This is a genomic window from Buchnera aphidicola (Cinara piceae), assembly GCF_900699035.1.
In the GTDB taxonomy this organism is placed as follows: domain Bacteria; phylum Pseudomonadota; class Gammaproteobacteria; order Enterobacterales; family Enterobacteriaceae; genus Buchnera_F; species Buchnera_F aphidicola_AV.
Genome location: NZ_LR217739.1, coordinates 115,343 through 230,685 on the forward strand (window position 1 = coordinate 115,343; position 115,343 = coordinate 230,685).

Genomic DNA, 115,343 nt, shown 5'->3' on the forward strand with positions numbered 1-115,343 from the left:
TGGCCGTATAATTTTGGTTTATCGTGCTGTTATGTTGAAATGGTAACTGCATTTACATCAGTTCATGATGTTTCTCGTTTTGGTTCAGAAGTATTACGTGCTTCCCCTAGACAAGCAGATTTTATGGTAATTGCTGGTACACCATTTATTAAGATGGCACCTGTAATACAAAGATTATATGATCAAATGTTAGAACCTAAATGGGTTATTTCCATGGGTGCTTGTGCAAATTCTGGCGGAATGTATGATGTTTATTCTGTAGTACAGGGAGTAGATAAATTTCTCCCGGTAGATATCTATATCCCTGGTTGTCCACCCCGCCCGGAGGCATATATACATGCATTAACATTATTACAAAAATCTATTTCTAAAGAACGTCGTCCATTATCATGGATAATAGGTGAACAGGGTGTATATAAAGCAAAAATGTTGTCTGAAAAAGAAAAAAAAAATAATCAAAGAATATCTGTTGTGAATCTTGACTGTGAAGATAATTTTTAGTTTTTTATTAAAATTTATCGTTTTTTCTTTCCTATTAATATGTTATTTTTATAAATAATTATATTATTATACTTAACATTAACTTATTGAGATTAAATTATGTCAGGTGTTTATTTACAAAAAAATTTTTTTTTTAGATGATGAAAATAAAAATTTTTATGAAAAATATCCTATTGTATATTCTTTATTTAGTTTTTTTGGAAAAAAAAATTTTTTTATACAAAATACTTATTTCAAATGTCCTGTTTTATGGATTGATCATTCAATCTTAATAGAAGTAGTTTGTTTTTTAAAAAAAAATAATATCTGTTCATATGAAATGTTATTTGATTTACATGGCGTTGATGAACGTTTACGAAAACATATTGAAGATATTCCGAATTCTGATTTTACAGTATTTTATCATTTTTTATCAATTACTCAAAATAGTGATCTTATTTTAAAAGTTGCTTTATCAAAAAAAAATTTACAATTACCTACTATTACTTCAATTTTTTTAAATTCAAATTGGTATGAACGTGAAACTTGGGAAATGTTTGGTATTCGGTTTACTGGTCACCCTTGTTTAACTCGACTTTTAATGCCTAAAAATTGGGTAGGATATCCCTTACGAAAAGATTATGCATCTCATGCAACAGAGTTAGATAAATTTTTTTTTACAAAACAAAGAGAAGATTTAGCAATGGAGTCTTTACGTTTTTGTCCTGAATTATGGGGATTAAAGCATAATAATAATAGTTTAGAGTATATGTTTTTAAATTTCGGTCCAAACCATCCTTCTTCACATGGTGCTTTTCGTATAATATTACAATTATACGGAGAAAAGATAATAAATTGTGTTCCTGATATTGGTTTTCATCATCGTGGTGCTGAAAAAATAGCTGAAAGACAATCTTGGCATAGCTTTATTCCGTATACAGATAGAATAGAATATTTAGGTGGATGTGTTAATGAAATGCCTTATATATTAGCTGTTGAAATATTAGCTGGTATATCTGTTTCTGATAGAGTACAAGTAATTAGAATTTTATTATCAGAGTTATTTAGGATTAATAGTCATTTATTATTTATTTCTACTTTTATTCAAGATGTTGGTAGTATGAGTACAGTCTTTTTAGCGTTTACTGATCGTCAAAAAATTTATGATTTAATTGAAAGTATTACTGGGGCCCGAATGCATCCAGCTTGGTTTCGTATTGGAGGTTTAGCAAAAGATTTACCTTTAAATTGGCATCATTTATTAAAAGAATTTTTAAATTGGATGCCAAAGAGACTAGATTTTTATGTGAAAATAGCATTAAAAAATAGAATTTTAATTTCTCGATCTAAAGGTGTAGCGGCATATAAAAAAGAAGAAGCTTTATCTTGGGGAGTAACAGGAGCGGGTTTAAGAGCTACAGGTGTAGATTTTGATGTGAGAAAGAAAAGACCATATTCTGGTTATCAAAATTTTGATTTTGAAGTTCCAGTAGGAAATAACATTAGTGATGCTTATACAAGAGTTTTACTTAAAGTTGAAGAGATTAGACAAAGTTTAAAAATATTGAATCAATGTTTGTTAAATATGCCGGAAGGTCCATTTAAATCTGATCACCCATTAACTACTCCTTTAAATAAACAGAAATCTTTATTTCATATTGAAAGTTTAATTACACATTTTTTACAAATGTCTTGGGGTCCTGTTATTCCGTTTAATGAGAGCTTTCAAATGATTGAAGCAACAAAAGGAATAAATAGTTATTATCTAATTAGTGATGGTGAACCCACAAGTTATAGAACACGTATTCGTACGCCTAGTTTTGCTCACTTACAGCAAATTCCTTCAGTAATACGTGGTCATTTGATTTCTGACTTAATAGTTTATCTTGGTAGTATTGATTTTGTTATGTCTGATGTAGACAGATAAATATATCTTATAATTCATATTAGGAAAAAAAAGTGTTTCATTTAAGTCAGTCGGAAATTTCTGAAATTTTATTAAAAAAAAAATGTTATATAAATTCTAGGGCAGCATGTATCGAAGCTTTAAAAATTGTACAAAAAAATAGAAGATGGATTTGTAAAGATGCTATTATAGCGATTTCAAAAATTTTATCTATCCCGGCGTGTGAGGTAGAAGGAGTTGCAACATTTTATTGTCATATTTTTCGAAAACCCGTTGGACGTCATGTAATTCGTTATTGTGATAGTGTTGTATGCTTTATTAATGGTTATATTAATATTAAAAATCAATTAATATCTAGTTTAGGTATACGTCCAGGTCAGACAACTAATAACGGCTGCTTTACATTACTTCCTACTTGTTGCTTAGGTGCGTGTGATAAAGGTCCCGTTATGCTTATTGATGAAAATTTATATACTCATTTAACTTCTAAAGTAATAAAAGATTTATTGGATAAATACAAATGAACGATATGTTAAAAACATCTGAAACACACCCATTAACTTGGCGTTTAAATGATCCTTATGAAACTATTTATATTACTGAATACTGTAATACTCAAGGTTATCAATCTTTGAGAAAATCTTTAAAAAAATTTAGTTCTGAAGATATCATCACTATAGTTCAACAATCAGGTCTAAAAGGAAGAGGGGGAGCAGGTTTTCCAACAGGGAATAAATGGAGTTTAATGACAAAAAATAATTTAGAATTAAATAGATATTTAATTTGTAATGCAGACGAAATGGAACCAGGTACATATAAAGATAGATTTTTAATAGAATATTTACCTCATCAATTAATTGAAGGTATGATTATTAGTGCTTTTGCTTTACAGTCTTCTTGTGGATATATTTTTTTACGTGGTGATTATTATTTATCAGAAAAAATATTAACAAAAGCAATTAATGAAGCATATAAATCTGGTTTTTTAGGTAAAAACATATTAAATAGTGGTTTTAATTTTGATTTATTTTTACATACTGGTGCTGGTCGTTATATTTGTGGTGAAGAAACTGCATTAATTAATTCTTTAGAAGGTAGAAGAGCAAATCCACGATTTAAACCCCCTTTTCCAGCTAATCATGGTTTGTGGGGTAAACCGACATGTGTAAATAATGTTGAAACTTTATCTAATATTCCAGCAATTATTTTATATGGATCAGATTGGTATATAGGGTTGTCTAGAGGAATAGATGCTGGTACTAAATTATTAGGTTTTTCAGGTCGAGTAAAAAAACCAGGTTTATGGGAATTACCATTAGGAACTACTGCAAGAGAAATTTTAGAAGATTATGCTGGCGGAATGCAAAAAAATTTAATTTTAAAAGCTTGGCAGCCTGGGGGGGCTGGGACTAATTTTTTATCTAGCCATAATATTGATATAAAAATGGATTTTACTAGTTTACAACAAATAGGAAGTCGATTGGGAACAGGAATTGCTATGGCTATTGATAATAAAATTAATATTTTATCTTTATTAGTAAATATTGAAACATTTTTTTCACGTGAATCATGTGGTTTTTGTACCCCGTGTAGAGAAGGATTGCCGTGGATAGTAAAAATATTAAAAAGTTTAGAAAAAAAGAATGGTAATTTTAATGATATTTCATTATTAGAAGAATTATGTTTTTATCTTGGCCCCGGAAAAACTTTTTGTGCACACGCCCCGGGCGCAATATCACCTTTACAAAGTGCAATAAAGTTATTTCGAACTGAATTTGAAGAAGGAATAAATAAATATAAAAAAAAAAAAAATAATATTAATGTTATCTCTTTATAAAGTTAATAATTGAATGAAATATAATTATATATTATTGTAGAATAAGATTAATTTTATTTAAAATTATTTATTTATATTTATAATAAATATTATAAAGTGAGTAATTAACAATGGTTAAAATTTATATTGATAAAAAAGCTTTTTTTGTTAAAAAATCTAATAATGTATTACAAGCATGTTTATCTGTCGGGATCAGTGTTCCTTTTTTTTGTTGGCACCCTGCTTTAGGAAGTATCGGATCATGTCGACAATGTGCAGTAAAAATTTTTTATAATGAAAAAGATGAATTAGGATCTATTGTGATGTCATGTATGACGGGAGTCACGGAAGGAATTAGAATATCTGTTATAGATCCTGATGTTAAAAAATTTCAAAAAAGCATTATTGAATTAATGATGTTAAATCATCCTCATGATTGTCCAATTTGTTCTGAAGGAGGTAACTGTCATTTACAAGATATGACTGTATTAAATCAACATCATATACGTCGTTATAGATTTACAAAACGTATTTTTAAAAATCAATATTTAGGTCCTTTTATATCGCATGTTATGAATAGATGTATTACGTGTTATCGTTGTTTAAGATATTATACTGATTATGCTGGAGGAAGAGATTTAGGAGTGTATAGCTCTAGTAATAAAATTTATTTTGGTCGATTAGAGGACGGGTTATTAGAAAGTGAATATTCTGGAAATTTGGTTGATGTTTGCCCTACAGGTGTATTTACTGATAAAAGTAATGTGCAAAATTTTCATCGTAAATGGGATTTACAATATTCTCCAAGTATATGTCACGGTTGTAGTATCGGGTGTAATATCAATTTAGGAGAACGTTTAGGTAAGTTATGTCGTATTGACAATAGATATAATAAAAAAATAAATAAATATTTTTTATGTGATCTTGGTAGATTTGGCAGTAATTATGTAAATACAATTTCTATTTCTAGCCCGTTTGTAAAAAAAAATAATAAAATAAAATTTTTAAATTATTCTGATTCTGTTAAGTGTGTTTCTACTATTTTTCAAAATTCTTTTAATAAAATATTAGGTATTGGTTCTTCTAGAGCGAGTGTAGAAAGTAATATGGCATTATATCATTTAGTAGGAAAAAAGAATTTTTCTAATGGTATGTTGCCAGAATTAGACGAATGTATGAAATTAATTGTTGATATTATCAAAAACGGAGGAATACACATTCCTTCTATTACAGAGATTGAAAAATATGATGTAATTTTAATTATAGGTGAAGATATTACACAAACTGCATCATTAGCCGCATTGTCTGTACGCCAAGCAGTGAGAGGAATTTATTCTCATATTTCAAAAAATAAAAATATACCATTATGGCATATTAATGCAATAAAAAATGTTGCACAAGATCAACAAAATTCTTTATTTATTATCAATGGAAGTGAAACAAAATTAGATGAGATTAGTAATCTCTGTTACTTTGGTTCTATAGAACAGCAATTACATTTTAGTACATTAATATTAGATAGTCTTAATGATAGTATAAATATTACTAAGAAAGATAAAAAAAGTATTTTTGTCAAAATTGATTTTATTACTAAAGCATTATGTAATTCTAAGAAACCATTAATTATTTCAGGTACATCATATAATAATATTGATTTTATCAAGGTATCATTTAATATTGCACAATCTTTACAAAAAAAAGGTTTACCAGTAGGTTTAGCGTTATTCCCTCCTTCAGTAAATAGTATAGGAGTATCTTTAATCCCGAGTATTACTTTAGATTGTATGTTAAATATGATTTATTTAGAACGAATAGATATTCTAGTTATTTTAGAAAATGACTTATATAGATTATATGAATCTAGTTTTATAGATAATATTTTTAAAAATGTTAATAAAATTATAGTATTAGATCATCAAAATAATAGAACAGTAATGCGTTCTAATATTTTTTTACCATGTACAAATTTTTCAGAAAGTTCAGGGAATGTTGTCAATTACGAAGCACGTTTACAGCGTTTTTTTCAAATTAATAATCCAAGTTTATATAGAAAAAAATTATGTAAATTAGAAAGTTGGCGTTGGATACATGCTATTAGTAATAAAATTTATTCATTTTCATCGATTATATCTTTTACAATTGATAAAATGATGAAATTATGTTCTTTATGGAATCCTATTTTTAAAAAAATACGTGATTCTGCTCCTTCTGCCGATTTTAGAATTAAAGGTCAAAAAATAGCAAGATCACCTATACGTTTTAGCGGTCGCGCTGCTATGTTTGCTGAAAAAGATATACATGAACAAAAATCTCCTATAGATTTAGATAGCATGTTTTCTTTTTCTATGGAGGGGAGTTTACAAACAGAAAAGAATTTTTCTTATTCTCCTTTTTTATGGTCTCCGAATTGGAATTCTAATCAATCATTATATAAATCATCTATAACTGGTAATAAATTTAATAAAATATATGAGGGTGTTTTATTATTTGAAAACTATAAAAAAAAAATTTTTTCACATTTTTCTATAAATAAATTTGTTTTAAATGACAAAAGAGATTATTCATTTTTTAAAATAATTCCTTATTATAAATTATTAGGTAGTGAAGAAATGAGTCAAAATTATTTTATTAATATTGTAAATATGAATTTTATTCATGCTAAGTTAAATTATTTAGATGCAGAGAAAATACAAATTAAAAATGGTGATATATTACAATTTCAAATAAATAATACGTTTTTTAGATTTCCAGTTCAATTATCTGAAAAAATTGTTTTATCTCATATTGGTTTGCCATTAGGATGTAATGGACTTCCAATTATTTTTTTAAATAAATTTGCTAGAAATTTAACAAAATATAATAAATAAATATTTTATTAAATTAGGTATAATATTATGATAAATAAAATTTTTTTTGCTATTTTTTTTGTATTTTTTATTGTTTTTAGTGCGAGCGCTTTAAGTTTAATAGAAAGAAGAATATTAGGTTTATTACAAAATCGGTATGGACCTAATAGAGTTGGTTGGTTTGGTTGTATGCAATTATGTGCGGATGGTATTAAATTATTATTTAAAGAAGATTGGGTTCCTCCTTTTAGTGATAAAGCACTATTTATAATAGCTCCGGTTATTTCTTTTATTTCATTGTTATTAGTTTTTGCTAGTATCCCTATCACCTCTAATTTTATTATTATTAATTTAAATATTGGTTTATTATATTTTTTAATGATGTCATCTTTATCTGTGTATGGAGTTTTATTAGCTGGTTGGTCTAGTAATAATAAATATGCTTTATTAGGATCTATTAGATCAGTAGCGCAAATGTTAAGTTATGAAGTTTTTTTAGGTTTATCGTCTATGGGTACAGTAATACAATGTGGTTCTTTTAATTTAATTGATATTATTTACTCGCAAAAAAAAATATGGAATATTGTTCCTCAATTTTTTGGTTTTTTGATGTTTTTTATTGCATGTATTGCTGTTTGTCATAGACATCCTTTTGATCAACCGGAATCTGAGCAAGAATTAGCTGATGGATATCATATTGAATATTCTGGAATGAAGTTTGGAATGTTTTTTATTGGTGAGTATATTTCAATTATGGTTGTTTCTGCTTTAAATGTATGTTTATTTTTCGGGGGGTGGTTTGGTCCATTTTTTCCTCCTATTATTTGGTTTATATTAAAATTTTTAGTATTTATTTTTTTGTTTATTTTATTACGAGCTTCTTTACCTCGACCAAGATATGATTACGTTATGTTATTTGCGTGGAAATTTTGTCTTCCATTATCGTTATTAAATATAATATTTACATCTTTTAAAATGTTATTACAATTATGAGGTTTTTATATGGGCATAAAAAATATTTTTTTTGGTTTTTTAAGTAACATTCATAGTATTTTAATGATCTTAACTAATATTTTTTCACCAAGAGAAACGCGTTTATATCCAGAAGCATCATTAAATTTATCATTTCGATATCGAGGTCGTATTATTTTAACTCGAGATCCCAATGGTGAAGAACGTTGCGTTGCTTGTAATTTATGTTCTGCTGTTTGTCCTGTTAATTGTATTTCATTAAAAAAATCAGAAAATACAAATGGTCGTTGGTATTCTAAATACTTTCAAATAAATTTTTCACGTTGTATTTTTTGCGGTTTGTGTGAAGAAGCTTGTCCTACTGCAGCTATTCAATTAATACCAGATGTAGAATTAAGTGATTTTGAAAGAAAAAAATTAATTTATAAAAAGAAAGATTTATTAATTTCTGGTCCTGGAAAATTTTCTAAATATAATTTTTATTCTGTTTCTGGCATGCAGGGTAGAAAAGATATGAAGAATATTACTTCAAAAAAAATATTAAATTGTGTTGATATAACATCTTTATTACCATAGGGATAATTTTTATGGTTATTGTATTTTATTTATTGAGTTGTCTATCTATTTTTTTTTCTTTTTTAATTATGATAGGTATTAATCCAATTTATTCTTTATTATATTTAATTTTATTAATATTTTCTATTTCTGGCATTTTTTTTACTTTAGGTTCTGTTTTTTTAGGAACTTTAAAAATTATTATTTATGCTGGTGCAATTATAGTTTTATTTGTTTTTGTTGTAATGTTAATAAGAAATAATATACATAATTCAACAATTTTATTAAATAAATCTAATAATTTTTATGATATTTTTTCATATACATGTATAGTTTTTATTTTATTTATTTTATTTATTCAATTTATTAGTGAAAAAAACAAAATTTTAATTTTTAAAATTTTTTTAATAAAAAATACTGGTATTTTATTATTTAATAAATATATTTTTTTAGTAGAGTTTATATCTTTATTGCTATTGTCTTCAGTACTGTTAGTATATTTTTTTATAAAAAAAATAAGATTTATTTTTACTTCTTAATAAGGAAAATATATATACTATGTTGTTATTAAATCATGGAATTTTAATACCTATTATTTTATTTATAATTGGAATTTTTTCATTATTAAAGCATAAAAATTTAATATTTATATTAATAAGTTTAGAAATATTAACAAATTCAGTGGCATTTGCAATTATTTTAGTCGGTCATTATTGGAATCAACAAGATAGTCAAATTATATATTTATTAATTATTACTGTTGCAGCTACTGAAGTAAGTATAATGTTAGCAATTTTTTTAAAAATATATCAACGGTATAATACGTTAGATATATGTAAATTAAGTGAGATCGATAAATGAATCTAATTTATTATATTGGAATATTTCCACTACTTAGTTTTTTTTTATTGACTATTTTTCAAAGATTTTTTTTAAAAAAAATTGTTTCAATTATTAGTATCTTTTCTATATTAATGTCTTTTTTTTTATTTTTATATGTTATATACGATTACATTAAAATGTATAGTACATCAAAAGTTTTTTTTATTCCTTTATTAAACTGGATGTATATAAATAATTATGGTATTAAATTAAATTTTTTAGTAGATTTTTTTTCTTTATCTATGTTAGGAACAGTAATATTAATTAGTTTATGTATATATTTATATTCATTATGGTATATGAAGGATTCTTTAGAATATACTAAATATTTTATATATATGAATTTGTTTGTTTCATTTATGATTTTTTTTGTTTTATCTAGCAATTTAATTATTATGTTTTGTATTTGGGAGTTAGTAGGAATTTGTTCATATTTATTAATTGGTTTTTATTTTAAACAAGAGAAAAACGGATATTCTGCAATTAAATCTTTTTTAATGACTCGATTTAGTGATATATTTTTTTTAATTTCTATATTTTTAATCTTATTACATTTTAATACAACCGATTTTTTTATATTAAAATATTTTACTGAAGAAATTGTTTTTTTAAATTATCATACTAATTATTTATTTTGGATTTCTTTTTGTTTAATAGTTGCTTCGATTGGAAAATCAGCACAAATTCCATTACATACCTGGTTAATAGGTGCTATGGTTGGCCCCACACCTGCATCAGCTTTAATTCATGCAGCTACTATGGTTGCTATGGGTATTTATTTAATTATTCGAGTTCATTTTTTGTTTTTTTATAATACTAATATAATGTTTATACTTTCTCTAATAGGATGCTTTACTCTTTTAATATCTAGTTTTTCTGCTATTTTTGAAAAAAACATTAAGCGTATTTTAGCTTTTTCTACGATTAGTCAAATAGGTTATATGTTTTTAGCGTTAGGTTCTAAAAATATTAAAGGTACTTTCCTACATTTGATATGCCATGCTTTTTTTAAATCTTTATTATTTTTATCTGCCGGATCGATTATAAAACATACAAATAATGAACAAAATATTTTTAAAATGGGTTGTTTATATAAAAAATTACCTTTTATATATATGACGTTTTTAACTGGAATTATTTCTTTAATATCTTTTCCATTTATAACATCTAGTTTTTATAGTAAGGGTGATATTTTATTTAATATTTTCGATAAAAAGGAAATTTTATTTTTATTTTGTAGTTTTTTAGGAATTTTGTTTACTTCTATTTATTCTTGTAGAATGTTTTTTTTTATTTTTCACGGACAAAATAAATCTAATTTTATTGCTATTAAAAAAAATTTTTTTCATGATATATCTTTATTTATTTTATGTATTGGTTGTACTCCTATTACATGGTATTTTATTTCTAATGTATTTTATAAAATTATTTTTACCCCTGTTCTTAACGGTAGTACACATTCAGTATATCTTGAATATATTTCTTTTGGTATCACAACAATTGGTTTTATTATTTTTTTTATTTTTTATTTAAATCAATATTTAATTTTAAAAAAATATTGTTTAGAAAGTATATTGTATCCAGTGTATTCTTTAATTTTAAATAATTGGTTTTTTGATATGTTTTATTTTTATTTGATTATACAACCATACTATATGATATCAAATTATTTAAATAGTAAAAAATTCTTTTATATAGAAAGATTTTTTTTGAATTTAATTTGTTTTTTTAAAAGTAAATTATTTCAGATAAAATCAATAGATATTGTTTACCATATTAGATGGTATATTTTTTGTTTAACTGCATGTTTATTAATTATTTTTATTAATAAAAATAATTATATATAAGTTAGTTAGTTTCACTAATATTAGTGGATTTTTATATTTACATAATATTAATATATAGCAAGGATAGTATATTTTATGATTATTTTAGTTTTTATGGCTATACCTTTGATTGGTGCAATATTATCATTGTTAACGTATTTTTTAAATAAAAAACTTCCTCGTTATATGGCTTTTTTGTCTATTATGACTTGTTTGTTTTTTTCAATATTTTTCTTTTACACTAATAGTCATATTAATAATTCTAGTTTTTCAGACAATTCATTGATTTTTTCATTTTATAAAATATGGATTCCAAGATATGGAATTTCTTTTTATTTAGGTGTAGATAAATTATCATTGCTTATGATTTTTTTAACTTCTCTGATGGGTATTTGTTCGATATCTTGTGAATGGGATATTTTAAATAAAAATATTGGAATATTTTATTTTTGTGTACAACTTATTATTTTAGGTATTTTTGGTATCTTTCTGTCTTTTGATATGTTGTTATTTTTTTTCTTTTGGGAAATTATATTAATACCTATGTATTTTTTAATTATTTTTTGGAACAATTCTTATGAAAATAATTGTAAAAGTATTTATGTTGCACGTAAATTTTTCATATATTCTCAATTATCTAGTTTTATTTTACTTTTTTCTATTTTAAATTTAGCATGTATTTATCATAGTTATTCTGGAATTTGGACATTTAATTATTTTATATTAAAAAATATAAAAATGTCTTTATATATGGAAATTTTTGTGATGTTTAGTTTATTACTGTCACTTGTAATAAAACTTCCCTTATTTCCTTTTGATGATTGGTTACCAGATATTCAAGAAATTATTTCTCCCTCTGGTTCCGTTGATTTAGTTGGAATTTTATTGAAACCTGCAATATATGGATTATTAAGATATCATTTAGTTTTGTTTCCCCGTACATCTCATATGTTTTCTTTAATTTTTATTAGTTTGGGTTTATTTACAATGTTATATGGTTCTATTATGGCTTTTTCTCAAACAAATATAAAAAGATTATTAGCTTATTCTTCTATTTCTAATATGGGAATAATTTTTGCTTCTTTATATAGCGAAAATATATTTTCTTATCAAGGTGTTATGATTTATTTTGTATCTTATGTTATTTCTACTGCAGCATTATTAATTATTATTGGAAAAATCTTTTTTCATATTAAAACTCAAAATATTTTATATATGGGTGGATTATGGTCTTGTATGTATTTTATTCCTTCATTTTTTTTGTTTTTTTCTTTTGCAAATCTAAGTATTCCTTTAACAGGAAATTTTAGCGGTAAATTTATGATGTTATGGGGTATTTTTTCTTTTTATCCTGTTTTAGGGTATTTATTTGCATTTTGTTTATTTTTATCTTCTATTTATTCTGTAATCTTAATACAACGTGTATGTTACGGTTCTACGAATCACGTTATTTTACAAAATGAATTAAATATTTTTCATTTAATAATTTTGATTTTTTTTGCATGTTTTTTAATTCTTATAGGATTATATCCTAAACTGTTTTTGCAATTCTCATATGAAATTTCAGATCAGTTATATAGAAATTACATATCCTTTTTTAATAAATAGGTAATAAAATTATGATTAGATTATTTTATAGTATTATTCCAATATTACCAATATTAATATTAATTTCTTCTATTTTAATAATTTTATTTGTCTCTTTTTATAAAAAAAAAACATATTTAGGGTGTATGATTATTATTTTTAGTATTTTTTTTAGTATAATATCTATTATATATTCAAAATATTTTATGTTAGAGTATTTTTCAGAATTAATTAAAATTGATAAATATTCTTACTTTTTTATATTTATGTTATTAATTTCAAGTTTTTATACTTGCGCATTTTCATATAATTGGTTGTCTTATGGTAATTATCATTCAATAGAATTTTATTTGTTTCTTCTTTTATCTGTTTTAGGTGGAATTTTAGTTTCTATATCTAATCATTTTTCTACTTTATTTATTGGATCTGAATTATTATTTTTACCATTATTAGGTATTTTAATGTTTTTTCCTAAAGCGGGAAGTAATTTATTATTAATTGTTATATACATGATTATGTCAATTTTTTCATCTTCTTTTTTATTGTTAGGATGTTCATTTATATATTTTATTTCTGGTAGGCTATGTTTTTCTTTTTTTTCACAAATTTTTATATATCATCCATCTATTATGTTTGGAAGTATTATTTTATTTGGATTTAGTATAGTTTTTTTATCTCTTTTTTTTAAATTATCATTATTCCCGTTACATACATGGTCTCCAGGTATATATCAAAATACTAATTCATGTTCATTGATTTATTTTTCTACTGTTACAAGAATTTCTATATTTTCATTTTTAATACGTTTTTTTTATTATATTCCTTATATATATAATATAAAATTATTATATTTTATAATATATTATATTTCTGTATTATCTATTTTTTTTGGTAATTTATTTTCTATTTTTCAAAATAAAGTACAAAGATCAATTGGGTATTTATCTATTTCTAATCTTGGTTTTTTATTAATGTTATTATTAATATATTCTTCAAAAGAAGATATATTTATTATTAGACAAATACAGTTTTATTTATTTGGTTATATACTAGGATTAGTTGGTTTTTTTAGTATTAAAAGTACTATTGATTTTAATATTTTTTCCAAAAAAATTTATTCTATTAAAGATAATTCATTAAGAGGGTTATTTTGGTATGATCCGATTTTAGGGATTTCAATATCTTTAATTCTGTTATCTTTATCTGGATTTCCTTTAACTTTAGGTTTTTGGGGAAAGTTTTTTATATTTAAGAATTTGATTCAAAGAAGATTTTTTATTACAGTTATCATTATGATGTTAAGTAGTATCATAGGAATGCAGAGTTATTTAAATATAATTTATAATGTGTATGATACATCTTTAACATTAGATCATACAAATATTAAATATAATTTTTATATACCACTTTTTCAAAAATATTTAATTTTATTTATGAGTTTAGTATTTATTATTTTAGGGTTCTTTCCTCAGATTATTTTAAATATTTTATAATATATTTTTTTATATTAAAGAGTTATATTTTTTTAATAAAATTTATTTAAAAAATGAAATTTGATTATTAATAAAAAATATTTTACTGCTAATTGTATTAGCAGTATATTTAATATGTAGATGTTAAATTATAATATTTATTTATATATCATATATATATAATTATATATTTATATTAATATAATGTTGGAATATTTTCCAACATTTATTCTAAAAAAATAGAAACTAAATAGTTTATTTAATATATAAATTAATATTGTTATATTTTATAACAGTATTTTTTAGTAATCAAACATTTCTAAAATTGATTTTTCTTTATTAATTCTTTTAATTGCTTCTGCTAACATGTTAGCTACGGATAATATCCGAATGTTTTTTAAATTTTTTATTTCTTTAGATAAAGGAATTGTATCACAAATGATAATTTTATCTATGTATGTTACTTTTTTTATATTTTCACTTGCTGCACCTGAAAAAATTGGATGAGTTGCATATGCGAAAATACGTTGCGCTCCGTTTTTTTTCAGTTTTTTTGCAGCTGCACATAATGTTATTCCAGTATCTATAATATCATCAATTAAAATACAATCTCTATTTTTTATTTGTCCGATAATATTCATTACTTGAGAAGTATTAGAATGTGATCGACGTTTATCAATAATAGCCATATCAGAATCATTAAATAGTTTTGCGATTTCTCTAGTTCTAATAATACCACCTATATCAGGTGAAACAAATACCGGATTTAGAAAATCAATTTTCAACAAATCTTTTAAAAAAATCATACTACTAAATATGTTATTTATAGGAATATCAAAAAAACCTTGAATTTGTTCTGAATGTAAATCTATAGTCAAAATTTGATCTACACCAACATTAGATAAAAAATCAGCAATAACTCTAGCAGTGATTGGTACTCGAGAAGATCGCATCCTTCTATCTTGTCGTGCATATCCAAAATATGGTATTACAGCTGTAATACGTCCTGCTGAAGCTCTTCTTAAAGCATCAATCATAATGATTAATTCCATTAAATTATCATTTGTAGGTAAACATGTAGATTGTATTACAAAAACATCATAACCTCTAATGTTTTCATTGATTTGTATGCTAATTTCCCCGTCACTAAATTTACTAACAGTAGCTTTACCTAACGATATATTTAATTTTTTAGCAATTTTTTTTGATAAAATTGGAGTAGAATTTCCAGAAAATAATTTAATGTTTCCCATTTTAATCCTATTTAAAAAATATGTATTAAATTGTATTAGAAAGTTTTTTTTATAATATTTTTTTTAATAAATTTAAATATTTTTGAAAAAATATTTTTTTAAAAATATCTATTTTTATTAAAGAGATGATTCTTATTATATATATTTAATCATATTATGATATGATTAAATATGAATTAATATATATTTATTTTGTTTTATTTTTATATTTCTATATTAAATAGGTTTATTTTTATGAAAAAATCAATAATTATAAAATTGAAAAATTTAATGAAAAGGTATACAGAATTAGAATCTTTATTATCAAATCATTATTTAACATTTAATAAAGAAGAATTTTCTAAATTATCTAAAGAAAAAGCGGAATTATTTAAATTACACGAATCATTTCTTTTATGGTTGTCAATAAAATCAGAAATAAAGGATACACGTTTATTATTAAATGATTCTGTTATTGCTAAATTAGCTGAAGAAGAATTATATTTATTATTAAATAAACAAAAGAAGATTGAAAAAAAAATTAAATTATTATTACTTCCTATCGATCCTTATGATAAAAATAGTTGTTTTATTGAAATTCGTGCTGCTACTGGGGGACAAGAAGCCGCTATTTTTTCTGGAGAATTATGTAAAATGTATATGCGATATGCTGATTTTAAATCTTGGAAAGTAAGTATTATCAATATGCATGAAGGAGAAATGGGAGGGTATAAAGAAATTATTTTGAAAGTAATTGGTGTAGGAGCTTGCGGAAGATTAAAATTTGAATCAGGAGGTCATAGAGTACAACGTGTCCCACAAACAGAGTCACAAGGTAGAATACATACATCCACATGTACCGTAGCAATTATGCCTGAAGTTTCTAAATCAAAAAAAATTATTTTAAATGTGTCTGATTTAAAAATTGATACATTTCGTTCTTCTGGTGCTGGTGGCCAGCATGTTAATACAACTGATTCTGCAGTTCGTATTACACATATTCCTACCGGTAATGTAGTTGAATGTCAAGATGAACGATCTCAGCATAAGAATAAAGAAAAAGCTTTATCTGTTTTATCTGCTAAAATTTATTCTGAAAATAATGCAAAAAAAGCATTAGAAAATTCTTTGATGAGGAGGAACTTGCTGGGAACTGGCTCTAGATCTGATAGAAATAGAACATATAATTTTTCTCAAAATAGAGTAACAGATCATCGAATCAACTTAACAATATATCGTTTAAATGAAATTTTATTAGGTAAATTAGATTTATTAATAGAGCCTTTACTACAAGAACATCAAGCAGATTTATTATCAACAATGGAATAAAATAAAACTGGTATATAATAATGAATATTTTAAAATGGTTATCATATGCTGAGAAAAAATTAGTTAATAGTACAACATCAAAACTAGATTCAGAATTATTATTATGTTTTGTATTAAAGTATTCAAAAAAAGAATTATTATATAATAAAACAAAGATAATAAAAAAAAATGATTTATTTATTTTAAATGATTTATTAGATAGAAGAATATTAAATGAACCTATTGCTTATCTTATACAAAAAAAAGAATTTTGGTCTTTATCTTTTTTTGTTTCTTCTTGCGTTTTAATTCCTAGACCAGATACAGAAATTCTTGTTGAACAAGTTTTATTAAAAATCTCTTCTAAAACAAATACAATTTTAGATTTAGGTACCGGCTGCGGTGCAATTGCTTTAGCTTTAGCTTCAAAAAATTCTAAATGTAAAATTATTGGAGTAGATAATAATTTGAGTGCATTAGAAGTAGCTCGTTATAATTCTAAAATGTTGAATATTCAAAATGTTAATTTTATTTATAGTAATTGGTTTTCAAACCTGTATTTAAAAAAATTTCATATTATTGTTTGTAATCCTCCATATTTATCTCAAAAAGATTTTAATAATTCTTTTTCTAATCTTTTTTTTGAACCATATTCTGCTTTAGTGGCTGGAAAAGATGGAATAGAATGTATACAATATATTATAAAAAATTCTGTTCATTATTTTTTTTCTACAGGTTGGTTATATATTGAACATTGCTATAAACAAACGAAAATAGTAAGAAAACTTTTTAGAAATAATTTTTTTATAAAAATATCTTCAATAAAAGATTATTCTAATCTTAATAGAGTAACTTATGGTTTTTTGAATATAAAAATATAATTTTATAAAAAATTTTTTTTGTATATATTTTGGTTTTTTTACATTTATTTAGGGTAAAATATGATAAATTTAAGTAATATTGATTTTTCTAAAGAATCTTTATTTGAAGTTATGGTTAAACTTATGGTAAAAATTCGTGATGATTTTCCAGAAGAAAATATAATGAAAATATGTACAAATAAAGTTCAGGAATCTTTATTATTTATTTCTGAAACATTAACAGAAATAGAAAAATTAGAAAAATTATTATTTATTTTTTATAAAAAATGGAAATTTGGTTGTTCAGTTAAAATACATAAATTATCTGATATGTTATGGTTAGATAAAGTTATTTTATCTAATCAGGGTAATTCTTTTTCTTTAGGAACTTTTCTTATTCATATTGCCAGTAGACTAAATTTATCAATTATACCTATAATGTTTCCGACACAATTAATTGTTAAATTTAAGAGTTTAGAAGAAAAAATACTATATATTGATCCTGTTAATGGAGATATACTTAATAAACATATTTTACAATCATGGTTAAAAGGTAATATCAGTCCATCAGCTGAATTGCATGAAAATTATTTACAAGAATCTACTTCATCAACTATTATACAAAAAATATTAGATATGTTAAAAATAGCATTAATTGAAGAACAAAATATAGAATTAGCTTTAAATGTAAGTAATATTTTACTAACATTAAAACCTAAAGATCCATATGAAATTCGAGATAGAGGATTAATCTTCTCTCAATTAAATTGTTATCGTGCAGCTCTTTCAGATTTATTATATTTTGTTGAACAACGTCCGGAAGATCCTGTTAGTGATATTATTAAAATGCAAATTCATTCCATTGAACAAAAAAAGATTACTTTTCATTAAACACGATTATTATTTTAAAAAATTGTTTTATGAATAGTATTTTTGTAATGATTTTTTATTTTTTAAATAATAGATTTATATAAAATGAGATATCTATGAAAAAAGAATTGATTTTAGTTCTAAATTGTGGAAGTTCTTCAGTTAAATTTTCAATTATTGACCCTATTGAAGAAATTACTTATATTGACGGAATAATAGAAACTATAAATAATATTACATCTTTAAAAATACAGGATTTTATAAACAATAAAAAATTATTTAAAAAATTTGATAAAATAGATTCATATAAACAGTTAATTATATTAATTTTTGATATATTACATGATAAATATAAAAATTATTTGAATAATATAATTGGAATTGGACATAGAGTGGTTCATGGGGGAAAAAATTTAAAAAAATCTATGATTATTAATTCTAGCGTTTTATTGGAAATTCAAAAATCATCTGTTTTTGCCCCTCTTCATAACCCATTTCATTTGTTAGCTATTAATATAGCATTAAAAAAAATATTAAAATTAGCAAAAGTTAATGTAGCAGTATTTGATACTGCATTTCATCATACGATCCCTAAAGAATCATTTTTATATGCTATACCTTATTATTTTTATTCTGATCATTCTATTCGTAGATACGGTGCTCATGGTATTAATCACTTTTATGTAACTAAAAAATGCTCTTTTTTTTTAAAAAAATCTATTAATCAATTAAACGTTATTAGTTGTCATTTAGGTAGTGGCTCTTCTATTACAGCGGTAGTTAATGGTAAATCAGTAGATACTTCTATGGGTTTAACTCCATTGGAAGGATTAGTAATGGGAACTCGATGCGGAGATATTGATCCATCTATTATTTTTTACATGATTAAAGAATTAGGAATTTCTCTTGATAAGGCACAAAAAATATTAACTAAATATTCAGGAGTATTAGGTATTAGTTCAATTTCCAATGATTTTAGAGAGTTAGAAGAGAAATATAATGTTAATAAGAAAGCAAAATTATCAATTGATATATTTTGTCATCGTGTTGCTAAATATATTTGTGGATATTCTTCATTAATGTGTGGACGATTGGATGCTGTTATATTTACAGGTGGAATTGGGGAAAATTCTAGTTTTATTCGTCAAAAAATAATAGATAAATTATCGTTAATTGGTTGTTTTATAGATTCAAAAAACAATTTGAATAATAACAAAAAAACTATATTTATAAATTCTATAAAAAGTATACCTATATTAGTTATATCAGCTAATGAAAATCAGATTATAGCTAAAGAAACTTATAATTTAATAAAATAAAAAAAGTTTTATAATGATAAAATATTTAAATTATATTTTTAAAAAATAATTTATTTATAAATTAGAAATTTGTATTTTATTTTTTTAAATTTATTCACTTTTTTAAACCTTACTATTTTTAAAAAATATTTTATGAAAAATTATTCAGAAAATTTTAAATTATTTTTACAAAAAAAAGCTAGTTCAAATATCAAGAAAATTATTTTCCCTGAAGGAAATAATATTAAGATTATTCAATCTGTATCAATATGTAGTGAATTAAAAATATCAAAATGTATTTTGTTAGGAAATAATCACTATATTAAAAATATTGCAATGCAGAATAATTTTATCTTACATAAAGATGTTCAAATAATTGATCCAGATAGTATTCGTAAACTCTATGTTCATCAATTATATAAATTACGAAAAGATAAAGGTATTGCTAGTCATGGAGATGCGCTTAATTTATTAAATAACAATATTATTTTATCTCTTATGATGCTGAATGAAGGTGAGGTGGATGGAGTAGTAGCTGGAATCACGCATGCAACAGCAGATGTAATAAGACCCGCCTTTCAATTAATACAAAATAATTGTAAAGATTCATTTGTTTCTTCAGTTTTTTTAATGTTATTTCCTAAAAAGGTATTAATATATGGAGATTGCGCAGTTAATCAATATCCAGATTCGAAAATGTTAGCTAAAATTGCAATACAATCTTCTAATACTGCTTATTCTATTGGTATTGTACCTAAAGTTGCTATGCTTTCTTATTCTACCGGAACTTCAGGATCTGGTATGTCTGTAGATAAAGTAAAAGATTCTATAGATATAGTAAAACATATTAATCCAAAGTTATTAATTGACGGACCTATGCAGTATGATGCCGCTGTTTCTAAAAAAATAGCACATATAAAATTGCCATATTCAAAAGTAGCAGGTAATGCTACGGTATTAATTTTTCCAGATTTAAACTCTGGAAATATTACATATAAAGCAGTACAAAGATCATCAGGAATTATATCTATTGGACCTATTTTACAAGGTTTACGTAAACCGGTAAATGATTTATCAAGAGGGGCAACAATAGATGATATCATTTATACAACAGCTATGACTGTTATTCAATCTTTTTAGAAGTTTATAAATTATATTATAGTAATTAAAAATATATCATAATAATTTATTATTCATAAAATTACTATAATAAATAATTTTTTTTATATAGTGATTTTATGATTCTAAAGAATTATATGACAATTTTTGTAAACCAACTACCTTTTCTTTTTTAGTAGTACGAATTAATATAACTCCCTGTGTATTTCTTTTTAATGTTGCTATTTCAGAGACTCTAATTCTAACAAGAGTTCCTGCATTTGTAATCATCATTATTTGATTATTTTGATTAACTTGTATAGCGCCTATTACAACTCCGTTTTTTTGAGTAACTCGAATAGAAATAACTCCTTTTGTTGCACGGGATTTAATAGGAAATTGATTGATTTTTGTTCTCTTTCCATATCCGTTTTCAGTTACTATTAGAATATCATCTTTTTTATTTGGAACTAATAAGGACACTAGTCGATCATTATTAATAATTTTAATACCACAAATACCAGAAGCAGTACGTCCCATTTTTCTTATTTTTTTTTCAGAAAACTGAACCACTTTTCCCTTAGAAGTAAATATTAATATATTATTATTACCATTGGTTAATGAAACACCAATTAATTCATCGTTTTTTCGTAAATTTATTGCAATAATTCCTGAATTTCGTGGTTTTTGAAATTGATTTAATGGTGTTTTTTTCACAAAACCCAAAGCTGTAGCCATAAATATATTTATAGATGATTTATACTTAGAAATAGGTAAAATTGCCGTGATTCTTTCTTTTTGCATAAGAGGTAGTAAATTAATAATTGGGCGACCACGTGCATGTCTACTTGTTTCAGGTAGTTGATATACTTTCATCCAGTATAATATACCTCTACTTGAAAAACATAGAATTGTATCATGTGAATTAGCTACTAATAAATTAGCGATATAATCTTCTTCTTTAGTTTTTGCCGCTGATTTTCCTTTTCCTCCTCTTCTTTGCGCATTATAATCAGAAATAGGTTGATATTTTACATATCCTGAATATGATAATGTCACTACCACACTTTCTTTTACTATGATATCTTCCATATTAATTTCTGATTCTTTATTAATTATTTTAGTTCTTCTGGAATCAGAAAATTGATTTTTTATTTTTATTAATTCAGTTTTAATGATATTTTTTAATTCATCTGAATTAGATAATATATTTTTTAAATATAAATTTTTTTTATTTAAATGTCTATTTTCTTTATAAATTTTATCTTGTTCTAATGTAGTTAATTTATGTAATTTAATATCTAAAATAGCACGTGCTTGTTTTTTACTAAAATTAAAGTTCTTATAATTATCTTTTAAATGATCTCTAATATTTAGAGAGTAATTTGTTTTCCAATTAATTTTTTTTAATTTTTTTATTGCATTTTTTCTATTATTTGAAAGTTTTATAATTTTAATAATTTTATCAATATTATTTAATGCGATAGAAAAACCTTTTAAAATATGTATTCTTTTTGTATATTTTTTTAATTTAAATATACATTTTCTTGTAATAATATTTTCTCTGTGTTTTATAAATTCATTTATTATTTTTTTCAAACTCATCTTTTTTGGCTGCCCGGAGGACGATAATGCTACCATATTAATACCAAAAGATGTTTGTAGTGATGTAAGTGTATAAAGCTGATTAAGGATAACTTTAGTAATAAAATCTTTTTTTATTTCAATTACTATTCTCATTCCATCTTTATCTGATTCATCGCGTATATTTGATATACCATTTATTTTTTTTTCTTTAACTAAAATAGCTATTTTTTCAATTAATTTGGATTTATTAACTTGATATGGTAATTCATAGATTATTAATGATTCTTTTTTGTTTTTTTGATTTACTTCTATTAAATATTTTGATCGAATAGATATTTTTCCCTTTCCTGTACGATAAGCTTCTTTGATACCAATTTTTCCATGAATTATACCTGCTGTAGGAAAATCTGGTCCAGGTATATATATCATAAGTTTTTTTAAAGAAATGTCTGGATTATCTAAATATGCTATGCATCCATTTATTACTTCTTTTAAGTTATGAGGAGGAATATTTGTAGCCATACCTACAGCAATGCCAGAAGAACCATTAATTAATAAATTAGGAATTTTTGTAGGTAAGACTTCTGGTATTTTTTCTGTTCCATCATAATTTAAGACGAAATTTATGGTATTTTTTTTTAAATCGCTTAGCATTTTATGTGCTATTTTTGACATACGAATTTCTGTATATCTCATAGCAGCAGCAGAATCCCCGTCAATAGAACCAAAATTTCCTTGTCCATCAATTAATGTATATCTTAAAGAAAATGGTTGAGCCATTCGTACAATAGCATCATATACAGCGGAATCTCCATGAGGATGATATTTACCAATTACATCTCCTACAATTCTAGCAGATTTTTTATAAGGTTTATTCCATTCATTATTTAATATATTCATAGCAAACAATATTCTTCGATGAACGGGTTTTAATCCATCTCGTACATCTGGTAAAGCTCGGCCAATTATTACAGACATAGCATAATCAAGATAAGATCTTTTTAACTCTTCTTCAATACTGACCTGTTTGATTTCTAGTGCAATGTCTTTCATTAATGTATTATCTCGATGATATAATTTTATATTTAATGTTGATTAATTAAATCATATTTTTATGATGAAATAATTAGTTTTTGGATTTGTATTTATTTAATGAATAATTATATATATTTTATATATTGATATAAATTAAATATATATAATTTTTTGAATTATTTTATATATATAAAATATATACAATGATATATAGTAATCATTATATATATTATGATTTTTTTTATTTTTACATTTAATAAATATCTTTAATTACAAATTGTATTATTGTTGATATGTTTTTTAAATACTTCTTTAATAATATGTTATATTTTTTGAAAATTATTAGATAAATACTTCTTTATTCCTTTTGGTGTTGCTTGAATTGTTTCTTTACCCGGCTTCCAGTTAGCTGGACAAACTTCACCAAATTTTTCGTAAAATTTAAGAGCATCAATTATTCGTAATATTTCTTTGATATTTCGTCCAATAGGAAGATCATTAATAGATTGATGTCTAACAATATTATTATTATCTATTAAAAATGACGCTCTTAATGCTATTTTTAATTCATGATGTTCTATACCATATGATTCCTGTATATTTCTTTTTATATCCGATATCATAGGAAATTTTATTAATCCTACCCCGCCAGATTCTGGTAATGTATTTCTCCATGCATTATGCACATATACTGAATCAATAGATACACCTACAAGACATACATCTCTTTTTTGAAATTCATTATATAGATTATTAAATGCTATTATTTCTGAAGGACAAACGAAAGTAAAATCCATAGGCCAAAAAAATAAAACTGTTTTTTTTCCTAGTGAATATTTTTTTAAATCAAAATTATGAATTATTTTACCATCAGGTAAAACAGCAGATGCAATAAAATTAGGAGCTTTTTGTGAGACTAAAATCATTTTTATTTTTTCCTTGATTATATATATAAAATTATAATGATAATTAAGTATTCATAATTTATTTATGATATATTATATTATATCATATTTTTATTTTATATTTTAAATAGAATGAAATTATTTTTTATATATATAAAAATTTAAATAAATTATATTTTTAATTAAAAAAAATAATGATTTTTTTTAATTTTTTAATATTAAAAAAGGTATACTATAATGATAATTAATACTAATTATACATGGTCTGATTTATTTACTATAGAAAAAAAAAAAATATTTTGTTCATTTATGTAATACAATTAAAAATATACAACAGGATACTGTAGTTTACCCTCCTAAAAAAATGATTTTTAATGCTTTTTCATTAACTCCCTTATCTTGTGTGAAAGTAGTCATTTTAGGACAAGATCCATATTGTCATGTAGGTCAAGCACATGGATTATCATTTTCTGTTCCTAATAATATTTTAACCCCCCCTTCATTAAAAAATATTTTTAAAGAATTACAAAATGATTTTTTATTTTATCAAAATAAAATATCTAATTGTTTAGAACCGTGGGCTAAACAAGGGGTTTTATTATTAAATTCAATATTAACGGTTTCAGATGGTATTCCGGGTTCACATAAAAAAATCGGATGGGAAATTTTTACAGATCAGGTAATTAAATTTATAAATAATTTTTGTATAGGAGTAATATTTTTGTTATGGGGGTCTTTTGCTGGTTCAAAATATAATCTTATTAATCAAAAAAAACACTTTATATTGCAATCGTCGCATCCATCACCATTATCATCTTTTCGTGGTTTTTTTGGATGCAAACATTTTTCAAAAACAAATAAATTATTAAAAAATCAAAAAAAACAACCAATTAATTGGTTTAAAAATATGACATATTAAATAGTATTTTTTTTATAAACAAATGTTTAATTTAATACATTGATAATTTATATTGTGACAACTGCTTTTTTAATAATTTGATCTTTAAAAATATATCCATTTTTTTTGATATTTTTAATCTTAGTATTGTTTAAAAGATTATTATTTTTATTTTTTTCTTTTAAAGAATGCATATTTGGATTAAAATTTATATTAATTTGATTTATTTTTTTTATATGCCATATTTTTAAATTTTTTTCAAATATATTTTTTGTTAATTTTATACCTTCTATTATTGTATTTTGTGTTAAATTTGAATCTTTAGATATTTTTATTACATTATCAATTTTGTCAATAATAGGAACAATAGATTTTAAAAAATTTTTAATTTTATTATTTTTTATTAAAGTAATTTTTTTCTTATTTTTTTTTTTTATATTATTTATTTTAGCATAGAATTGAAGTTTTATATTTTTTTTTTTTTTTATTAAAGAAATAATTTCTTTTTCTATTGTTTGAAATTTTTTTATTTTTTTTTCTTTTTCTTTATCTACATTTTTTTTTTCTGTTTTTTTATTTTGATTTTCTTGAATGTTTTCTTTTTGCATGTTTTTCTCTAATAAATTTGTTTAATTAAAAAAAATAATTAAATTTAATAATTTTTTTAAAAATATAATTAAAGAAATTAAATTATTAAAATAGTTTTTTTTATTTTTTTTTAATAAATTTTATATTTTTTGTATTCTATGGAAATTTTATTTTTATATTTTTTTATTGATATATAAAATATATAAACAAAAATATTTTTTTGATATTATTTGTAATTAGATATATATTTTAATTGAATTTTTCAAGATATTACGTGGAGCTGGCGGGATTCGAACCCGCGTCCAAAATAACTGAGATGATTGTTCTACATGTTTAGTTTATTTATTTTAATGAAATAATACCTAATAAACAAAGCATTATTTTTTATCTTGATAAAAATATAGCTATATTGTTTCAAGATGAACATTATATAGTTATCTCTTTAAATATGACCTTTCTAAAATATATCTATTCTATTTAAAGAGAAAAAAATAGATTAGAAAGAAAGGGCTTTATCTAGTTTTTTAAGCTGCTAAAGCGTAACTTTTATTTTTTGCTTTTGTTTTAAATTGGTTTTTTAACGAGGCAAACCAACCCTCGACATGCAACAAAAATTTTTGTATATTTTGTCAAATCCATAATCAGCCCCATATATAAATTATATTATAATAGATTTATTGGATTTAAACAATATTATATATATATTTTATTATTTGAATTTTTTTAATTAATTATTAAATTAATAGGTGAATTTAAAAATGATAGATATTTTTAGTAAAATAGAAAAACAATTACAAGAAAATGTTATTATTTTATATATGAAAGGTTCTCCAGAACATCCAAGTTGTGGTTTTTCAGCTCGAGCAGCACGAGCATTATCATCTTGTACTTCAAATTTTTTTTATATTGATGTTTTGAAACATAACGATATTCGGTTGGCTTTACCTAAATATTCAAAATGGCCTACTTTTCCTCAGTTATGGGTTAATAAACGTTTAATTGGTGGTTGTGATATTATTTTAGAAATGTTATATAGTGGAGAATTATTAGATTTAGTTAAAAACTGTTATAATAATAAACAAGAAAGTTAATAATTTTTTTATACATTTAATGTATCGATTTATATCTCATCATTTTTTTTTCGATGGGATATATTTGGTGGCCACCCTCCAATTCTCTTCCATCTATTTACTATTTCACAAAAAAGATATGCAGTTTGCATAGTATCATATAAAGCAGAATGAGCTTGTGTTGTATCAAACGGTATTCCTGCTATTTGACAGGCTTTTGCTAAAACTGTTTGCCCGAAAATTAAACCACTAAGTGTGGCTGTATCAAAAATAGTAAAAGGATGAAAAGGATTTTTTTTTGTTTTTACTCTTTTGGCTGCAGCCATTAAAAAATTATGATCAAAATTTGCGTTATGCGCTACTAATATTCCTTTTTTACATTTATTAATACTAATTTTTTTTTTTACTAATTTAAAAATGCACTTTAATGCATTTTTTTCGCTGATTGCCCCTCTAAGAGGATTAAATGGATCAATTTTATTAAATGCTACAGATTCTGCTTTTATAATTGATCCTTTGAAAGGTACAATATGAAAATGTAAAGTATCATCTATTTGTAACCAACCCAGTTCATTCATTTTTAAAGTTACAACAGCAATTTCTAATAAAGCATCTGTTTTTGCATGAAATCCTGCACTTTCTATATCTATAACAACAGGATAAAATCCTCTAAATCGATTATTTAATGTAAACCGTAAATTTTGTTTTATAGACATATGAATCTCAATTTCAGTATTTAGTATAATATTGTAGTTTTTTTTATATATATATAAAATTATAATAATCTCAATAAAATAATTTAATATGTTTGAGTAAAATAATTTTTTTATATATCTTTTTTATAATTTTATTTTAAATTTAATAATTAAAATTTATATTTATATTATTATTCAGTATTAATTTTACTACAATTAGTAGTATATATATAATTGTTATGTATATAATAAAAATATTACATAGTTACTAATAGATAATAATAATATATTTTCAATATAGTATTAAAATTAATTTTTAAATATTTTTTATTATAACGTCAATTTATATAATCATAACATGAAAATGAATTATTTTTTATTTGATAAAAAATAAAAAATATTATTTTTTAAAAATTTATAAAAAATATATACAAGTAAATTTGTGTTTTTTTATATAAATAATTTTTTTTTAATAGAAGAAATTATGCAATTATATTGCATATAATACACATTTTGTTTTTTTTTGTTAATTATAATATATATTTTAAAGTAGGTTCATTTGAATAAAATAAAAATGATTGTAGGTTTAGGAAATTCTTTTCATCAATATGATGAAACAAGACATAATGTTGGGTTTTGGTTTGTTAATATATTATCTGATTTTTATCAGAGTTCTTTTAAATTAAAAAAAAGATTTTTAGGATTTGTTTCTTCGATTAAATTAAACAATAATAAAATTTATTTATTAAAACCAAATCTTTTTATGAACTTAAATGGTAATTCCGTGTATGCTTTATCATCTTTTTATAAAATTAAATTATCTGAAATTTTAATTGTACGAGATGAACTTGATTTATTTCCTGGAGTATTGAAGATCAAAGTCGGAACATCTGATAATGGTCATAATGGTGTTAAAAGTATTATTAATATTTTTAAAAATAAAAATGCTTTTATGCAATTAAATATTGGTATTGGTCGGCCTAAATTAAAGAAAAATATATCAAATTTTGTTTTAGATAATCCAAGTATTATAGAAAAAAAAATGATTATAAAGGCAATACTAGAATTTATTATTCTAACTAAAAATAATATATATAAAAAAGATTTTTTAAAAAATAAAAAAATTGTTTTAAGTATATAAATTGTTTTAATAAATAAAATTTTTTTGAACTTTTTTATTTCATGGGTGTAAATTATTGTGGTATATAAATTTGGTATTATAGGTTTACCTAATGTAGGAAAATCAGCATTATTTAATAAAATAACAAAATTAAATATTCCGTCAAAAAATTTTCCTTTCTGTACAATTGACCCAAATATAGGTGTAGTATCAGTATTTGATGGCAGGTTAAAAAAAATTGCTTATTGTGTATCATCAAAAAATATTGTATATAGCATTGTTACATTAATTGATATTGCAGGGTTAGTAAAAGGCGCTTCTAAAGGAGAAGGTTTAGGAAATAAATTTTTAGAGAAAATTAGAGAGTGTAATGCTCTTATACATGTTGTTCGTTGTTTTAAAAATACTAATATTATTCACATATATAATGATATAAACCCGATACGTGATATTGATATTATTAATACAGAATTACTATTATCAGATTTAGATTTATGTGAAAGGATTATTAAAAAAGGTTCATTACGTCAATCTGCGAATGATAGAAATCAAAAAGTATCATTAAATTTAATAAATCGTTGTATTCGTCAATTACAATCTGGATTTGCTTTACGAGATATTATATTTTCTAAGGATGAATGGAAAAAATTAAAGCAATATCAATTTTTAACTTTAAAGCCTGTAATTTATATTTTAAATATGGAATCCAATATAGATATTGATTTTTCTTTAGATAACGTTTTTAAAAATAATAATTTTAATAAATCAACGGTTTTTTCTATAATATTAAATGAAAATAATAATACTAAAATAAATAATATGAATTATGAATTATCTAAAAAAAATATATTTTATATTGATTTTATTAATTGTAATACAATTATTAAAAAAGTATGTGATGCTTTAAAATTAAAAATGTTTTTTACAGCAGGACCTAAAGAAGTTAGATCATGGATTTTTAAGAAAGGGGAAACAGCATTACAAATTTCTAAATTAATTCATACTGATTTTTCTAAAGGATTTATTAGAGCTCAGATAATTTCATATGATGATTTAATAAAATATTGCAATATAAGTAAAATTAGAAAATTAGGAAAAATACGCAGTGAAGGAAAAAAATATATTGTACAGGATGGTGACATTATAAATTTTTTATTTAATATATAAATTATAATAATATCGACTTATCAATGATTTAGAGAGGTATTTTTTCCTCTCTAAATCATAAAATTTATTAAATTTTTTTTAATAAAAAATTTTTTAATTTCAAAAAATCTGGTTTCATATGATGTGAAAAATTTTTTAAATTTACCCTAGATTGTAAAGAATCTGGTAATTTTAATTTAATATTTAATATTTCTTCTACAGTGTTTTGAAATTTAGATGGATGCGCTGTCCCTAAAAATAAACCAAAATCTGTTTTCTGTATATTTTTTTTTAATATTTTATATGCTATAGCTGCATGTGGTTCTGATATATATCCAATTTTATATAATTCCTGTATTGTTTTTATAGTTTCATTATCGGATACGCTTTCAGATTTTAAAGTATTTAAATTCCATTTTTTTCTTTTAAATATTTCTTCTACTCGTGGCCAATTATTAGGTTGACTAATATCCATAGCATTTGAAATTGTTGATACTGTATTTTTAGGTTTCCATACTCCATTTTTTAAAAATCTAGGTACAGTATCATTAGAGTTAGTAGCTGCAATAAAAGATTTAATCGGTAATCCTAATGATTTTGCAATTAATCCAGCAGTTAAATTTCCAAAATTTCCACAAGGAATTGAAATAACAATATCATTGTGATATTTAGATGGAATTAATGCAAATGCTTCGAAATAATAACATATTTGAGCTAATAATCTACTAATATTAATTGAATTAGCAGAATTTAAACCGATATTTTTTTTTAACTGTTTATCATTAAAAGATTGTTTGACTAAATATTGACAATCATCAAAACTTCCATCAATAGCAATAGTATGTATATTTTTTCCCAACGTACAAAATAATATTTCTTGTAGTTTACTGACTCTACCTTTAGGATATAAAATAACTACTCGAACATTATTCATACGATAAAACGCATGAGCAACTGCAGCTCCAGTATCCCCAGAAGTAGCAGTTAGTATAGTCATAATAGAATTTTCTTTTTTCCAAAATGAAAGCATTTGAGCCATAAATCTAGCTCCAAAATCTTTAAATGCTAATGTTGGCCCATGAAATAATTCTAAACATGAAATATTTTTAGAAACCGGGACAATAATTGGTTTAGTAAAAGAAAAAGCTATTTTAATTTGTTTTTTTAGATCTTTTAATGATATTTCATCTGAAATAAAGTGTGATAATATATGTGTGCTACGATTAATAAAGTCCATTTTCATTAAATCTTTTAAAACCTTAGTATTAAATTTCGGTAAATATTTTGGAAAAAATAATCCTTGTTTTTTTCCTAAACCATATTTAATAGCATTTAAAAAATTTACTTCTTCATTTTTATCTTTTAAATTATATAATTTCATCCTTAGATCCTTAGTTTTCTAGCACCCAATTTATCCACTGTACAAATATGAACGAACCCCGTTTTATTTTTAATATAATTTGTTTCTAACCATTTTTTTACCTTATTTGCAATAGAAACATTTAAACAAATTGAAAATAAAGTAGGTCCAGAACCTGAAATATTACAGGTAGAAGCGCCTAATTTAGTGATTTCATTTTTTATTTTTAAAAAATTTGGTATTAACGGAATTCGATAAGGTTCTGCAATAGAATCTATCATGACTCGAATTGCTAATTCTTGTTGTTGAGTATATAAAGCATGTATGAAAGTAGATAAATTACGATTATTTTTTATACATATTTCTTTATCATATTTTGATGGTAAAATATTTCTTGCTATAGAAGTAGATAAATTAATACCTGGCCACGCAATTACCCAAAGCCAATTGTCAAATATAGGAAGTTTTTGTGTAATATGGTGTATATCATCTGTAATTATTTGTAAACCACCTAAATAACATGGCGCAACATTATCATAATGTATACTACCTGATATGTTTCCTTCTAATATTCCCATAATATGTATTAATTCTTTTTTTGTAAGTTTAGTTTTATAGAATTTATTGAGAGCTAGTACACTTGCGACTATAGATGAAGCGCTAGAACCTAACCCAGAACCAATAGGCATATTTTTTTCTAGTGTAATTGATATTTGTTTTTTTTTTTTTGTTTTTTCATTAAACCAGTTCCATGCTTGCCATGTAACATTTTTTTTTATATCTTTAGGTAGCTGTTTAGAGAAATCTCCGTGATAGTTTAATTGAAAAGAATTTGATGATTGTATTGATATACAGTCGCCTAATAAGGTGCCATCTATTGGCTTAATTGCTACACCTAAAATATCAAAACCAACGCCAACATTTCCAATAGAAGCGGGAGCATAAATTTTTATCATTATTTTAAACTCGTAAGATTATAATACGATACGTAATAAATCAGAAAAAATACCTGATGCTGTTACATTATTCCCAGCCCCGTAACCGCGTAGTATTAAAGGAATTGGTTGATAATATTTTGTATGAAAAACAAATATATTTTCTCCATTTTTGATATGATATAGTGGATTTTGATTATTTACGGATTTGATCTGTACGCTACATTTTCCATTATTTTTTATAGTTCCAATAAATCTTAAAACTTTTTTTTCTTTTTTTGCTTGTTTAACTTTTTTAATAAATAAATGATCTATTTTTTTTAATTTAGATAAAAAAATTTTTTTATTGTTTATATCTTTTAAATAATTTGGTAAAATTTCTTCTATTTTAATATCAGCGAGTTCTAAAGAATATCCAAATTCTCTTGCTAAAATTAATAATTTTCTTGCTACATCAATTCCAGTAAGATCATCTTTTGGATTTGGTTCTGTAAATCCTAATTTTTTAGCTTTTTTAGTAGCTTTTGACAATGTTATATTATTATCTAATTCTCCAAATATATATGACATTGAACCAGAAAGAATACCTTGAAATTTAATTAATTTATCTCCTGAATCTATTAGATTTTTTAAATTTTGAATAATTGGTAATCCTGCACCAACATGAGTTTCATAAAAAAATTTTCTATTATATTTATTAGCTGTTTTTCTTATTTTTATATATTCAGATAACTGTGATGAATTAGATTTTTTATTAGCTGTGATAATATGAAACCCGGATTTCATAATTAAATTATATTGATTAGCAATATTTTGACTTGCCGTGCAATCGATTAAAATAGGAATTAAATAACCATTTTTTTTTATTAATTCTAATATATGTTTTAAATGAAAAATTTTAGTAGAATTTTTAAATTGATCTATCCATTTATATGAATTAATATTTTTTTTATTTATAATATATTTTTTTGAGTTAGCAATAAGATTAACATTTATTTGAATAAATTTTTTTTTTAATATTTCACGTTGCATAAAGATTATTTTTAATAACTCTAATCCTACTCCACCAATACCAATTAAGAAAATATTTATAGGTATTATTTTAGTAATAATTAAATTATGAATTTTTTCCATTATTTTAATGATTTTTTGATCTTCCAATACAATGGATAATGATATATTGGATATATTATATGATAGGAATAAGATTTTGTTATTAAAATTATCTATAGTTGAGCAAACTTTTTTTAAAATTTCAGTATTATTATTTTTAATATTATTACCAATAATAGAAATAATACTAAGTTTTTTTAACAAAATAACTGATTTTAATATTTTTTTTTGTATTTCTATATTAAATATTTTTTTTAATTTATTTTTAATCGCAATTAAATTATGTTTCTGAAAATAGAAATTAATTCTATTATGTGATATAGATTGGTTATATAAATATATACTAATATTATTTTTATATAAATATTTTAATAGTTTATATGAAATTTTTTCTATATTATAATTTTTTAAGATAAATATATTAATTTGAATAATATTATTTAAGTGTGTAATTCCCTTTATTTTTTCATTATTTTTTTTGTTTTTACTATTAATAATAGTTCCCGGATGTTGTATATTATTAGTGTTTTTAATAACACATGGTATATTATACTTCTTTAAAGGTTCTATAGAAGCGGGATGAATGACTTTCGCTCCTAAATAAGCTAATTCTAATGCTTCTTGATATGTTATTTCTGATAACAGCTGAGCTTTTGATATTATATTAGGATCCCCTGTATATATTCCATTTACATCGGTCCAAATTTCACAGATATGAGAATTTGTGCATATAGATAAAATGGTTGCGGAATAATCTGATCCATTTCTTCCTAATACAACATGTTCTTTCTTCTTATTACCAGCTATAAACCCAGGCATAAGAATAATATTTATATTTGAAAAATTTAATTTTTGAAAGTTTTTCTTTGATCTTTTTATATCTACTACAGCATTGAGATAATTATTATTGGCTGATATTAGTTTAACTGGATTAATTGTTATGATTTTATGTCTGTTTATTTTTAATAGTTCTTTCATTAATTGAACAGACAGAATTTCCCCTGTGCTAATTATTTTAGCATATATATTATCTGGACAGCTTTTTAATGATTTTATTTTATAGAATGTATCATTTAATTTTTCATATTGTATAATTATTTTTGTTTTGACTTTTTTTTCTGGATATCTATTTTCTAATAAATATATATTATTTATTAAATTAAAGAAAAAATTTTTAATGATAAGTAATTTTTTTTTAGGTACTTTATTTTTTTTTATGCATTTTTTAATAGCGTATTCTAATTGATTTGTTATAGAAGCGGGGGCTGATAATACAACAGATATTTGATCATTTTTTATTTGATTTGTAATAATTGAAGATACTTGTATAAATTTTTTTGCATTCGCAAGCGATGTACCCCCGAATTTTAACGTTTTCATTAATGTAATCTCTTTTTGAAAAATTATTTAGATTTATTTTATTTTTGATAGAATCAAATATGATATATAAACTATTATTTATTAATAGAATATGTTGATTAGTAAATATATAGAATTTTGATTTTATTATTATGAATGATATGAAAAATTTTGAGAATATAAGTATTTTTATTTTTAAATAAAAAAATTTATTTTTATATAAATATATTTTTAGGTAAATTAATAAATTATATCATATTTTTGATATTTTTTTTCTTTTTTAGTATTTTTTATAAAACATTAAAAATAAAATTATATTTTCATTATAAAATTTTTTTTAAATGAAATGTTTTATGTATATAAAATATATTTTTTAAATTAAGGTTTATATTGTATATAAAGATAATTCTAATTAATATATATTATAATGTATATTTATCAATATTTTTTTTTAGAAAAAATTAATATGATAATTATATTCTAATTTTTATAGATACTGTATATATAGTACATATGAGGAAATATATAATATATATTAATGTTTTTTTAAAAAAAAGTATTTTTTTTATTCCAAAAAAATAAAATTTTTTTTAGTTCAATTTTATTTTCTATTTTTGATCTGAGTGTAATTAATTCTAAAGCTTGAAAAAAGTTATTATTTTGAATAATTTTTTTAATTTCATATTTTTTTTTCATTTCTATATCTTTTTGTAAATTCCATATTTTTTTAATAATTAAAATAATATTTTTAGGAATACCTAATAAGATTGAATATTTTTTTAAGATATAATTTACAGAAATAGAATATGCTTTAGAATATTTCAGTTGTTTATTATTTAATAATAATTGTATTTTTTCTATTAACGGGTACCATAACAGTGTAGCAAATAAGAAAGATGGATAACATATAGATTTTTTATTAATAATAGAATCAATTTTTTTTAAACATTGTATAATAATATTTTTTAAAAAAAATGTATTTTTTTTACTAAGCGTATGAAATAAAAATGGTAGTAAGGGATATACTAGAGAATATTTTCTTAATCTAATGTAAGTGAGATAACCATATCCAAAACAAAATAATTTTATAGATTCATTAAATAATCGTGCAGGTGGTATATTTTTTAGTAAATTTGATAATTTAACTATAGGTTCTGCAGTTTTTTTATCTATATGCATATGCAATTGTACAGAAAAACGTATTACCCGTAACATACGTACAGGATCTTCTCTATATCTAGTTTCAGCGTCACCAATTAATCGTATTATTTTTAATTTTATATCTTTAATTCCTCCAACATAATCTCTAATTCCAAAATCTTTTATACTATAATATAATGCATTAATTGTTAAATCTCGTCTATATACATCTTCTTCTATTTTCCCGAAGGTATTATCAAACAATAACATACCATTATCTGTTTTATTAGAACGATAATATAATTTATTATTTTCTATATTGTTATTTTTTGCTCTAAATGTTGATACTTCTATGATTTCACTTTTAAATATTAAGTGAGCAATAATAAATCGTCTTCCTATTAATCTACAGTTTTTAAATAATTTTCTAATCTCACTTGGTTTTGCATTAGTAGCAATATCAAAATCTTTAGGTTTTTTTCCTAATAATAAATCTCTAACCCCTCCTCCAACTAAATATGCTTCATAACCTGATTTATTTAATCTATATAATACTTTTATAGAATTTTTACTAATTTTTTTTTGAGATATATTATGATTTTTTTTTATAATTTGATTCATATGTTAATATCTACTTTATTTTTATGTTTTTATATAGTTTTTTTGAAATTAGTATAGTTTTAATAAATAAAAAATAAATTTTATTTTTTTGCATTATAAATATCATATATAATATATATATGAGATATATAATTTATTTTAATAATTTAGAATATTTGAAATTATATATATAAATTAAATATTTATAAAATGTTTATTATTAAAAATTTTTTTAATTAAATTTAATTTAATAAATATTAATGTTCAAAAAATATTTTATATTTTTATAAAAATAATATTTAGCAGATATTTTGTATATAATGCATAATTAGTGTATACAAAATTTTTTATTTTTTTTGATTAAGATATATTTATAGATTCTTAGTTTATTTTTTAATGTATAATTTCAATAATGAAAGAATATATATTTTAATATTTAAATAGATATTTATTATTTTATAATATATAAATAATTTTTAGTTATATTAGATTTTTTTTTATTTTATTTGTAAAGTAATATAAAAATTTTTTTAAACGTGTTGTTTAATTAAATTTATTAAATTTTTCTTATTTTTTATTAATAAATAATATTCTATCTATAGATAATATGAAATATTTTAAATATATATTTATTAAATAATTGTTTTTAAATTTAAAATGTTTTTTTTATATGTGTAGAAAATGCCATATTTTAGTATCTAATGTCAAGTAACATTGATACAATAAAAATCATTTATATAAATAGATATATATTAATAATTTTTATATATAATTATTTATATTTTTATCTTTCACTCAGTTATATATTGCAGGATAAATCGATGAAGTTTGTTTTGAGTTTAGAATATGATGGAAGTGTATATTATGGCTGGCAAAAACAAAGATCAGTATTAACTGTACAAGAGTGTGTAGAAATAGCTTTTTCAAAAATTGCTAATCATAAAGTAGATGTAATTTGTGCCGGGCGAACTGATCAAGGTGTACATGCTATTAAACAAATCGCTCATTTTGATACAAATACTATACGTAGCAATAATATTTGGTTAAAAGGTGTGAATTCATTATTACCATATAATATAACAGTATTATGGATACGAGAAATTTCATCTGACTTTAATGCTAGATTTTCTGCTTTATCACGTTCATATCGTTATATTATTTTGAATAAAAGTAGACGATCTAGTTTTATGACTAAATATTATTATTATGTTCGTGATATATTGGATATTAAAAAAATGCAATATAGTGCTCGTTTTTTGCTTGGCAGACATGATTTTACTTCCTTTAAAAGTAGTGGTTGTCAATCATTATCCCCGAATAGAAAAATTATTTCTTTATTAGTATATCATTTAAATGATTTTGTGATTATTGATATTACTGCTAATTCTTTTTTATATCATATGGTAAGAAATATTGTAGGTTGTTTAGTTTCTATAGGATTATCTAAGCAGAATATTAATTGGACTAAAATAGTTTTATATAATAAAAACATCAATAAAATGTATTCTACAGTCCCGCCACAAGGATTATATTTTTTATCTGCTTCTTACCCTGATTGTTATGCAATACTTTAAAAATATTATTAATTAAAATATATAAATTTTTTATATGATTATTCATAATATTTGTATTTTTTTATAAAAATATGATTTAAAAAATTTTATTATTAATTAGTATTATTGTTAATATACAATTTTTATTTGTTTTATTTTAATGAATATATATTCTATATATTTATAAAAAATTTTTTTTATTTTAAAATAAATATTTTTATATAAAAAATTGTATTACTTATATAAGTTATATATTATATCATATAATAATTTAATAAATGATTTAATTAATTAAAAAATTTTTTAAAAAAATACATTTTAAATATTTTTTGTAAATAAAAAATATTTTTTATATCATGTAATATAATTTTTTTATTCCTATCATATTTTTAACAATATATAATATAATTTTATTTTTATTTTTATAAAAATTTTTAATAGATTAATATTTTTTATGAAAATATTTTTTTTAATTTTATATAAACTTTTTATATTTTTTATTAGCACATATGAGATTTTAGTATGTTAGGTAAATTAATCAATAATTTTTTTCTTAGTCGTAATGAACGTATTTTAAAAAATTTAAATGATCTTGTTATTAAAATAAATAGTTTAGAAACAGATCTTTTAAAATTGTCAGATGATGAATTAAAAAAAAAAACAGATGAATTTAAATTACGATTAAAAAATGGCGATACAATAGATTCGTTGCTCCCTGAGGCTTTTTCTGTAATTCGTGAATCTAGTAAAAGAATTTTTGGTATGCGGCATTTTGATGTACAAATTTTAGGAGGAATTATTTTACATCAAAAATGTATTGCAGAAATGCGTACCGGTGAAGGAAAAACATTAACCGCTACATTACCTGCTTATTTGAATGCACTTTTAGGTAAGGGTGTACATATAGTTACAATGAATGATTATCTTGCAAAAAGAGATGCAAATAAAAATCGTATTTTATTTGAATTTTTAGGTTTAAGTGTAGGTATAAATATTTCAGGTATGTCACGCGAAGATAAGAAAAAAGCATATTTAGCAGATATTACATATGGTACAAATCATGAATATGGTTTTGATTATTTACGTGATAATATGGTTTTTTGTAATAAACATAAAGTTCAAAGAAAATTATATTTTGCTTTAGTTGATGAAGTGGATTCTATTTTAATTGATGAAGCTCGTACACCATTAGTAATATCAGGATCTATAGAAAATAGTAGCACTTTATATAATCGTATTAATTCTCTTATTACTCATTTAATACCAAAAAATCAAAAATATTGTAATAAAATTTATAACACAGGTGATTTTTATATAGATTATAAACAGCGCCAAATTTATTTAACTGAGATAGGATTAATTAAAATAGAAAAATTATTCATAAAATATAATTTTTTATTAAAAAAAGAATCATTATATTTACCTGAAAATATTTTTTTAATTCATCACGTTCTTTTAGCATTAAAAGCGCATTATATTTTTTTAAAAGATACAGATTATATTATTCAAAATAAACAAATAATTATTGTAGATGAACATACCGGAAGAATTATGTCGAGTAGACGCTGGTCTGATGGATTGCATCAAGCGATAGAAGCAAAAGAAAATGTTTTTATACAAAATGATAATCAAACTTTAGCTACTATAACTTTACAAAATTATTTTCGTTTATATATTAAATTATCAGGTATGACAGGTACAGCTGCAACAGAAGCTGTTGAATTTAATTCAATTTATAAATTGGATACTGTTATTATACCAACAAATAAACCAATGATTCGAAAAGATATGTCAGATTTAGTATATCTATCTAAAAAAGACAAACTGAATGCGATTGTTTTTGATATTCAAGATTGCGTGAATCGTAGACAACCTGTATTAGTTGGAACAGTTTCTATTGAAAAATCTGAACAAATTTCTAAGTTATTAAGTAAATTAAATATACAACATAATATTTTAAATGCCAAAATTCATTCTCAAGAAGCTAATATTATATCTAAAGCGGGAGAACCTGGAGCTGTGACAATTGCTACTAATATGGCAGGAAGAGGTACAGATATTGTATTAGGTGGAGTTTCAATGGATATTCATAATAAAAAATATTTAGTTGAAAATAATAGTGTTGCATTAAAAAAATGGAAGAATAAAAATAGATTAGTAGTACAAGCGGGGGGTTTACATATTATTGGAACAGAAAGACATGAATCACGCAGAATTGATAATCAGTTAAGAGGAAGGTCTGGTAGACAAGGAGACCCTGGTTCATCCAGATTTTATTTGTCATTAGATGATTCTTTGATGCGTCTTTTTGCTTCAGATAGTGTTATTTCTTTTATAAAAACTCTTGGTATGAAAGAAGGTAACTCTATTGAACATCCATGGTTAAGTAAATCTATTGAAAAAGCACAAAAAAAAGTAGAAAATCAAAATTTTGATGCTAGAAAACAATTATTAGAATATGATAACATTATTAATGAACAGCGTTCGGTTATATATAATGAAAGAAATAAATTAATTAATAAATCTAGTATTCATAATTATATTTTGCGTATTTTAAAAGATCGTATAAATTGTTGTATTAAGCAATATATTTCAGGAAATTCAATTAATCTCGATAGTTTTTTCTCATTAGAGAAAGAGTTAAAAAATAATTTTTATTTTATTAAATCAATAAATAAATTTTTAGAACATGATACAACTTTATATGAAAATGTTGATAAATTAATTGATTTAATTGTTACTACAATACAATTTAGTTATAATAAGAATACTTCTAGAGTTTTAAAGAAATATTCGAATATGATTGAAAAATCAGTAATGTTACAAATATTAGATATTTTTTGGATAGAGCATTTAAATGCAGTAGATTCTTTAAGACAAAGCGTTTATTTAAGAGGATACGCTCAACAAGATCCACAACAAGAATATAAAAGAGAATCGTTTTTTATGTTTCAATCAATGTTAGAATCGATAAAAAATAATGTAATTAAAACTTTAATTAAAATTTTTTTTGTAGATTTTGAAAAAGAAAAAATTTTATATTTAAAGTTTATTGATAATAAAGATTTTGATTCATTTCATTTATTAATTAGAAAATCGATTAATATAATATAATTATAAAAAATGTTTTTGTTATTAAAATTTTATAATGAAAAATTATATATAAAAATTTTTATAAAAAAATATATATAATATTTTTTTAATATATATTATATTATTATTTAATATAATAAATTATATTAATAATATTTTAAAAATTTGAATTATTTTGAAAATTATTAAATAAATTAAATTATATAATAAAATTATTTAAAATAAAATTTTTGCCTATGTAATAGTTATATTTTTTAACAAAATATATTTTTTATCAATAAAATATACTATATAAAATTTTTAAAATAAATAATTTTAATTTATAAAAAATATTGAATTTTTTAAGTTTTTAAATTTTTAATATGTAATATTTTGAAAGGTTAGATAAGTATGTCAAAAAATATTTTTAAAGATGTTGACCCAACTGAAACAATGGAATGGATAGATTCTATTAATTCAGTTATTAAAAAAGATGGTGTAAATAGAGCTAATTTTTTAATAAATGAAATTATGAAATTAAATTTATTAAAAAATACTCATTTTTTACAAGAAAAAAATATAGATTATATTAATACAATTAATGTAAATAACGAACCTGAATATCCCGGAGATATTAAATTAGAACAAAAAATTTGTTCAGCTATACGCTGGAATGCAATAATGATGATTTTGCGCGCCTCTCGAAAAAATTTAGACTTAGGTGGACATATTGCTTCTTTTCAATCTTCTGCTATGATTTATGAGGTTTGCTTTAATCATTTTTTTCGTGCTTGTAATAATCATGATGGTGGTGATTTAGTTTATTTTCAAGGCCATATATCTCCAGGCATTTATTCTAGAGCATTTTTAGAAAACCGTTTAACAGAAGAACAAATAGATAATTTTAGACAGGAAACTGATGGAAAAGGATTATCTTCATACCCTCATCCTAAATTAATGCCAAATTTTTGGCAATTTCCAACTGTTTCTATGGGATTAAGTGCTATTTCAGCAATTTATCAAGCAAAATTTTTAAAATATTTAAATAATAGAAGTTTAAAGAATACTTCAAAGCAAACTGTTTATGTTTTTTTGGGTGATGGAGAAATGGATGAACCAGAATCTAAAGGTGCTATTACTATAGCTTCTAGAGAAAAATTAGACAATTTAATTTTTGTTATTAACTGTAATTTACAACGATTAGATGGACCTGTAAATGGTAATGGAAAAATTATTAATGAATTAAGTGATATTTTTTCTGGAGCAGGATGGTATGTAATTAAGGTTATTTGGGGTGGTGAATGGGATGCTTTATTTAATAAAGATCATTCCGGTTATTTAAAAAAATTAATGAATGAAACTGTAGATGGAGATTATCAAACATTTAAGTCAAAAAATGGTGCATATATTAGAAAACATTTTTTCGGGAAATATAGAGAAACAGAAAAATTAGTAGAACATATGACTGATGATGATATCTGGAATTTAAATAGAGGTGGGCATGATTTTAAAAAATTATATTCTGCTTTTTATTTAGCTAAATCTATAAAAAATAAACCTGTAGTTATTTTAATCCATACAGTTAAAGGTTATGGTTTAGGTAATATCGCTGAAGGTAAAAACATTGCTCATCAAGTAAAAAATTTAGATATTAAAGATATTCAATATTTAAAAAAACAATTGAATATTAAATTAGATTCTAGAGCTATAAAAAAATTATCATATGTAAAATTTACTCCGACTTCGCCAGAATTTTTATATATACATAATCAAAGAAAAAAGTTACATGGTTATCTACCTGTACGCTTGAAAAATTTTTCTGAATTATTAACTATTCCTGTATTACAGGATTTTAATATTTTATTAGAGAAACAAGTAAGACCAATTTCTACTACTGTTACTTTTGTTCGAATTTTGAATATTCTTTTAAAAAATGTCTATTTAAAAAATAGAATTGTACCTATCATTGCAGATGAAGCGCGTACTTTTGGTATGGAGGGGTTATTTCGTCAAATTGGAATTTATAATTGTAAAGGACAAAAATATACTCCGGCTGATCAAGATCAAATTTTTTATTATAGAGAAGATTCTAATGGTCAGATTTTACAGGAAGGAATTAATGAGTTAGGTGCATGTGCTTCTTGGTTATCTGCTGCTACATCGTATAGCACAAATAATTTCCCCATGATACCTTTTTATATTTATTATTCTATGTTTGGGTTTCAGAGAATCGGTGATTTTTTATGGTCCTGTAGTGACCAACAAGCTAGAGGTTTTTTAATTGGAGCTACTTCAGGTCGAAGCACACTAAATGGAGAAGGATTACAACATGCGGATGGCCATAGTCATATTCTATCTTTAACGATACCTAATTGCATTTCTTATGATCCTACCTATAGTTATGAATTAGTTACAATTATACAATCTGGTTTAAAACGTATGTATGGAAAAAAACAGGAAAATATTTTTTATTATATTACTACTATGAATGAAAATTATTCCATGCCAAAAATGCCTAAAAATATAGTAGAGGGTATTTGTAAAGGAATGTATAAATTAAAAACATATAAAGGTAAACAAGGTCATGTTCAATTATTAGGTTCTGGTTCTATTTTACGTTGTATAAGAAAGGCTGCTAAAATATTATTATCAGAATATCAAATTGGTTCTGATGTATATAGTGTAACTTCTTTTACTGAAATAGCAAGAAACGGTCAAGATTGTGTGCGTTGGAATATGTTGAATCCATTAAAGAAAAAGAAAAAACCATATATTTCTTTAATCATGAATAATTTTCCTGTTATTGCAGCTACTGATTATATGAAAATTTTTGTAGAACAAGTTCGTGCATATGTTCCATCAAAAATATTTCGTGCTTTAGGTTCAGATGGATATGGTAGATCAGATAGTCGTAAAAAATTGCGTAATTTTTTTGAAATTAATGAATATTTTATTGTTATTGCTGCATTAGATGCTTTAATTGAACAAGGAATTTTAGATTCAATTGTTCTTGATCAAGCTTTAAAAAAACTAAATATTATTTCAGATAAACCTAATCCACGTTTAGCATAAGAGGTGATATAGTGGACATAGAAGTTTGTGTTCCGGATATTGGAGTAGATGTTGTTGAAGTCGTTGAGATTTTAGTAAAAAAAGGGGAAAAAGTAGAAAAAGAAAGTAGTTTGATTTCTGTAGAAGGGCATAAATCAGTTTTAGAAATACCTTCCCCGATTTCAGGTATTATTAAAAAAATATGTGTTAAAGTAGGAGATAAGTTATCAATTAATCAATTAATTGTAATTTTAGATAGTGTTAGTAAAAATAAGTGTACAAAAAAAAATAATGTTAATAATGTTACAATAGATAATATTGATACTTTTAATGCATTAAATTCTAATGAAGTATTAGATTCAAAAAATGATAATAAACAATTTATTAAACAGATATATGCTTCTCCAAATGTTCGTCGTTTTGCAAGAAAATTAAATATAAAGTTATCAAATATTAAAGGAAGTGGAAGGAAAGGTAGAATTATTCGAGAAGATGTATATAAATATAATTTATTAAATAATAATACTATTTATAATGATAATAGTATTAATAAAAAGACTATTAAGAATTTAGATGATAAGAATGAATATAAACTTTTAACGCCCATTCAAAGAGTTTCTGGAAATAACTTGTTGAATAATTGGAAAAATATTCCTCATGTTACTCAATTTGATGAAGCAGATATTACTGATTTAGAGAATTTTAGAAAATTATATAATTCTCGTATCTCTAAAAATGAAATTTATCGTAAAATTTCACTTTTATCTTTTTTAGTAAAATCTGTTGTGTATACTTTAATAAAATACCCAAGATTAAATAGTGTATTAGATGCTAGTAAAAAAAGTATTCTTCTTAAAAAAGATATTAATATTGGTATAGCTGTCGATACAAAAGATGGTTTATTAGTTCCTGTTTTAAAGCATTTACAATATAAAAATATTTGTGAAATATCTATTGATATAAATAATATTGTAAAAAAAGCTAAAAATAATCAATTAAAAATTTCTGAAATGAGCGGTGGAAGTTTTACTATTTCTAGTTTAGGAGGAATTGGTGGTACCGGTTTTACTCCTATAATTAATTCCCCTGAAGTTGGTATATTGGGTATTTCAAAAGCTGTTTTAAAACCAGTTTGGAATCAAAAAAAATTTTATCCTCGTTTAATTCTTCCATTTTCTTTATCATATGATCATCGCGTAATTGATGGGGCAGATGGTGTTCGTTTTACAACATTTCTAAGTTATGTTTTATCAGATATTAGAAATTTATTAATTTAATTTCTTAAATATATTAATTTTTATTTTTTTAATATATTAATTTTTATTTTTTTAATATATTAATTTTAAATATAAAAAATTTATTTTTTATTAAGAGAAGAGTATTGTATGAAAAAAAATATTAGTATCAATGTTGTAGTAATTGGTGGTGGGCCTGCAGGATATTCTACTGCTTTTCGATGTTCTGATTTAGGATTATCTACTATAGTTATAGAAAAATATGGTATTTTAGGTGGAACATGTTTAAATGTCGGTTGTATTCCATCAAAATCATTATTATATTTGACTAATTTAATCAAAGAAATAAAAGAATTTTCTAAATATGGTATTAATATTGGTAATACTAATTCATTAGATATATCTCAGATCATGAAATGGAAAAATAACATTATTTCTAAATTAAATTATGGTTTAGAAAGTATGGCTAAACATAGAAATGTAGATATATTGACTGGAATTGCTAAGTTTTTAAGCAAAAATGAATTAGAAGTTGTACATAATAATTCTATTTATAATATTAAATTCGATTATGCAGTTATTGCTTCAGGATCCAGTCCAATACAATTACAAAATATAGATTATAAAGATGAACGAATTTGGAATTCTACTCAAGCTCTAAATTTTAAAAAAATTCCTAGCAATTTATTAATTATTGGATCAGGTATTATTGGTTTAGAAATGGCTACTATATATAGTTCTTTTGGAACTAAGGTAGATCTAATTGATAGTGCTGAAAAATTTTTTCCTTTAATTGATCAAGATATGAGTAATATGTTTCTTCAATATACAAAAAAATATTTTAATATACATTTAAATACTTCATTAGTTAAATTAGAATCTAATAGAGATGGATTTACTATTAAAACTAAAGAAAATAATATTTTGTTAATGAATAAAATATATGATAATGTATTGATTTCAGTAGGTAGAAAAGCTAATACCAATTCTTTGGATTTATCTGCTATTGGTATAACAACGGATGATTTAGGTTTTGTTAAAGTAGATAATCAAATGCGAACAAATATATTAAATATTTTTGCAGTTGGTGATGTATCAGGACCCCCGATGCTTGCGCATAAAGGAATTCATGAAGCACATATAGCCGCTGAAGTGATGTCAGGTAAGAAACATTTTTTTGATCCTAAAGTTATTCCTTGTGTTGCATATTGTGATCCTGAAATTGCTTGGGCTGGTATTATGGAAGAAAAGGCTCATTTACAGGGTATTAATTGTCGATCAGCCATTGTACCTTGGAAATTTTCTGGTAAAGCAATCAGTTCTAATTGTTCTGATCAAGGTGTTACAAAGTTAATAATTGATTCTGATAGTAATAGAATTATAGGCGGAATAATTATTGGTAGACACGCTGGAGAATTATTATCTGAAATTAGCTTGTCTATTGAAATGGGATGTGATATAGAAGATTTAGCTCTAACTATTCATTCTCATCCAACATTGTCTGAATCTATTAATATAGCTGCTCAATTATTTAATGGAACTGCTACAGATATGATTAATAAAAAATAAATATAAATTTTATTGATTAAACGTATAAGTCAAAATAATTATTAAACAGTTAAAATAAATATGTAAAATTTTTAATTTACTTATTCTATAAGTAATAAATATCTCTTTTTAAGAGCAGGTTCCCCCCTGCTCTATACAACTATTAACTATATTAAATAAACGAAGTAATTTTTAGTTTAAATACACAATTTATTTTTTAGAAAAATATCATATTTATTTTTTATAAATTTTTATATACTAAAAGATAATCCGCATCCACAGGTTGTTTGCGCGTTAGGATTAATAACTATAAATTTTGACCCTTCTAAATCTTCTATATAATCGATTTTCCCGCCATGTAAATATTGAAAACTAACAGGATCTACAATAATTTCTATACCAGATTTGATAATATGTATATCATCATTTTTAATAAATTTATCTAATTCAAATCCATATTGAAAACCACTACACCCACCTCCAGTTATATATATACGTAATTTTAGTTGTAAATTTTTTTTTATGACTAAAAGTTTTTTAATTCTATTAATAGCTGTAATAGTTACATGTAATAGATGTCTTGACATATATATAAACTCTATATTTTATTAATTTATTAAAAAAAATTTTTTTAAAAAAAGTATTTAATTGATATTATTAAAAATAATATATATTGATTAAATATTTTTAAAAAATAATTTATTAATATTATTAATAGTTAATAAATTATATGTAATTCTTTATATTTATATTGTTTTATGGTATATATATTTATATTTCTTAAAAATGTTTTTTTTTATTTAATTTTTTTTTCTTAAAAATGCAGGGATATCTAAAAAATTTTTTTCATATTTTTTAATATGTGTTACATTCTGTTGTGATGTATTTTTTTTTATATTTTGTGTATTGTTTGTTGTTCTATTTCTTCGTATTGATTGATTTCTGTAATCAACCAGTAATTCTTTTGAAGATTTATTTCTCATAAAAGATATTTCAGAACGTTTTTCCATACCAATTCCAGTAGCTACTACAGTCACTCGTAATGAATGGTCCATTTGAGGATCTAATGAAGTTCCAATAACAACAGTAGCATTGTCAGATGAAAATGCTCTAATAGTATTTCCTACGGTTTCAAATTCATCTAATCTTAAATCAAAACCTGCTGTAATGTTAACTAATACCCCTCTAGCCCCTGAAAGGTCAATATCTTCTAGTAAAGGACTTGAGATAGCAATTTCAGATGCTTCTTCTGCCCTATTTTCACCAGAAGCAGCTCCTGTTCCCATCATAGCATACCCCATTTCTGACATAACCGTTCTTACATCTGCAAAATCAACATTCATTAGCCCAGGTCTGGTAATAAGTTCTGCTATTCCTTGTACCGCACCCTTTAATACATCATTTGCAGCTCCAAAAGCATCTAATAATGATATTCCACGTGTTAATACTTTTAATAATTTATCATTTGGAATTGTAATTAAAGAATCAACATATTTAGATAATTCATTTAACCCTTGTTCAGCGAAGTTCATTCTTTTTTTTCCTTCAAAACTAAAGGGTTTAGTTACTACAGCAACGGTTAATATACCCAGCTCTTTAGCTACTTCAGCTACTACTGGAGCGGCTCCTGTTCCAGTTCCCCCACCCATACCGGCTGCTATGAATACCATATCAGCTCCATCTAATGCAGATTTTAATGTTTCTTTATCCTCTTCAGCAGAATTCTTTCCTACATCTGGATTTGCTCCAGCTCCTAATCCTTTTGTGATATTATTTCCAATCTGTATTGTTTGCCCTACCGCTATTTTTCTTAATGCCTGCGCATCTGTATTTATAGCAAAAAATTCTACACCTTCTATTTTTTCACGAACCATATGTTCAACTGCATTACTTCCTCCCCCGCCAACACCTACAACTTTAATAACTGCATCATTACTTAATTCAGAAGGTTCAAACATAAAAAACTCCATAAAATGAGAATAATTATAATCATAATATATTTGATTACTATTAAATTATCTGGTTAACCAGCCTTTCATTTGGTTAAGCAAATATTTTAGAAATCCATGTTTTTTTTTATTTCGTAGATAACATTGTTGATGTTTTTTCCCGTAATATAATAACCCGACTGCTGTGGAGTATTCTGGTTTAGAAAGATATTTTGGTATTTTAAATACACGGCAAGGTTTTTTAATTTTTACATTTATATTAAATATTTTTTGTGCACATTGTGATAAAGATTTAATTTTTGAAGACCCACCTGTCAGCACTATATTAGATAGTATTTGATTATTAATTTTTTTAATATTATTTATAGAAGATAATTTTAATATTTCATTATTTACTAGTTTAAGCAATTCAATACATCTAGGTTCAATTACTTCAACTAGTGAATTATAATGACAATTACTGATTTTTTCTCCTTTTTTATTAAAAATATCTAAGTTTTTACAGGTAATTGAAATATCTTCTACAGCATATCCATATTTTTTTTTTATAAATTCTGCATCAGAATAAGATAAAGAAAATGCATATGCAATATCACGAGTTATAGTATTACCAGCATAAGGAATGACAAAATTGTGATATATTGATCCTTTTATATATATACAAACACTCATTGTTTCGCCGCCAATATCTATTAAACAGACATTTGCATTTTTTTCTTCTTCAGTTAAAACTGATGAACTAGATGCTAATCCTGTAAATATTGTTTTTATTACATTAATTCCACATTTTTTGATAGCTTTTATAATATTTTTTTTGATATTTTTATTACATGTAATTAAATGTATATTGGCTTGTATTCTTATTCCAGATAATCCAATAGGATTTTGTATTCCTGATTGATTATCTATAGAAAATTCTTGCGGAATAATATGTAAAATATTATGATTATTATTTATTTTAACAGATTTAGCTATATTTATAACAGTATCTACATCTTTTTTTGTAACTTCTTTTTTTTTAATAGGTGAAATTCCAATTTCATTTTGACAATGGATTTCTTTATGTGATACAGTTAAATATACAGAATATATTTTATAGTTAGCCATTATTTCTGCCGCATGAACAGATTTATTAATACATTGTATGAGCAAATCTAAATTATTAATTTCCCCTTTTTCTATTCCTAAAGTTTTGCATTTACCAAAACCAATAATATCAATGATACCATCTTTAAGAATTTCCCCTATTACAACAATTATTTTTGTTGTTCCTATTTCTAACCCGACAATTATATTTTTTTTTGTTGAAAGATTCATGTTATTTGATTACACTAGAGTTTAATAATGATATTTTTTGTATTATAATATATTTATATAAATTTATATTATATTATATATTATTTTTTTACTGGATTATTATAAAAAATATAGATTGTTTTTATTTATTAAATAAATATTTAATAATAAATAAAATTTAATAATATTATTTATTATAAAAATAAAGTTTTTAATAGTCTTGATTTACATATTTTTTTAAATTTTTAAAAAATGGATTAGGAAATTTAATATTATATTTAATAATATATGAATAATCTTTAGATTAGAATAAATATATAATTTATTGATTAAAATATATTTAATTATATAGTAATTATTATTAATAAAATTTTTTTTATATTTAAACATATTAAATAATATAATTATTTTTTTTGATTGAATGGTATATTTTATATATGGTTTTATATATTTGTTTAGTTATATATATTTATTTTGTAAAAAATATATAAGAATTTGATTAATTATAGTATATAATAATATTTTTAATTATTTTTTATAATTCAATGATATTTTATTTTAAAATAAATATGTATTTTAATTAATTTATTCAAGAAATTAATTCAATCATCTATGTATTTATTTTATAAATATATTAAATTAAATTTATTATTTAGATTTTAAAAAATTTTTTATATTTAAAAATTTTTTTTTAATATAATATTTATATATTTAATAATTTTTTTTACTTTTTCTTCTTTTTCTGATATTAATATCATATCATATTTATTAGTTTGAGAAAAAATAAATTGTATGGTTTGTTTAATACTATGAAAAATAAAAAATTTATTTTTTTTATAACAACCCTTTAATATATCTTTTATAATTAAATTTTTTTTTTCATTATTTATATAACTATTAATAAATATTACAAAATCAGAAAATTTTTCTACAATATTTCCTATAATTTTTCTTTCACTAATATCTCTGATTTCCTCATATCCTAGAATGCACCAAATTTTTTCATAATTATAATTTTTTAATGAATATAGCGTACGATATAATATTTGAGGTGAGTGAATATTATTTATAATAAATAATGGACTATTTTTTTTTTTAATTTTCTCCATTTTTCTGTGTATTGGATTTAAAAATTTACTACTTTTAATTAATATATTTAAAGAATAGTTTTCTAAAAGCATAGTTGCTAAAGCTAAAAGTATATTATTAACATTAAAATCACTTAATAGTGAACTTTCTAAGTTACCTGACCCCCAAGTTGAATTAAATAAAATTTTTGTATATGATATATTATATATAATTTTTGTTGCATTAATCCAATATTTAGTATTAAAAATATTATCTGTTTTTAATGTTGTAACAGAAATAATTTTTTTTTTTTTAAAATTTTTTATCCAATAATGTGTTATATTTTCATCTCCATTTAAAATAATTGTTTTTATCTTTTCACTATTTAAAAAAGAAAATTTTATTTTTTCTTTTTGAAACATGTTTTTTTGACCATCCAAATTATTATAATTTAAAGTAGTACATATTACTGACTCAAATTTTAAATTAGATATTTGTTTTGTTATTAAAAGATTAGAAGATAGCTCTATAGTAGAAATATTTATTTTTTTTTTTACTAAATGATATAATTTTTTTTGAATAGAATGATTTAAATATTTATTATTTATAATATATTTTGGTTTATTAATTTTATTTTCTAAATTTTTAATTGTGCCAATTTTTTTATTAATTAATTTTTTCCATTGCGCGATTAAATGTGTAACAGTAGTTTTCCCATATGTGCCAATAACTCCGATTAGTTTTATTTTTTTTTGTGGATAATTAAAGAATCTTTCATATATTTTGTGTATGTACTGATTTAATTTTTTAAAATAAATAATTATTGTATGAGATTGTGTAGATATACATAATCCATGTTTATTTTTTTTAGTTTCATATAAAATTACACTCGCTTTATTTTTAATTGCTTTTATGATATATTTTTTTTTTGATTTTTTTGTTTTTTGAAGGATTATAAATAAATCACCCATTTTTATTTTTGAGATATATAAATTAATATTATAAATTTTTTTATATGGAATATTATTAATCCAAGGATTTAATAATTCTTGAATGTTATCTATTTTTTTTATCATAGTTAAATATTCTTTAATTGTTCTGTTTAGTGAAATATATTATTTTTATTATAAAATTTATTACATATGACATAATATATTTGATATAGAATATCAGTGTATTATTAATTTTTTATTAGTAATTTTATACTATAGATATTTATATTTTTTTTTATAAAAATAGTTTATTACTTTTTATATATAATATTTACTGATTTTTTTTAATAAATTTTATTTAATTTTTAATTATAGTATTTCTGCAATTCTTAATATTGCGCTACGTGATCGTGGGTTTTTCTTTATTTCTGTTTTATTAGGTTTAATTTTTTTTATGATTTTTATTGTCTTTTTATTTTTATATTTTTTGATTTGTTTTTCTGTTATTGGTAATCCTTTTGGAATATTTCTTATATTACTATTTTTTTTAAAAAAATTTTTAATAATTCTACCTTCCAGAGAATGAAAACTAATTATAACTAATCTAGACTTTTTTTTTAATATTTTTAATGAAACTTTTAATATTTTTTTTAATTCTTCTAATTCTTGATTAATATAAATACGTATAGCTTGAAAAGTACGAGTAGCTGGATGTTTATATTTATCTTTTTTTGGTATAGCGTTTGTAATGATTTCTACTAAATCCAGTGTTCTCATAATAGTTTTTTTTCTATTTCTATCTACAATAGACAAAGAAATTTTTTTTGCATATTTTTCTTCTCCAAAATTTTTTAAAACATATTCTATTTTTTTTTGATCTGTTTTTTTTAACCACTTCCATGCAGGTATACCCATTTTATCGTTCATTCGCATGTCTAATGGCCCATCTTTCATAAATGAAAACCCTCTTTTGGCTGAATTTATTTGTGTTGATGAAACACCTAAATCTAATAAAATGCCATTAATATATTTATTATGATTATTTTTATTTAAATATGTTTTTATATTAGAAAAATTTCCATAATTCATATAAAATCTTTTATCTTTTATTTTTTTTCCTATTTTTACCGCATTAGGATCTTGATCAATAGCATATAATTTACCTGATGTACCTAAATTTTTTAATATTTCCAGTGAATGTCCACCCGATCCAAACGTTCCATCAACATATGTACCATTTTTTTTTATTTTTAAAGAGTTAATTGCTTCTTTTAGTAATACCGGTATATGTATCATAATTTATTTAACTATTAATTTTTTTTGATCTATACATTCTCTATGACGTTATTTTTTTTAAAAAATAAAAATATTTTTTAAATATTTAATAGAAAATGTATAAATAGTTATAATGAATTTTTTTAGAATTAGAAATTATAATTAATTAAAGATATTTTTATTTATCATTATTAATGACAACTTATATTAATTACCCCAGATCGAGAAGATTCTATGATTATAAATGATTTTTTTGCAATATTTAGAAATGAATCAATAACATGATTAGTTCCTGAAATTTGAATAATATATTTTTCTGAAAAACAATCAATAATATTACCTTGATAAATTTCTATTAATTGATTCATTTTATGAAGATTTTTAAAATCTTGTATTTGTATTTTTATTAATAAAATTTCTCTTTCTATATAATTTTGATTTGTTATTTCTATTACATTATAAACATCAATTAATTTTTGTAGTTGTCTTTCAATTTGTTCAATTGTTTTTTTATTGCCATAAGTTTGAATTGTTAATCTTGATATCTTTCTATTTTCTGATGGAGCTACAGTTAGACTATCTATATTATAGCCTCTTTGTGAAAAAAGTCCTATTACTCTAGATAGAGCCCCCGATTCATTTTCTAGTAAAATTGATAAAATTCGACGCATAGTTTATAATTATCCTATTTTTTTTAATAACATTTCATTCATACCACCATTTTTTATCTGCATAGGATAAATATGTTCGTATGGATCTATATGTACATCTACAAATACTAAAGATCCTGATTGAACTTTTTTTATCGCAATTTTTAATTTTTTTGTTATTTCATCTGGGTTCTTAATTGTTAACCCTGTATGTCCATATGACTTTGTTAGTTTTATGAAATTAGGTAATGATTTCATATATGAATGCGAATGTCTTCCAGAATAGATAATATCCTGCCATTGTTTAACCATTCCTAAAGATTGGTTATTTAAATTTATTATTAAAATTGCAAGGTTATATTGTTTTGCGGTAGATAATTCTTGTATATTCATTTGAATGCTTCCATCACCTGTTATGCAGATGACTAATTCTTTAGGAAAAGCAATTTTAACCCCTAAAGCAGCTGGTAGTCCAAATCCCATAGTACCTAACCCACCTGAATTAATCCAATGTCGAGGCTTGTTAAATATGTAATATAATGCTGTAAACATTTGGTGTTGTCCTACATCTGAAGCTATATAAGCATTTCCTTGTGTTAATTTATATAATTTTTGAATTAAAATTTGTGGTTTAATCATTTTGTTTTCTTGTTTATAATTTATTTTTTTTGTATTTCTCCATTTTTCAATTTTTTTCCACCATTTATATAAATATGATTTAGATCGATTTAATATTTTATTTGTATTAAGTATTTTTAACATTTTCTTAAGTATTTTTTTGGCATCCCCTATAATAGGTATATCTGCTACAATAGTTTTAGAAATAGAAGTAGGATCAATATCAATGTGTATTATTTTAGCAGAAGGACAATATTTTTTTACATTATTTGTTGTTCTGTCATCAAATCTTACTCCAATTGCTAATATTATATCAGAATAATGCATTGCCATATTAGCTTCATAATTTCCATGCATTCCTAACATTGATAAATTTTGAGGGTGATTTCCTGGAAATGATCCTAATGACATAAGAGACATAGTAACAGGAATATTAAGTATTGTTGCTAATGTAAATAATTCAGCATGACTATTTGAACTAATAACCCCGCCTCCAGCATAGATTATTGGTTTTTTAGATTTAACTAAAATATTTAATGCTTTTTCAATATACTTAAAATTAGTTTTTTTTTCAGGTATATAGGATTTAATATAAATATTATTAGTCCAGATATATTTTTTCTTTATTTTTTGGTCCAAAATATTTTTTGGTAAATCAATAACTATAGGGCCGGGTCTTCCACTAGAAGCTAGTAAATATGATTTTTTAAAAATTAATGGAATATCTTCAGTTTTTTTAACTAAAAAACTATGTTTGACAATTGGCCTAGAAATACCTATCATATCGCATTCTTGGAATGCATCTAATCCAATTAATTCAGAAGATACTTGCCCAGAAATTATAATTAATGGTATTGAGTCCATATAAGCTGTTGCAATACCTGTAATCGCATTTGTTGCTCCTGGACCGGATGTAACTAATACTACTCCAATTTTTCCTGTACTTCTTGCATACCCGTCTGCCATATGGGTAGCTCCTTGTTCATGTCTGACTAATATATGTTTTATTTTTTTTTTTCCTATTGTATATATAGCATCATATATATCTAGTATCGCTCCCCCAGGATAACCGAATATTGTTTTTATTTTTAAATCTATTAATGACTGTATGACCATTTCAGCGCCTGATAACAATGTCATTTGTTTAATAATCCTTATATAAAATTAGTTTGTATTGAAAAATAACATTTATAGTTGTATTGAATAAAATGTAAAATTAAAAATTAAGTTTTAAATATAAGAAATTATACTCTAATTATTTTTTTAAAAACAATATCCACTTAATATTGTGAATATTGTTTATTAATATATTTTTTTTTTATAATACATAGTTCGTTTTATATATTACGAAGTAAGGTATTTATTTCCGTTTTTTTTAGTGTTCTTTTATCAACTTTTTTAACAATTATTGCGCAATATAATTGAATATTATTTTTTTTAGATGGCAGTGTCCCCGGAACAACTACTGAGCCAGAAGGTACTCGCCCATAAAATATTTTTCCAGTTTCTCGATCATAAATTTTAGTACTTTGACCAATATAAACTCCCATAGAAATTACTGAATTTTTTTCTACAATTACTCCTTCAACAATTTCAGAGCGAGCTCCAATAAAACAATTATTTTCTATGATAGTAGGGTTATGTTGTAAAGGTTCTAATACACCTCCTATTCCAACTCCACCAGATAAATGTACATTTGAACCAATTTGTGCGCATGATCCAACTGTTACCCAAGTATCAATCATAGTATTTTTTCCAATATATGCTCCTATATTGATAAAACTTGGCATTATTATGGCATTTTTATTAATAAATGATCCAAATCTAACTATTGAGCCGGGAACTATTCGTATAGCATCCGCAATGAATTGTGACTTATTATAATTTGTATATTTTAAAGGTATTTTATCATAAAAAACATTATTAGATGTTTCTGTGATTTTATTATCATTAGAATATAAATATAATAGTACACATTTTTTTATCCATTGATGCGTAATCCATTTATTATTAATTTTTTCTGCAATTCTGATTTTACCAGAATTTAACAATAAAATTGTATCGCTTATTTTTTTTTTTTCCTTTTTTGTTATCTGGTATTTTTTATCTTTTTTTTTCTTTTCAAAAATTGTTTCTATTTTATTTTTTATTTTTATCATATTTTTTAACAACCTTTTTTTATATATATTTTTATATATTAATTAAAATTTTTGGTATTTTTTCTTTTTTTTGATGTGTTAATATTTCACACCCATTATTTGTTACTAAAATAGTATGCTCATATTGAGCAGAATAACCTCCATCTAGCGTTTTTACTGTCCAACCATCATTCATGCATTTTACATATGATGATTTTGTATTTACCATTGGTTCTACTGTAAAAGTCATTCCTTCTTTTATTTCTATATTATTTGTCTTATTATAAAAATGTAAAATATGTGGAAAATCATGAAATTTTTTTCCTATCCCGTGTCCACAATATTCTTTTACTACTGAGAATTTTTTATTTTCTATATATTTTTGGATAATTTTTCCAATATTATTAATTTTATTTTCTGGTTTTATACATGCTAATGATAAATAAAGGCTTTTTCTAGTTGTTTTACATAATAGTTTATTTTTTTTATCTACTTTTCCTACAAAAAACATTTTTGATGCATCAGTATAGTAATCATTTTTAATGACTGATACATCTATATTGACTATATCACCATTTTTTAAGAATAAATTTTTATTAGGAATTCCATGGCAAACTACATCATTAATTGATATACATATTGATTTAGGAAAATTATTATATCCTAGACATGCTGGTATAGCTTTTTTTTTAAGTGTTATAAAATTATGACAAATTTTATTTATATCTTCTGTTGAAATATCAGGTACTATATATGGTTTGATCATTTCTAAGACATTAGCTGTAATCTTACCAGATATTCGCATTTGCTTAATATCATATTTACTTTTTAATTTTTTTTTCATGGATATATATTTTTTATTAGGTTTATAAAATATTTTATAAGGGGAAATTATAGTTATTTTATATTGAATATTAGATTTAGAAAAAAAATTATTTTTTATAAAAATAAAAAAACGATTTAATTAAAATTAATATATTATGATATAATATATGGATATTAAAAAATAATATTCAATTAAATAATTTTTTTTATAATAAAAATATTTTTATATAAAATAAATTGTTTATTTATACTTATTTTTTATAAATAAAAAATATTTTTGTTATTATTAATATAATTTTTTTTCCGTTATGGATGATATTTTTATATTAACATATTTTTTTTTATTTGAAAAATTATAGGAGTAGTATGATTATGAATGTTGCTTTAATGAAAAATATGATTAAAGCCGGTGTTCATTTTGGACATCAAACACGGTATTGGAATCCAAAAATGAAACCTTTTATTTTTGGTATTAAAAATAAGGTACACATTATTAATTTAGAAAAAACACTACCATTATTTAAGTTAGCAATTGTAGCTTTAAAAAAAATTATTAATAATAATGGAAAAATTTTATTTGTTGGAACTAAACCCGCAGCTAGTTTAGCTATAAAATCAATTGCATTATCGTGTCGTCAATTTTATGTAAATCATCGTTGGTTAGGTGGGATGTTGACTAACTGGAAAACAGTTCGACAATCTATTAGTAAATTAAAAGATTTAGAAAGACAGTCAACTGATGGTACTTTTGATAAATTAACAAAAAAAGAGGTTTTATTACGTCTTCGATTATTAGGTAAATTAGAAAATAGTTTAGGGGGAATTAAAAACATGGGAGGTTTACCAGATGCAATTTTTATTATTGATACTACTCATGAACATATAGCGATTCAAGAAGCTAATAATTTGGGAATACCAATATTTGCTATTGTTGATACAAATTCTAGTCCAGAAGGTATCAATTATATTATACCTGGAAATGATGATGCTATTCGATCAATTAATTTATATTTAAATATATTATCTAATTCTTTATCAAAATGTTATAAAGAAAAAAAAGAATCAATTATTTTAAAAAAAAGATTACAAAAAAATAATTAGATTATTTAGTATACTATTATAATAAAAACAACATTTGGTAACACGCAATGGAAATTTCAATACAACTTATAAAAGAATTAAGAATACAAACAGGATCAGGATTTATGGAATGTAAGACCGCTTTACAAAAATCCAACGGAGATATGAAACGAGCAATTGATTATTTAAGAACATTAGGTTTATGTATAGCAAATAAAAAAATATTACGTAAAACAAAATTTGGTCGTATATTTGTATATAAAGATAAAAATTATGGTTTTCTTTTAGAAATGAATTCAGAAACAGATTTTGTAGCAAATAATAATGAATTTAAGGATTTAGGGCAAAAAATTGTTACTTATGCAGGTATAAATAAAATTTTTAGTTTAAATATATTAAATAATTTTTTTAATTTGCAAAAAATTTCTTTGATTTCTAAAGTTCGTGAAAATATCGTAATACGTAGAATACAACATCTTACAGGTGATTATATTGATTCATATATTCATTTAGGAAAAATTGGAGTTGTTATATCCGGTACATGTTTATCAAAATCAATAAATAGATATAAAGAATATTTTAAAAATATTTCTATGCATATAGCTGCTTCTTGTCCTTTATATTTATCAGATCAAGATATTCCTAAAGATATTTTACAACGAGAAAAGAGTATTCAAGAAACTATTGCTAATAAAACAGGTAAAAATTCTCATGTATTAAAATCAATTGTCAAAGGACGTATGAATAAATTTGTCAATAATATAACATTATTACGTCAAAATTTTATTTTAAATCCTAAAATAACGATAGGCGATTTTTTAAAAAATAATTCTATTTCAATTAATTCTTTTGTACGTTTTCAAGTAGGAGAATGTTTATAAAATTATTGTTTTATCTAACAATATGATATTTTATATAAATCTTGATAAATATTTTTTTAAAATTATTTAATAATAAAAATATAATATAGGTATTTCTCAATTATTATGAAAAAAAAAATTAAATATAATCGAATTTTATTGAAAATTAGTGGAGAATTTTTAAAAGGCACTGAAAAATTTAGTATAAATATTTTATTTATTGAAAAACTAATTATACAAATAAAAAAATTATTAGAATTAGGCCTTCAAATTGGTTTAGTGATTGGTGGTGGGAATTTATTTAGAGGTTCTGATTTAGAAAAAATTGGAATGCGAAGAACAATATCCGATCAAGTTGGCATGTTATCTACTGTTATTAATGGTTTATTTTTATATGAATTAATGTATAAACATAATATTAAAACTAGAATTTTCTCATCTTCTAATTTAGAAGGTATTTGTGACCGTTATAGATTAGATAAAGTTAATCAAGCTTTAGATAATGGTTGTGTTGTTATTTTTTGTTTTGGTCTTGGTATTCCTTTTTTTACTACAGATTCTGCTGCTTGTATATATGGAATTGAAATAAAAGCAGATATTTTTTTAAAAGGTACAAAAGTAAATGGAATTTATTCATCTGATCCATTGATTAATCCATTAGCAAAATTGTATAAAAAATTAACCTATACAAAGGTTTTACAAAAAAAACTAAAAGTTATGGATAATACATCGTTGATTTTAGCTCAGGAAAATAAATTACCAATTATAGTGTTTAATATGTATAATCCTGCAATTTTATATGATTTAGTAATAGGTAATGATAAAATTGGAACTTTAATTTCAGATTAAAAAATTAATAGATATTTTTTTTCTATTTTAATAAGAGAAAATGGTATTATGATAAATACATTACAAGAAAAAGTTTATATTAAAATGAATAAATGTGTTCTTTTATTTCAAAATGATTTAAATAAAATACGTACAAATCATGTTACGCCTTCGCTGTTAGATAATATTTATATAGATTATTACGGTACATCTACACCTTTAAATCAATTATCCAGTATTACGATTGAAAATTTTAATACATTAAAAATTACACTGTTTGATATTTCTATCAAAGAGATTGTTGAAAAATCTATTATTAATTCTAAATTAGGATTAAATCCAATTTCTTCTGATTCTTTTATTAGAGTTCCTATACCAAAATTAACAGAATCAAGAAGACAAGAACTGATTAAGATAATTAGAAATGATACAGAAAATGCACGTATAGTTATTAGAAATATAAGACGAGAAGCAAATGATTATATAAAAATTTTATTGAAGAAAAAAGAAATAACTCAAGACGTAGAGAAAGAAGCTAAACAAAATATTCAAAAAAATACCAATTTATTTATTAAAAGAATTAATTCTATTTTAGAAACAAAAGAAAAAGAACTATTAACAATTTAATTATATTAAATTTAATAAATTTTTATGATAAAAGTATTTATATTATCAATTATAAGATTTATAAGCGAATATATTTGAAAAATTTTATATAGGAATGTAGTAAAATATGTTATTTAAAAAATTCTTTGTTATATATTTTTTATTTTTCTCCTTATCTGTTTCTGCAGCTAAAATAAATAAAATTAGACATATTACAATACATGGAGTTCAGAATATATCTCCTAATAATATTGTAAAAATTTTTTCATCTAATTCATTTCATGATAATAGATCAGGAGATATATCTAGTAAAATTAAATATTTATTTAGTACGAAGATATTTAATAAAATTAATGCATCTCAGTTTAGAGATACATTAATTATTTCAGTAAAAGAATTTCCTCTTATAGATAAGATTAGTATTTATGGTAATAAAAATATTTCAGATCAAGATTTTAATAAATTACTTAAAAAATTTAGTCTGCAAGAAAAGAATCATTTTAATACATTTAATTTTAAGAATTTTTTCTATTTTTTAAGAAAAAAATATGAAAGAAAAGGATATTGTAATATTCATTGTAATTTAATGAAAATACAATTACCTAATAATAAATTGCATTTAAAAATTATGATAAATGAAGGATTTGAATCATCTGTATCACATATTTTTATTAAAGGTAATAATTATTTTTCTAGAATAAAATTATTAAAAAATGTATCTATTTATAATAATAGTCTCTTGTGGAACTTTTTTTTATCTCATAAATATAATCACTATGAATTTAAACAATTATTATATGATTTACATAATTTTTATATAAATAATGGTTATTTTGATTTTAAAATTGGAAAAATAAAAAAATATTTGTCTAAAAATAGAAAAGATATTTATATAAAAATAAATATTCATGAGGGAACACAATATAAAATTAAAAAAATTTTTATGAACAAATTCAGTAAAGAATATAATTATAAAAAAATACACCATGTTATATATAGTTTATTGAATTCTTATTATAATAAACATACTGTTGATCATATTAAAGAAAAAGTAAAAAATAATTTTTTACAAGAAGGTTTATTAAATTGTGATGTTTTTTTTCATATTGATATTGATAAAAAAGATAAACAAGTATTTTTATATTTTGTATCTGATCTTAAAGAAAAATATTTTATTAATAAGATTAGTTATAATGGTAATGCTAATATACAAAATAATTTTATAAATAGGTTTATAAGAAAGGGTAAAAATAATGTTTTTGATATAAATATTATTAAAAAGTATTGTAAAAATTTGTTTAATACTGGTTTATTTCATACAATAAAAGTGTATGCCCAAAAAAAAGTAGGTAGTGATAATCTAGTAAATATTCATCATATTTTTAACGAAAATAATAATACTCGAGATATTAATATATCTACTACTGTTGAAAAAGAAAGAGGGCTTTTATTAAAATTACTTTTTCTTGAAAAAAATTTGATTGGAACGGGAGCTGAATTATATATTAAAATTTTAAAGAATTTTTCTGATACAAATATAAATATTTTTTTATTAAAACCGTTAGGATTATTAAAAAATTTTTTTTTAAAATCTGATATTTTTTTTAATTCTTTTAAGAAAAAATATGTATCTTCAAGTAATAGTTTTAATAAAATATGTGGTTTTTATACATCAATAAAGACACCTTATATTAAGAATAAAAAATTTTCTATTTCTTATGGATATGAAAAGACGCAAATACTAAATAATATTTTACATTTTTCTTTAATACAATATTTGTTATCCTTTCCAAAGGATTTTTTTTTAAATTATAAAATAAATAATTTCTTTGTTAATGATTTTTTTATTAAATATATGTTTGATTTTAATAATATAAAAGAAAAAGATTTTTTTAAAATGGGTATGCATATAAAATTTTTGGGGAAATTAATATTACCTTTTTCTGATAATTTTTATCATAAAATTTTCTTTTGTCTGAATCAGTATGTGCCATTAGAAAGCATGTATAATATATTATTGCATAATTATATGGAATTTGGTACAGGTTTAACTTTAAATAAACATATTATTCCTTTTTATGAAAATTATAAATTTTATAAAAAAAAAATACACAGTGGTTTTAATGATAATTCTGTTGGTCCTACAGCAGTCTATTATAGAAATAATATTAATAAAAATACTAATAATCAAAACCAAATACAATCACATTTTTTTCCTTCTTCTGAATTTATAGGAGGAGATATGATGTTACACGCTAATACTGAATTATTATTTCCTAATTTAAAAATATTAAAAAAATTTTTCAAATCATGCCAAGGTGGTATTTTTATAGATGCTATTAATATTTGGAATACCAAATGGAAAAATAGAACTTTTTTATATTCTATTAAACATGCATTAAATTTTAATGATCCTAGTCAGATTCATTTATCTATTGGAACATTTTTTCATTGTCAGTCTTTTTTTGGTCCTATAACTTTCACATTCGCGCTTCCTGTATATCCATTTAATGTTTCTAATCATTGTGTAAGTAGATTTAGTTTGGATTTTAAATAAAGTGATATTTGATAGAAAAAATTTTATAAATTATTTATATTTATAATTTCAGAGATATTATTATGAAAAACATGAAAAATTTAAAATCTATTTTAGATATAAATGATATTTTAAAAATTTTACCGCATCGTTTTCCATTTTTATTAATTGATAAAATATTAGATTATAAACAAAAAAAATATATATATACTTTAAAAAATATTACAGCTAATGATTTTTTTTTTTGGTCATTTTCCAAAAAAATTTATTTTTCCTGGAGTTTTAATTGTTGAGTCAATTGCACAATCTAGTGGTATTCTTCTTTTTCATTATAAAAATAATACTAAAATAAATAAAAAAATATGTTGTTTAACAGGAATATATAATACGAAATTTATTCATCCAGTATACCCTGGTGATCAAATGATCATAGAAGTACATTTTAAAAAAAAATTATTTGGTATTTATTTTTTTTATGGTATTGTTTGTGTAAATAAAATTATAGTATGTAAATCCACTGTTTCATTGTCTTTTTTATAAAAATTATTTTTATAAAATTGATTTTTTATATATCAACATTAAATAGAAATTTTTATAATTAAAATTATTAGAATTTTAAATATTTATTTAAAAAAAAATATCTATCAATATTTAAAATTAAATTATTATATAATTTAACTATATGATTAATATTAATAAAATTCTTAGATATCAAGATTTTATAGTAAAATATATATTTATATAATTACTAAAATTTAGTATATAGTTATTTTATTGAAATATTTATTTTATAGTTAATTTATATTATTACTTTAGGTTATTTAAATAAGTGAAAAATTTTGTACATATACGAGTTCATAGCGATTATTCTATGACGGATGGATTGATTAAAATAGACAGATTAGTAGAATATGCTAAAAAAATAAATATGTTATCATTAGGAATATCTGATTTAAATAATTTACATGGTGTTATTAAATTTTATTCTTCTGCTTTTAAAGCGGGTATTAAACCAATTATTGGTATAGATATTATCGTTTTATCAAATATTATTACTGATTTTAAATTTAATTTAACTCTATTAGCTAAAAATAATTATGGTTATAAAAATATAATTGAATTATTATCTGAATCATATCAATTGGGATATAATGATAATTTCGGGTTAACAATAAGTATAGATAATTTATTAAAATTTAAAAAAGGTATATTAGTTTTATCTGGCGGGATGAAAGGAGATGTTGGTCAATGTATCTTAAATAATGATTTACATTCATTAGATCTCTGTATTGCATTTTATAAAAAATATTTTCCAAATCATTATTATTTAGAAATTTCTAGATTAGGTAGAATTAGAGAGGAAGAATATATTCAATATATTAAACATATTTCTCATTTGTATTCCCTACCAATTATTGCGACTAATGAAGTTGTATTTTTAACAAGAAATGATTTTAAAGTTCATAAAATTAAAGTAGCTATTTATAAGAAAAAAACTATTACAGATTCGACATTTATTTATGAATATACTAAAAATCAGTTTTTAAAAAGTCAAAAAGATATGATCAATATATTTTATGATTACCCGGAATCAATTATAAATAGTGTTGAACTTTCAAAACGCTGTAATGTTATTATACCTGCTGGATCTTATTTTTTACCAATATTTCCTACAGGGTCAATAGATATTTATCAATTTTTTATAAAAAAGGCGAGAAAGGGGTTAAATTTACGTTTAATCAATATATTCCCAGATAAAAGTCAACGATTAATTAAAAAAAAATTATATTTTTCTAGATTAGAATATGAATTATGTATTATCAAAAAAATGGGTTTTGTTAGTTATTTTCTTATTGTTATGGAATTTATTCAATGGGCTAAAAATAATAATATACCAGTAGGTCCTGGTCGAGGTTCTGGTTCTGGATCTTTAGTATCTTTTTCTTTAAATATTACAGAAATAGATCCTTTACAATTTGATTTATTATTTGAACGTTTTTTAAATCCTAATCGTGTATCTTTACCAGATTTTGATGTTGATTTTTGTATGGAAAAAAGAGATTTAGTAATTGATCATGTTTCAGAAAAATATGGTCGTAATTCTGTTTCGCAAATTATTACTTTTGGAACAATGGCAGCTAAAGCTGTTGTTAGGGATGTAGGAAGAGTTCTTGGTTATCCATATGGTTTAATAAATAAAATTTCCAAATTAATTCCTCTAGATCCAAAAATGAATCTAAAAAGAGCATTTTTTATTCAAAAAGAATTAATGGATTTATATAATCATAATAATGATATTAAAATATTAATTGATATAGCTAAGAAATTAGAAGGAGTAACTCGTAATATTGGAAAACATGCGGGTGGTGTAGTAATTTCACCTACAAAAATATCTGATTTTGTTCCTGTATTATGTGATAGTAAAGGAGAAAATCAAATTACACAGTTTGATAAAAATGACCTTGAATTTATAGGTTTAGTTAAATTTGATTTTTTAGGCTTAAAAACATTAACAATGATTCAAATGATTATTAATATTATTAATAAAAAAAATATACATAAAAATAAAAAAAAGTTTTCTCTTAATGAAATTAATTTAAAAGATGAAAAAAGTTTTTTATTATTAAATAAATCTGAAACAATATCTGTTTTTCAACTAGAATCGATAGGAATGAGAAATTTAATTAAACGCTTAAAACCATCTTCTTTTGAAGATATTATAGCTTTAATTGCACTATACCGTCCAGGTCCCTTGCAATCAGGAATGGTAGATAATTTTATTAACCGTAAACATGGAAAAGAAATAATTTCTTATCCAGATTATAGATGGCAACATAAATTGTTAAAACCTATTTTAAAATCAACATATGGTATAATTTTATATCAAGAACAAGTTATGCAAATTTCTCAGATTTTATCAGGTTTTTCTCCTAGTGAAGCGGATATTTTAAGAAGATCAATGGCTAAAAAAGATCCTCAAGAAATGTATAATCAACGTACTTTATTTCAAAAAGGTGCTTTAAAAAATTCTATTTGTTTGAATTTATCAAAAAAAATATTTGATTTATTAGAAAAATTTTCTGCTTATGGTTTTAATAAGTCACATTCAGTTGCTTATGCGTTGATATCTTATCAAACATTGTGGTTAAAAGCAAATTATTCTTCTGAATTTATGGCTGCTGCTATGACTTTAGACATGATGAATACTAATAAAATAGTTAACTTAATTTATGATGCTCATAGAATGAAGTTAATTATTATCCCCCCGAACATAAATCTTAGTAATTATTCTTTTTCTATTAATAAATATGGAGATATAATATATGGTTTAGGGGCTATCAAAGGATTAGGTAAGTCTTCAATTGATGTTATTATTAGTGAAAGAGAAAAAAGTAATAATTTATTTACTGATTTTTTAGATTTTTGTATGCGTTTATATTTAAAAAAAATAACACGACATATTTTTGAAATTTTAGTTATGTCTGGTGCATGTGATTGTTTTAATTTATGCCGGGTTACATTATTTAATAATATTGAATATACTATAAAAATTGTTAAACAAAAGATTTTATCTATTTGTTCTCAACAAAATGATTTATTTCAATTAAATGATTTTATATCACAAAAAGTATTAATGCAAAATAATCAAAAAAAGGAATTAGTATATAAAATAAATTTTTATGGTTTTATTTCAAAAATATTAAAATGGGAGAGAAAAATTTTAGGTTTTTATCTAACTGTTCATCCTGTTAAAAATTTTTTAAAAGAAATGAATTATTATACTAACGGGATCAAATTATATGATTGTATATTACAAAATAAAAATAGTGATGTTGTACTTTCAGGTATGATTTTTTCTATTAAATTGGCATTTACTAAAAATAAAAATAAATTTTATATTATTACTTTAGATGACTATTATAGTCGTTTAGATGTTTTTTTGTTTCATAATGACAATGATTTATTAGATAAAGAGTTTTATAAAAAAAATATGATTATTGTAATTATAGGCAAATTATCATTTGATTCCTTTACTAATAGGTCACGAGTATTAGTAGATAAAATTTATAATATTGAAAAATTTCGATTAAAAAAAATACGTATTATAAAAATATATATTAGAAATAATTGTATAAAAGATAAAAATATATTTAATTATATATATAATTATTTAACCAATAAAGTTAATAAAGGAACCGTTTTGTTAAAATTTATTCAACCCCCCCAATATGCTATACAGCATAAGTTATTTAATATAAAATATATGATATATCCTGATAATAATTTTTTAAATTATTTAAAAATATTTAAGAAGAATATAATAATTAAATTAAATTTTTTTAAGTAAATATTTAATATAAAAAATTTTATTAAATTTTTTTATAAAATTTATTTATATAAAGAATTGATAATTATTTATATACATTTATTATTTATATTTATTCTTATTTATTTTATAAAAAATTATTTTATTTTATTTTTTATAAACGCAACAACTTTAGAAATTAGAATTCTTTTTTTTAAATTTTTTCTACGTGAATAAAATTCAATTTCTTTTGATATTATTGTTTTATGGCTAATAATAATTCCATAGGGAATGCCAATTAAATTCATATCTGCAAACATTTTTCCTATATTTTCTTTTCTATCGTCAAATAAAACATCAATTTTTTTGTTTATCAATTTTTCATAAATTAATGTTGCTATTTTTTGGATTTCATCATTTTTATGCATATTTATTGGAATAATAAATATTTGAAATGGAGCGATACATTTAGGCCAGATAATTCCATTTTCATCATTATTTTGCTCTATAATTGATGATATAATTCTATTAATTCCTATCCCGTAACAACCCATATTTAATAATTTTTTATTATTATTTTTATCTTGAATTGAAAAATTTATATTTTTAGAATATTTTCTGCCAATTTGAAAAATATGACCAATTTCTATACTATTTTTCTTTTTTAATATTTCTTCTTTTGTATCATAATAAAAAACTTTATTAACATTTTTTATATCAATAATTTTATTAAAAATAATTTTTTTATTCCATAAAATAGGAATGAAATTTGAATATAATGGATTTTTTTTTAAAATAAAATATGGCATATTTTTTATTTTAGAATCAGCTAAAATAAATATTTTTTTATTATTAGTTAATTTATGTGATAAAATTATTTTTTTAGATTTTATAAATTTTAAAGGATATTCTAGAATATTTATATTTTTTAGATTTTTTATATTTAAAGGGTCATTTTTACGCATTAATAATATAGCAGACGTATATTGTGTTTGATTTTTTTTCGTTTTTATTATATAAATTTTTATTTTGTTTTTTTGTATATTAAATTGATTGGCATTTACAGCATATTTAGAGTTTTTAGAAAAAATAATTGTATCTTCTCCAGCATTAGAGATAGCATGAAATTCATGTGATATAGATCCACCCATAATTTTTGAATTTGTTTTAACAATTTTAAAATTAAGTTTAAATTTTTTAAATATTTTTATATAAATTTTTTTCATTTTTTCATATGTTTTTTTTAATGAATTTTTATCTATATGAAAAGAATAAGCATCTTTCATAAGAAATTCTATGGATCTGATTACACCGAATCTTGGTCTTATTTCATCTCGAAATTTTTTTTGTATTTGATACAATACAATAGGTAACTGTTTATATGAATGGATTTCTTGAGAAAAAATATAATTGATAGCTTCTTCATTCGTTGGACTTAATATGTATTTTTTTTTTCTACGATCTTTAATATTTATTAATTCTTCTCCGTATAATTTTGCTCTTCCACTTTGATTCCATAGTTTTTTTGGTTGTATAATTGGTATACAAATTTCCATATATCCATATTGATCCAATATATTAGAAATTATATTTATAATTTTTTTTATTACTCTGTTTCCAGATGGTAACCATGTATATATCCCAGCAGATAACATACGGATCATTCCTGATCTTAACATAAGTTGATGACTAATAGATTCTGTATTTTTTGGTGTTTCTTTCGTTGTAGAAAGTAAATATTTTGTTGTATACATAATTTTTTATCCAGAATATAAAATAGATTATTAAATTTTATTTATAATAAAATTCATGAATTCATTCACTTTATATTTTATAAATAATTATAGAAATGTATCTATACAGATAATGCATAATAATTTTATTATTTAATAATTATAAAAATCTATTATAATTTGAGAAGTATTTTTAATACAGTATATAATATAATTTATTTTTATAAATCATAAATATTATATTTTTTTATTTTTCATAAAAAAAATTTTAAAATAAAATTTATAATAAATAAACAATTTAATTATATTAAAAATTAAATAAACATAGTTAATTTTATTAGTAATATTCTTATTAATTTACATAATAAATAAATTTTTAAATAGGTATAGTATATGAATTATAACTCAAATGAAGATAAAACTGAAGATGCAACACCGTATAAAATTGAAAAGTATAAGGAAAATGGAGAAATAAAATATTCATATGATTTAAATTCTTTTTTCATATTATTATTTTTTTTATTTTTATTGGTTGTAAATAAAAAAAAAATTTTTTTATATTTTTTAAAATTATTTATATCTAGTTTAACATTTCAAAATAACATTATTAATCAATATAAAATATTATTTATTTTTTTATCACAAAATATAAAAAATTTTGTTTTATTTTTTTCAATTTTATTTTTAGGGATATTTTTTATATTAATATTTTCACCTATTTTAATTTACGGGGAAATAATAAGCATAAAATTTATCACAATTAATTTAAATTTTATTGATGTTGTTAGTAATATTAAAAAAAAAAAATTTCAAATATAATTATAGAATTTTTTTCAACTTTATTGAAAATAATAATAATCATTTTTATGTCTCTTTATTATATATGGGATAATTTTTCTAAAATAAATCAATTTTATTCTTATTCATTATTAAATAGTATATTTTACGGTTTTTATTTTCTTTTTAAATTTACCCGTATATTAATGATATTTGTTTTTTTTATTGCTATTATAGATGCAATTTTACAATATTTTCAGTATTTAAATAATCTACGTATGACTATACAAGAAGTAAAAGATGAATATAAGGAACTAGAAGGAAATCCTTTAATTAAACAAAAAATGCGATCATTAACTCAACAATTATCAAAAAAATATTCTATTTTTGATTTAAAAAAGTCTGATGTAATTATTTTTAATTCTATAAATTGCGCTGTTGCAATACAATATGAAATAAAAAGTATGTCTTCACCTACGGTATTATTTAAAGGAGTAGGATATTTATCTGCAAAGATTATAAAAATTGCAAAGAAGAATAATATTCCTATATTTATTTCAAATTCTTTAGCTATATATTTGTATAATAATTCTTCTATTGGAAGTTATATTCCAAGTAATTTATATATATCTATTGCAAAAATTTTATCCTGGGCTTGGCAATTAAAATATTGGAAAAAATATGGCGGTACATATCCAGTTAAGCCTATTATATTTTTTGATAATTAATAAATTATTTTTTAGGAGAATAAATTTTTGATAAATAAAATATTTTTTTTATTTCATCGTTTTAAAAAAATTAATAATTATACATTTAGCTCTTTATTTGCCCCATTACTAATTTTAATAATTTTATGTATGCTTATTTTACCTCTTCCATCTTTTGTTTTAGATTTATTTTTTACTTTAAACATAGCTATTTCTATAATTATTTTGATTGTTGCTATGTTTACTACAAGAACTCTAGATTTTTCTTCTTTTCCATCTGTTTTATTGTTTTCAACTTTATTACGATTATCGTTAAATATTGCTTCTACACGAATTATTTTATTAAATGGTCATCTTGGATCATTTTCTGCTGGACATGTTATTGAATCATTTGGTTTTTTTTTAATTAGTGGAAATTTTTTTATTGGTATTGTTATTTTTATTATTTTAGTTATTATAAATTTTTTAGTAATAACTAAAGGATCTGGAAGAATTGCAGAAGTGGGAGCAAGATTTATTTTAGACGCTATGCCGGGAAAACAAATGGCCATAGATGCTGATTTAAATGCTGGTATTATTTCTGAACAAGAAGCAAAAATAAGACGTCTCAATGTACATAGAGAGGCTGATTTTTATGGTTCTATGGATGGAGCGAGTAAATTTATTAGAGGAGATGCTATTGCTGGAATTGTAATAATGGTAGTAAATATTATAGGTGGTTTAATAGTAGGAATTTTTCAACATAATATGGTATTTTTACAGGCGGCCAAAATATACAGTATTTTGACTATTGGGGATGGTTTAGTAGCTCAAATCCCCTCTTTAATTATATCAATTGCTTCAGGTGTTATTTTGACGCATGTTAGTTCTGAAAAAATTAGTATTAGTGAACAAATGATTAGTCAAATTTTTAATAATCCTCAAGTAATTTTTTTTAGTGGAGTTATTTTCTTTATATTTAGTTTAATTCCAGGTATGCCAAATTTCATTTTTTTGTTTTTTACAATTAATTTATTTATATTATCATGGTATTTATATAATAAACAATGTACAAAAAGAACTTTTGATAAAAAATCTATTTTTAAAGAAAAAAAAATATTAAATTTAACTTGGAATGATATTCAATTCGAGTCATTAACTACTTTAGAATTAAGTTCTATTTTTTTAAAATCTATTTATAAAGATAAATATGATAATTTATTAAAAAATCTATATAAACTAAGAAAAAATATTGCTCAAGATTTTGGTTTTTTACTACCTGATATTCATTTAATTCATAATCATAAGTTAGAAAAAGGAAGATATAAAATATTAATTAAAGGAGTGGAAATTAGTTCGGGTGATATTTATTTAGATAAATTATTAGTTATAAATCGTTCTAATAATAGTATTGCTATACCAGGTATAAAAGTAATAGAACCAGTTTTTAACTTTCCTTCATTATGGATTGATTCTAATTTAAAAAAAGATATTTTAAAAAATAAATTAGTAATCGTAGATCCTATTACGGTCATTATTACACATTTTGATAAAATTATAAGAAAACATTTATATGAATTATTTGGTTTTCAAGAAACTCAACAATTATTAGATCGTGTATCACAAAATTATCCAAAGCTAGTTGATTATTTAATTCCTAATATAATATCAGTAACTGTTTTACAGGGTGTGTTACAAAATTTACTAAAAGATGATATATCTATTAAAGATATTAGAACTATTTTAGAAACTTTAATCGAAAATGGTTCTATTTTGAAAAATGATATAGAAAAATTAACTGATGTTACTCGTATTGCATTACGCAACTTTATTACTCAAAAATTTTTTTTAAAAAATAAATATATTAATGCTATTGGATTAAGTTCTAATATTACAGATATACTGCTAAAATGTATTGATGATAAAAATCATGTATTAGAACCTGTTTTTTCTGAAAAATTAATCAAAAAAACTCAATTATCTGTTTCACTTCAAAAAAAAGATAATTTACCAATTGTTTTATTAGTTCTTCCTCAGTTGCGTATTTTATTATCGAAATTATTTTGTATAAATATTCCGGAATTAACAGTTTTATCATTTTCAGAAATTTCTGAAGATCGTATTATAAAATTTATTTATATAGTAGGTAAATAATCAAATTATTTTTACAAGAATAAAATTTTATTTACATTTTTTGCACTGTATTTATACCTAATAAATACAAACCTTTTTTAATAATTTTAGCTGTTAAAATAGATAATTTTATTCTACTTATTTTGATGTGTTTCTCTTTTGCGGATAAAATTGGACAGTTTTCATAAAAGATTGAAAATTTTCCAGCTATATCGTATAAATAGTTACACATTAAATGAGGAGTTCCATTTTTTTCTAAGATGAATATAATTTCTTCAAATTGTAAAATAGTTAATATTAACTGTCTTTCTAAATCGGTGAATATTTTTATGTTATTTAAGTTAACATTATAATCTGATTTATTATTTTTAATAATTGACTGGATTCGGGTATATGCATATTGTATATAAGGAGCAGTATTTCCATTTAATGATAATGCTTGTTTCCAGTCAAATATATAATTAGATGTTCTATTTTTTGATAAATCAAAATATTTTATAGCACCTATTCCAATATTTTCTGAAATTTTTTGTATTTCATTTTTATTCATATTTTTGTATTTTTTTCTTACTAGTTTTTTTGCTTTAGAAATACTTTTATTTAATAAATCTATTAATTTAATTGTTTTACCGTCACGCGTTTTAAACGGTTTATTATTTTTACATAAAATCATTCCAAAAGAATGATGCTCTAATAATGTTTTTTTTGTTATATATTTTGCTTTTTTTGCTATTTCCCATACCTGAAGTAAATGTTGTTTTTGTCTACTATCAGTATAATAAATGATTTGGTCTGCTTTTAATATATTGCATCGATATTTTATACAAGCAAGATCTGTTGTTGTATATAAAAATGCTCCATCTTTTTTTTGTATAATAACTCCCATATTTTTACCTAATCGATTTTTAAATTTTTTTAAGAATACGATAACCGATCCATTATAATTCACTGCTATTTTTTTTTTTTTTAAGTCAGAAATAATTTCTGGTAACATAAAATTATAAAAACTTTCTCCTCTAATATCACTATTTTTAAGTAAAACATTTAGTTTTTTATATATTAAATTATTTTTTTTTATAGTTTTATTTACTAATATATTCCATATTTTGAGACATTTTTTATCTTTATTTTGTAATTTAACTACATTTTTTTGTGTTTCTTTTATAAATTTTGAATCTTTTTTATAGCATAAATATGCTTTTTTATAGAATTTTTCAAAATTATGGATAGATTTATGCGATTTTAATTTTAATTGAGTAATTAATATTCCAAATTGCGTCCCCCAATCACCAATATGATTTTGTCTAATAACTTTATTTCCTAAAAACTTCATTACTCGAGCTGTTACGTCTCCTAATATAGTAGATCGTAAATGTCCAACATGCATTTCTTTAGCTATATTTGGTGAAGAATAGTCGATAATTACTATTTTTTTTTTTTTTTTAGAAATATTAAAATTCTTCGAAATATACATTTTATTTATATATTTACATAACCAATCATTTTTTAAAGTTATATTAATAAATCCTTGTTTAGATATAAATATTTTTTTAAAAATGTTATATTTTTTCATATAATTATCAATTTTTATTGACAATTCATATGGAGATAATAATATTTTTTTTTTTAATTTAATAATTCCATTGATCTGATAATCAATTTCATTTTTTTTTGTATTTTTTCGAATGATGGGATCAAAATTTTTTGAGATACCATATTTTATACATATTTTTTTTATTTTTTTTGTTAAAAAAATTTGAATATTCATATATTTACCTGTTTAATTATCAAGATACTATATATATTGTTAATATAATATATGTAAAATATATAAAAATTATTATATAATAATTAATTACAGTTGTAAAAATATATATTTTTATTAATTTTATGAAATATGATAATATTGATAAATCATTTATATTAATGAAATAAAATATTTTTATAAATATAAAATTTATTTAGTTAATTAATTAAATAATATAAATTACTAATCATCAGATAGTATTTATATAAATTTTAAAAAATATGTTGACTTTTTTTTAAAACAAGATAATATAGATCTTGTAATAAAAATGTTCTTTAAAAAAATACTTCAAAAAATTTATGTGGGCACATGAAAATTAAATATTCAGATACAAATTATTCATTATTAATTTTAGTTAAAAAAAATTAATATTGTAATAAAATAGTTATACGTAAATGAAGAGTTTGATCATGGCTCAGATTGAACGCTGGCGGCAAGCCTAACACATGCAAGTCGAGCGGCAGCGGGAAAATATTTATATTTTTGCCGGCGAGCGGCAAACGGGTGAGTAATATCTGGGGATCTACCTAAATGAGGGGGACAACCACTGGAAACGGTGGCTAATACCGCGTAATGTTGAGAAACTAAAGCAGGGGATTCTTGTTATTATTTAAGAACCTTGCGCATTTAGATGAACCCAGACGAGATTAGCTTGATGGTAAGGTAAAGGCTTACCATGGCAACGATCTCTAGCTGGTCTGAGAGGATGACCAGCCACACTGGAACTGAGACACGGTCCAGACTCCTACGGGAGGCAGCAGTGGGGAATATTGCACAATGGGCGAAAGCCTGATGCAGCTATGCCGCGTGTATGAAGAAGGCCTTAGGGTTGTAAAGTACTTTCATCAGGGAAGAAAAGAATAATGCTAAAATCATTATTAACTGACGTTACCTGAAAAAGAAGCACCGGCTAACTCCGTGCCAGCAGCCGCGGTAATACGGGGGGTGCGAGCGTTAATCGGAATTACTGGGCGTAAAGAGCTCGTAGGCGGTTATTTAAGTCAGATGTGAAATCCCTGGGCTTAACCTAGGAACTGCATTTGAAACTGAATAACTAGAGTTTCGTAGAGGGAGGTAGAATTCTAGGTGTAGCGGTGAAATGCGTAGATATCTGGAGGAATACCTGTGGCGAAAGCGACCTCCTGGACGAAAACTGACGCTGAGGTGCGAAAGCGTGGGGAGCAAACAGGATTAGATACCCTGGTAGTCCATGCTGTAAACTATGTCGACTTAGAGGTTGTATCCATTGAGAAATGACTTCTGAAGCTAACGCATTAAGTCGACCGCCTGGGGAGTACGGTCGCAAGGCTAAAACTCAAATGAATTGACGGGGGCCCGCACAAGCGGTGGAGCATGTGGTTTAATTCGATGCAACGCGAAGAACCTTACCTGGTCTTGACATCCATAGAATTTTATAGAAATATAGAAGTGCTTTCGAGAACTATGAGACAGGTGCTGCATGGCTGTCGTCAGCTCGTGTTGTGAAATGTTGGGTTAAGTCCCGCAACGAGCGCAACCCTTATCTTTTGTTACCATCGGTTCGGCCGGGGACTCAAGAGAGACTGCCGGTTATAAACCGGAGGAAGGTGGGGACGACGTCAAGTCATCATGGCCCTTACGACCAGGGCTACACACGTGCTACAATGGTACATACAAAGAGAAGCTAATCTGCAAAGACAAGCAAACCTCATAAAGTGTATCGTAGTCCGGACTGGAGTCTGCAACTCGACTCCACGAAGTCGGAATCGCTAGTAATCGTGAATCAGAATGTCACGGTGAATACGTTCCCGGGCCTTGTACACACCGCCCGTCACACCATGGGAGTGAGTTGCAAAAGAAGCAGGTTTCCTAACCTAAATTTTAGGAGGGTGCCTACCACTTTGTGGTTCATAACTGGGGTGAAGTCGTAACAAGGTAACCGTAGGGGAACCTGCGGTTGGATCACCTCCTTAAAATAAAAAATATTTAATTGGATCGTGCCCACATAAATTTTTTGATTTATAGTAAAACAGGCTTGTAGCTCAGCCGGTTAGAGCACACCCCTGATAAGGGTGAGGTCGGTGGTTCAAATCCACTCAGGCCTACCATTTTTAAAAAAAAGGGGCTATAGCTCAGCTGGGAGAGCGCCTGCTTTGCACGCAGGAGGTCAGCGGTTCGATCCCGCTTAGCTCCATTATTTTTTTATTTCTATGCAATTCAATTCATTTCACTTCACTTCATTTCACTTCATTTTATTTCATTTTTTTATTTTAATAATAATTTTTTTTATTTATATAAATAAATATATATTTTTTTAATAAAAACATTTTACTTTAAAAGTTTATATTTTTATATATTTTATATATAAATTTTATTTTAATTAATTTATTTTAAATATTTTGACATATGAATAATATCAATCCTAGTAGAAAAGTAATATTAGATATAGAAACCACAGGGATGAATCAACACGGTTGTTTATATCTTAATCACAAGATCATTGAAATAGGTATAATTGAAGTTATTGATAGAAAATATACAGGAAAATATTTACATTTTTATTTAAACCCTAAAAAAAAGATTGACAAAGAAGCATACAAAATTCATGGAATTTCTGATAGTTTTTTACTAGATAAACCAACTTTTAATGAAGTATATATAGATATTCTTAATTTTATAAAAAAATCAGAAATTATAGTTCATAATGCGATATTTGATATTAGTTTTTTAGATTATGAATTTAGTAAATTAAATTATGGAATTAAAAAAATAAGTCAATTTAGTACTATTACAGATACATTACTACTTGCAAGAAAAATATTTCCAGGAAAAAAAAATAGTTTAGATGCTTTATGTAAAAGATATAAGATGATAAACGTTAATAGAGAATTACATAATGCATTATTAGATGCTAAAATATTAATGAAATTATATTTATATATGACAAGTAAACAAGAAAAAATTAAATTTAATTCAAAAAATATTTGTTCAATCAACTTAACACATTTAAAAAAAAGTAAAGTATTTTTCCCATTAAAAGTTTTATTTGCCAATTCTTCAGAAAACAAAAAACATAAAAAATATATCAAAATAATTAAAAAAAAATTTTAAATTAATAATTATTTTATTTATTGTTTTTCTTGACTAGTTTAATAAATAAATATAAAATATATATTTTAATAAATTAAATATTGGTGCGGTAGTTCAGTTGGTTAGAATATCGGCCTGTCACGCCGGGGGTCACGGGTTCGAATCCCGTCCGCACCGTAAAATTATTTTTTTATATACCTATTTTTATTCATTTTGTTTTATAAATAATATTTTTTTTATATAAAAAATTTGGAAATATAATTATGAATTGTAATGATATTATTAGTAATTCATCTTCAGGTGTCAAAAATAATAATTTATCAGATCAAGATGTAATAATTGATGAAAAACGATTAAATAAAAAAAAATTAAAATTATTAAATTTAAAAAAAGATATTTTAAATAAATCAATTATATATAAAGATAAAATATTAAAACTTAAAAAGAGATTACAAAAAAAAATTAATAATACATATAATTTTTCTTTAGAAAAGAATTTTCTATTGGTTTTACCGATTATCGATAGTATTGAAGCAACGATAAATACATTAAATAATTCAAACAATAGTAATTCTACTATAGACATAGAATTACAAAATATTCAAAAAAAATTTTTATCTATATTTAAAGAATATGATATTGAAATAATTAATTCTATTAATGTTCCCTTTAACCCTGATTTTCATCAAGCCATATCTATTGATTTCTCGGGAAAATATAAAAATAATTTTATTACATGTATTATTCAAAAAGGATATGCATTACATAATCGATTATTAAGGCCTGCTTTAGTTTCAGTATCACAAGACAAATCAAATTAAATTTGATATTTATTTAATATTTTTGTATATAATTTATTATATACTTAGTTGTAATATTAAATATTTATGAATATAAGGAAAAAAATATTGTATATTAATAAAAAAAAAGTAACAAAAAAAAAACATTTTTTAATAAAAAAGCTAAATATAATTTTTTTATAAAAAAAACAATTGTTTCTGGAATTGTTTTAAAAGGATGGGAAGTAAAATCTATTCGTGCAGGTTTTGTTCAAATTACCGAAGGACATATTTCTATTAAAAAAAACGAAGTTTATTTAAGCGGGGTATATTTTCAACCATTACTGACTACATCTAATTGTATTATATGTCAATCAAATCGTATTAGAAAATTATTATTAAAAAAAAAAGAAATCTATAATTTATCTGTTTATAGTCAAAGAAAAGGATATACAATTATTCCTATAAAATTATTTTGGAGTAGATCTTGGTGTAAAATTAAAATAGGAATAGTAAAAGGAAAATCTATTAAAGATAAAAGATTAGATAAAAAAAATAATTCATGGAAAATTGAAAAATCTACAATATTTAAACGTATATCTATAAATAAAAATATAAGATAATAAATATCTTATATAAAATAGGATTTTATAACAATGAATTTTATAGATAATTATTGGATGAAAAAAGCATTAAACCAAGCAAAAAAAGGAAAACAGAGAGGGGAAGTACCGATAGGATCTGTTTTAGTTAAAGGTAATTATCTTGTTAGTTCATCTTGTAATTCTTGTATTTCTTTATTTGATTCTAGCGCTCATTCTGAAATATTAGTTATAAAAACAGGAGGAATAAAATTAAAAAATTATAGATTATATAATACGGTTTTATATGTAACACATGAACCATGTTTTATGTGTTCTGCAGCTATTATCAATTCTAGAATATGTAGAGTTGTATATGGATCCTATAGTTCTAATAAACATAATTTTTCATATTTTATGAATTTATTATATATCAATAATATTAAGCATCATATAAAAGATATTAAATCTGGTGTTCTATTATATGAATGCTCAAGTTTGTTAAAAAATTTTTTTAAAAAAAAAAGATAAATGCAATTTATATAGAAATAATTATTGTTATTTATTTTTCTAGAATAACAATTGACTGCATATATTTTTTTGAATCTGTAATACTTAAGAAAATTTTTTTAGTTTTTAATTTTTTTAAAATTTTTCCAGCGTAACCAAATATATTTAATTTTGGTTTACCATATATGTTATGTATAACTTCACAATTTTTTAAAAACATTTTCTGATATATTCCAATTCCCATTGCTTTTGCAGTAGCTTCTTTAGCTGTAAATCTCTTAGCTAAAAATTTCTCTTTATAATTTTTTGTATGATTATATTCATATAATTCTCTTTCTGTTAAAATTTTATAAGGTATTTTAATACCATAACGAAAAATTAATTTTTTAAATCTTTTTATATCTATTAAATCTATCCCAATACCTATAATTGACATGTTGTTTCCTTTTGAAATATAAGTAAAAAATTTATTTTATTTTTACTTTAATATTTAAATAAATTTTTTTTTGAAATAATTTTTCTATTTTATATTGTGACTGTATTTTACATTTTTTTATTTTTCCTCCTTTATTTCCTATAATTATTTTTTTATGTCGTATATTTTTAATAAAAATTATACTAAGAATAATATATTTATTTTTTATATTTTTATAAAAATCAGTAATAAATACAGTAAATGAATATACTAATTCTTTATTTAAAAGATTAATTAATGTTTCTCGGATTATCTCAGTAACTAAAAATTGTTTTGTACAAGTAGTTTTCTTTTTATTTACATGTGCATGATTAGATATTGGTATTTTTTTTTTTATGTAAATTAATAAATTTTTTAAATATATATTTTTTTTTGCTGAAATTAAAAAAATTTCTTTATTAGAAGTTAATTTACTAATTTTCAAAATAAATGGTAACAATAATTTTTTATCATCTATAAGATCAATTTTGTTAATTACTATAATATAATTATTATTATTTTTTTTAATATATTTTAAAAGTCTGTTTTCTTCTTTAGACCAAATAAAACCACTAATTAAAAAAATTATTATATTCATTTCATTTATTAGATTAAAAGTATCTCTTAATTTTTTTTTTTCAATATTATTTGTATAATTATTTTTTAAACCCGGTGAATCAATTAATTCAAATTGAGTTAAATTAGAAGTATAAACCCCCGTGATATGTGTTTGTGTAGTATTCTTTTTATGTGATATAATAGAAATATTCGATTTTATTAATTTATTTAATAAAGTTGATTTACCTACATTAGTTCGACCAACTATAATTACTTTTCCAAAAAAAGTATTTTTTTTCATAAATATTCTATTCTACCTCCAATCGAATTAATGCATTTTGAGCAGCATCTTGTTCAGCTTTTCTACGACTAGCTCCGATTCCAATTAATATTTCTGATAATCCATTTATTTTACAATAAATAGTAAAAATTTGATTATGTGCAGCTCCATATATTTGTCCTACATGATATATTGGCAATGGAAAATGTTTTGATTGTAAAAATTCTTGTAATCTAGTTTTTGGGTCCTTTTTTGTTCCGATCGGACTCATTTTTTTAAAACGTTTTTTGTACCACTGTAAAACTATTTGTTCTACAGTATAAAGATTACTATCTAAAAATATACTAGCTATAATTGCTTCAATAGCATTTGCTAATATTGACTCACGTTTAAAACCTCCGCTTTTTTTTTCTCCTTGCCCTAATTTAATATAATTACCTAAAGAAAATTCAGATGCAATTTCTGCTAATGTATTTCCTCTAACTAATGTCGCTCTCATTCTACTCATCCCTCCTTCATTTACTTTAGGAAAATGATGATATAATGCTTTAGCTATAATAAAACTCAGAATAGAATCACCAAGAAATTCTAATCTTTCATTATGTTTTTTACTTGCACTTCTATGGGTTAAGGCATGCTTCAATAATGATACATTAGTAAATTTATAGCCAAGAAATTTTTGTATTTTTCTTATAATCATTAGATTCATGTTACACCAGTTAAAAATTAAAATAATTAATATATTTACTTTAAAAATATTATTCAATTTAATATTTATGATATAAAATAATTTTATTGAATTTTTTTAAAAATTCTATGGAAACGTATGATATTTAACCATTTTTTACTTTTATAATTTATACTAAACCATATATATTTTGCTTTTCCTAATATATTTTTTTTTTTAACTAAACCACATAATCTACTATCTGAGCTTTTATCTCGATTATCCCCCATAACAAAATATTGATTTTTAGGAATTATCCACATCCATTTTGTTTTATGTTTATTATATAAATATAAAGAATTTTTTATACCATGAAATAAGATTATATCATGTATATGATATTTGAATTTTTCTTGATATTTTTCTTGTATTAATGAACGGTATGTATGAAAATATTTATTATTAAAATTTTTATTATTTTTTATAATATTAAGTGTAAAATTATTTATTTTTTCTTTTTTATTATAAGTAATTGTATATTTATTATTTATTTTTTTAAAAATATATATTCTTTTTGTAAAAGGATTATAAAAAACCATATCTCCCGGCAAACCAATAACACGTTTAATATAATTTAAGCGTGTATTTTTTGGATATTGAAATATGATAATATCATTTCTTTTTGGTTGATAATTATTAAATTTGATTTTTTTAATTAAATTTTTTATATTATAAAAAAATTTTTGAACTAATATATAATCACCGGTCAATAAAGACGGATTCATTGAACTTGAAGAAACAGTAAATGACTGAAAGATAAATAATCTTATACTGATAATAAAAATTATTAAAAATAAATCTTTTAACAACTCTTTTAATAATTTTTTTATATTTTTTTTTTTTGTGTGTTTTTTTGATAAAAATAATTATAAAAATCATTTATATAACTAAATATATAAAAAAAAATTAATATACAAGTTATAACAATAACTATATGTTTTATTAAAAATTTCATATGTATATTAAAATATCCTATTTTGATTATTAATCTATTTGTAATATTGAAAAAAATATTTCTTGAGGAATTTTGACATTCCCGATGATCTTCATTCTTTTTTTTCCTTTTTTTTGTTTTTGTAACAATTTTTTTTTACGACTAATATCACCCCCATAGCATTTTGATAATACATTTTTTCTAAGTTGTTGAACATTTACTCTAGAAATGATGCTATTTTCAATAGCAGCTTGAATAGGTACATTAAACTGATGTCTTGGTATTATTTTTTTTATTTTTTCTATTATATTTTTAGCAATACGAATCGAATTTTTTCTATGACAAATAGATGATAACGCATCAATTTTTATAGAATTGATTAAAATATCCATTTTAACTAAATCACTTTTTTTAAAACCAATTAAATTATATTCTAATGAAGCATATCCACTAGAAATAGATTTCAATTGATCAAAAAAATTTGAAATTACTTCTGATAATGGAATTTCATATTGAATAACAGTCTTTTTATTGTGATATATTAAATTTTTTTGTATACCTCTTTTTTTAATACATAAATTAATAATTTCTCCAATGTATTTAGTTGGTGTTAAAATATTACAAAAAGCTATTGGTTCTCTAATTTCATAAATTAAATGTGTATGAGGAAATTTTATAGGATTATCTAAATAAATTATTTTTTTATTTTTTATTAAAACTATTTCATATACAACAGTAGGTGCTGTTAAAATAATTTCTATATTATATTCTCGTTCTAAACGTGATTGAATGATTTCCATGTGTAATATTCCTAAAAATCCACATCTAAATCCAAATCCTAATGCTTGTGAATTTTCAGGTTCATAAAACAAAGAAGAATCATTTAATTGAAGTTTATTTAAAGCTTCTTTAAATTGATTATATTGATTATTTTTAATTGGAAATAACCCGGCATATATTTTTGGTTTAATTTTTTGAAAACCGGATAATATATTAGTAGAAGGATTTTTAAATGATGTAATGGTTTCACCTACTAGTATAGAATGAATATTTTTAATTCCACAGATAATCCATCCAACTTCACCGCAAGATAATATTGATTTTAAAATTCTTTTTGGTGTAAAAATACCTAATTGTTCAACCTGATATACTTGTTTAGTTCTTAAAATATAGATTTTATCCTTTTTTTTTATAAATCCGTTTTTTATACGTACCAAGGAAACTACACCTAAATATTTATCAAACCAAGAATCAATGACCAACGCTTGTAATGGATTATTAATATTTCCTTTAGGAGAAGGAATAACTGTTATAATTTTTTCTAATAGTTCTGGTATTCCTTTTCCTGTTTTTGCTGAACATAAAACAATATCTTTTGTTGAAATTCCAATAATATCTTTTATATCCTGACATACTTGTTTTGGACGAGCGTTAGGTAAATCTATTTTATTTAAAATTGGTAAAATTGATAAATTCATTTTTAAAGCACTATGGCAATTTGCAACTGTTTGAGCTTGAACACTTTGAGCTGCATCTATTATTAATAAAGCACCTTCACATGCTGATAACGCTCGTGAAACTTCATAAGCAAAATTTACATGCCCGGGTGTATCAATAAAATTTAAACAAAAATTTTTTCCTTTTTTAGATGTATAATTTATTGTTACACTTTGAGCTTTAATTGTAATACCACGTTCACGTTCTAAGTCCATTGTATCTAAAACCTGTTCTGACATCTCTCTTTGAGTCAACCCACCACAAATCTGTATTAATCGATCAGATAACGTAGATTTTCCATGATCTATGTGAGCAATAATAGAAAAATTTCTTATATATTTCATCATATAACTAGTGTACCATTTGTTTTAATTTTGATCTAATAAATTTTATTATTAAAATAATAATACAATATATATTATTGTAAATAATTTTAATAAACACTTTTTATAATTATAATATATTATATATAATTAATTATATATAAAATTATAAAAATTTTTATCTATTTTATGCATTTATTTATTTATAATAAAAATTATATTTTATATAATAAAATAAATTAAATTAATAATAAAAAATATTTTTAAGATTATCTATTGTTTAGATAAAAAATAAAATAAATATAATTACTTAAATAGTGATAAAAATGAAGAAAAAAAAAGTTATTTTAGCTATGTCAGGAGGTGTTGATTCTTCTGTTTCAGCTTGGTTATTGCTAAAAGCAGGATATTACGTAGAAGGTTTATTTATGAAAAATTGGGATGAAGATGATACCAGTAGTTATTGTTCCGCTAAAATTGACTTAATAGATGCAAAATCTGTTTGTAAAAAATTAGGTATTGTTTTACATAAAATTAATTTTTCTATAGAATATTGGGAAAAAGTATTTCAAAAATTTATATCAGAATATAAAAAAGGGCATACACCGAATCCAGACATTTTATGTAATAAATTTATTAAATTTAATATCTGTTTAAATTTTGCATTTAAACATTTACAAGCAGATTATTTCTCTACTGGGCATTATGCTACAATTAAAAAAAAAAATAATAACTTTTATTTATACAAAGCTATTGATGCAGAAAAAGATCAAAGTTATTTTTTATATACCCTGAAATCAAATATTCTATCTAAAATTTTTTTTCCATTATCTAAAATAAAAAAACATCAAACACGAATAATAGCTAAAAAAATAAAATTATCGGTTCATAAAAAAAAAGATTCAACTGGAATTTGTTTTATTCAGCCTAAAAAATTTAATTTATTTTTAAATCGTTATATTCCTTATAAAACGGGAAAAATATTAACAATGTCTGGAGAATTTATAGGATTACATATAGGTTGCGAATATTATACAATCGGTCAAAGAAAAGGATTAAAAATTGGCGGTAAAAAAAATAAAAATATGTATCCATGGTATGTAGTAAAAAAAAATATCTCTTCTAACACTCTTAGAGTAGTACAAGGTAATGGTAATCCTTATTTACTATCATATGGATTTTTAACAAAGAAAATCCATTGGATCAATAACAAACCAAATTTATTAAAAATAAAATGTATGGTGCAAATTCGATATAGATATACTCCAGTTATTTGTCAGATTCATATTCATAAAAACAATCATTATATAACAGTGCTTTTTAATAAACCTAATTTGTGCGTTACAATAGGTCAATCAGCAGTATTTTATCATCAAGATTTATGTCTTGGCGGGGCAATTATAAAAAAAAATATACCATATTTACCATAATTTAAAATTAATATTTATTTAAAATATAAAATTAAAAATTTATAAAAAATAATTTTATCAAAAATAAATACAAAAAATACTAAATCAGTATAATGATTACTATGTTCGTGTAAATTAATTAGTTTATATTTATATATAATGTTATGATTAAAGTAATAGAGGTATTATAATGTATGTCTTTTTTAAAAAATAAAAAAATTTTGATCTTTGGTGTTAAAAATTATTTTTCAATTGCATGGGGGATAGCTATATCTATGTATAAACAAAAAGCTAAATTAGCATTTGTTTATCATAATAAAAAATCAAAACAAAAAATAATACCGCTTGCAAAAGAAGTTAATTCTAAAATTATTCTACAATGCGATGTTAATTCTGATGAATCAATAAAAAAATTATTTATAAAATTATTTAAAATATGGGGTATGTTTGACGGAATTATACATTCCATAGCTTATGTGCCTCGAATTCAGTTGAATAAAGATTTTATTAAAACAATTAATCGTATCAATTTTTTAAATGCAATTGAAACTAATTCATTTAGTTTAATAGCAATTATAAAAGAAGCTGAAAAATTTCTTAATAAAAAATCTTCTATTTTAACTTTAACTTATATAGGTGCAATTAAATGTATCCCTTATTATAATATTATGGGTATTACAAAAGCTGCATTAGAATCTAGTGTACGTTATCTATCTATTTCTATGGGAAAAAAAAATATACGAGTTAATGCAATTTCTTCTGGTTCTATTAAAACAACTGCATCATATGTAATAAAAAATTTTCATAAAATAATGAGTACCGATCGAAATTATTCACCTTTAAATAGAAATGTTACTACAAAAGAAATAGGAAATGTAGCTGCATTTTTATGTTCTGATTTATCTAGTGGGATAACGGGACAAGTTATATATGTAGATGTTGGAAGAAATATAATGTAAAAATTATCATAAATGGTATATGATTTCCATTAAATAAAAATTATTTATTTTTATTCAATAAAATTAATATTGATTAAATATTAACATACTTAAAAGAATAAATAATGTGTTTATTAAACAATATATAAAGCATTTATTTAAATTTATTTTTTTAATAATAAAAAATTATTAGGTTGTTATATTATGTTTCAGAATAATCCTTTACTTATAAAATTAAAAAATAAGTTACATAAGAAAAAACCAAGAGTTGAAGGAATCGTAAAAAGCACTACTAAAGGTTTTGGATTTTTAGAAGTTGATTCTAGAACAACATATTTTATTCCTTCTAAAAATATGAAAAAAGTTATACACGGGGATAAGATAATAGGTTTGATTGAACAAGAAAATAATAAAGAAATTATATATCCTGAAAAATTGATAGAACCTTTTTTAAAAATATTTATAGGTTCAATATATAAAAAAAATAATTGTCTATATATACAATCAAGTTATCCTTATATACGAAATACAGTATTTTACCCATATAAAACTTCTTTAGTGCGACCATGGAAACATGGAGATTGGGTAATTGCGGAACTAAAAGAACATAGATTACATAATAATAATCATTTTAGTGTAAAAATTATAAAATTTATCTCTGAAAAAAATAATCCTTTATCACCATGGTATGTTATATTAACACGGCATAATTTAGAAAAAAAATCACCAATAGTTAATTTTGTAAATTTGTCCTCTTATGATGTTTATAATAATAATCGCATAGATCTAACATCTTTAGATTTTATTACTATTGATAACTGTAATACTAAAGATATTGATGATGCTCTTTTTGTAGAGCAAACAGAGAATAATACATTTATTCTGACTGTAGCAATTGCAGATCCTACAGAATATATATTAGAAAATACTGAAATAGATAATATAGCTAAAAAACGTGTTTTTACTAATTATTTACCAGGATTAAATATTTCTATGTTACCTAAAGAACTTTCTGAAAACACCTGTTCTTTAAAACCTCATGTAAAACGACCAGTTTTAGCGTGTCGAATAATAATTGATAATCAAGGCAATATTATAACAAAAAAAATAGATTTTTTTTTAGCATGGGTTAAATCAAAAAGTAAATTATCATATGAAAAAGTATCTGATTGGCTAGAAAAAATAGGAACATGGAAACCAAAAGATAAAAAGATTGAAAAACAGATATTATTGTTAAAAAAAATATATATTATTCGCAATATTTGGAGAAAAAAAAATGCTTTAATATTTAAAGATCGTTTAGAATACAAATTCAATATATCTAAAACATGGGAAATATTAAATATTTCAATGGAAAAAAGAAGAATAGCACATAAAATTATTGAAGAATCTATGATTACAGCTAATATTTGTGCAGCTAATTTTTTAGATAAAAAATTAGGATTCGGATTATACAATACACATTCTGGTTTTGATATATTTAACGCGAAAAATGTTATTGAATTTTTAAAACAGTATAATATTTTTTATACAGTAGAAGAAATTATGACCTTATCTGGTTTTTGTAAATTAAAAAGATCATTAGACAAATTGTGTAATGAATATGTTAATTATAGAATTCATCGCTTTCAATCTTTTGGTGAAATAAGTCTTTTTTCTAAACCGCATTTTTCTTTAGGTTTGGATTCATATGCTACTTGGACATCTCCAATTAGAAAATATAGTGATATGATTAATCATAGATTAATAAAATCTGTCATAACAGGAAAAAGTAGTATTGTCAAACCTGATAATATTTTAATATCACATATTATTAACCGAAAAAGAAAAATTCGAATAGCACAGAGAGAAATAGAAGAATGGTTATATGTGAAATTTTTTGATAAAAAAAATTATAATAATGTATCTTACCAAGCAAATATTATTGATATTTTAAAAGGAGGAATTCGTGCTCGTTTATTAAAAAATGGTGCTTTTATTTTTATTCCAGCTCTGTATATCCATAATATACGTAATGAATTAGTTTTTCATCCAGAATTAGGGGTTATTTATATAAAAAATAAAATTCATTATAAAGTATCAGATAATATAATTGTACATTTATTAATTATAAATAATCATACTAAAACAATCATTGCTTCTATTGTTAACTAAAATATATTAAAAACATAATTATATATTAATATAATATGTTTTTTATTAAAAATTTATAAACATTATATAAATTATTAGTTATAAATCAATTAAGAATTTAATATAAATTTTTTAAATTCTGATTTATCTATATATTTAATTCGTTTTACTATACTATTTATTATAGTAAATCTAATGAATATCACTCTAATATTTTTATAGAAAATAAATCTATAAAACCGAAAAAAAGAAGTCAGATAAATAAAATTATATATTTTATTATTGATATTATTTTATGTATAAAATTATTTTTTTTATTTTTTATCTGAATTTTTTTAATATTTATATAAATTTTTATATATTACCAATAGTATATGAATATTAATAACTAATTTTTTATTATTAAAAATAAGTAAATTAATAAAAAAAAGAAAAAAATAAAATAAATCATAAAATTACTGCTTGTTATAGTATTTAATAGATTGATTAATAAGGTAAAATCTATTTTTTGCATTATATTTAATTAAAATATTTATATATATATTTTAAAATATAATTTTAACTTTTCAATTTCTTTAATTTTAATTTATAACACTAAAAAAATGAATATTATTATACGAGATTTAGGTTTATGTCATTGGATGAATATAGAAAAAAGAATGAAAAAATTTACACAAAACAGAAATAAAAATACAATTGATGAATTGTGGTTTTTAGAACATTACCCTGTTTTTACTTATGGCGCTTCAGAAAAAAAATATTGTGTTTCACATATTAATAATATTCCGGTATTTCAATCTATTAGAGGTGGAAAAATTACTTTTCATGGGCCCGGACAATTAATTATATATTTATTAATTAATTTACAAAGAAAAAAAATTAAATTTTATGAATTAGTGCAAAAAATTGAAGTATTAATTATTCAATTATTAAAATTCTTAAATATATCAGCGCATACAGAAGAAAAATGGCCAGGTGTATATGTTAAAAAAAAAAAATTTGTTCATTAGGTTTTAGAATTATAAATGGTTGCTCTTTACATGGATTAGCTTTAAATATTGATATGAATTTAAATCCTTTTAAATATATTAATCCTTGTGGAAATAAAGATATAATAATGACACAAATAAAGGATTTTAATAAAAATATTAGTATAAAAGAAATCAAGAAAATTTTTATACAAAAATTTTGTATGTTCTTTAATTATATATTAATATAATATTAATTATTTTTTATATATTCAATATATATTAAAATATATAATTTTATTAGCTTATTTTAATTAATAAATATAAATTAGAGCAAAATAAATATGTTTCAGAAAAAAAAAATAAATATATTGCATCAAAAAGAAAAAAATACACATCACATATCTACAATTTTATCTTCTAATGAATTTAAATCTATTTTAAAAAAACCAAATTGGTTAAAAGTTAGATTACCTTCTAATTTATATAAAATTAATAAAATTAAAAATATATTAAAAAATAACAAACTTCATTCTGTATGTGAGGAAGCGCATTGTCCAAATTTATCAGAATGTTTTAATAATGGAACAGCGACATTTATGATATTAGGTTCTATATGTACTCGTAAATGCCCTTTTTGTGCAGTCAAAAAAGGAAGAGCTTTAATGGTAGATACTGATGAACCTAGAAAAATATTTGATGTTATTTTAAAATTAAATTTGAAATATGTTGTTTTAACATCTGTATCTAGAGACGATTTAAAGGATGGAGGAGCAGAACATTTTTCTAAATGTATTTATACAATTCGAAAAAAAAAAAATATAAAAATAGAAATTTTAGTTCCTGATTTTAGAGGTAGAGAAAAAATAGCATTAAATAAAATTAATAAATATCCTCCGGATGTATTTAATCATAACATTGAAAATGTTCCTAGATTATATTCGTCTGTACGCCCAGGAGCAAATTATATAAAATCTTTAAATTTATTATATGAATTTAAAAAAATATGTCCTAATATACCTACAAAATCTGGATTAATGTTAGGTTTAGGTGAAAAAAAGAATGAAGTTATTTCTGTATTAAAAGATTTAAAATCAGTAGGTGTATCAATTATTACAATGGGGCAATATATGCAACCTAGTAAAAATCATTTATTAGTAAAAAAATATGTTCAACCTAAAGAATTTATAATTTTTCGAAATATAGCATTATCATTAGGTTTTTCCAAAGTTTTTTCAGGTCCTTTTGTTAGATCTTCTTATCATGCTGATAAACAATATCTATAATGTTACAAGAAAAATAATGAATATATTAAATTTTTATTTATATTTTTTGATAAAAATATTATTTATACGAAGTATTTTAATATTAATAAATAAAAAATAATATTTTTTATAAATAAAAATTATTTTTATTTTTATGAAATTTTTTTTAATATTAATTTAGTAATAAAACAAGAACACCAAACAAAATATAGTATAACTTCTTTTGTTGGTGTTTTTATTTACTAAATATAATTCAATTTATTTTATTTTATAATCATCGTAATAAAGAGACATTAATTGATTAAATTCAAATATATTAGTTATATAAAAGATGTTGTTATAAAAAATAGATATTTTATTGATAAGTTCTTTAGATACAAAAGTATATAAAACATTTTTCAATACATTTGTTGTTAATAAATTTATTTTTTCTTTTAGAAAATTAATTAACGAATAGTCAGTGTCTAACCATAATACATTATAATCTTTAACATTAGCTAATTGCGCGGCTTTCTTAACAGCGGAATCTATATCACCAATTTCATCAACTAATCCTACTTTTTTTGCATTTGCTCCCATCCATACTCGTCCTTGCGCAATATCACTTATTTCATCTATTGATTTGTGACGTGCTTTAGCTACAATTGTAATAAATTTATTGTATCCATTAGAAATTTCTAAATTCATTTTCTTCTTATATTGCTCTGAAAGACTATTAAATAAATTATAACTACTATTATATTTTGTATCTATTATTTGATTGGTTATACCTAAAGTAGATAATATTTTTTCTAAAGTAGGAACAACAGAAAAAATACCAATAGAACCAGTTAATGTTGTTTTATGTGCAAAAATATAATCACCTGCTGTAGCAATCCAATAACCTCCAGAAGCAGCAACATCTCCCATAGAAATTATTAGCGGTTTTTTATGTTTATGTAATTCAAGTAATTTTTTTCTCATTATTTCTGAAATTTCAACGTTACCACCTGGACTATTAATTCTCAATACTACCGCTTTAACATTTTTATCATGTTTTGCAATATATATTTGATCCGCAACAGATCTAACATTCATAGCATTAACTGCATTAATATTACTTCCAATAACTCCATTAGCTAGTATTATTGCAATTTTATTAGGACTTGAATCTGTTATTTTTTTCTTTATTTTATAATCATGAATATCAATTGTTTCATAATCAGTATCATTGCTTTTTTTATAAAACATATCAATTAAATATTTATTAACACTATTTTTATCCACAAGATAATCTACTAAATTATAATGTAATGCATATTTTGCATAATTATTATTATGTTTTTGTAAATATTTTGTTATCTCATCAGGATTAGGACATATTTCTCTAATTGGAATGTTTCTATTATGTGCTATATCTTGTACAAATTTTTTCCATTTATATTGGATTATATCTTGTTCTATTTTTTTATTTTCTTTTGATGGTGAATTTCTTAAAAACGGTTCAACAGCAGATTTATATTTCCCTATTTTAAATACATTCATGTTTATATGAAATTTATCTAAAAATTTTTTTAAATATATTTTACTAGTAGAAATTCCATTTATTTGAATATTTCCTTCTTGTGATAAGAAAATTTTATCTGAAAAACTTGCTAAATAATATGCTCCCTGTGAATAACATCTTCCTATAGTGACAACAGGTTTTTTAGATTCTTTAAATTCATTTATTTTTTTTCCAATATATTCTAAAACTACTTGATTACTAGAAAAACGATCATCTGCTCTTAACATCAATCCAACAATTTCAGGATCATTTTTTGCTTGTTCAATTTTGTCAGTAATTTCAAAAATAGAAGTAATTTTTTCTTCATCCTCTTTTTTTTTTGAAAGAGATGCATTATATTTATTTGTTAAAGCTTCTGAAACTGATATCTCTTCTATTTTACTGGTTAAACTTACTATTAATAATTTTGGTTTTATACTTGGAATTGGGGCGTTAGTATGTTTTTTAAAATGCAAAGCTACCCAAATTGTTATGCCAATTATTACTAACAACACTGTGTGTAAAAATATCTCTTTTATTATGTTTAATAACTTATTTATATATTTAAATGTTTGCAATACGAATTTTAAAATTTTCTGCATGTTATTAATGAACCCTAATAATTATGTTTTTTTTGAAAAAAATTAAATAATAATAAAAATTATTATAAAAAAATAATATTTTTGAAAAATATGTTAATCAATAAAAATTATTGATTATTTAATAAAAATGTATATAAATATTAAATAAAAATTAAATCTTATATCACATTAATCATAAAAAATATTTTCATAAAACATTATTAAATTATTTTTAATATTAAATCATGTATATCTGTTTTTTAATTTTATAAATATTCTTATAAAAAAATAATTATTTTTTTAAATTTAATTTAATTATTAATATAAAAATATTATATTTAATTGTATGAAAAATTATATACCATTCGTTATAGGTAATATTCTAGGTTTACCATATTTATCTATAGCTACATAAACAAATGTAGCAGTATTTGTACAATATAATAAACTGAAAGAACAAGAATTTATTTTTTTAACCCAAACCTCTATTTCTATAGTTATAGAAGTATTACCTATTTTAATGCAGCGTGCATAACAATTTACTATATCTCCCGCTGATATTGGTTTTAAAAAATTTATATATTTCACATATACAGTAGAAACTTTACCTTTAGAAATTTCTTTAGCTAAAATACCTCCTCCAATATCCATTTGAGACATAATCCATCCTCCAAAAATATTTCCATTAACATTTTTGTGGGCAGGCATAGCAATTGTTTTTAACATTAAATTTTTATCACATACAATATCAACATTTTTATTTTTTAACATTTTATTCACTAAATAAGATATAGAAGTTTTTTTTGAAAAGAATTTTTTTATAAAAAATTATATTTTTTAAATATATAAATTTTTAAATGTAATTAAATAAATATTTACAATTTATTTATTTAATATTTTTAAAATTATTAAAAATATTATATTTTGAAAAATTAATAATGATAATTATTTTTTATATAAAAAATAATTATCATTATTAAAATATTTTAAAAGAATTAATTATTAATATTATTAACTTTAGAATAAATATAAAATCTAAATAAATATATGATTATATAAGAAAAATATATATTTATAAAAAAATTTAATAAAAAAATATTTATATATGCTGGAAACATAAAAAATATTTTAAAAAATATAAAAATTAATTTTCTAAATATTAAATTTAATAAAATAATCGGCATAATAATATACATATTATAAAGAAGTATTTTTATACTATATATAAATGAATAAAAAATATTTTTTTTTTCTATAAAAAATATAATAAGAGACATAAAAGATGCAAGAGATAATAATACTTTAGGTAATATAAAAATATTAAATTTAGTTCCTATTAATAAAAATTGTAAATATAAAAGAGGCATACATAAAAAAAAAGATTGAAATATTTTTATTATTGTATAATAAATATTTTTTAAAATAGAAGATGAAATAAAATATATTAAATATAAAACAGATATAAACAAAAAAAAATTGCTAATAATAGAACAAAATGCTTTTATAAATTCTATATAAAAAATAACTTTTTTTTGATTAATATTCATATTATAAATAATATTGAATAAAGATTCTTTTTTAAAAAAATAACTTGTATATAAAATAGATAATTCGATTATTTTGATACTAAAAATATTTTGTAAAAAAATATTTATTAATGCACTTATAATGGAATACACGAATATATTTATTATATTCTTATAAAAAAATTGATATGTATCATACATTATAATATATATATTCGACAACATATATCCTCCTTTAAAAATAAATAATATATGTATATATTAAAAAATAATATTATTATGTATTAATTATAATAAGACTATTTATACTAAATATTTTATTATTTTATTTTTTAAATATCTAATATATTGTCTCTTTTTTAAAAATTTTTACTATTTTTGCTATTTTTTTAAACATTTTATTTTTATTAAATAAATTATTTTCTATTATTTTAATAATACGTGAACCACATATAATACCTTGTACCCCGCTGTTTATAATATTTTTAATTTGACTTGCTTTATAAATACCAAACCCTTGTATAATAGGAGGTGAGTTATATTTTTTTAATTTTTTTATTATATTTATTAATAATTTTTGCGGGTATACTGCTTGTATTCCAGTAATTCCGGGTCTTGATACAAGATATATATAACTTTTACAAACAGCAGCAATTCTTTTAATAAACTTTTTATTTGCATCATGAGGGCAAATAAATATTGATGATATATTATTTTTATTTGCTATTTTACGAAAAATATATGATTCCTCTATTGGAAGATCAGCAATTAAAACAGAATCAATTTCAATTGAACGACATAATGAATAAAAAACTGGTAATTTTTGACAAAAAATAATATTCGAGTAGGTTAATAATCCAATAGGTATATTAGGATATTTTTTTCTTATATTAAATATAATATCAAAACATTGTTTAATCGTTATATTATTATTTAATGCTCTAATATGTGAATTTTGTATAACTACTCCATCTGCTATAGGATCTGAAAAAGGTATTCCTAACTCTAATGCATCAGCACCATTTGTAATTAGAATATCAATAATTTCTAAAGAAATATTTATTGAAGGATCTCCTAATACTATAAATGGTATAAAACAACACTCTTTGTTTAAAGATAGGTTTTGGAATAAAGATGTATATCTTGATTTCATTGTTTACTCATATTTATTAATTTATTTTATTATTAATAGTATTAAGATCTTTATCACCCCGACCAGATAAATTAACAATAATAATTTGTTTTTTATCAGGATTTTTATGCATTAATTTTAATGCATATGCAATAGCATGTGATGATTCTAAAGCAGGGATAATTCCTTCTAATCTTGATAATTTTAAAAAAGAACTAACTGCTTCTTCATCAGTAATAGTTACATATTTAACTCTTTTGATATAATTTAACCAAGCATGTTCTGGTCCAACGGAAGGAAAATCTAAACCAGCTGAAATTGACCAAGATTTTTGAATTTGTCCATCATTATTTTGCATGAGATATGATTTCATTCCAAAATAAATTCCTAATTTCCCATCATGTATAGGAGAACCATGTTTTCCTGTATGTAAACCTAAACCCGCAGGTTCTACTCCAACTAATTTTACAGCATTATCGTTAATAAAAGAAGAAAATATTCCAATAGCATTAGACCCACCACCAACACAAGCTATAACAAAATCTGGTAAGTTTTTTTCTTTTAATAGACATTGTCTTTTAGTTTCTTTTCCAATAATTTTTTGATATTCTTTAACAATAGTTGGATATGGATGAGGACCAGCTGCAGTACCAATCATATAATGAGAATTAGAATAACTATTTGCCCAATCTCTCATTGCAGCATTACAAGCATCTTTAAGTGTTGCTGACCCAGATGTTACTGAAATAACTTTTGCACCAAGTAATTTCATTCTTAATACATTTTGTGATTGCCTTTGAATATCTTTTTCTCCCATATATATACGACATTTCAAATTTAATAAAGAACAAGCTATAGCAGAAGCAACCCCATGTTGACCAGCTCCCGTTTCAGCGATAATATTTTTTTTTTTCATTCTTTTTGCTAATAATGCTTGTCCTAATACTTGATTAGTTTTATGCGCCCCACCATGTAATAAATCTTCTCTTTTTAAATAAATTTTAGTGTTAGTATGTTTTGTAATATTTCTACATAATGTTAATGGAGTGGGTCTTCCAGCATAAGAATGTAATAACATATTTAATTTTTTTTTAAATTTTTTATCTTTTTTTGCTTCAATAAATGTTTTTTCTAATTCATATAAAGCTGGAATTAAAATTTGCGGGACATACATTCCACCAAATTTTCCAAAATAAGGATTTAATATTGTCATATTTTTAATTGTTTAGTTTGATAAATTTTTATTTTTAGGAAAATATCTCAATATTTTAAATGCTGATATAATTTTTTTAGGATCTTTAATTCCTGGTGATATTTCTAATCCTGAATTAAAATCTAGTCCACGAAAACCTAATGTAGATGCTAAAAAACAATTTTTTAAATTTAATCCTCCTGATAACATCATATTCGATGTATTAACTTTTTTAATTAAATTCCAATCAAATGTTTTTCCGGTTCCACCTTTTTTATTATCTAATAAATAACGATTAATATAGACAATATTATTTATTATTGTGTTTTTATTCATTGAAATAGATTTCCAAATATGCACATGCTTTGGTAATAAGATTTTTAATCTTCTAATAAATTCTTGATTTTCTCCTCCATGTAATTGAACTCCATATAAATTAAACTTATTAACTTTTATAAGAATATTTTTATCTTCTTCATTACAAAAAACACCGATATATCGTAACAAATTATTCATAATAATTTTTTCACACATTTGATCGTTAATATATCTAGGTGATTCAGGGACAAAAATTAATCCTCCATATATACAACCGGATTTATCTGCGATATGTGCATCTTTATTTTTTGTTAAACCGCAAATTTTATTATCGCCATAAATTAATTTTCGAGTAGAAAATTCTAAATTTTTAGAACGCATTAAATGTGTTCCTACTAAAAAACCATTTACTGTACTACGTAAAGAACGAATACTTTTATAACTATCAATTCCTGATTCACAAATAATAATTTTATTTTTAGGAATTAATGGAGCTAATATTCTTGTATTATTTATATTAATAGAAAGATTTTTTAAGTCTCTATTATTTATTCCAATTACTGAAGCATTTAACAATAATGCACGCTTTAATTCATTAAATGTGTGTATTTCTGTTAAAATACCTAAATTCATACTTTTAGCAATATTTGATAATTTAATATATTGAGTATCATCTAAAATAGATAACATTAATAAAATTGCATTCGCTTTATTATAACGCGCGTAATATATTTGATATGGATCAATAAAAAAATCCTTACATAATAAAGGTTTTTTTGTTTTATTATGCGCTTCTAATAAATAATTAAAATTACCATGAAAAAATTTTTCTTCTGTAATTATCGAAATAACATCAGCATATTTATTATAGATTTTTATTATTTTTGAAATATTAAAATTTTTTTTAAATACACCATTTAATGGTGATGCTTTTTTGCATTCTAATATAAATGATGGATTATTTTTTTTTAATGCTTTTTCAAAACAATTTTTTGATTGTTTGATCTTATTATAAAAAGAATTTAAAGGTAAATTATTTTTTTTATATTGAATCCAGCTATATGTACTTTGTAATATTTTAGAAATAATGTTATTTTTCATAATTTAATTTAATTAAATAATTTGGATAATTTAAGAACAAAATTATAAATTTTACCTGAATTAATAAAATTTAAAATATTTAATGTATTATGAGATAGATTATTATATCCTAATACTTTCATTAATAATGCTACATTAATAGCTACTGTTTTTACATATACAGGCTCTCCTATACCCTTAAATAATTTGATTGTTTCTGTATAATTTTCTGCTTCATTTTTTTCTAAAATAAAATTTTTAGAATATTTTTTTAAACCAAAATCTTTAGGAGATAAAATATATTCTGTATATTTTTTATTATTTATTTCTGTTATATATATATTATCATATAATGTAGCTTCATCTATACCCCCACTATGCACAATAATAGCTCTTTGATACTGTAAATTAGATAATATTTTTGCATACAACGGCATTAAATCTTTTTTATATACACCTATTAATGCAAAAGTAGGTTTAGCAGGATTTAATAATGGACCTAATATATTAAAAATCGTTTTTGTTTTTAACAAACTGCGAATTTTAGATATTTTTTTAAAACTTGTTAAATAAAAATTAGCAAATAAAAAACAAATATTAAATTGATCAAGACATTTTCGTGATTTTTTAGGTGATATTTTTAAATTTACTTGTAATTTTTGTAATAAATTTGCAGATCCGGAATTACTAGATGAGTTTATATTACACATTTTTACAATTTTTATTCCATAAGCAGCAGCAACAATTGAACTGACTGTAGATATGTTAAAGCTGTTTTTTTGATCACCACCCGTACCAACAATATCAGAAATACTATAATTAGGTGCAGGAAAATATTTCATATGCTGTATAACTGATTCTCTTGCGCCTATAATTTCTTCATATGTTTCTGTTCGAGATGCCATAATGGCAAGTATAGCAGATATTTGAATATTATTAAGTTTTTCATATAAAATATGATTAAATAATATAAAACTTTCTTTTTCAGTTAAACATGTACCAGTGTATATTTTTTTTAGAATTTTTTTCATTTTATTTTTATATAAAATTATTTTATTACAACATAATAATATTAAAATTATTTTTAATACTAATTTAAATATAAATATACTATATTATATGTCTTTAATATATACAACTAAATATTTAAGATACATTTATTAAAAATAATTTTTATATTTGTTATATTTATATTTTTAATATATTTAATTATCATTAAAACATTTATTATTATGTTGATTATTTAGAGAATCATTTTTTTAAATGCATATATTAAGAAATTAATTATTTTAGTAAAAAATTTTTATTTAATTTATTGATATAAATACTAATTTTATTAATTTTTATAAAATACTAAAAATAATTCAAGATATATCAAATATATTTACTAATAAATTAATTATATCTATTTATAATATTTTAAATTCTTTAAAAATATTATTAATTTCATGTTTAATGATTATTTTTTTTAAAAAAAATATATATTATGAATTAATATTAAATTCATAATAACATTTTTTTTATAAAAAAAATATTTATATGATTAAAAAATATTTTATACAATATAGACATATTATCAAATTCTCGATTTTAAATAATCAATTATATACTTATATTATATTCATATATATTGGAAAAATTTATGAAAGAAAAAATACAAAAAATATTATCTAATTCCGGATTAGGTTCACGTCGTAGTATTGAAAAAAAAATACGTAATAAACTAATTAAAATCAATGGAAAAATTGTATTATTAGGCGAACGATTTATAAAAAAAGATATTCAATATATTATTTTAAATAATAAAAAAATTTTATTAAAAACAGATATAGTAAAAATTATTATTTATAATAAACCAATTGGAGAAATATGTACTAATAAAGATCAATATAATAGAATTACTGTTTTTAAAAAATTACCTAAATTAATTGATTCTAAATGGATTAGTATTGGTAGATTAGATATGAATACTTCCGGTTTATTATTATTTACAAATTATGGTGAATTAGCATACAGATTAATGCACCCTAGTTATCAAATTAAAAGAGAATATTTAGTTAGGGTATTTGGTAAAATATCAAAAAAAAAAATTTTTATTTTAAAACAAGGAATTAAAATAGGTAATTCTATTTCAAAATTTAATGAAATTATTAATTTAAATTATCAAAAAAAAAATCAATGGTTTAAAGTATCATTATTACAAGGAAAAAATAAAGAAGTACGTTTATTATGGTTGTCTGTTGGTATACAAGTTAATCGATTAATTCGTATTCGCTATGGTAAAACCGTACTACCAAAAAATCTTAAATCTGGATGTTTTTTAGAATTAAATTCTAGTGCTATAAATAATATTTTTAATTCAGTAAATTTATAATATATAAAATATCTCTATATATTATAAAATTAAAATAATTTTTAATAAATTATTTATAGTAATGATTATTTAAATTTTTTTTATATTTTTTATATGTGAATTATTATTAATTGTTTTTTTTAAATAATCATTACTTAGTATACGTGTTTTTTTTAAAATATATCTTAAAATATTAGCCTGACCAGCCAATATTAATTTACTTTTAATATAATCGTGCCCTCCAATAAAATCAGTTATTAGTGCTCCTGATTCTCTAATATGTAATTCCCCGAAAATAATATGTAAATATTTCTCATTAAATCCAATATAAGCGTTAATTTTTCCAGAAGATAAATATGCTAAATCTAGAATAGAACATCCTGTTTTCCTTAAAGATATTTTTTCTTGTAAAAAATATTGTGTCAATAAAGTGTATAAATACATATTTTTTGTATTTTTTTCTTTAAAATAAAATGCAAAAATTTTATTATATATATTGTTATATTCAGAACATCTTGTTCTAAAACCATTTAATTGTGATCCCTGCCCTTTAATAGCTGTAAATAAATCATTTTTAATAGGATCATAAATAACGGATATATAAGTTTGGTTTTTTTCTTTAATAAGAATAGATAAACAAAAATGAGGTATTTTTTGAATAAAATTCATTGTTCCATTTAAAGGATTGATCAACCATTGATCAGCATAAAAAACAATTTTTTTTTTAGAATATATATTAATAATAGAATGTTGAGGATATGATTGATATATAATAGAGTGCATAGTAGAAAAAATTTTTTCTCTTATTTTGTTTATACAATATAAATTTTTTTTTTTTTCAGAATGATAAGTAATATTTTTTGAGTCATAATTTTGAGTAATAATTTTTCCACCAATTCGAATGGCTCTAATTGCAATATTTAATATTGGATTCATATAATAACTCTCTTTTATAATATTATTTTATATATTTGTTATAAATAAAAATTTTTATAAAAATTAGTTCCTTTATAAAAAAAAATGATTATTATATACTTATTTTTAATAAATTTAAAAATTTTATTTTTATTTAAAAAAAAAAAAAAAAAAAAATAAAATGGAAAAAAAAAATGCTAAAAAAAAAAAAATTAAAAAAAAAAAAAAAAAAAAAAATTAATTTACTTAATTTTAATTTAATAAAAATGAAAGATTTTGTCTTGAAGTTAGGGGAAAAAAAATTTAGAGCCGTACAAATAATGGAATGGATTTATAAAAAACATTGTATAAATTTTAATAAAATGAGTAATTTAAGTAATAATTTAAAAAAAAAATTAGAAAATACATCTATAGTAAAATTACCAAAATATATTAAAAAAAAAAAATCATCTGATGGAACTATAAAATGGAATTTTCTATTTAAAACTGAATTTATTGAAACAGTATATATTCCAGAAAAAAAACGTGCTACTTTATGTATTTCATCTCAAGCGGGGTGTATTTTAAAATGCGGGTTTTGTGCTACAGGGCAATTAGGATATACACGAAATTTACTAGTTTCAGAAATTATTAGTCAAATATGGTTCGTTATAAACAAATTAAATCAATACAAGTTAAAAAAACTAATTTTACCTTCAGTCACAAACATTGTTATGATGGGTATGGGAGAACCTTTATTAAATTTAAAAAATATTATAATTGCAATTGATATTATATTAGGTAACTATGGTTTTAATTTTTCTAAAAACAAAGTAACATTATCAACCTCTGGTATTGTTCCAGCGATAAATAAAATAGCGGGAAAAATAGATATTTCGTTGGCAATTTCTTTACATGCGCCTAATGATCATATACGTAATATGATCATGCCTATTAATAAAATTTATAATATTAATTTATTATTATCATCAGTTAAAAATTATTTAAGTAAATCTACAGCCAATCGTGGTATAGTTACAATAGAATATGTAATGTTATTAAAGATTAATGATAGTTTACATCACGCTAAAGAATTAATGCATTTATTAAAAGATATACCATGTAAAATTAATTTAATTCCTTGGAACCCTATTAAAAATTCTCATTATCAATGTAGTACTCATAAAAGAATTATTAATTTTTCTAATTATTTAAAAAATAAAAATTTAATTGTTACTATTAGAAAAAATAGAGGATCTGATATTAATGCTGCATGTGGGCAGTTAATTAGTAAAAAACATGTTTATTAAAAAAAATTTAAAAAAATAAAAAATTAACAATTTTAATAAAGGATATTTAATATTATATGGGGATAAGATACCAATCAATTAGAGGTATGCATGATTTACTTCCTTCTGAGACTTATTATCTTAGTACAATTGAGGAAACTATAAAAAAAATTTTATATAATTATGCATATTCTGAAATTCGTTTTCCAATTGTTGAACAGACAAAATTATTTAAAAAAGCTATTGGAGATCAAACTGATATAATTAATAAAGAAATGTATAATTTTTATGATAAAAAAAAAAAAAAAATTTCTTTAAGACCCGAAGGAACAGTTAGTTGTATTCGTGCGTGCATACAAAATAATATTTTTTATAATTCTAAAATTCAAAAATTATGGTATTGTGGACCTATGTTTCGTTATGAACGACCTCAAAAGGGACGCTTTAGACAATTTTATCAATTAGGAGTAGAGCTTTTTGGTTTACAGAATATTATATCCGATTATGAAATAATAATGTTAACTATAAGTATTTGGAAAAAATTAAATTTATTAAAATATCTAAAATTAGAAATTAATTCAATTGGATGCATACAAGATAGAAATAATTTTTCATTAGATTTAAAAAAATTTTTTAAAAAAAACAAATATCAATTAAATACATATGAACAAAAGTTATTATCTATGAATCCTATTCGAATTTTAGATAGTAAAAATAAAAATACAATTCAATTATTAAAATCAGCTCCATTATTAAATAATTACTTAAATTTATATTCGTATAATCGATTTAAACAATTATGTAATTTACTAAAAAAATCTAAAATAGATTATATTATAAACAATCAATTAGTTAGAGGATTAGATTATTATAATGATACTGTATTTGAATGGAAATCAGATCTATTAGGCGCTCAAAATACTATTTGTGCTGGAGGAAGATATGATAAGTTAATAGAATATTTAGGAGGAAAAAAAAATCCAGCAATTGGTTTTGCTTTTGGAATGGATAGATTACTAATTTTAAAAAAATTAATTCATCCTTTTTATTATAAAAATTTTTTTATAGACATTAATATTATTTTTATGGACTCAATATATTCAGTATTTGCAGTATATATATCTCAAAAATTACGTTTAATTTGGCCTCAATTAAAAATTAATACCCATTTAGAAACTTTTAAAAAAAAAAATTTTTTTAGCATATCAAAGAAAACAAGATCAAAATTTTTATTAATTTTATACTCAAATTATTTAAATTCAAATCAAGTATTAATTAAAAATATTTTTAATAAAACAAAAAAAATTGTATCAATTAATCGTATTTTTCAAAATCCATGTATATTTTTTAATAAAGAATATATTTAAACAAATAAATTATATATTTATAAAATAATCTATTTATAAGATATCTTTAAATAAATTTTAAATATTATTAATATCTAATTAATCAAAATAAGCATACAACATATATGATAAATAATAAGATGAAAAAATCTGATCCTGATATTTGGAATTTAATTAATAAGGAAAAAATTCGACAAGAATTATGTATTAATTTAATTGCTTCAGAAAACTATGCTAGTAGATCTGTATTAGAAGCTCAAGGTTCTTGTCTAACAAATAAATATGCAGAAGGATATATTGGAAATCGTTTTTATAATGGATGTAATATTATTGATAGAATAGAAAGTATTGCTATTGATAGAGCAAAAAAATTATTTTGTGTAGATTATGCTAATGTACAACCTCATTCTGGTTCTCAAGCTAATTTTGCTATTTTTCAGGCTCTATTGAAACCAAATGATATTATTTTAGGTATGAATTTAAATGATGGGGGACATTTGACGCATGGTTCTTCTGTAAATTTTTCAGGCAAAATATATAAATCATATGCATATGGTATCAATAAATTTGGTGAAATAGATTATCAAAAATTAAAAAACTTATCTATTTTATATCGCCCTAAAATTATTATTGGTGGATTTTCAGCATATTCTGGTATATGTGATTGGAAATATATGAGAAAAATAGCAGATGAAATAAATGCTTATTTTTTTGTAGATATTTCACATATTGCTGGTTTAGTTGTTACTGGATTATATCCAAATCCAATAAAATATGCACATGTAGTTAGTTCTACTACACATAAAACTTTAGGCGGTCCTAGAGGTGGGTTAATAATCTCAAATTGTGGAAATAAAGAATTATATTCAAAATTAGATTCTTCAGTTTTTCCTGGAAGTCAAGGGGGCCCTTTAATGCACGTTATTGCAGCGAAAGCAATTGCTTTTAAAGAAGCTTTAAGTTCAAAATTTATACAATTACAACAAAATATTTTATCTCTTGCTAAGATAATGGTTACAATATTTTTAAAAAGAAATTTTTTAATTGTATCAGGAAAAACAGAAAATCATTTATTATTAATCGATTTAACTAATAAAAACATTACCGGTAAAGAAGCGAGTAATTTACTTTCTAAAGCGGGAATTATTGTTAATAAAAATTCTGTTCCTAATGATAGACAAAAACCATTTATTACATCAGGTATTCGAATTGGAACCCCTGCAATAGCTAAACGTAATATTAAAAAAAATGTTGTTATCAAGATAACTCACTGGATGTGTGACATTTTAGATAACCCGGGTAATTTAAATCAAATAAAAACAATACGAAAAAAAATAGAAACAATATGTAAAAATTATCCAATATATACCACATAAAATATATTTATATTTTATTTTTATAAAAAATAATTTTAATAGAAAGTATATTTTAAAAAAATACTTTATGTTACATATAATATGTAACATAATTTTATATACATAAATTTTTATTAAAAATTTTAATATCATATATAAATTTTTATATAAATATTATTTTTACAATCATTTTATACGTCTTCTAGTTATTATAGAAATATAATTTATTTTTAGAATATTTTTTTAAATATATTATTAATTATTATTCTATGAGAATCCATAAAGGATTTTTACCAACTGATTGTATTTGATTGCAACTTAAATAACCATTACATAAATTAATGTGATAAATTTTCATATTATTAGAAATTTCTCCAATAACAATTAATATTTTTCCATCTTTACTAATATTAAATGAACGAGGTTGTAATTCAGTTTTATAGGTATGCTTATGCAATAAGGTACCAGTATTACAGTTAACAGAAAATAGAGAAATAATACTATTTGCACGATCACATGCATATAAATATTTTCCACTAGGATGAATATGAATATCTGAAGACCAAGCTGAATGCACATAAGGTTTAAATATCAATGAAATAGATTGAATTAATTTTAATGTAAATGTTATAGTTTCAATTATCCAAATATCAATAGTTCCATTTAATTCATTAATAGAATATATATAGTTATTTAAAGGATGAAAAGTAATATGTCTTGGACCACTGTTCTGTGTTGTTATAGTAACATTTTTTAAAATTAAGTTAATTTTATTTTCTTTATCATGAACAATTTTATAAATATAAATCTTATTTTTTTTTAAAGAAGTTACAAATATTAAATTATATTTATAATGCATTCTAACAGAATGACAACCATAAATTTTTTTAAAAATATGAGTATTTTTTATAATAAGTCCAAATTGATTTACTGAGAAAACATAAAATTCATTTCCATGGTAAGAAGCGCAAAATAATATATTTTTATTTTGATTAATTGAAATATAATTTGGTGTATTTCTTATAGAAATTTCATGTATTTTCTTTATTTTATTATTCGAATATATTTTATATGTGGTAATTTTATTACTAAATTTTTCACCTACATATAATAATTTATTTGTTTCATTATATTTTAAAGGTTGCGGTATATTATCTACAGAAATAATTCTTATTTTAGATAAAATACAATTTTTTTTTAAAATCCAGTGTTCAATATGTTTACTAATAGAACAAGATATAAAAATATTTTTTTTCATATTTTTTCCAATAAAACATTTTTTTAATTAAAAAAACTGATATTTAATAACATTTAAATTTGTTAAATGAACATAAAACATTATGATTAATTTATCTATAAAATTTTATTTTTAGTAATAAAAAATTATTTCAATATTTTTTTAAGTGTTATAAAGTATTAATTTTTATAATTAATTTCTTCTTTAATTATTGATTGTAAAAAAATTTCAATCCAAATTAATAAATCTTTATCTCGTATAAATAATTTATAATAATAAAGTTTATTTTTAAATATTTTCCATTTTTTTGGTTTTTTTATTATTTTTCTATATAACCAAGATATATTTAAAATATTATTTTTATAAAATACGATACATATTTTTTTAATGTGAAATTGAATTTTTTTTATTCCAATTTTTTTAGAAAGAATTTTTATTTTTGTTAACAAAAATAAATTTTTTGCATATCTAGGTAATGTACCAAATAAATTATTTATTTCATTTTTTATTTTTTTTAATTCCTTATTATTTTTTATATTTGAAAGTTTTTTATAATAGATTAATCGAATATTAATATTATGAATATAATTTTCAGGTAAAATTGCAGATACATTTAACTTTAAATCAACAGAAGTATCTTGTAAATTTGATTCTTTAAATGAAATATGTTTTTTATTTTTTATAATAAAATTAATGGCTTGATTTAAAAATTTTTTATATAATTTAATTCCAATAGTATTAATATGTCCACTTTGATTTTCTCCTAATAGTTCACCTACTCCTCTAATTTCTGAATCATATGTAGATAATGTAAAACCAGATCCTAAATTTGTAAAAGATTCTATAAGATTTAATCTTTTTTTTGCTTTTTCATTAATTTTTACTTGATTTGATATGAAAAAAAATGCATATGCTTGTTTTTCAGATCTACCAATTCGCCCTCTTAACTGATGTAATTGTGATAATCCAAATTTATCTGCGTGTTCTATAATCATAGTATTCACATTGATAATATTAATTCCAGTATCTATAATAGTTGTACATACTAATACATCAAATTTTTTATTCAAAAAATTAAACATAATTTTATATAAATCATTACTATGCATTTTACCGTGACTGACTTGAATTCGAGCTTCCGGTATTAAACGAGATAAATATTGTTTTTTTTCTTCTATGTTTTTTATTGTATTATATATATAATATACTTGTCCTCCTCTTTTTAATTCTTTTAAAATAACCTCTCTAATAATTTGAGGGTTAAAATATTTTACATAAGTTTTTATTTTTAAACGTTTCTTTGGTGGTGTAGATATGATCGATATATCTCTAATTCCTAAACAAGACATATTCAGAGTTCTAGGAATAGGCGTTGCAGTTAAAGTTAATACATCAATATTAATATATAATTCTTTTATTTTTTCTTTATGGTGTACCCCGAATCGATGTTCTTCATCAATGATTAGTAATCCTAAATTTTTCCATATTAAATATTTTGATAAAATCTTGTGTGTTCCAATTAAAACATTTATTGATCCTTTTTGTATTCTTTTTTTTATATATTTTTCTTTTTTTATTGAAGTAAAACGTGAATATGTATCAATTGTATATTTATATTTAAAAAATCTATTCTTAAAAGTATCATAATGTTGTTGTGCTAATAGTGTAGTCGGGACAAGCAAAGCAACTTGTTTATTATTATCTAAAGCTATAAAGGCTGCTCTCATAGCAACTTCTGTTTTTCCGAAACCTACATCTCCACATAATAACCGATCCATAGGAGAAGATTCCTTCATATCATGAATAATTTCTTTAATAGATTTTTTTTGATCATTAGTTATTGAATATAAGCATTGATTACAAAAATTTTTATATTTCAAAGAGTTTTTTTTAAAAGAAAATCCTTTTTTTAAGGACCTATAGGATTTTGTATGCACCAACTGAACTGCTGTATCATATATTTTTTTTTTAATTTTTCCGCATTCTGTTGACCATTTTTTATTACCTAAAGTATTTAAAGAAACTTTTAATAAAGTATTTGGTTGGCTATAGGAGGTAATTAAATTTAAAGACGTTATAGGTACATATAATTTAACTTTATTAGAATACATTATTACAAAATATTCCATTATAATACCTTTAGTATTTAAAGTAGACAAACCAATATATTTTCCAATACCATAGTTAATATGTATAACAAATTGATTTTTTTGAAATATTTTTTTTTTAAAAATTAATTTAGAAAAATTATTTTTTTCTATTTTTTTTTCTATATTTTTTTTCATTGAAGAAATATATTCCATTATTTATAAACAAAAAGAATAACAATGTAATTATTATTACACATGATATAATTATATATTTAGAAAATAAATTATATTTAATATATGTATATTTAAATATATACTTATATTAATAATAATATTTTTTTTAATATTTAAATTAGATTAAATAATATTATTTTATTATATAAAATAATAAAATTTATTAATATTTATATTAATAAAGAAGTAAATTTAATAATAATTATTATATACAAATTTTTATTTACATAAAATACTGTATTTTATATAATTCAATTATATATTGTAAGTATAAAAATAATTATTATATATTATAAATATTTTATCTAAATAGAATTACTATATATTAATAGTAAATAAAAATTAATATATTTATATTGATTTTTTAAGAAATATATTTTGTTATTAAACATTTTATTTCAGAAATGTATAAAAAATAATTTTTAATTATATCAAAATATTTTTAATAAAAAAGATACTAAATATATTTCTATATATTATTATATCATTAATAATTATATTCAAAATAAACTTTAAAATTTTTTGGTAATTATTTATATGAAAATTAAAATTGCTATCAATGGTTTCGGGCGTATTGGTCGAATGATTTTTAGGATTGCTCAAAATAAACCAAATATAGAAATAGTTGCAATAAATGATTTATCCGAAGCAAAATATATAGCATATATGTTGAAATTTGATTCAACTCACGGCTTATTTTCAGGTTCTATTAAAGAAAAAAATAACTCATTAATTATAAATAATAAAAAAGTTTATATTTTTTCAGAAAAAAAACCTGAAAAAATTGACTGGAAATCTTTAAATGTTGATGTTGTTATTGAATCAACTGGTATATTTTTAACGACTGAATCTGCTGTTAAACATATAATTGCAGGGGCAAAAAAAGTTATATTAACAGGACCCCCAAAAGATGATACACCAATGTTTGTTAGAGGGGTTAATTTTAGTAAATATAATGGTCAAAAAATTATTTCAAATGCATCATGTACGACAAATTGTTTAGCTCCCTTAGCAAAAATTATAAATGATGAATTTGAAATCATTGAAGGTCTAATGACTACAGTTCATGCAACAACAGCGACACAAAAAACAGTCGATGGAGTTTCATTAAAAGATTGGAGAGGGGGGAGAAGCGCATTACAAAATATAATACCTGCTTCTACTGGAGCAGCACAAGCTGTTGGAAAAATACTTCCTGAATTAAATAATAAAATTACCGGCATTGCATTTAGAGTACCGGTTGCTAATGTATCTGTAGTAGATTTTACTGTAAGAATAAATAAAAAAGTAAAATATGAAGATATATGTTCAGTAATTCATTCAGCTTCAAAAACATATATGAAAAATATTATTGGATATACAGATGAAGAAGTAGTATCTAGCGATTTCAATGGATCACATTTAACTTCAATATTTGATGCAAAAGCTGGCTTATCGTTAAATAATAATTTCTTTAAATTAATATCATGGTATGATAATGAAGTAGGTTACTCTAACAAAGTTTTAGACTTAGCGGAATGGATCTCATTATGATAAATAAATATTTATTTTACAAATTTAAAATTATTAAATAAATTTTTTTTGACAGTATTCAATATCATATATTTTGATACTGTCAAAAAATACATTTAATTACAATTAAAAAATATATAATATAATATATTTATTATTTAATAAATAAAATTATTTTTACTTTTAAAATACAGATTAGAATAACATTCTATAATGTGTATGATAATTATTTGTATAAATTATTAATTTCTAAAATAACTAATTTTAACCACTGATTAATACGTTTTTTAGTTAATTGAGGTTGATTGTCTTCATCTAAAGTTAAACCTAAAAAATGTGTTTTATTTTTTCTAGCTTTTGAAGATTCAAAATTATAATTTACAATTGGCCACGCACCAACAAATCTTGCATTTTTTTTTTTTAAAATATTAAACATAATTCCAATTGAATCACAAAAATATTCGGAATAATCTTCTTGATCACCACATCCAAATAATGCAATGATTTTATTATTCAAATTTATTTTATTTAATAAATTTAAAGATTCTTCCCAATCGCACTGTAATTCACCATAATACCATGTAGATATACCAAAAAATAAAATTTTAAATTTTTCCATTTGTTTTAAGGAAGTATTCGAAATATCAAATATATCAGATTTATCTATTCCTATTTTTTTATGTATAATATGAGAAATTTTTTCAGTATTTCCGGTATCACTTCCATAAAAAATACCTATTTCTTTCATTTATTCACCTTTCGATAATGAATATTTATTTTATAAAATATAACTATTTTTTTTAATAATTAGAGATTTCTTTCCATAAAAATAGAAAGAAAAATGAAAAATATTTTGTTTATAAATTTTATTTATTATATTATAATAAATTTTTAAATAATTTTTTAATTATTTAAAAATATATTTTTCAAAGTAATTAAACTAAATAATCTTTTTTGTAATTAAAAGAATTAATTTAATTATAATAAAAATAATTATATTGTTACATTTAGTGAAACATACAATAATTATTTGTTTTTTTAAAAATTAATAATTATATTGATATAAAATATTTAATAAATAAATATTTTTTTATTAAAAAAATTAAATTTTATTTAAAGATTATATATTCATAATCTAATAAAATTGAAAAAATTATATAAATCATTTTAAGTAAGTATTGTTACAATTAAAAAAATTTATCTTTATATCAAATTAATTAAATTTTTATTTAAATAACAAAAATAAATATTTTAAAATAATTTTTTTACTATAAAAAATTTTTTTATATAAAGAAATAGAAATATATAAAAAATATAGAGTATTTTAATATGAATAATTTCTTTCTTGAAAAAATAATCAACAAAAAATTAAATAATAATAAATATAAAAACGATTATTCACCTAATGGTTTACAAGTAGAGGGAAAACCAGAAATAAAACGTATTATAACAGGAGTTACTGCATGTCAGAATCTTTTAAATATAGCTGTAAAATATTATGCAGATGCTATTATTGTACATCATGGTTATTTTTGGAAAAATCAGGAAAAAAAAGTTTTAGGTATGTATAAAAATCGACTAAAAACATTACTATCTAATGATATTAATTTATATAGTTGGCACTTACCTTTAGATCTTCATCCAAAAATAGGTAATAATACTCAATTAGGCAAACTATTAAATATTTCTATTTATGATTATATTTCTCCATATATTCCAATAGGAAAATTTAAAAAAAAACATACTGCAAAATCGTTAATAAAGACAATCAAAAAAAAATTAAAAAGAAAACCATTTCATTATGGATATACAGGACCAAAATACATTAAAAATGTAGCATGGTGTACAGGAAAAGGACAAAATTTTTTTAATCAAGTTATAAATTCAAATATTGATGCATATTTAACTGGTGAAGTTTCAGAAGAAACAATACATATAGCAGAAGAAAATAATATACATTTTTTTTCATTAGGACATCATGCTACAGAAAAATCAGGAATTTATTTACTAGGTCAATGGTTATCTAAACAAGATAAAGATTTAGATATCAAATTTATCGATATTTATAACCCCATTTAATAAAATTAAATATCAATTAATATTTTAATTTATTGATATTTAGCAAATTTGTATAAAATAAAAATGAAAAACAAAAAAAAAATACCTTTCTGTAATAATCAAGGATGGTTATATTCAAATAATCAATCATTTTTAGACAATATCTATAAAAAATTTTTATCTGATTCTAAAAAATTAGATATATCATGGAAAAATGTATTTGATAAACTATCTAATAAAAAAAATTTTAAATATAACGATACCGTTTGTGATGATCTTAAAAATAAAAATCTTGAATATAATTTTAAAAAATCAAAATTTAAAAATAATTCTATAATTGTAAAAGAAAAATTTTTAAATTTTATAAATGCTTATAGAAATTTTGGACATTATATATCACAATTGAATCCATTAGCTGTAAACAAAATAAAAAATAATATACCTGAGTTATCATATTCGTTCTATAAAATAAAAAAAGAGGAATTAAATTGCTTAATAAATTTTAATTTTTTATTTTTTAAAAAAAATATTAATTCTTTTAAAGATATATATTCATTTTTTAAGAAAAAATATTGTAGTTATATAGGTTTTGAATATATGCATATTAATAATGCGTATGAAAAAAAATGGTTACAAAAATATATTGAAAATAATGATTTTACAAATTCTATATCTAATAGAAATAAAAAAAATATATTAAAAGATTTAATTCAATCTACTACTTTTGAAAAATTTATTCATACTAAATTTCCAGGAAGTAAACGATTTTCATTAGAAGGATGTGATGTTTTAATTCCTCTTTTAAAAAAAGTTATAATGTTTTGCATAAAAAAAAAAACAAAAAAAATATTCTTAGGCATGGCTCATCGTGGAAGACTAAATGTCTTACATAATGTACTGAAATATAATGTTATAAATATGTTTAAAAGTAACTCAAAACTATTTAATAATCATTACAGGACAGGCGATGTAAAATATCATTTAGGATTTAAAAAAATTATTAAATTAAAAGAAAAAAAAATTGAAATTAATTTATTAGATAACCCATCTCATCTAGAAATTATTACACCAGTTGTTATCGGGTGTTGTAAATTTTTTATAGATAAAACAAAAAACAAAGATCACTCTATACCAATTATTATACATGGTGATGCTGCTTTTATTGGTCAAGGAGTTATACAAGAAACATTAAATATGTCTCAAGTTCCGGCATATTGTGTTTTTGGAAGTATACATATTATTATAAATAATCAAATTGCTTTTACTACATCTAATCAACAATATCTCAGAACAAGTACTTATTGTACAGATGTTGCAAAAATGATTAATGCGCCTATATTTCATGTTAATGCAGATCAACCAGAACTAGTCATTTTTATTATTAAATTAGCTTTAAAGTTTCGATATTTATTTAAAAAAGATGTTTTTATTGAATTAATTTGTTATAGACGATTAGGTCATAATGAGGCAGACGATCCTTATATCACACAACCCAAAATGTATCATTTAATTAATGAACATAAACGTATATGTCATTTATATTTCAACAAAATTAATAAAATAATAAATAATGAAAATATTACATATGAAAAATTATATACATATTATCTAAATAAATTATCTAACACTTTTAAAAATTCTGATATAGATGTAACAAATAAAATCTCTTTATGTAAAAAAAACATCTTATCTAAAAATATAAATTTGAAAATAATTAATTATAAAAAAATAAAAAAAATAGTTAAACATTTATTTAAATTACCAAAAAATTTTATTATGCATCATCAAATAAAAAAAATTTTTTACAATCGAACTCAAATGATAAAAAATAAAATTCCATTAGATTGGGGGATGGCAGAAAATTTAGTATATTCTGTTTTAATGTACTATGGTATTACATGTCGATTAACGGGAGAAGATGTAAGTAGAGGAACATTTTGTCATAGACACATCTCTATAGTTTGTCAAAAAAAAAATATTGTATATACTCCTTTAAAAAATTTAAATAATTTAACGGGATCATTTTACATTTGGGATTCAGTTTTATCGGAAGAATCTGTTTTAGCATTTGAACA

The 115,343-nt window shown here is 21.9% G+C and carries 87 protein-coding genes, 3 tRNA genes, 1 rRNA gene, 1 other RNA gene and 2 pseudogenes (2 of these 94 running past the window's edge); 57 read left to right on the top strand and 37 right to left on the bottom strand.

All coding sequences use genetic code 11. From position 1 onward, the window contains the following. From BUCIPICE3303_RS00515 to BUCIPICE3303_RS00570, 12 genes are all read left to right on the top strand, one after another. On the top strand, positions 1 to 501 hold the 3' portion of the coding sequence (locus BUCIPICE3303_RS00515) for a NuoB/complex I 20 kDa subunit family protein (protein WP_154049174.1). It extends 177 nt beyond the left edge of the window; the window shows 501 of its 678 coding nt (coding positions 178-678); its start codon lies beyond the left edge, outside the window; it ends in the stop codon at positions 499 to 501. A 112-nt stretch (positions 502 to 613) separates the two neighbouring features. Then, positions 614 to 2,407, top strand: a complete 1,794-nt coding sequence (gene nuoC, locus BUCIPICE3303_RS00520; protein ID WP_232512966.1) for an NADH-quinone oxidoreductase subunit C/D — start codon at positions 614 to 616, stop codon at positions 2,405 to 2,407. A gap of 32 nt (positions 2,408 to 2,439) precedes the next feature. Next, entirely contained in the window at positions 2,440 to 2,910 is a 471-nt protein-coding gene (nuoE, locus tag BUCIPICE3303_RS00525; RefSeq protein ID WP_154049176.1) for an NADH-quinone oxidoreductase subunit NuoE, read from the top strand. Further along, positions 2,907 to 4,223, top strand: a complete 1,317-nt coding sequence (gene nuoF / locus BUCIPICE3303_RS00530) for an NADH-quinone oxidoreductase subunit NuoF (protein WP_154049177.1) — start codon at positions 2,907 to 2,909, stop codon at positions 4,221 to 4,223. Before nuoE ends, nuoF begins: the two co-directional genes overlap by 4 nt. 110 nt (positions 4,224 to 4,333) lie before the next feature. Then, on the top strand, positions 4,334 to 7,069 hold the full coding sequence (gene nuoG, locus BUCIPICE3303_RS00535; protein WP_154049178.1) for an NADH-quinone oxidoreductase subunit NuoG: 2,736 nt from the start codon (positions 4,334 to 4,336) through the stop codon (positions 7,067 to 7,069). A 27-nt stretch (positions 7,070 to 7,096) separates the two neighbouring features. Next, complete coding sequence (gene nuoH / locus BUCIPICE3303_RS00540; protein WP_154049179.1) at positions 7,097 to 8,041, top strand: NADH-quinone oxidoreductase subunit NuoH; 945 nt, start codon at positions 7,097 to 7,099, stop codon at positions 8,039 to 8,041. Between the two features lie 9 nt (positions 8,042 to 8,050). Continuing rightward, the gene (nuoI, locus tag BUCIPICE3303_RS00545; RefSeq protein WP_154049180.1) at positions 8,051 to 8,596 is read left to right on the top strand and encodes an NADH-quinone oxidoreductase subunit NuoI; all 546 of its coding nucleotides are present in this window, start codon (positions 8,051 to 8,053) and stop codon (positions 8,594 to 8,596) included. An 11-nt stretch (positions 8,597 to 8,607) separates the two neighbouring features. Further along, positions 8,608 to 9,114 carry an NADH-quinone oxidoreductase subunit J gene (locus tag BUCIPICE3303_RS00550; protein ID WP_154049181.1) on the top strand — a complete coding sequence of 169 codons (507 nt, stop codon included), beginning with the start codon at positions 8,608 to 8,610 and terminating at the stop codon, positions 9,112 to 9,114. A gap of 19 nt (positions 9,115 to 9,133) precedes the next feature. Next, the gene (gene nuoK, locus BUCIPICE3303_RS00555; protein ID WP_154049182.1) at positions 9,134 to 9,436 is read left to right on the top strand and encodes an NADH-quinone oxidoreductase subunit NuoK; all 303 of its coding nucleotides are present in this window, start codon (positions 9,134 to 9,136) and stop codon (positions 9,434 to 9,436) included. Next, positions 9,433 to 11,304, top strand: a complete 1,872-nt coding sequence (locus tag BUCIPICE3303_RS00560; protein ID WP_154049183.1) for an NADH-quinone oxidoreductase subunit L — start codon at positions 9,433 to 9,435, stop codon at positions 11,302 to 11,304. Before nuoK ends, BUCIPICE3303_RS00560 begins: the two co-directional genes overlap by 4 nt. Positions 11,305 to 11,379: 75 nt before the next feature. Next, complete coding sequence (locus tag BUCIPICE3303_RS00565; RefSeq protein ID WP_154049184.1) at positions 11,380 to 12,891, top strand: complex I subunit 4 family protein; 1,512 nt, start codon at positions 11,380 to 11,382, stop codon at positions 12,889 to 12,891. A gap of 11 nt (positions 12,892 to 12,902) precedes the next feature. Continuing rightward, positions 12,903 to 14,363, top strand: coding sequence for a proton-conducting transporter membrane subunit (locus tag BUCIPICE3303_RS00570; protein ID WP_154049185.1), 1,461 nt, complete (start codon positions 12,903 to 12,905; stop codon positions 14,361 to 14,363). A 281-nt stretch (positions 14,364 to 14,644) separates the two neighbouring features. Here the strand turns inward: BUCIPICE3303_RS00570 and BUCIPICE3303_RS00575 are convergent, their stop codons facing one another. Next, entirely contained in the window at positions 14,645 to 15,595 is a 951-nt protein-coding gene (locus BUCIPICE3303_RS00575; protein WP_154049186.1) for a ribose-phosphate pyrophosphokinase, read from the bottom strand. Positions 15,596 to 15,829: 234 nt separating this feature from the next. On the opposite strand from BUCIPICE3303_RS00575, the gene prfA reads away from it, so the two are divergent. From prfA to pta, 5 genes are all read left to right on the top strand, one after another. Continuing rightward, entirely contained in the window at positions 15,830 to 16,903 is a 1,074-nt protein-coding gene (gene prfA, locus BUCIPICE3303_RS00580) for a peptide chain release factor 1 (protein WP_154049187.1), read from the top strand. 20 nt (positions 16,904 to 16,923) lie between these two features. After that, entirely contained in the window at positions 16,924 to 17,763 is an 840-nt protein-coding gene (prmC, locus tag BUCIPICE3303_RS00585) for a peptide chain release factor N(5)-glutamine methyltransferase (RefSeq protein ID WP_154049188.1), read from the top strand. Between the two features lie 60 nt (positions 17,764 to 17,823). Then, positions 17,824 to 18,633, top strand: a complete 810-nt coding sequence (locus tag BUCIPICE3303_RS00590) for a tetratricopeptide repeat protein (RefSeq protein WP_154049189.1) — start codon at positions 17,824 to 17,826, stop codon at positions 18,631 to 18,633. Between the two features lie 95 nt (positions 18,634 to 18,728). Then, positions 18,729 to 19,931 carry an acetate/propionate family kinase gene (locus BUCIPICE3303_RS00595; protein WP_154049190.1) on the top strand — a complete coding sequence of 401 codons (1,203 nt, stop codon included), beginning with the start codon at positions 18,729 to 18,731 and terminating at the stop codon, positions 19,929 to 19,931. 132 nt (positions 19,932 to 20,063) lie between these two features. After that, positions 20,064 to 21,050, top strand: coding sequence for a phosphate acetyltransferase (gene pta / locus BUCIPICE3303_RS00600; RefSeq protein ID WP_154049191.1), 987 nt, complete (start codon positions 20,064 to 20,066; stop codon positions 21,048 to 21,050). A 96-nt stretch (positions 21,051 to 21,146) separates the two neighbouring features. Here pta and gyrA read toward each other — a convergent pair whose 3' ends face one another. Together gyrA and BUCIPICE3303_RS00610 are read right to left on the bottom strand one after the other, a co-directional pair. Further along, a complete protein-coding gene (gene gyrA / locus BUCIPICE3303_RS00605; RefSeq protein WP_154049192.1) occupies positions 21,147 to 23,648 on the bottom strand; it encodes a DNA topoisomerase (ATP-hydrolyzing) subunit A in 2,502 nt (833 codons plus the stop codon). A gap of 305 nt (positions 23,649 to 23,953) precedes the next feature. Then, positions 23,954 to 24,556 carry a peroxiredoxin gene (locus tag BUCIPICE3303_RS00610; protein ID WP_154049193.1) on the bottom strand — a complete coding sequence of 201 codons (603 nt, stop codon included), beginning with the start codon at positions 24,554 to 24,556 and terminating at the stop codon, positions 23,954 to 23,956. Positions 24,557 to 24,772: 216 nt separating this feature from the next. Here BUCIPICE3303_RS00610 and ung point away from each other — a divergent pair. Further along, a pseudogene (gene ung, locus BUCIPICE3303_RS00615) lies at positions 24,773 to 25,454 on the top strand (uracil-DNA glycosylase). A 47-nt stretch (positions 25,455 to 25,501) separates the two neighbouring features. Here the strand turns inward: ung and grpE are convergent. Together grpE and ssrA are read right to left on the bottom strand one after the other, a co-directional pair. Next, on the bottom strand, positions 25,502 to 26,041 hold the full coding sequence (gene grpE / locus BUCIPICE3303_RS00620) for a nucleotide exchange factor GrpE (protein ID WP_154049194.1): 540 nt from the start codon (positions 26,039 to 26,041) through the stop codon (positions 25,502 to 25,504). Positions 26,042 to 26,293: 252 nt separating this feature from the next. Next, positions 26,294 to 26,670, bottom strand: a transfer-messenger RNA (tmRNA) gene (ssrA, locus tag BUCIPICE3303_RS00625). A gap of 112 nt (positions 26,671 to 26,782) precedes the next feature. Between ssrA and grxD the strand changes: the two genes are divergently transcribed. Further along, positions 26,783 to 27,112, top strand: coding sequence for a Grx4 family monothiol glutaredoxin (grxD, locus tag BUCIPICE3303_RS00630; protein ID WP_269772949.1), 330 nt, complete (start codon positions 26,783 to 26,785; stop codon positions 27,110 to 27,112). 29 nt (positions 27,113 to 27,141) lie between these two features. Here the strand turns inward: grxD and rnt are convergent, their stop codons facing one another. After that, positions 27,142 to 27,807 (bottom strand): ribonuclease T, encoded by a 666-nt coding sequence (rnt, locus tag BUCIPICE3303_RS00635; RefSeq protein WP_154049196.1) that lies wholly within the window; start codon positions 27,805 to 27,807, stop codon positions 27,142 to 27,144. 538 nt (positions 27,808 to 28,345) lie between these two features. Here rnt and pth point away from each other — a divergent pair. Both pth and ychF read left to right on the top strand, forming a co-directional pair. Then, positions 28,346 to 28,927: an aminoacyl-tRNA hydrolase gene (gene pth / locus BUCIPICE3303_RS00640; RefSeq protein ID WP_154049197.1), complete on the top strand. Its 582-nt coding sequence runs from the start codon at positions 28,346 to 28,348 to the stop codon at positions 28,925 to 28,927. A 57-nt stretch (positions 28,928 to 28,984) separates the two neighbouring features. Continuing rightward, positions 28,985 to 30,073, top strand: a complete 1,089-nt coding sequence (ychF, locus tag BUCIPICE3303_RS00645; protein ID WP_172598700.1) for a redox-regulated ATPase YchF — start codon at positions 28,985 to 28,987, stop codon at positions 30,071 to 30,073. Between the two features lie 67 nt (positions 30,074 to 30,140). On the opposite strand, the gene thrC is transcribed toward ychF, so the two are convergent. The 4 genes from thrC to pcnB form a co-directional block, all read right to left on the bottom strand. Further along, the gene (thrC, locus tag BUCIPICE3303_RS00650) at positions 30,141 to 31,433 is read right to left on the bottom strand and encodes a threonine synthase (RefSeq protein ID WP_154049199.1); all 1,293 of its coding nucleotides are present in this window, start codon (positions 31,431 to 31,433) and stop codon (positions 30,141 to 30,143) included. A gap of 2 nt (positions 31,434 to 31,435) precedes the next feature. Then, positions 31,436 to 32,368 (bottom strand): homoserine kinase, encoded by a 933-nt coding sequence (thrB, locus tag BUCIPICE3303_RS00655; RefSeq protein WP_154049200.1) that lies wholly within the window; start codon positions 32,366 to 32,368, stop codon positions 31,436 to 31,438. 18 nt (positions 32,369 to 32,386) lie between these two features. Continuing rightward, positions 32,387 to 34,840, bottom strand: coding sequence for a bifunctional aspartate kinase/homoserine dehydrogenase I (thrA, locus tag BUCIPICE3303_RS00660; protein WP_154049201.1), 2,454 nt, complete (start codon positions 34,838 to 34,840; stop codon positions 32,387 to 32,389). Between the two features lie 525 nt (positions 34,841 to 35,365). Beyond that, on the bottom strand, positions 35,366 to 36,580 hold the full coding sequence (gene pcnB / locus BUCIPICE3303_RS00665; protein ID WP_154049202.1) for a polynucleotide adenylyltransferase PcnB: 1,215 nt from the start codon (positions 36,578 to 36,580) through the stop codon (positions 35,366 to 35,368). A 785-nt stretch (positions 36,581 to 37,365) separates the two neighbouring features. Between pcnB and truA the strand changes: the two genes are divergently transcribed. The 5 genes from truA (at position 37,366) to lpdA (ending at position 47,039) form a co-directional block, all read left to right on the top strand. Beyond that, positions 37,366 to 38,133, top strand: a complete 768-nt coding sequence (truA, locus tag BUCIPICE3303_RS00670; protein ID WP_420093654.1) for a tRNA pseudouridine(38-40) synthase TruA — start codon at positions 37,366 to 37,368, stop codon at positions 38,131 to 38,133. A gap of 501 nt (positions 38,134 to 38,634) precedes the next feature. Then, positions 38,635 to 41,226: a preprotein translocase subunit SecA gene (gene secA, locus BUCIPICE3303_RS00675; RefSeq protein WP_154049204.1), complete on the top strand. Its 2,592-nt coding sequence runs from the start codon at positions 38,635 to 38,637 to the stop codon at positions 41,224 to 41,226. A 369-nt stretch (positions 41,227 to 41,595) separates the two neighbouring features. Continuing rightward, positions 41,596 to 44,256, top strand: a complete 2,661-nt coding sequence (aceE, locus tag BUCIPICE3303_RS00680) for a pyruvate dehydrogenase (acetyl-transferring), homodimeric type (RefSeq protein ID WP_154049205.1) — start codon at positions 41,596 to 41,598, stop codon at positions 44,254 to 44,256. Between the two features lie 11 nt (positions 44,257 to 44,267). Continuing rightward, complete coding sequence (locus tag BUCIPICE3303_RS00685; RefSeq protein WP_154049206.1) at positions 44,268 to 45,512, top strand: 2-oxo acid dehydrogenase subunit E2; 1,245 nt, start codon at positions 44,268 to 44,270, stop codon at positions 45,510 to 45,512. A 108-nt stretch (positions 45,513 to 45,620) separates the two neighbouring features. Further along, positions 45,621 to 47,039, top strand: a complete 1,419-nt coding sequence (gene lpdA, locus BUCIPICE3303_RS00690) for a dihydrolipoyl dehydrogenase (RefSeq protein WP_154049207.1) — start codon at positions 45,621 to 45,623, stop codon at positions 47,037 to 47,039. 230 nt (positions 47,040 to 47,269) lie between these two features. Here lpdA and erpA read toward each other — a convergent pair whose 3' ends face one another. The 9 genes from erpA to map form a co-directional block, all read right to left on the bottom strand. Further along, the gene (erpA, locus tag BUCIPICE3303_RS00695; RefSeq protein WP_154049208.1) at positions 47,270 to 47,605 is read right to left on the bottom strand and encodes an iron-sulfur cluster insertion protein ErpA; all 336 of its coding nucleotides are present in this window, start codon (positions 47,603 to 47,605) and stop codon (positions 47,270 to 47,272) included. 213 nt (positions 47,606 to 47,818) lie between these two features. Continuing rightward, complete coding sequence (gene ftsZ / locus BUCIPICE3303_RS00700) at positions 47,819 to 48,976, bottom strand: cell division protein FtsZ (protein WP_154049209.1); 1,158 nt, start codon at positions 48,974 to 48,976, stop codon at positions 47,819 to 47,821. Positions 48,977 to 49,033: 57 nt separating this feature from the next. Beyond that, a complete protein-coding gene (gene ftsA, locus BUCIPICE3303_RS00705) occupies positions 49,034 to 50,284 on the bottom strand; it encodes a cell division protein FtsA (protein ID WP_154049210.1) in 1,251 nt (416 codons plus the stop codon). 656 nt (positions 50,285 to 50,940) lie between these two features. Continuing rightward, complete coding sequence (locus BUCIPICE3303_RS00710) at positions 50,941 to 52,407, bottom strand: Mur ligase family protein (protein WP_154049211.1); 1,467 nt, start codon at positions 52,405 to 52,407, stop codon at positions 50,941 to 50,943. A gap of 225 nt (positions 52,408 to 52,632) precedes the next feature. Beyond that, positions 52,633 to 53,559: a 16S rRNA (cytosine(1402)-N(4))-methyltransferase RsmH gene (rsmH, locus tag BUCIPICE3303_RS00715; RefSeq protein ID WP_154049212.1), complete on the bottom strand. Its 927-nt coding sequence runs from the start codon at positions 53,557 to 53,559 to the stop codon at positions 52,633 to 52,635. A gap of 170 nt (positions 53,560 to 53,729) precedes the next feature. After that, positions 53,730 to 54,209, bottom strand: coding sequence for an acetolactate synthase small subunit (gene ilvN / locus BUCIPICE3303_RS00720; RefSeq protein ID WP_154049213.1), 480 nt, complete (start codon positions 54,207 to 54,209; stop codon positions 53,730 to 53,732). A 9-nt stretch (positions 54,210 to 54,218) separates the two neighbouring features. Continuing rightward, positions 54,219 to 55,946: a biosynthetic-type acetolactate synthase large subunit gene (gene ilvB, locus BUCIPICE3303_RS00725; RefSeq protein ID WP_154049214.1), complete on the bottom strand. Its 1,728-nt coding sequence runs from the start codon at positions 55,944 to 55,946 to the stop codon at positions 54,219 to 54,221. 197 nt (positions 55,947 to 56,143) lie between these two features. Further along, entirely contained in the window at positions 56,144 to 56,965 is an 822-nt protein-coding gene (dapD, locus tag BUCIPICE3303_RS00730; RefSeq protein WP_154049215.1) for a 2,3,4,5-tetrahydropyridine-2,6-dicarboxylate N-succinyltransferase, read from the bottom strand. A 31-nt stretch (positions 56,966 to 56,996) separates the two neighbouring features. Next, complete coding sequence (gene map, locus BUCIPICE3303_RS00735; protein WP_154049216.1) at positions 56,997 to 57,788, bottom strand: type I methionyl aminopeptidase; 792 nt, start codon at positions 57,786 to 57,788, stop codon at positions 56,997 to 56,999. A 353-nt stretch (positions 57,789 to 58,141) separates the two neighbouring features. Here map and rpsB point away from each other — a divergent pair, with 353 nt between their 5' ends. From rpsB to dnaE, 8 genes are all read left to right on the top strand, one after another. Then, a complete protein-coding gene (gene rpsB / locus BUCIPICE3303_RS00740) occupies positions 58,142 to 58,870 on the top strand; it encodes a 30S ribosomal protein S2 (RefSeq protein WP_154049442.1) in 729 nt (242 codons plus the stop codon). A 47-nt stretch (positions 58,871 to 58,917) separates the two neighbouring features. Then, the gene (tsf, locus tag BUCIPICE3303_RS00745) at positions 58,918 to 59,730 is read left to right on the top strand and encodes a translation elongation factor Ts (protein ID WP_154049217.1); all 813 of its coding nucleotides are present in this window, start codon (positions 58,918 to 58,920) and stop codon (positions 59,728 to 59,730) included. Positions 59,731 to 59,835: 105 nt separating this feature from the next. Beyond that, positions 59,836 to 60,558 (top strand): UMP kinase, encoded by a 723-nt coding sequence (gene pyrH / locus BUCIPICE3303_RS00750; RefSeq protein WP_154049218.1) that lies wholly within the window; start codon positions 59,836 to 59,838, stop codon positions 60,556 to 60,558. 48 nt (positions 60,559 to 60,606) lie between these two features. Then, positions 60,607 to 61,164, top strand: coding sequence for a ribosome recycling factor (gene frr, locus BUCIPICE3303_RS00755; protein ID WP_154049219.1), 558 nt, complete (start codon positions 60,607 to 60,609; stop codon positions 61,162 to 61,164). Between the two features lie 106 nt (positions 61,165 to 61,270). Beyond that, the gene (gene bamA / locus BUCIPICE3303_RS00760) at positions 61,271 to 63,700 is read left to right on the top strand and encodes an outer membrane protein assembly factor BamA (protein WP_154049220.1); all 2,430 of its coding nucleotides are present in this window, start codon (positions 61,271 to 61,273) and stop codon (positions 63,698 to 63,700) included. 62 nt (positions 63,701 to 63,762) lie between these two features. Further along, positions 63,763 to 63,972: a hypothetical protein gene (locus BUCIPICE3303_RS02140; RefSeq protein WP_332835142.1), complete on the top strand. Its 210-nt coding sequence runs from the start codon at positions 63,763 to 63,765 to the stop codon at positions 63,970 to 63,972. Beyond that, positions 63,911 to 64,219 (top strand): hypothetical protein, encoded by a 309-nt coding sequence (locus BUCIPICE3303_RS00765; RefSeq protein WP_332835143.1) that lies wholly within the window; start codon positions 63,911 to 63,913, stop codon positions 64,217 to 64,219. Before BUCIPICE3303_RS02140 ends, BUCIPICE3303_RS00765 begins: the two co-directional genes overlap by 62 nt. Before the next feature lie 331 nt (positions 64,220 to 64,550). Beyond that, a complete protein-coding gene (gene dnaE / locus BUCIPICE3303_RS00770) occupies positions 64,551 to 68,027 on the top strand; it encodes a DNA polymerase III subunit alpha (protein WP_154049443.1) in 3,477 nt (1,158 codons plus the stop codon). A gap of 116 nt (positions 68,028 to 68,143) precedes the next feature. Here dnaE and proS read toward each other — a convergent pair whose 3' ends face one another. After that, a complete protein-coding gene (gene proS, locus BUCIPICE3303_RS00775) occupies positions 68,144 to 69,739 on the bottom strand; it encodes a proline--tRNA ligase (RefSeq protein WP_154049221.1) in 1,596 nt (531 codons plus the stop codon). Positions 69,740 to 70,111: 372 nt separating this feature from the next. Between proS and BUCIPICE3303_RS02120 the strand changes: the two genes are divergently transcribed. Genes BUCIPICE3303_RS02120 through BUCIPICE3303_RS00790 form a run of 3 tightly spaced genes read left to right on the top strand, consistent with a single transcriptional unit; the run spans position 70,112 to position 73,335 of the window. Then, complete coding sequence (locus tag BUCIPICE3303_RS02120; protein ID WP_154049222.1) at positions 70,112 to 70,537, top strand: EscU/YscU/HrcU family type III secretion system export apparatus switch protein; 426 nt, start codon at positions 70,112 to 70,114, stop codon at positions 70,535 to 70,537. Positions 70,538 to 70,539: 2 nt separating this feature from the next. Then, positions 70,540 to 71,223, top strand: coding sequence for an EscU/YscU/HrcU family type III secretion system export apparatus switch protein (locus tag BUCIPICE3303_RS02125; RefSeq protein WP_269772950.1), 684 nt, complete (start codon positions 70,540 to 70,542; stop codon positions 71,221 to 71,223). Positions 71,224 to 71,253: 30 nt separating this feature from the next. Further along, positions 71,254 to 73,335 (top strand): flagellar biosynthesis protein FlhA, encoded by a 2,082-nt coding sequence (locus BUCIPICE3303_RS00790; RefSeq protein WP_154049444.1) that lies wholly within the window; start codon positions 71,254 to 71,256, stop codon positions 73,333 to 73,335. A gap of 31 nt (positions 73,336 to 73,366) precedes the next feature. Here the strand turns inward: BUCIPICE3303_RS00790 and argS are convergent, their stop codons facing one another. Next, positions 73,367 to 75,082, bottom strand: a complete 1,716-nt coding sequence (gene argS / locus BUCIPICE3303_RS00795) for an arginine--tRNA ligase (RefSeq protein ID WP_154049224.1) — start codon at positions 75,080 to 75,082, stop codon at positions 73,367 to 73,369. A gap of 431 nt (positions 75,083 to 75,513) precedes the next feature. On the opposite strand from argS, the gene BUCIPICE3303_RS00800 reads away from it, so the two are divergent. The 8 genes from BUCIPICE3303_RS00800 (at position 75,514) to tadA (ending at position 80,081) form a co-directional block, all read left to right on the top strand. Further along, a 16S ribosomal RNA gene (locus tag BUCIPICE3303_RS00800) occupies positions 75,514 to 77,073 on the top strand. Between the two features lie 58 nt (positions 77,074 to 77,131). Beyond that, a tRNA-Ile gene (locus BUCIPICE3303_RS00805) sits at positions 77,132 to 77,208 on the top strand. Between the two features lie 13 nt (positions 77,209 to 77,221). Further along, positions 77,222 to 77,294, top strand: a tRNA-Ala gene (locus BUCIPICE3303_RS00810). A 212-nt stretch (positions 77,295 to 77,506) separates the two neighbouring features. Continuing rightward, positions 77,507 to 78,211, top strand: coding sequence for a DNA polymerase III subunit epsilon (gene dnaQ, locus BUCIPICE3303_RS00815; RefSeq protein WP_154049225.1), 705 nt, complete (start codon positions 77,507 to 77,509; stop codon positions 78,209 to 78,211). 82 nt (positions 78,212 to 78,293) lie between these two features. After that, a tRNA-Asp gene (locus tag BUCIPICE3303_RS00820) sits at positions 78,294 to 78,367 on the top strand. A gap of 86 nt (positions 78,368 to 78,453) precedes the next feature. After that, positions 78,454 to 79,011: a nucleotide exchange factor GrpE gene (locus tag BUCIPICE3303_RS00825; protein WP_154049226.1), complete on the top strand. Its 558-nt coding sequence runs from the start codon at positions 78,454 to 78,456 to the stop codon at positions 79,009 to 79,011. Positions 79,012 to 79,169: 158 nt separating this feature from the next. Then, on the top strand, positions 79,170 to 79,592 hold the full coding sequence (gene smpB / locus BUCIPICE3303_RS00830; RefSeq protein WP_232512968.1) for an SsrA-binding protein SmpB: 423 nt from the start codon (positions 79,170 to 79,172) through the stop codon (positions 79,590 to 79,592). Between the two features lie 33 nt (positions 79,593 to 79,625). Then, positions 79,626 to 80,081, top strand: coding sequence for a tRNA adenosine(34) deaminase TadA (tadA, locus tag BUCIPICE3303_RS00835; RefSeq protein ID WP_154049227.1), 456 nt, complete (start codon positions 79,626 to 79,628; stop codon positions 80,079 to 80,081). Positions 80,082 to 80,112: 31 nt separating this feature from the next. Here tadA and acpS read toward each other — a convergent pair whose 3' ends face one another. From acpS to lepA, 5 genes are all read right to left on the bottom strand, one after another. Next, positions 80,113 to 80,496: a holo-ACP synthase gene (acpS, locus tag BUCIPICE3303_RS00840; RefSeq protein ID WP_154049228.1), complete on the bottom strand. Its 384-nt coding sequence runs from the start codon at positions 80,494 to 80,496 to the stop codon at positions 80,113 to 80,115. A 31-nt stretch (positions 80,497 to 80,527) separates the two neighbouring features. Then, positions 80,528 to 81,373, bottom strand: a complete 846-nt coding sequence (gene era / locus BUCIPICE3303_RS00845; RefSeq protein WP_154049229.1) for a GTPase Era — start codon at positions 81,371 to 81,373, stop codon at positions 80,528 to 80,530. A 7-nt stretch (positions 81,374 to 81,380) separates the two neighbouring features. Then, on the bottom strand, positions 81,381 to 82,061 hold the full coding sequence (rnc, locus tag BUCIPICE3303_RS00850) for a ribonuclease III (protein WP_154049230.1): 681 nt from the start codon (positions 82,059 to 82,061) through the stop codon (positions 81,381 to 81,383). 83 nt (positions 82,062 to 82,144) lie between these two features. Beyond that, a complete protein-coding gene (gene lepB / locus BUCIPICE3303_RS00855; RefSeq protein WP_172598702.1) occupies positions 82,145 to 82,888 on the bottom strand; it encodes a signal peptidase I in 744 nt (247 codons plus the stop codon). Positions 82,889 to 83,063: 175 nt separating this feature from the next. After that, complete coding sequence (gene lepA / locus BUCIPICE3303_RS00860; protein WP_154049232.1) at positions 83,064 to 84,854, bottom strand: translation elongation factor 4; 1,791 nt, start codon at positions 84,852 to 84,854, stop codon at positions 83,064 to 83,066. 296 nt (positions 84,855 to 85,150) lie between these two features. On the opposite strand from lepA, the gene mnmA reads away from it, so the two are divergent. The 5 genes and pseudogenes from mnmA to lipA all read left to right on the top strand — a co-directional run bounded on the left by mnmA (position 85,151) and on the right by lipA (position 91,567). Continuing rightward, the gene (gene mnmA / locus BUCIPICE3303_RS00865; protein WP_420093655.1) at positions 85,151 to 86,263 is read left to right on the top strand and encodes a tRNA 2-thiouridine(34) synthase MnmA; all 1,113 of its coding nucleotides are present in this window, start codon (positions 85,151 to 85,153) and stop codon (positions 86,261 to 86,263) included. A gap of 173 nt (positions 86,264 to 86,436) precedes the next feature. Continuing rightward, positions 86,437 to 87,201, top strand: a complete 765-nt coding sequence (locus BUCIPICE3303_RS00870; protein WP_154049234.1) for an enoyl-ACP reductase FabI — start codon at positions 86,437 to 86,439, stop codon at positions 87,199 to 87,201. Between the two features lie 183 nt (positions 87,202 to 87,384). Further along, positions 87,385 to 89,334, top strand: a complete 1,950-nt coding sequence (locus BUCIPICE3303_RS00875; protein ID WP_154049235.1) for an exoribonuclease II — start codon at positions 87,385 to 87,387, stop codon at positions 89,332 to 89,334. A 638-nt stretch (positions 89,335 to 89,972) separates the two neighbouring features. Next, positions 89,973 to 90,532, top strand: a pseudogene (lipB, locus tag BUCIPICE3303_RS02145) (lipoyl(octanoyl) transferase LipB). Between the two features lie 93 nt (positions 90,533 to 90,625). Next, complete coding sequence (gene lipA / locus BUCIPICE3303_RS00885) at positions 90,626 to 91,567, top strand: lipoyl synthase (protein ID WP_154049236.1); 942 nt, start codon at positions 90,626 to 90,628, stop codon at positions 91,565 to 91,567. A 237-nt stretch (positions 91,568 to 91,804) separates the two neighbouring features. On the opposite strand, the gene sppA is transcribed toward lipA, so the two are convergent. From sppA to trpD, 7 genes are all read right to left on the bottom strand, one after another. Next, positions 91,805 to 93,673, bottom strand: a complete 1,869-nt coding sequence (gene sppA, locus BUCIPICE3303_RS00890; protein ID WP_154049237.1) for a signal peptide peptidase SppA — start codon at positions 93,671 to 93,673, stop codon at positions 91,805 to 91,807. A gap of 333 nt (positions 93,674 to 94,006) precedes the next feature. Then, positions 94,007 to 94,423 (bottom strand): acyl-CoA thioester hydrolase YciA, encoded by a 417-nt coding sequence (yciA, locus tag BUCIPICE3303_RS00895; protein WP_154049238.1) that lies wholly within the window; start codon positions 94,421 to 94,423, stop codon positions 94,007 to 94,009. A 224-nt stretch (positions 94,424 to 94,647) separates the two neighbouring features. Next, positions 94,648 to 95,403 carry a YciC family protein gene (locus tag BUCIPICE3303_RS02150; protein WP_154049239.1) on the bottom strand — a complete coding sequence of 252 codons (756 nt, stop codon included), beginning with the start codon at positions 95,401 to 95,403 and terminating at the stop codon, positions 94,648 to 94,650. A 115-nt stretch (positions 95,404 to 95,518) separates the two neighbouring features. After that, positions 95,519 to 96,331 (bottom strand): tryptophan synthase subunit alpha, encoded by an 813-nt coding sequence (gene trpA / locus BUCIPICE3303_RS00905; RefSeq protein ID WP_154049240.1) that lies wholly within the window; start codon positions 96,329 to 96,331, stop codon positions 95,519 to 95,521. Positions 96,332 to 96,347: 16 nt separating this feature from the next. Continuing rightward, positions 96,348 to 97,523 (bottom strand): tryptophan synthase subunit beta, encoded by a 1,176-nt coding sequence (gene trpB / locus BUCIPICE3303_RS00910; protein WP_154049241.1) that lies wholly within the window; start codon positions 97,521 to 97,523, stop codon positions 96,348 to 96,350. A gap of 12 nt (positions 97,524 to 97,535) precedes the next feature. Next, complete coding sequence (gene trpCF / locus BUCIPICE3303_RS00915; RefSeq protein ID WP_154049242.1) at positions 97,536 to 98,921, bottom strand: bifunctional indole-3-glycerol-phosphate synthase TrpC/phosphoribosylanthranilate isomerase TrpF; 1,386 nt, start codon at positions 98,919 to 98,921, stop codon at positions 97,536 to 97,538. 8 nt (positions 98,922 to 98,929) lie between these two features. Then, positions 98,930 to 99,931 carry an anthranilate phosphoribosyltransferase gene (gene trpD, locus BUCIPICE3303_RS00920; RefSeq protein ID WP_154049243.1) on the bottom strand — a complete coding sequence of 334 codons (1,002 nt, stop codon included), beginning with the start codon at positions 99,929 to 99,931 and terminating at the stop codon, positions 98,930 to 98,932. Between the two features lie 611 nt (positions 99,932 to 100,542). Between trpD and BUCIPICE3303_RS00925 the strand changes: the two genes are divergently transcribed. Continuing rightward, positions 100,543 to 101,274: a pseudouridine synthase gene (locus BUCIPICE3303_RS00925; RefSeq protein WP_154049244.1), complete on the top strand. Its 732-nt coding sequence runs from the start codon at positions 100,543 to 100,545 to the stop codon at positions 101,272 to 101,274. 69 nt (positions 101,275 to 101,343) lie between these two features. On the opposite strand, the gene BUCIPICE3303_RS00930 is transcribed toward BUCIPICE3303_RS00925, so the two are convergent. Continuing rightward, the gene (locus tag BUCIPICE3303_RS00930; protein ID WP_154049245.1) at positions 101,344 to 102,189 is read right to left on the bottom strand and encodes an inositol monophosphatase family protein; all 846 of its coding nucleotides are present in this window, start codon (positions 102,187 to 102,189) and stop codon (positions 101,344 to 101,346) included. 173 nt (positions 102,190 to 102,362) lie between these two features. Between BUCIPICE3303_RS00930 and rlmN the strand changes: the two genes are divergently transcribed. The 3 genes from rlmN to glyA all read left to right on the top strand — a co-directional run bounded on the left by rlmN (position 102,363) and on the right by glyA (position 106,158). Continuing rightward, entirely contained in the window at positions 102,363 to 103,457 is a 1,095-nt protein-coding gene (gene rlmN, locus BUCIPICE3303_RS00935) for a 23S rRNA (adenine(2503)-C(2))-methyltransferase RlmN (RefSeq protein ID WP_154049246.1), read from the top strand. A gap of 56 nt (positions 103,458 to 103,513) precedes the next feature. Beyond that, positions 103,514 to 104,803, top strand: a complete 1,290-nt coding sequence (gene hisS, locus BUCIPICE3303_RS00940) for a histidine--tRNA ligase (RefSeq protein ID WP_154049247.1) — start codon at positions 103,514 to 103,516, stop codon at positions 104,801 to 104,803. A gap of 104 nt (positions 104,804 to 104,907) precedes the next feature. Beyond that, positions 104,908 to 106,158, top strand: coding sequence for a serine hydroxymethyltransferase (gene glyA, locus BUCIPICE3303_RS00945; protein WP_154049248.1), 1,251 nt, complete (start codon positions 104,908 to 104,910; stop codon positions 106,156 to 106,158). Between the two features lie 241 nt (positions 106,159 to 106,399). On the opposite strand, the gene BUCIPICE3303_RS00950 is transcribed toward glyA, so the two are convergent. Both BUCIPICE3303_RS00950 and mfd read right to left on the bottom strand, forming a co-directional pair. Next, on the bottom strand, positions 106,400 to 107,395 hold the full coding sequence (locus tag BUCIPICE3303_RS00950; protein WP_154049249.1) for a beta-propeller fold lactonase family protein: 996 nt from the start codon (positions 107,393 to 107,395) through the stop codon (positions 106,400 to 106,402). Between the two features lie 158 nt (positions 107,396 to 107,553). Beyond that, positions 107,554 to 109,659 (bottom strand): transcription-repair coupling factor, encoded by a 2,106-nt coding sequence (mfd, locus tag BUCIPICE3303_RS00955; protein WP_154049250.1) that lies wholly within the window; start codon positions 109,657 to 109,659, stop codon positions 107,554 to 107,556. 567 nt (positions 109,660 to 110,226) lie between these two features. Between mfd and gap the strand changes: the two genes are divergently transcribed. After that, positions 110,227 to 111,231, top strand: coding sequence for a type I glyceraldehyde-3-phosphate dehydrogenase (gap, locus tag BUCIPICE3303_RS00960; protein WP_232512969.1), 1,005 nt, complete (start codon positions 110,227 to 110,229; stop codon positions 111,229 to 111,231). Between the two features lie 205 nt (positions 111,232 to 111,436). Here the strand turns inward: gap and fldA are convergent, their stop codons facing one another. Further along, positions 111,437 to 111,958, bottom strand: a complete 522-nt coding sequence (gene fldA / locus BUCIPICE3303_RS00965; RefSeq protein WP_154049252.1) for a flavodoxin FldA — start codon at positions 111,956 to 111,958, stop codon at positions 111,437 to 111,439. Positions 111,959 to 112,539: 581 nt separating this feature from the next. On the opposite strand from fldA, the gene BUCIPICE3303_RS00970 reads away from it, so the two are divergent. After that, entirely contained in the window at positions 112,540 to 113,289 is a 750-nt protein-coding gene (locus BUCIPICE3303_RS00970; protein WP_154049253.1) for a Nif3-like dinuclear metal center hexameric protein, read from the top strand. Between the two features lie 63 nt (positions 113,290 to 113,352). Then, positions 113,353 to 115,343, top strand: the 5' portion of a protein-coding gene (locus BUCIPICE3303_RS00975) for a 2-oxoglutarate dehydrogenase E1 component (RefSeq protein WP_154049254.1). The gene runs 802 nt beyond the window's last position; only the first 1,991 of its 2,793 coding nucleotides appear in the window; its start codon is at positions 113,353 to 113,355; the stop codon falls past the right edge of the window.

Bases quoted from the DNA above. Each gene is read 5' to 3' on its own strand.
- glyA (WP_154049248.1), top strand. From the start codon at position 104,908: ATGATAAATAATAAGATGAAAAAATCTGATCCTGATATTTGGAATTTA.
- pcnB (WP_154049202.1), bottom strand. From the start codon at position 36,580: ATGAATCAAATTATAAAAAAAAATCATAATATATCTCAAAAAAAAATT.
- trpD (WP_154049243.1), bottom strand. From the start codon at position 99,931: ATGAAAAAAATTCTAAAAAAAATATACACTGGTACATGTTTAACTGAA.
- thrB (WP_154049200.1), bottom strand. From the start codon at position 32,368: ATGATAAAAATTTATGCTCCCGCTTCTATTGGAAATGTTGGCGTTGGT.
- nuoG (WP_154049178.1), top strand. From the start codon at position 4,334: ATGGTTAAAATTTATATTGATAAAAAAGCTTTTTTTGTTAAAAAATCT.
- mfd (WP_154049250.1), bottom strand. From the start codon at position 109,659: ATGAAAAAAAATATAGAAAAAAAAATAGAAAAAAATAATTTTTCTAAA.
- BUCIPICE3303_RS00560 (WP_154049183.1), top strand. From the start codon at position 9,433: ATGAATCTAATTTATTATATTGGAATATTTCCACTACTTAGTTTTTTT.
- BUCIPICE3303_RS00765 (WP_332835143.1), top strand. From the start codon at position 63,911: ATGATTTTTTTTTTTGGTCATTTTCCAAAAAAATTTATTTTTCCTGGA.
- rnt (WP_154049196.1), bottom strand. From the start codon at position 27,807: ATGTCTATAAAACAAAATTTACGGTTTACATTAAATAATCGATTTAGA.
- dnaE (WP_154049443.1), top strand. From the start codon at position 64,551: ATGACGGATGGATTGATTAAAATAGACAGATTAGTAGAATATGCTAAA.
- tsf (WP_154049217.1), top strand. From the start codon at position 58,918: ATGGAAATTTCAATACAACTTATAAAAGAATTAAGAATACAAACAGGA.
- rnc (WP_154049230.1), bottom strand. From the start codon at position 82,061: ATGAATCTAATGATTATAAGAAAAATACAAAAATTTCTTGGCTATAAA.
- BUCIPICE3303_RS00565 (WP_154049184.1), top strand. From the start codon at position 11,380: ATGATTATTTTAGTTTTTATGGCTATACCTTTGATTGGTGCAATATTA.
- BUCIPICE3303_RS00610 (WP_154049193.1), bottom strand. From the start codon at position 24,556: ATGATTTTAGTCTCACAAAAAGCTCCTAATTTTATTGCATCTGCTGTT.
- ftsZ (WP_154049209.1), bottom strand. From the start codon at position 48,976: ATGTTTGAACCTTCTGAATTAAGTAATGATGCAGTTATTAAAGTTGTA.
- proS (WP_154049221.1), bottom strand. From the start codon at position 69,739: ATGTATACAACAAAATATTTACTTTCTACAACGAAAGAAACACCAAAA.
- tadA (WP_154049227.1), top strand. From the start codon at position 79,626: ATGAATTTTATAGATAATTATTGGATGAAAAAAGCATTAAACCAAGCA.
- ilvB (WP_154049214.1), bottom strand. From the start codon at position 55,946: ATGACATTGTTATCAGGCGCTGAAATGGTCATACAGTCATTAATAGAT.
- BUCIPICE3303_RS00970 (WP_154049253.1), top strand. From the start codon at position 112,540: ATGAATAATTTCTTTCTTGAAAAAATAATCAACAAAAAATTAAATAAT.
- dapD (WP_154049215.1), bottom strand. From the start codon at position 56,965: ATGATAAAAATAAAAAATAAAATAGAAACAATTTTTGAAAAGAAAAAA.
- nuoK (WP_154049182.1), top strand. From the start codon at position 9,134: ATGTTGTTATTAAATCATGGAATTTTAATACCTATTATTTTATTTATA.
- hisS (WP_154049247.1), top strand. From the start codon at position 103,514: ATGGGGATAAGATACCAATCAATTAGAGGTATGCATGATTTACTTCCT.
- BUCIPICE3303_RS00950 (WP_154049249.1), bottom strand. From the start codon at position 107,395: ATGAAAAAAAATATTTTTATATCTTGTTCTATTAGTAAACATATTGAA.
- thrA (WP_154049201.1), bottom strand. From the start codon at position 34,840: ATGAAAACGTTAAAATTCGGGGGTACATCGCTTGCGAATGCAAAAAAA.
- pta (WP_154049191.1), top strand. From the start codon at position 20,064: ATGAAAAATTATTCAGAAAATTTTAAATTATTTTTACAAAAAAAAGCT.
- lepA (WP_154049232.1), bottom strand. From the start codon at position 84,854: ATGAAATATATAAGAAATTTTTCTATTATTGCTCACATAGATCATGGA.
- grpE (WP_154049194.1), bottom strand. From the start codon at position 26,041: ATGCAAAAAGAAAACATTCAAGAAAATCAAAATAAAAAAACAGAAAAA.
- dnaQ (WP_154049225.1), top strand. From the start codon at position 77,507: ATGAATAATATCAATCCTAGTAGAAAAGTAATATTAGATATAGAAACC.
- rpsB (WP_154049442.1), top strand. From the start codon at position 58,142: ATGAATGTTGCTTTAATGAAAAATATGATTAAAGCCGGTGTTCATTTT.
- rlmN (WP_154049246.1), top strand. From the start codon at position 102,363: ATGCTAAAAAAAAAAAAATTAAAAAAAAAAAAAAAAAAAAAAATTAAT.
- BUCIPICE3303_RS00590 (WP_154049189.1), top strand. From the start codon at position 17,824: ATGATAAATTTAAGTAATATTGATTTTTCTAAAGAATCTTTATTTGAA.
- prmC (WP_154049188.1), top strand. From the start codon at position 16,924: ATGAATATTTTAAAATGGTTATCATATGCTGAGAAAAAATTAGTTAAT.
- acpS (WP_154049228.1), bottom strand. From the start codon at position 80,496: ATGTCAATTATAGGTATTGGGATAGATTTAATAGATATAAAAAGATTT.
- argS (WP_154049224.1), bottom strand. From the start codon at position 75,082: ATGAATATTCAAATTTTTTTAACAAAAAAAATAAAAAAAATATGTATA.
- rsmH (WP_154049212.1), bottom strand. From the start codon at position 53,559: ATGATACATATACCGGTATTACTAAAAGAAGCAATTAACTCTTTAAAA.
- prfA (WP_154049187.1), top strand. From the start codon at position 15,830: ATGAAAAAATCAATAATTATAAAATTGAAAAATTTAATGAAAAGGTAT.
- BUCIPICE3303_RS02120 (WP_154049222.1), top strand. From the start codon at position 70,112: ATGAATTATAACTCAAATGAAGATAAAACTGAAGATGCAACACCGTAT.
- thrC (WP_154049199.1), bottom strand. From the start codon at position 31,433: ATGAAATTATATAATTTAAAAGATAAAAATGAAGAAGTAAATTTTTTA.
- BUCIPICE3303_RS00925 (WP_154049244.1), top strand. From the start codon at position 100,543: ATGAAAGAAAAAATACAAAAAATATTATCTAATTCCGGATTAGGTTCA.
- BUCIPICE3303_RS00930 (WP_154049245.1), bottom strand. From the start codon at position 102,189: ATGAATCCAATATTAAATATTGCAATTAGAGCCATTCGAATTGGTGGA.
- BUCIPICE3303_RS00710 (WP_154049211.1), bottom strand. From the start codon at position 52,407: ATGATAAAAAAAATAGATAACATTCAAGAATTATTAAATCCTTGGATT.
- ftsA (WP_154049210.1), bottom strand. From the start codon at position 50,284: ATGAATCTTTCAACAAAAAAAAATATAATTGTCGGGTTAGAAATAGGA.
- era (WP_154049229.1), bottom strand. From the start codon at position 81,373: ATGAAAAAAAATACTTTTTTTGGAAAAGTAATTATAGTTGGTCGAACT.
- lpdA (WP_154049207.1), top strand. From the start codon at position 45,621: ATGAAAAAAAATATTAGTATCAATGTTGTAGTAATTGGTGGTGGGCCT.
- aceE (WP_154049205.1), top strand. From the start codon at position 41,596: ATGTCAAAAAATATTTTTAAAGATGTTGACCCAACTGAAACAATGGAA.
- BUCIPICE3303_RS00595 (WP_154049190.1), top strand. From the start codon at position 18,729: ATGAAAAAAGAATTGATTTTAGTTCTAAATTGTGGAAGTTCTTCAGTT.
- nuoH (WP_154049179.1), top strand. From the start codon at position 7,097: ATGATAAATAAAATTTTTTTTGCTATTTTTTTTGTATTTTTTATTGTT.
- BUCIPICE3303_RS00570 (WP_154049185.1), top strand. From the start codon at position 12,903: ATGATTAGATTATTTTATAGTATTATTCCAATATTACCAATATTAATA.
- BUCIPICE3303_RS00825 (WP_154049226.1), top strand. From the start codon at position 78,454: ATGAATTGTAATGATATTATTAGTAATTCATCTTCAGGTGTCAAAAAT.
- BUCIPICE3303_RS02150 (WP_154049239.1), bottom strand. From the start codon at position 95,403: ATGTTGTCGAATATATATATTATAATGTATGATACATATCAATTTTTT.
- trpCF (WP_154049242.1), bottom strand. From the start codon at position 98,921: ATGAAAAATAACATTATTTCTAAAATATTACAAAGTACATATAGCTGG.
- pyrH (WP_154049218.1), top strand. From the start codon at position 59,836: ATGAAAAAAAAAATTAAATATAATCGAATTTTATTGAAAATTAGTGGA.
- BUCIPICE3303_RS02140 (WP_332835142.1), top strand. From the start codon at position 63,763: ATGAAAAACATGAAAAATTTAAAATCTATTTTAGATATAAATGATATT.
- yciA (WP_154049238.1), bottom strand. From the start codon at position 94,423: ATGTTAAAAAATAAAAATGTTGATATTGTATGTGATAAAAATTTAATG.
- sppA (WP_154049237.1), bottom strand. From the start codon at position 93,673: ATGCAGAAAATTTTAAAATTCGTATTGCAAACATTTAAATATATAAAT.
- nuoF (WP_154049177.1), top strand. From the start codon at position 2,907: ATGAACGATATGTTAAAAACATCTGAAACACACCCATTAACTTGGCGT.
- nuoI (WP_154049180.1), top strand. From the start codon at position 8,051: ATGGGCATAAAAAATATTTTTTTTGGTTTTTTAAGTAACATTCATAGT.
- secA (WP_154049204.1), top strand. From the start codon at position 38,635: ATGTTAGGTAAATTAATCAATAATTTTTTTCTTAGTCGTAATGAACGT.
- gyrA (WP_154049192.1), bottom strand. From the start codon at position 23,648: ATGAAAGACATTGCACTAGAAATCAAACAGGTCAGTATTGAAGAAGAG.
- BUCIPICE3303_RS00550 (WP_154049181.1), top strand. From the start codon at position 8,608: ATGGTTATTGTATTTTATTTATTGAGTTGTCTATCTATTTTTTTTTCT.
- fldA (WP_154049252.1), bottom strand. From the start codon at position 111,958: ATGAAAGAAATAGGTATTTTTTATGGAAGTGATACCGGAAATACTGAA.
- trpA (WP_154049240.1), bottom strand. From the start codon at position 96,331: ATGAAATCAAGATATACATCTTTATTCCAAAACCTATCTTTAAACAAA.
- BUCIPICE3303_RS00870 (WP_154049234.1), top strand. From the start codon at position 86,437: ATGTCTTTTTTAAAAAATAAAAAAATTTTGATCTTTGGTGTTAAAAAT.
- lipA (WP_154049236.1), top strand. From the start codon at position 90,626: ATGTTTCAGAAAAAAAAAATAAATATATTGCATCAAAAAGAAAAAAAT.
- BUCIPICE3303_RS00875 (WP_154049235.1), top strand. From the start codon at position 87,385: ATGTTTCAGAATAATCCTTTACTTATAAAATTAAAAAATAAGTTACAT.
- ilvN (WP_154049213.1), bottom strand. From the start codon at position 54,209: ATGCGTCGAATTTTATCAATTTTACTAGAAAATGAATCGGGGGCTCTA.
- erpA (WP_154049208.1), bottom strand. From the start codon at position 47,605: ATGTCAAGACATCTATTACATGTAACTATTACAGCTATTAATAGAATT.
- BUCIPICE3303_RS00575 (WP_154049186.1), bottom strand. From the start codon at position 15,595: ATGGGAAACATTAAATTATTTTCTGGAAATTCTACTCCAATTTTATCA.
- trpB (WP_154049241.1), bottom strand. From the start codon at position 97,523: ATGACAATATTAAATCCTTATTTTGGAAAATTTGGTGGAATGTATGTC.
- map (WP_154049216.1), bottom strand. From the start codon at position 57,788: ATGAAAAAAAAATTAAAAAGTAAATATGATATTAAGCAAATGCGAATA.
- frr (WP_154049219.1), top strand. From the start codon at position 60,607: ATGATAAATACATTACAAGAAAAAGTTTATATTAAAATGAATAAATGT.
- bamA (WP_154049220.1), top strand. From the start codon at position 61,271: ATGTTATTTAAAAAATTCTTTGTTATATATTTTTTATTTTTCTCCTTA.